The sequence below is a fragment of the Aquimarina sp. AU119 genome (assembly GCF_900312735.1).
Classification (GTDB): domain Bacteria; phylum Bacteroidota; class Bacteroidia; order Flavobacteriales; family Flavobacteriaceae; genus Aquimarina; species Aquimarina algiphila.
Genome location: NZ_OMPF01000022.1, coordinates 519,042 through 634,384 on the forward strand (window position 1 = coordinate 519,042; position 115,343 = coordinate 634,384).

Here is a 115,343-nt window from a genome sequence, read left to right on the forward strand (position 1 = left end):
TGCTCAGCTTATTTCAAAGTATATAAACAAAAAACAACTGAAATCTGAACAATAGTTTCTTAAATCACCTAGACGTTTATTTCATTTTAAATATTAATCATTAAATGTAATCCGTTGCATTTTTTTATTTCCAATGATCAGGAATGTTTTCTGTTCTTTTGAAATCTCTAAAACTTTTACGTTAGAAACGTTTTCTATACTTGTATACAAGAAATCAAACACCAATTTTCTTAAGAACAAAAATTCCCGAGCATTATAATCAATCACGGTATTATATGGTAAGTCATTCTGAATCTCTTCTATAGCAGAGGCTGTATATGATAGCTCATGAGAGGCGCCTTTTTTACGTTTTGCTTTAAACTTTTTATACCTTACATAAGCTACTTTAAATACAAATTCTTTAAAACTAGCTTTTGTATATTCAATCATTGCTCCCAGATAGGCCGAAATCGATTTTTTTGGGTAAATAATTTGATGTTCAAAATTATATATATGATTGCACCATTCTCGCTTATAGCTCAAATCTCCCATCCCCATTTCGTAAGATTTATGATTATTAGCAATACACCAATCTAATTTTTTATAAATCTCTACACTTCCCAAGCTAAATTTTCCGTAATCAATATCATATGACGATATAGAACTAAATAATCGTTCATTAAAATGGTGATTTAAGGATACTACGATAGGAGTATCACCATTCATAACTACAAATAGAGATGCCTTCTTTTCATTGATCAAAGAATAGTACATTTTTACATAATGATCCCATCTTAATAAACTCTGACTTACATCATTTCGTTGCTCGAATCTTTTAACTAACATTTCATGTAAACAATCCATCAAAACGTCATATTCTTCCTTTTCAATAGATCCAAAATATGTCTTATAAGAAATTTGAAAACAAGACTCTAGCCTTTTGATTCTCCTCCTTATTCCTTTTGCATTACTTCTAAAGCGATGTTTTATATATGCATCAGCACTGATAAAACCATCAAGAAAAATAGCATACCCTTTAAAAAATTGATTAATCTTTTTGGCATTAAACACCTGATGATTAAATACTGGTTTTAAGTAATCAGGAATAAAAAAAACAGAATAGATTCTATCAGAATTCTCAACTATATTTTTATCATAATTAGAATTCACCAATGATTCATCACTCCCGAAACTTTCTATTTTTGAAAATATTTTGGGAATTGAATTTTTTTCAAATAGCTCAAAAAAATAATCAACATGCTCTTTTTTCATACACAAGATCTATAAAATGGGAAAAAGTGATTCTTCAAATCCTCTTCTTCAATCTTAATAAAATCTGCATTAGCAGAGGAGCACAATTCATTATAAACTTCCTTATTAACAATTTTTCTACCCGTATAGAACATGACATCTTGATCTTTAGGAAACAAGGCTTTTTTACTTTTATACAACCCATCACCATCTCTCATACCACCACCTAAAACATAATGTTTCATTTTGTTTTGAATAGCCCATTCAATGATTTTTACTCTTAAGAAATCGTTTGGTCTATAACTAAAATACTCTGCATCGGTTCCTCCAAGAAAGGCAAAAAATGTGTCTTTATAATTAATAATAAGCTCTATAGAAATAGGAATGTTTTCAAAATATGCAATTGCTATAGAAAAATTACCCAAATTAGATAATATCAAATTTTCAAAATATGAATTTGAAAAAAAATAAATACTATCTGCATTATTTCTATTCATGGTACTAACATAGATATCATTAAAAATTTTAATGATGTCTTTGGTAATTTGTTCTTTATGAAATACTTTAAACTCTAAATTATAATTTACTGCTTTTCTATAGTTATTTCTCACTTTTGGTAAGAATGCGGTCCATTGATCTTCAAAATTATCTAAAAGATTACCTCTAACATTGAAAAGAGATTCTATTAGTGCACCAGAATATCCATTAGAATTTCCATTTAAACTAAAACGAACAAACTCTGCAATAACATTGTTATCGACATACCATTGATCTACATGTCTCCAAAATTCGATAACATCTTCTTCAGAAACAGCATCATCAAATAAAGGTCCATTATAACCATATGGACTAATCACATCGAAATAAGGAAGTTCTTTTTCTTTTATTGTTATTTTTCTAAAAACAAAAGGCATAAGAATGATTGGAGCATCTTCTTTCTCGAACAAAAAACACTTTAATGCATCAGAATCTTTCTCAAAATATTGTAAATGCTCAATAGAATAATATACATTATTATTCCATCTATTCTGAAGCAGAGACTTATATGCCAAGATCTCTGAGCTATCATCAAGGTTTTTTATTACTAGTTTGTAGTTTTGTTTCAATTGTACAGGTATTAGTTAGGTATGGTTGTTTATTAGCTCATTTAGCAATCTTCTTTTAACTCGGTATTCTCAAAAAAATAATCATTGATTTTTTGTGATAACACATGGGATAGCCATATGATTCTTCCACAATGCTCCACATGCCAAACTGCTTTTCCTTCAAAAGTATTTCCAGCAAGTAATGGTCCTACAATATGTAAGTTTTCTTTTGATTCTAAAGCTTCATTCACATCAAACCCAATTTTAGAATCGTTTGGCTTGCAATATCCTTTATCTATTAAATTTTTTAATAATTCAGGAATATTATTTTTTGTTAGATTAGTACTTCCTACGCAATTAATAACCAGATGCACTGATTCTTCAGATATTTTATTTTGTCCTGATTGCGTGTCCAAATACTCTAAAGAATACTCATTATTTTCGGTTTTAATAATATTGGTAAATCTTCCCGCAATATGATGAAAACGTCCTTCTTCTTTTAACCCATCGATTACTTTAGAATAATGATAACCGGCACATCTTTGTCTTCTACCAATTTCATTACCATAATGACATGCAAACTTCTTTAATTCCTGAGGACTAAGTTTTCCTAATAAAGAACCAAATGCTTTTGATATGATATCAACTGTTGACGCAGCTCCCAAATGCATCTCATCTGCATAATCAAGATCTTTAAATGTAGCTTCTGCAATTCCTTTTGCAGTTACATTATTTTCTTTGGCTAGTGCCTGTAAATTAAACGGTGTATACTCTTTTCTTTGCTCTTCATCAATTACAGAATCAGGCAACAGTCCTTGGGTAGAAAGAAACATAAACTTATTGATGTGAGATGTTATACTCTCAATATCATTTAATTTATAAAGCATCTCAAGACCACTTGCATTTGCTCCTACGATAAGAACATTTACTTTTTGACTTGGTTTTTTCTCAAGAAAACTTCCTATTTTATTTAGCGTCTTTTTTAGCTCGGGCTTGTAAGGATCATTAATAAAGAGCATATTATCTTCTTCTATCAAATCTTCATTCTTCCAAAGATGATTTACAGGAAGAGATCCAACAGAAAGAATTACTTTCTCTGATACTATCGTTTTTTTATCCTTTAAGGATACGATATAACTATGCTCTGTCTTTTCTAGATCTACCACTTCTTGGTTAATATAATTAACATTAATTAACCCTTGTATTTTAAAGTCTTCTAATCTCGTTTTTACTTTTTCATTTATATACCATCCAAAAAAACGACGAGGAATAAATAGATCTTCCCATTCGTTATTTTCTATTTTCGCAGCATGTGTAGATATCCACTCCAGGGACAATTGCCCTCCATCTTTTTTTAACTCATCAATTAACCAATTCTTATTATTATTAAGCCATCTAATAAACTTTCCTAGTTCTGGTTCCGGAAGAAAGTTTTTTAGAGAGGTTATTAAATGTACAGAAAACCCTGATCGCCCCCCGTATGGGATACCAGTATGAAATTCTTCATATTTATCAATAATATTAATATTTATCTTTCTCTGGTCTTTACTACCTTCTATCAAATCCAAAAAGTGTAGAATAGTAAAAGATGACGAAATACCAGAACCAATGAATGTAACATCAGATGATTTGGGCGTATTATTAAGCGACATTTCCGGTTGTTTTGTTTTAATTATTTTACCTGGGTTACCTACTACAGTAGAATAATCCGGCACATCTTTTAACACTACTGTTCCGGCTCCTATAGTACACCATTTCCCAATCTTTACTTTTGGTATTACTACGGCTCCAACACCAACATGAGAACCTTCTCCCACTTCTACATGACCGCATAATGCAGCTTTAGGTGAAATATGGGCATAATCTCCTATAACATTATCATGATCGATACTTGCTGCAGTGTTAATGATTACATGTTTTCCGATCACAGTATTTGGCTGAATGATTGCTCCTGCAAAGACTACAGTACCTTCTCCTATTTTTGCAGTGGGCGCTATAATTGCGGATTGATGTATCGCTTTTTCAAAATCACTTTTAAGAAATCCCGCAATCTCTGCTCTTTCGGCATTAATACCTACTGCAACAATTACAGGATGTCCTTCATGCGGAAATTCTTTTAGATTTCCTCTAGCTCCAGAAGTTACATTTTTTGATGCATAATGTCGACCAGAAGGCTTGTCATCAAAAGTTTCGGTTACTTCATAACCATTCTCTTCTAATACCTCTCGTATTACCTGAGAATGACCGCCAGCTCCATAAATCCTTATTTTATTAGATTTTCCAGCTATTTCCATTTTCCTCATTACTATAGTTAAGTTGATTTGTTGGTTTTGTGAATTCTAGTTTGTTAATAAAAACGATATAAAATGTTTATTATTTTCATTGGTTATTTCCTTTCCAAGCAGGCATAATAGTATTCTGATCAACATTTACCCCCTCTTTCTTTACTACTTTTTGCAAGGTCAAAAACAAAATTTTAACATCTAACATAAAACTTATGTTTTCTACATACCATACATCGTATTCAAATTTTTGAATCCATGATATTGTATTCCTTCCTTTTACCTGAGCCCATCCTGTTATTCCGGGTCTTACATTGTGTCTTTTTTTCTGTATATCGTTATACAAAGGTAAGTATTCCACCAAAAGTGGTCTTGGACCTATTAAACTCATATCTCCTTTTAATACATTGATAAGCTGTAAAATCTCATCTAATGAATATTTTCTTATAAAAGCTCCCACCTTCGTTATTCGAGACACATTATGAACATCTTTCTCATCTGACTTGAGATCAGACATGGTTTTAAACTTAATAATTTTAAAAAGCTTTCCATTTTTTCCTGGTCTTTGTTGCAAAAAAAATGGTTTTCCTTTATTAACCACAAATAATATTAAAACGAGTATGATTATAAATGGTGACAATAAGAGAACACCTGAAAGAGAAAGAAAAAAATCGAATACTCTTTTAATATACGGATTATACATAATCGTTCTTTCAAAAAAATTATAGTTCAGATTCAATCGTTCTGATCAAATCTCCAACATTATTCATATTCATTAAGTCCATTAATTTAAACTTAATACCAAAAGATTTCTCTACCTCTGATATGATCATCATATGTGTAATCGATTCCCAACCATCAACATCATCAGCTGTAGTTGTATCTGTAAGTTGAAAATTATCGTGTTCTAATACTGTTACAAAAGCTTCTTTTACTTTAGAGAAAATTTCTTCTTTATTCATTTATAGACTATTTAATTTATGTCAAAATACGTTCTTAATTCTTTCCTGTTAATCTTTCCATTAATACTATGCGGAAATTCTTTAACAAATCTCACATGTCCGGGAACCATATAATCCGGCATTTTTGTTTTCATATATTCAAATATATCAGCAGTATCAAATTCATCAGATTCAATAGCCAAACCTAGCTCGGCATTACCCAAATTATTGGTAATATCTAATGCTACCATATTTACCTTCTTGGGAGATTTTGATTTAGCATGAAATTCAATTTCTGCCAGTTCTACTCTATATCCTCTTATTTTCACCTGAAAATCTGCTCTTCCTACATACAAAAAATCTCCTTCTTCATCCTTGAAACAAAGGTCACCTGTTTTATAATAACGTTCTTGCTTTCCTTTCTCTTCTCTTGTAAAAAAACTAATTGCATTTCGTTCTTCATTTTTCCAATATCCGGGTGTTATTTGTGGACCACCCAAACATAATTCTCCTGTGACACCAGTGGGCACTTCCTCATTATTTTCGTTTACAACAAGGTATAATGTATCTTTTTGTGGAGTTCCGATTGCGATAATACCATTATGCGCTTTCTGATCCGTTTCTTTATGGTATGGATAAAAACCACTGTATACTGTAAATTCTGTTGGTCCATAGTAATTAAATATTTTACAATTGGGCAGACAATCACTCCACTCTCTTGCGATGTCGCTATGTAAAGCTCCCCCTCCAAAACTACAATACCTAACATCGGGAGCATTAATCTCTGGGAAATAAGGGCGTAAATAATTGATAATCGAAGGAACCATAGTAAGTACCGTAAGTTTCTGCTCTTTAATCAATTTAAAAATATAGAAATACTTTATTGCACTTTTGGGTATGGTATACATACATGCGCCTCCCAATATTGGAAACAAGTAGGTAACCACTGAGAAGTCAAAAGTAAGTTCAAACATTTGCAAGCATCTATCCGACGAAACCAAATTAAACTCTGGTTCAGCATCAATAGCGTTCACTAATCCCTGTACATTATCAAAAGTAATAGGCACTCCTTTTGGAAGCCCCGTAGTGCCCGATGTAAATAAAATATATGCTAAGTCATCCCCAGAAACCTCCTTTGGTCCCAAATTAATTTCTGTATTCTCTAATGTAGATGAAGGTATAACAGTTTGATTCTTATATATCGAAGTTTTTGAAGAATCAATAACGTATTTTGTTTCTGTTAATTCAAAAACCTTTGTATTTCTTTCTATAGGAGTAGAAGGGTTTACAGGAACATATGCTTTTCCTTCAAACCAAAGAGCAATAATACTTGCATATGTTTGCAGGTCATCATTGGTAACTAATCCAATAAGTTTTTCAGATTCTGCCACTGTATTTGCTATTGCAGATCTAATCTTGGATATCTCTACAGCAAAATCCTTATATGTATAGAACGTATTGTTAATACATAACACATTACCTGTTGAGTGATTCTCTATTGATTCTTGTAGTTTTTTTACAAATTTCATCTTATATATTAAACAATTTATTCTGCGCTATACATTTAATTGTATTGACAAAAATATATACTTTTTTAAGACTTTTTTTGGGGTATTCACCCCTATATTTTTATATGATTATTTTAAATTATAATTTGTTTACTTATAAATATATTATCAAAACACAATTTCATTAATAAAAATGACCATCTCTGTTTAATATATCCGAATTTTCAAAATCCAGTTTGGTGTCATCATGAGCTAATCCTTTTTTTGTCACTCGATGCGTAAAAATAGTACTATATCTTTTTGTTATACAATCTGATAGCTTGGTATCATCTGTAAAAATGAACTTTCTTTTCTTTTTAATAAAATTATCCATCAATGCATCTATACATATATCATAATACTCCTCCTCTTTTACCAGGAAGTATTTGACATTAAATTCATTATAATTTATGATGTAGGATAAAAATCCAATGATTTGATCTCCTTTCATAATCTTAAGATTATGAATATAGATATTATTACTGGTTCCTGTTTGTAACGATGTATAGGGATGTTTAGTTGCAATAGGAGTTTGCATATACTGCATAGCATTAATCTGCCAATTCACATACTCCTTTGTTTTATAGATCAAATCATCTTTGCAAAGTGGAGCTATAAACTCCCAGGTAGCATCATCTAACTGATTCATATAATCATAAGAAAGCATTTTAGTTCTTTTTCTAGCCTTAGGTCCATTTAATAGTCTAATACATGATGCTACAGTATTATCAACTCTATCCAAAATAAACTTAAATGATTTTAAGAACCTAAATCGTCCAATGAGCATTGATGCATCTAAACTAAAAAAGATCGTATGTCTTAATCTTGATGAGATTATAGTAAAAGGTTGTTTCTCATAAAATGTAGTTACATTCTCTGCATAAGATTTTATAAGTATTTGTTTCCCCGTTAAGTTAACAGCTTCATTATAAATATAAGTTCCCAGAACCGTATCCTTATATTCTTTGTGTACCCACCAGGATATCATCCAATATACTTTTGATGGTTCATTGCTCCCATTATTCAATAAATCGGGAAACATAAAAACAAAAGAGATCATTTTATTATCCTCATACCCGATAACACCACAATACTCATCTTCTTCTATCCGTGTATTTGAAACCAACCATAATGCTTTACTTTTTGGTAAAGGAGTAAGATCTCCTTTCCAATAGGTATTTTGATCAATACCTTCTCTTAGCATTTTCTTGGTTATCGCAACTATCTCTAAATTTTTACTCATCTATTATTTCTAAGAAATATAACTAGTTTGTACCGTCAAAATATTCTGATGTCAAATCATTTGATAGATTTACATCTTCTTTTTGTATTACTTTTTTTAGTGTTAATCCTATTATTTTTAGATCTAACAAAAAATTATAGTTTTCTACATACCATACATCATATTCAAATTTCTTTTTCCATGTTATAGAATTTCTTCCATTTACCTGGGCCCATCCTGTAATTCCAGGTCTTACATTATGTCGTTTTTTTTGAACTTCATTATATACCGGGAGATAGGCTATAATCAAGGGGCGAGGCCCTATTAACGACATTTGTCCTAATACTACATTGAACAATTGAGGAATTTCATCCAAAGATGTTTTCCTAACAAATGCTCCTATCTTCGTAATTCTATCTTTATCTGGTAACAAATTCCCGTCGGCATCTTTTTTATCGTTCATCGTTTTAAGCTTTATGATACTAAAAATCTTTTCTTTCTTACCAGGTCTTCTCTGAATAAAAAAAGGTTTACCTCCATTCGCAATTGCCAGGAAAAAGATCAATGGTAACAAAACAGGTGAAAGAAGAAGTAGCGATACCAGTGCAATACTAAAATCAAGAATTCTTTTAATAAAAAATTTATACACCTTTATAAAGTTTAGTCAGTTATATAGAGGGCTCGATTATTAAACCAAACAAATGTATAAAGCATTTGTTAAAAAGTGAAATAAAAGAATTACAATCTCTTATATATCCTATTGCTATTATTAATCACAAAAAAAGATTCCAAAAACAATTCTGGAATACAGTTTGCATCTAAAAAACTGGGGGAAATAAAGAAATATGTACTATTTGCTATTGGGGAATTTAGCTCATATTTCGTTTATGGTTTTATCCTTAAAACCGATTGCGAATATACAATCAATATTTTGGTTTTTAAACTCTTAAATTAACTTTTTTAGTTCTAAAAAAGTAGATCCAAAAAAGACTTTTTTATCAGAACATTTTTCTACAACTGACGATACTCTTCCAAAATGGCATTCCATACTACTTTGCGCTCATAGCGACTGGTAATCGATGTTCTCGCATTAGCAGCCAAAGTAGTTCTTAAGGTGTCATCATTTACCAACAACTTCATATTCTCAAACAATTGTTCTGCATTTTTTACAGGAATTATTTTACCATTATTGTTACTATCGGTAATAATTTCATTACACCCATTAATATCGGTTACAATACTTGCCAATCCCATAGAAGCAGCTTGCATCACTACATTAGGAAACCCTTCTCGATAACTAGGAAAAGCCAATATATCAGAAATGGCAAAATAAGGTCGCACATCATCCTGCCAACCCACCATAATAATATTAGGATTGGTATTAATTTCTTCTTCAGTTTCTGGAGATAATGGATCCAGATCTTTTTCATAGGTACCTACCAATAGTAGTTTGGCAGTAGTAGACTCTGTATTCAGTTTCTTAAAAGCATCTATAAGTTCATGTATTCCTTTATCTCTTACCAATCTACCCACATATACAATAACAGTATCTGATGAATTAATCCCTAGACTTTGCGATAGTTTTAAATTATCTTCATCAGAATATAAACCCGGATCAAAAAAAGAAGTATCAATCCCATTAGAACTTCCGTTAGCTATTACTTTTAGCTTTTTTGGTGAAGTAAATTTATGTTTGATGATAATATCATTAAGCCCAGTAGAATTAGGATAAATTTTGGTAGCGCAAGCATAGGTTAGTTTTTCTACTGTATTTAAGAGCGTTCTTTTAGCACCGGTAGCTTCTAACAGTGGTAATCCTGCTATCGTATGTAAGCGATGAGGTACGCCAGCCAATTTTGCAGCCAACATTGATAATGTTCCTGCCTTAGGGGTATGGCTATGAACAATATCTGGTTTTTCTTTTTTAAACAATCTATACAAGGCAAAAACCGCCTTTAAATCCTGAACCGGAGTAATCTTACGAGTCATTTCAATCGGAATAACCCGAACTCCTTCTTGTTTTGATACCTTTTCTAATGTATCACCTCCTTTACCCGACACTCCTATAACATCATAATGTTGAGACATAAATTGTAATTGTCCCTGTAATAATTTCCCCAGTGATATCGGTACTGTAGTAACCCTAATTATTTTTTGTATGTTCCCCAAAACTCAACAATATAATTATCAAATATTTTCAGAGGCAAATATAAGTATATGCCCTTGTTTGAAAACTTAATCCTCGGTTTTCTTTTATTTTTCATAAATTACTCAAAAAAACAAGTAAAAATCATTACCCTTGTACGGCATTTCATCAATCCTTGTAAGGGTTCTATGACAAAATCGACATATTTGTTATTTTTACACAAACTTTAACATTTTTAAATAAAATATGTACAATTAATTGGGCGTTACCCCGTTCATAGAGAAATAATTAAACCAAAAAAATTAATTCCCCCCGAATGAAAAATTTAATTTATTACCTACTGATTTTGACGATCACTATTGTTACGTCCTGTAGCAAAGAAAGTGTTGATGAACTTACTCCCCCAGATACTACTGGAGAAGAACCTATTGTAGCTGTACCAGATACGCCACCCAATGTAATCACAACACCTTGTGATTTTGATTTATCTAGCGTAGCTGCAAATTCTACTATTGTTCTAAATTGTGTTTTAGACCTTAAAGGAGAAACTATTAATTTACCAGAAAATGTAAACTTCGAATTTGAAGGAGGAGACATTATCGGAAAAGGTAAATTAGTCTTTCAAGGTGGTACTATCGATGGAAGATTATTGAGTTCTAAATTAGAGCTTGAAGGAGATGTACAATTAAAAGATCCTACATTTCAATTTTTTGCTTCTCGATGGGAAGGCATTGTAGAAGGAACGACTACTTCTGATATTGCTCAAGAAAATAATTTTGAGTTAGAACGATTAATGGAATACACAAAAAGCTATGGAGCCAAGACGTTTCAAATTGGTAAATTTGATGCTTTTTTCCAGATACACTATCCAACACGTGAGTTTAGTATAGTTCATCACCCCGCTATAGAAGCAGTTAATGTACCTTCTAACTTCACTCTTTTGATGTCTGAAGATACCAACCTACGTGTTTTTCCGGGTGTAGCAGATAATGAAAGAGGAGCACTGTTAGCTGTTCGTGATGCAGAAAATGTAATTATAAAAGGAGGTAATTTATATGGAGACAGAAATCAACGAGCCTACCCCCCTGGAGATTTAGCAGGACAGTATGGCTCACATACTTTACTAATCCGTTCTGGAAGAAATGTTACCGTAGATGGTGTTCGATTTGTTGATGGGTCTAGTGGTTCTCTTAATATTAACTCTATCGGTTTTTCTTTTAATCCAGATACCTATAATCCTACAACTAATGTAACCGTACAAAATTGTCTATTTGAAAATAGTAGAAGAATGAGTATCGCGTTGACAGAAGGTAGAGATATCAAAATATTGAACAATACGTTTACCAATACTGGTAATGCCTCTACAAATTCTGATGGAGGTGAAGTTGGATATGCTATTAATATTGAAGCCACAAGAAGAAGAGATCCTGATACAGGAGAGCTTAGAGAATTCGAAAGAGTTTTTGATGTCCTTATCAAAGGAAATACAGAGACTGGCAGTAGAGGTGGATGTGTTTCTATTACTATTGGTCAGACCGTTACTGTCGAAGAAAATAATTTTGAAACACAATTGGTGTTTACACATACCAATGGAACCAGAATCATCAATAATACGTTTAAAGCATTATCTCCAGAAGCAAAAGATCGTTTTGCCATATTTGCAGCAGACGGTGGCGAAACTGCTTTCAACAATATAATTTCTGGTAATACTATATCTGGATATGATCTGGCTATTGCTACCAACGCTGATGACACTGATATCCTTAATAATACGATAACAGATTGTGCTATAGGATTACAATTTGGAAAGTCTAAAAATTCAGAATTTAATGACAATACCATTACTACATCGGGTAATGCTATAAGTGCTACGAATTCTTTTGTGGAAAATGTTTCTCTAAAGCGTAATACTGTTAATGGAGGTCGTTTTCATGTATATTTTGCACAGCTTAATGATAAACCAGAGCATAGCGCTTTTCGTGTAACTTTAGAAGAAAATACCTTTATTACAGCTAAAGCTGTAAACTTTACAAAAACAAATGGTATTATCTTTAGAAATAATACTGTTGATGGTGGTTTACAAATTGGAGATGCTTCTAATATAGAGGTTTCTGGAAATACTAAAATTAAGCCTACAGATAGTGACGGAATTCGATTATTTGGAGATAATTCAGCAGTAACTCTAGCTAATAATACCATCTTTGAGCCCACTGGTGCTTCTAGATTAGTATGTATTAATAATAACTCTACTAATCCAGGTGCAGTTACCGATACAGGTAATACATGTAACTAATTAGTTATACAATATGATATAAGAAACCCCAGAGTTAAACTACTCTGGGGTTTTTATTTTATAGTTTATATATTAATATGTATTATTTAACGTGAATTCAATAAAGAGGTTTAATTTTAAAAAGGTATCAAATTGAGTGATTTTTCACTCTGATTAACATAAATTTCCAATATCAATTTTAGTTATTTAAGCGCTTTAATTTGATCTGCTAAGTTTTTGGTGAATAGCTTCGCTCCATCATTATTTAAATGTGATGAATCATGAAATAACATCGGTTTACCAGTGAATTGTTGATCATTGAAAAAATCTACAAAAGGAATATTTTCTTTTTCTGCTATAGCTTTAATTCTAATAAAAGATGCATTCGTTGTATGATCTACGATAAGATAAGTTGGAGAAGTCGCGAAAACTAAGTCTATATTATTATCCTTAGCTGTTGCAATAAAGGTATGAAGGGCAGTAACAAAATTTTGATCTATATCCTCTACTCCTTTTTCTATTTTGGATTGAGTTTCTTCTTTTATACTTTTAGAAAGTTTAACTTTTCCAAATAAAGGTCGATATCCTTTATAATCTAACTGAGGAGATGCGTAATAACGAATAACATGCATAATTGTAGAGTTAGCCTGATATCCATTAAAAAACAATTTAAAATCCACTAACTTAGACTGCAATCCTAATATTGGTTCTAAATCATCTCTATACTCTGAATAATATGGATGTAAATCACTAAGTCTATCATATGCTTCTTTTGAATGATATAAAAAGTCTTCATCAATATTCAAGATGATCAGTTCTGGTTTGATTCGCTTAACAATCATTTTTTGAAGCGCTACATGATATAGTAATTGCTGTCCTTCTGCTCCGGCATTATAACAAGATGTTTGCAATTCTTTTTCTATAACTTCAGGAACATAATGTCGATGCGCATGAGAACTCCCGAATACCAATACTTTTGCATCTGTTTCTTGTATGGCATATGTAGATCTGGCATATTTTCCCGTTTCCTGACTAAAAAACAGTTGCTTAGAAATCATTCCCAAAGCAAAATCTGCGATAAGAAAAATCACAAGAAATTTTCCAAGTTTGATTAATGATGTCTTATATTCTTTTTTAATCATCTTTTAAAACTGAAAATAAATAAATTGACTTTTACCAAAAACTCCAAAATACATAATCATATAAATCAAAACCGCATACCCTGTTAATCGTACAAATTCATACTTATGATTAGAAATCGAAAACAGGGTATTGAAATATTCTTTTTTCAATTCTACCAGGACCAAAATAGCAATTGCCAATGTAGCATATAATGAAGCCGTTATATCATCTCCACTACCAATATACAATCTACCCGGCACAGTGCAGATTCTCTTTATAATATAAAAAGCATCTTCAATACTATTTGCTCTAAAGAATACCCATGCAAAATTGATTAAAGCAAACGTCAATACTACATTAAACACTCCTTTTCTTCTTTTTTTAAATAGGAGAACTTCTAAAATTAAATACAGTCCGTTTAAAGCTCCCCAAACCACAAAAGTCCAATTTGCACCATGCCACAGTCCACTAATTAAGAACGTAATAAAAAGATTAAACAACCACCTAGGTTTTGCAACTCGATTTCCTCCTAACGGTATGTATAAATAATCTCTAAACCATGTGGATAATGAAATATGCCATCTGGTCCAAAATTCACTTACCGAAGCCGAAAAATACGGTCTCCTAAAGTTGGTCATCAAATCAAAACCAAAAAGCTTAGAAGTACCAATAGCAATTAACGAATATCCAGCAAAATCTCCATAGATCTGAAAAGCAAATAGTACTGTTGCAGCTATAAAACTTAAACCATCATGATTTTCTGTATTATTATACACCGCATTTACATAAATGGCTGCCCTGTCTGCAACTACTAACTTTAAGAAGAACCCCCAAATCATTAACTTTATTCCATAAGAAAAAGTTTTATATGTAAATGTTCTCTTCTTTAAAAACTGTGGCACCAGATTGGTGGCTCTTTCTATAGGTCCGGCCACTAACTGTGGAAAAAAAGATACAAATGCTGCGAAAGCAATAAAATCTTTAGTGGGTTGTAACTTTTCTTTATAAATATCTATTGAGTATGACAACGTCTGAAAGGTATAAAACGAAATACCAACAGGTAGAATAATTTGTAAAGTCCATGTACTCTGAAGTTCATACCCCATAGCAGCAAAAAGATCAATCCAGGAATCTATAAAAAAGTTATAGTATTTAAAAAACCCTAACATTCCCAAATTGAAGATAATACTTACCCAGAGCCATCTTTTTTTTATCGATTTTTCCTTGGATTCGTATATTCTAAATCCTGCTGTATAATCGATAATTGTACTTAATGCTATCAAAGACAAAAAACGCCAGTCCCACCAACCATAAAATACATAACTGGCTACAAGTAATAAAATATTTTGTAATCTTAGATTTTTATATACAACAAACCAATAGCCAATGAAAACTAAAGAAAGGAATATGAAAAAATCTACAGAATTAAAAAGCATATACTTGTTCTTGGTTTTAGTATAAGAATTAACTGTTTATTTGTTGAAGATAAAACTCTTCAATTCGTTTTGTGTTAGATATGATATCATAACCTCCATTAACGATTTGAGATGTATTATCTATCCTGTCATAGGATATCATTTTGACAATTTTATTTGCCCAAAAATCAGAAGTTTCTGTAATTGACAAAAATTCTATATCATTGGTCAAACTCACTTCATTTGTAATCGTATCAGAAGCAAAAATTTTAAGTCCGGCCGCCTGTGCTTCTATAAGAGTTACTGGTAACCCTTCATAAAACGAAGGAAACACAAAAGAATCAAACGCTTGCAATAGTTCTGGAATATCTGATCGTACGCCTAAAACCATAACATTACCCTCTACTCCTAGACGTTTTGCTTCAGCTGTAATTTTATCTCTCAAGGGGCCTTCTCCCACGAGCATTAACTTTGCATTAGGGTATTTTTCTATAATACTGGCAAAGATCTGTATTAAGAATACATGATTTTTTTGAGTGTCCAATCTTCCAACATGACCAATAACAAATTGATCTTCAACCTCCATTTTTTTTCTGTATTCTTTTCTTATTATTGGATCAAAAACAAATTTCTCGGTATCGATAGCATTATTCATCGTCAAAAATTCAGTGTTTTTACCAAAAAGCCATTGACCTGCTTTATCTCCACACGAAAAATAATGAGTAGCATCCTTACGATTTTTATTCTTCAATCGGAATTTTATAAGCTTTTTAACCGTATCTATAATATTTTCTTTACTAGGAATCAGGTCAGAAAATTTAATTTTTTCAATTGCTATATGCGCATGAACAATCCTAATAGGAATATTAAATTCTTTGGCAATTTTTATAGGAAAACAACTAAATGTATTTAAATGAGAGTGAATAATAGTGTATTCTGTATGGGTTTTAAAAAATGCTCGTAATTCTTCATAGTATTTACCAGGAAATATTGGATTTATTGATGATAGCCTATAAATTCTTCCTCCAAGGCTTTCAATTTCATCATCAAAATCACACTTCTCTTTTCTATGTACCAGAAAATCAAACTGAATTTTTTCTCTATCTATCTTCCTATAATAGTTCATAATCATAGATTCTGAACCTCCCCTATCCATCATCGTAAAAACCTGTAAAACTTTGATCATTTTATAAAATAATTATTTGTTATACAACACCCCTAATTCTTAATACTCTCAAATCAGACATTAATTTCTTCTTTGATGTTATTTTTTATTAATCTATACTTTCCACTTTTTTCTACCGGTATTTCTGCAACATGTTTTACTTCAATTGTAATACTAGATCCAACACGATCTCGTAAGTTTTTTAAAAATACCTTTTCATACTCGGGTGAGTATATTTGATCATCTTTTTCTATTAAAACCAAAAGACTATCAATTACGTCTTGCTGAATTTGAAATTTAACAATCCCCTTAACTCCTTTTAAACAGTTAGATATATTCCCAAGGTTTATTTTACCAATTTCTTCAGAATAAATATAATCTGAGATACGTCCCAAAACTTCTTTAACCAATGGATTATTATTTCCACAGTCACAAGTATCATTATCATCTGCTAATTCAATTTGATCTCCTATATCATATCGTATTAACGGAGTACCATGCGTAGTAAAAGAAGTGACTACAAGTCTTCCTTTTTTACTGGGTTCATTATTTTCATTCAAAACTTCAAAAACTCCACTTTTTAAATCCATGTGTAGCTTTTTATTTTTGCATTCAAAGATAAATGGTGCTCCTTCAGAAGATGCATATTGGTTATATAGATTTGTCTTAAAATATCCTTCAAGAACATTTCTAATATCATCAGTAATCGTTTCTGCTGTAGGAAATATTGCTTTTATAATATTTGCAGGAAAATCTATATCATGAGCCATTCCATATTTTGCGATCTCATACATCGTAGAAGGAAAACCAACCATATATTCTGGTTGATATGTGATCAAATTTTCAATATAATATTTTAAGTATTTTCCGTGAATATGAAAAGTAGAATAATACCTTACTTTATGAATATGATCTGTTTTCCAAAATCTATTTTTTTTCAGATCCTTCTTACCTAAAAGATTTTTACCACTAAACCATGCGGTTTTCTTCCCTAACTTATATCCAAATTCATTTCTAAAATTATCAAGTAATGCAAATCGTTCCTGTACATCATCAGGGCTATACAATACTTCTAGAGATTTCCCAGTTGTACCTCCTGTTTTAGAAAGTATACCTTCGCTTTTTTTAACTGTATAAATATCTGAAAGATTGTTTCTTAAGGTTTCCTTATCAATGATTGGCAGTTGTTTTATATTAGCCAGATCTTCTGGAGATTCTATTTTAGAGAAAATATTTCTATAATACTCAGAATGATTTTTTGCATGATTAATAAGTTCTTTATACTTCTGTATTTGAAGTTCTTTCAGTTCATCTAATGACAAGTTTCTTTTTTGTAAATAATCTTCTAGAAAATATTTATATTTTCCTGAATATCTTTTTTTATATGCCAAAAGATTATAAATAGAAACAATCCAATTTTGTACAAAATGCGGAGATTTTTCATAAATCTTGTCCTGCATATTTCCCATAACTATTTATTATTTAGATAAAAGCTTTGTATTTTTTCTGTATTAGATACAATATCATAACCTGCTTCTGAAATTTTATCACTGTTATCCTGTTTTTCGTATGATAAAGCATTAAATATCTTGTTTACCCAAAAACTAGTTGGTTTTTGAATTGAAACAAACTCAATATCATCGGTTAGTTTTACTTCTTGAGTAATTGTATCTGATGCAAGAATTTTAAGTCCTGCAGCCTGTGCTTCTATTAAAGTAACGGGAAGCCCTTCATAAAATGATGGAAAAACAAAAACATCCATCATCTGAAGTAATTCTGGTATATCTGATCTAACCCCTAACATCTTAACTCGATCCTGAATTCCTAAATCATCAATTTCTTGCTCTATCGCTTGTTGTAACTCTCCATTACCCACAAGTACTAAAACACAATCTGGCCTTTCTTCTATAATGTTCGCAAATATTCTAAGTAGATACGAATGATTTTTTGCGTTATTAAGACGTCCTACATGTCCGATTATTACTTTATCTTCTAGATTTAACTCCTTTCTATACTTTTTATCTGTTTCGGGATTATGGATAAACTTTTTGGTATCAATAGCATTATTCATGGTGTAAAAATCATTGTTTTCACCAAAAAGCCATTGCCCAGCTTTATCTCCACACGAAAAGCGATGTGTAGCATAGATGCTTACCTTTTTCTTTAATCTAAATTTTATAAGTTTTTTTACCGTTTCTGTTAGGTTTTCTTTATTTGGAATAAAATTTCTAAGTTTTATATTCTCAAATGCTGTATGCGCATGTGCAATTCTACAAGGGATTTTAAACTCTCTCGCTATTTTTAAAGGAAAAGAGCTGAATGTATTAAGATGAGAATGTACTATAGCATATTCTGTATGTTCTTTAAAAAAGGTCCTTAACCTATTATAATACTCTCCAGGAAAAAAAGGATTAATAGGATCCATTCTATAAATCTTACCTCCTAAACTTTCTATTTCATCATCAAAAGCTGCTTTCTCTTTTCTATGTACTAAAAAATCAAACTGAATTTTATCTCTATCAATATTACGATAATAATTCATGATCATAGATTCTGCTCCTCCACGATTCATAATGGTAAAAACTTGTAAAACCTTGGTAATAGCCATTAAAAATCATTTTTAGTTTTGAATCTAATATATAAGTGTAGTAATACTCCTAGCGGAATTGCGAAGAAGGTGATTAGTTTTTTTGGCGATTCTTTTAAAAATGCACCATTCTTAATAAACAATGAACTTGACACATAATGAATTGCATTTTTAAATTTATCTTTAAAACCTGTTGCCAATTGCATCCTGCTTTTCCTTGAAAATGCAAAGCCTCTGGGATGTCTCCTATATTGTTTTAACATATTCATACTAGAGCCATCTTCCATATATTCTACTACACAAAAAACTTCATTAATTGGTAAAAGCTTATAATCTTGGTCGATCAATTGATATAAATAGCCCAGTGGTACAAAACGTTCTCCTTCAAAAATTGGGTATGGAGGATATTTCTTAACTACTTCGGTGCGATACACTAATTTTTTATCTCCTAATACTTTATGAGTATTATATAACTCGTACATTGTAGTTTCCTTAATCTCCTCTGGAATTTTAGTTCCAATAATAGCTCCGCTTTCATCTGCATCCAATCCTACTAACCCTGCGTATTCTGATTTATCCTTAATGGATTCCCAAGCATCTAGTATTTTTTGAATTGCCTCTTCTCCCATAAAATCATCACTATCAATACACACATTAAGTGTTGTCTCGATAAGTCGATAGGCCGCATTATGTCCTCCATGCATTCCCAAATTTTTCTGATAATGATATTGTATATCTATCTTGTCTTCCTTAATCCAGGATGCTACTAATTCTTTTGTATTATCTGAAGAACCATCATCGATGATAAGCCACTTAAAATCCTGGTTTGACTGTTTCACCAAACTCTCATAACACTTATGCAAGCAATAAGCACGGTTATATGTCGGAGTAAATACTGTAATTGTTTTCATATTATTTCTGTTGGTTAGTTTGTTATCCAGAATATACATAATACATAGCGTAGGTGAACATAAAATAAATAAGTGTTATTTTACCTATCATAAAATGGTGATCCTTAAAAAATCGTTGTTTAAGAAATGGATAAATGGTTACTAATCCCATCATAAACCATGATAAGTAAGCAAATCTATTAGAGTAGTTTGCTTTTATCACTAAAATCCAAAACCCATTACAAATCAAATACGTATTTAAAAGTCTAAAATAAAAGGGGTCTTTAAAATCTTTTTTATAAATAGCATACCATCCTGCAAAAACAGCAAATGAACTATGAAACAAGAAATCCCAACGAAAACCAGTACTTGCAAAAGTACCTTCTTCTGCTTGCGCAGTTAAATAATCAGAAAGTCTATCGTCAAATCCCAAGCTACTAAAAATGGATACCCAAAAACCACCCATAGCTAATGAAAGAGGAATGCAAGCTAACCATCCTTTTAAAAACACTTTAGGATCATTATAAAACCTCGTTATGGTAAAAGCCATTATGGGTAGTGACATGGTTTTATGAAAAGAAACCGATAACAAAAAGCACAATATCATAGCTATTGTGTTTTTTCTAAAACTTACCCCTAATAAAAACAAAGATGTAGCAGCGCCATTTCTAATACCATTCACTCCATACGTATAAAAAGAGAAAGACACTGCAAACATTAAAAAAGCATAATACCAATACTCTTTAAAAAGTTCCTTAGAGATTCTATATAAGGGTAGTACATATATTGCCGCTGTAACAGTAAAAAACGTTCGAGAAGAAGCTACATAGGATAAACTTTTCATATATAAATGAAAAAGCACATCGGTATCTGATGTTACTTCTCCTCCTAACCTATAGTAATTGAAATACCTGGTATACGTTCTCATATCTCCAAAAAACTTACCACTTAATGGTCTCTGTCCCATATATAATATGATGTATGTCATTAATATAAAACCAGCTATATTAGTGAACGCAATATTTTTATGATCATCTATTTTTAATACACGAGTATGCAAAAGGGTAAACAAAACCAGAAACAGGAATAAATTTATATATACCGGAAAATATTGCTCTACGGGAATAAAATCAAACATACTCTCCTATTTAATCGTTTGTTTCATAACGCTTACTTTTTATTAAGTATTCTAGCGGGATTACCAACCGCCGTACAATTATCTGGAATACTCTTGGTAACCACACTACCTGCTCCGATAATACAATTATCCCCAATAGTAATATCTCCTATTACAATAGCTCCAGTATAAATAGATACATTATTACCTATCGTAGGTCTTTTTCCTTTTTCTTCTCCAATGGTTACCAAATGATTTACATAGAAGTTATCCCCTATAGCATCAGCGTTTAAGATTGTACAATACGGATGCCCGGTTATAACTCCTCCACCCAGTTTGGTAGTAATATCAATAATAAAATTTTTCTGTTTTCTGCAATATAGATTAAGAATATGGGATACCAGGCTTCTTGTTCTAAAATAAAATATAGTTCTAAAATCTGGTGAATTTGCCAAAAAATCAAGAAGTAGCGCATTTTTACCCATATTCATCCCTTTTACAGATGCCCATCGTTCTATATCCATATCAATTTTATTTCTATTCTTACTCAATTTGTATACAAATATGTGTGGAATAAGAAATATTTTGTAAATGGCTACAAGTATTGATTTCATATACTATTTATCTTATTTTTATGTGTTTCTCTGTTTGTTACAATTCTCATTTCAATTTACTTACACTTCTTATTATCGAATCGCAAAGTATACCAGTAAATTCTAACCCACCATGCTTATCCAGGTGATGACCGTCATATGTTTTAAAATTTGTATGTGTACTTGATACATTAAAGTTAAAATAATCGATTTGATTAGATGTTGCTACAGTATTCATATCCTTATCAAAATTTTGATAGAATGAATTCTCGACAGCAACAAAATCAAGGTCAATAGGCATTCTCACCATGTAAACACTTCCATGCTTCTTCAGCTTTTTAATTAAATCGTCAAGGCTATTTAACCTCAATGAAGATACCTTATAATTCCTTATCATTTTATCAAACAATCTACCTTGTCTCTTTTTCCATTCATCAAAAACTTTTGGATTTGTTGGTAAATTATTTTCTTCAAGCCATCCATCTTTATGCATGGTCGATGTCTTTCTAAAAAGTGCTTTAAAATGAAAATAAGTTAAGTTTTTAAAAAGGTATTCATAATTAGGGTTTACATTGACAAAGCTCATATTATGAGGAGGCCTACCAGCTTCTCTAAATTCACCTTTACTATGATCATTATTCTTATCAGATCCAAACATCCACGGGGTAACAGAAATTATAAAAACTCCATTCTTCGAAGTTTCATCTAATTTCTTCTCAATGCTTTTATTATATAAAGGGCCAATAGGAGTTTCTGCAATAGTTAAGCTATAATTAAAAATTGGTAACTCATATTCTAATTCTTTTAACCGTTCATTTATTACTTTGGGTTGTATACCTTGCATACTTCTAGAATCTCCTATCACCATTGATACAGCTTTAGGTGTCGTGAATTTTTGATAAAAATAATCAACATTCCCTCCATATTGCACTAACACAAAAGTGGTTATTGCCAAACAGCAAATAAAAAAAAGACACAACTTTAAAAGTAATTGTTTCATAATTCTTTAAAATTGAAAGTATATAAATGTTTCAGCACTTTTTCCAAAAATTAATATCAAAACAAAAATGAATATATAAGAAATCCATCTAAGATAAATATTATAATTTCCTATTTCAAAATCATGTTTCTTTTCTCTGTTCACCCATTCTACTAAAATAAAAAAGCCTATTAATGCACTAGTAATTAATGTAGTAGAAGAAAACAATACAGAAGGCAAATCAATAATACTTAACGAAAAAATTCTTTTAAGGTATTCAAACCCAACAGAAACGCTTTCTACTCTAAAAAAAACATCAGTAAGCATAATTAAGACAAACAAAAGAATCATCTTAAAAACTTCTTTTAGAGAAGGAAGCAATTTTCCTTTTGCCACAATTTCTGATGTATTCATTTTTCCAGAAAATACTAATGGTATAAAATAAATACCATGAAGCAGTCCATAAACTACGAATGTCCAATTAGCTCCGTGCCAGAACCCAACTAAAACAAAAGTGGTAATAATGGAGATAATTAATCCTTTTTTTTGATGTCTTCTCAATGTAAATGACAATGGAGTAAATACATAATCCATCATCCATGTTGTTAACGACATATGCCATTTTCTCCAAAAATCACTAATGTTTGTTGAAAAAAATGGAGTAGAAAAATTACGCATCAACTGTATTCCAAATAGTTTAGAAACCCCAATAGCCATATTAGAGTATCCAGAAAAATCTGCATACAATTGTATCGCATAGAAAAAAGTTCCTAAAAGTAATGTACTACCTGATTCATTCTCATAATTATTAAAAATCGGATTGGCGATTAATGCACAATTTTCTGCAACAACAATTTTGGCAAATAATCCCCATAATATTTGACGTAATCCATCTACTGAAACTTCATACGATATAACTCTTTTTTCTTTAATCTGAGGTAGTAAGCTTGATGCTCTTTCTATAGGACCCGAAAGAATTTTAGGGAAAAATGTTACAAACACAGAAAAATCTAAAAGATTTTCACTTGGCTCTATTTCTTCATTATAGACATCTATTAAATATCCCAGAGTCTGAAATGTAAAGAAACTAATTCCCAAAGGCAGTAATATCACCAATGAATTATACGTTGATGTACTACCAAAAAAATTTAGAATCTCATAAAAACCTTCATAGAAAAAATTGAAATATTTAAAATAAAGCAAAAGGCCAACGTTAAATACCAAACCAATATATAAGAAAATGCTTTTTTTACGATCTTCTGGAGTTCTATAGATTTTTAACCCCAGATAATAATTAATAAGGGTGCTACCTAACAGCAAAATCAAAAATCTCCAATCTGCCCAAGCATAAAAGAATATACTGACTGCTAATAAAAAAAGGTTTTGATATATGTTAGATTTACTAAAAACCAGCCAATACAATAAAAACACTGGAATAATAAAAACAACAAAATCTAATGAATTAAAAACCACTACTTACAAATTAAATTTTAGTTTGAATTACCGAAACCAGTGATCCCATATTTTTTAGTTTATTAAGATCTCTTAACTTAAAACGAATACTAAATTCTTCTTCGATTTTGGTTATAATCATCATATGCGATAGAGAATCCCAACCATCTACATCTTTTGCGGTTAATTCATCATGCATCTCAAAGTTATCATGCTCTAGTATAGATACTAATGCATCACTTATTTTACTCTTTATAACATCTACTTCCATAATAATATAATTAGCTCTCTAATGTTAGCTGAATAGTTTACTTAATTTTTTTCTATCTGTCTTTCCATTTGTATTTAATGGAAAGCTATTTACAAATTTGATTTGAGTCGGTATCATATACTGTGGAAGTATTTTTTTTAAATCTTCCAACAATTGTTTTGTTTCAAATTCTGCGGATTCTAATACCAATCCTATTTCTGTATTTTGAATAGTATTTGTAAAAGCAATAGCTACAACATTTAATTTATCTAAAGCTGCTTTAGCATGAAATTCAATTTCTGATAATTCTACTCTAAATCCCTGAATTTTAGCCTGAAAATCAACTCTTCCCAAATATAGTATATCTCCTTCATTGTCTACAGTACACAAATCTCCTGTTCTATAAAACCTTGTCTCTTCTCCTTGATATTCTTTAGTAAAAAAAACTTCTTTATTCTTTTCTTCATTTTTCCAATACCCTGGAGTAAGTTGTATACCACTTAAACATAACTCTCCATTTCCTCCCTCTTGCACTTCGTTATTATCATCGTCCACAATAATAGTTTTGGTATTCTTCATATCTTTACCAATAGTCAAAACTCCATTATGTGTTTTGTTATCCCCATTTCTTTTATAGGTATAATCGGTACAAAATATAGTACATTCTGTAGGGCCGTATACATTAGCGATGGTAGCATTTGGAATACATTTACTCCATTCTTCGGTAACATCTAGAGGCAAAGCTTCTCCACAAAAAAGGCTATATTTCATTGCCGGACAATCAATTTCCTCAAAATAAGGGCGTAAATAATGAAGTATTGAAGGAACCATTAACGCAAAAGTTAATTCATGATCTTCCATTAACTCAAATATATAACTATACTTAATCTCATCTTTTGGTATTGTATAAATACAAGCTCCCTTAAGTAAAGGAGCCAAATATGATACTACAGATAGATCAAATGTCAACTCAAACATTTGCAAACACTTATCGGTATCAGTAATGGTATACTCTAGTTCCCAAAACGCATCCATAAAACCAGATAGATTACCAAAAGTAATGGGAACTCCTTTTGGCGTACCTGTAGTTCCCGAAGTAAAAAATATATACCCTAAATCATCTTTGGTTACTCGCACTGGTAATAAATCAATTTGTGTAGTATTACTGTTTTTTGTTAAGATGGTATGATATTCAGAAAACACTTTATCATCAGAAGAATCTAAAATCGTAATAATATCTGCTTGTTTTATTACCGTAGTATTTCTATCAAGAGGAAAATCAGGATGTAGAGGAACATATGCCTTACCTTCCATCCACAATGCAATTATCGAAGCATAGGTATAAATGTCGTCATTAGTAATTAAACCTATATTAATCTCATCCCTTTTTACATGAGTTTGAATCTCTATTCGTATTGCTGATATGACTTCTGCAAAATCTTTATACGTATAATAAGTATTACTAAAACAAAAAGCATTGTTATTATAATTCTTCTCAATAGATCTTTGTATGTCTGAAATTAAGTTCATTTGATTGATTATTTTTGTTAATAACAATTTATGATTATTCTGAAATTTTTCTATTTCAAATACTCACTAGCCACTTTTTCCAGGTTAAATTTTGTTAATAATTCTTCTCTTTTTTCTTCTAAATTTTCTTTGTAAACTGAAGATTTTAAAACTTTTTCAATAGCCTCTGCCAACACATATTCTTCATCGATAAAATCACTTGTATCAGGAATACCTAATCTATCTTTATACAGATTAGGAGTAATTATTCCTGCTTCTACCTCTATCATTTTGTCTTCTACTGTTTGTGCTTTTAGACTCATCAGCTCAACAATACCATAAGTACAACATGATGATACAACAGGAGTTGCCAGGCACATTGCTTCGACAATTACGTTTGGTGTACCTTCATAATGAGAAGCTAGAGCCAACATTTTGGTATTCACCAGATACTTATACGGATTCTTTTTTCTTCCCAAAAAATGTATTTGCTCCTTAACCCCCAAATCTTCGATTAGATCTTCGAGATGTTTCAATACTCCTGCATCACCATCACCTATAAAAATAAGTTTTGCATCAGGTACATTTTTTAATACCAAAGAAAATGCCTTGATTAAGTGCCATGGAGATTTTTGCGTGGATAGCCTTCCTACAAAAAGTACAGAATTAGATGCTAATAAGGCTACTTCTTCTTTTTCGGTAATCTCTTCTAATGATCGTTTTTGTATTTCATCAACATCATGAGGGTTATAAATCACCTTTAGTTTATTAGCAAATTTAAAGTTACATTTCTCTATCAAATCCTCTTTGATAGCATTGCTAATGCAAACTACTTTGTCCAGATTTTTGTACGTATACTTATATCCAAATCTTGTCATTTTACTTAGTAAAGAATTGTTACTAAGCTCAACACTTTTTAACGCATGTATACTTGCTATTTTATAATCCTTGGTATACGTCAAAGAACTATATACATTTGGCATTGCTCCAAATGAAATAGAATGTGTGATTTTATGTTTTTTAATTACTTTTCTTAGTTGAAATGGAATAGAAACATAAAATTTTAATCGTTCAGTTTTTGACATTTCACTAAAATCCCGATCAGAAAAAAACAACTCATCTTCTCCGAAATTAATGATATCATTCTTCATTTTTATAAACTTCACAGCTTTAATGAAGTGCCCTTCTTTTTTATAAAAATTATAAAAAGAAAAGGCTAATCTTTCCATTCCTCCGACACCCCCGTACGGTATAATTAGTAAAATATTTTTCATTAATTGCTATGTGTTAAATTAACAAATAATTGATTCCATTCTTTTATGATCTCTTCTGGCAGGTATCGTTTGACAGCTTTTCTTGCCTTGTTTCCCATTATTTTTCTGGTTTCATCTTCTTCTATCAAAAACATAATCCCTTCTGCAAAAGCAGTGATATCATTATTTTCTACCAAAATACCATCTGTTTTATCAGAAATAATATCTGATGGACCATGAGGACAATCAAATGAAACACATGGAACACCGTAGGCCATTGCTTCGGTCAAAACCATCCCAAAACCTTCATATCTAGAAGACATCACATATACTGAAGCTTCTTGATACTTATCTGCTATATTTCTTACTGGTTCATGAAAATTTACTTGTTCTGTTATTTTTAAATCACCAGCCATTTTGTCTAATCCTTCTTTTGCATTGATGGTTCCATAAATATCTAATGTCCAATCAGGGTATTTCTGTGTCACTAATTTCCAACTTTGCAATAATCTATCATATCCTTTTTGGTAACTCTGTTTACCTACAGCTAATACTCTTTTATTATTCAATGTACTTTGCCCTTCTGGATAGAACGATAATGGATTAGGAATTACTTTAAGATTTTTAAAATCCCATTCTTTCAAATTCCCGTTGGTTAATACTACAAAATGATCATATCTTTTCCCTCCAAAATTCATTAGTCTGAATTTTAGGTTTGTAAATACTCTATTTTTAAAAGATGGTTTTCCACTTTTTATTTCAATGTTCTTAGACACATGTCTTTCATAAATCATTGGACAAGGCTTACCTATTAATATAGGCACTACAAATCCTTTTAACCCATCATCACATACAGAGATTACATCAGGATTAATCTCTTTTACAATTTTTCTAAGCCCCTTAATATAGCTTCGTAAAAATCGGATTGGATTACTACTTGTGACAATATCATGATGAATAATGTTAGAACTAAAGTCATAAAACATTTCTTCATTTTCCTGATCCAATGTTACTATATGAACTTCATAATCTAAATGATCAGCCAGATAACTCGCTTTAATAGACAATACCCGTTCTAAACCTCCTGGGCCAAATGTTTTATTAGTTATGTAGAGTAGTTTAATCATTTATCTACTTCCGGTTAAAAGTGAATACACTTTTGGGGTTGTCTTTTGAAGCAATTTAGCGCATGCTACACAGGCTAGTGTTGCTAATATAGAGCTTACAAAAAATAATAGTAACAACACAATATCGTTCTCTCCAATATATTTTACATATATTTTGGTAAAATATGTTAATGCTACACCATGGGCTGCATATATAAAAAAACGATACCCATAAAGTGGCTTATTGGTAAATTCATATTTTCTATTGATAAAGTCATACATTGTCCAAACTGTAAAAAACCCAATAAACATCGTTATTCTTTTACAGAGTATAGAGATAATATGAGTTTCTTCATATGCATCACGAACATAAAAATTTAAAAAGATACCTATTCCCCAAATCACAATTGATGCTAAATATACAGGGGGTTTAAAATTAGATATAATGTTAAGTTTTTTAATCGAAGTGTAGGCTCCACATGTAAATGAAAATAATCCTAGAAACTGCAATAGATACACGTTATTTACATAAAACAAACTGGGTTGTTGCAAAAAGAGTAAAGCACATAGAAATATTAAAAAATAAAATTTTAAGTATTTAATAGCAAGGTAAATAAGAGGTGTTAACCATACATAAAATATGAGTTCTCTAATAAACCAAAATGTATAATTTATGGGGTCTACAAATGCTAACCATGCTTGTTTCCATAATGGCATTTCATGCAATGGCTCTTCAAAAAAATGAGATAGCATAGGAATAAACTGAACACCATATACAATTAAAAACCATAATCCACACCAAAGAAAATAAGGGATTACCAGTGTTTTAAACCTATTCTTGATCTTTCTTTTAAAAGTAAACACTGATAAGTCGTGATTTTTAAAAAATAGAAAACCAGAGATAAAAAAGAACATGGGTATGAAGATATTGGATAACTCCAATGCAAATATATACTCAATATAGTACACTACATCCCTATTGGTTTCAATATCCAGATTTGTCAAATTATACGCATGACAAACTACTACCATAAAAATAGAGTAGAATGAAAGAATACGTATCTTATTACTAACACTTTTGTCCATAATCCCCCCGGAAAATTAATTAGTTTAGTTTAATTTACTTTTCACTTTTTCTTTTAAAGCATTGGCCAAATCATGATGTTTTTCTAAGTTTTTGACCATGGTGTTTTTATCTATTTTTCCTTCTAACGGAAAATTAGCAGTAAACTTCCCTGTTTTACTATCGATATCTATACGATTGAATAATTCTAAAATACCATCGAATCGACAAGAATCTACAAAACTATCAAAACCATTGATGAAAATCACTGGAGTTCCCATAGCCAAACAAGGAAGAGCACAATGAATTCTTGAAGTAATCACTAATTTAGCTTTTGCATATTTATGCAAAAGTTTTTCTGCCATTTCGAACTTTTCTTCATCTGTGTATTCATTTGATGGCGGTTCCTGATTAATGAATTCTGCTGTCTTTAATACCTCTTCACTAATAAAGTTTTTAAGGTGTTTATTCTTTTTACCTAGCTTAAAAGCTGTGCCATTAAGAATATTTTTGATTGTCAACTTTGTGTTATAAAACACTTTTTCTGGTCTTGGGTAACTGTATAAAGGATCTACAATATAGATGTCCTCTCCTCTTTCAGCATCATCAACCTTATAAGAGTCTAAAGTCAATGTAAGACAACCTGTAAAATAAGCATCTATCCCTTTAGCTTTTAATGTATCTGCTGTAAATTGGTCTCTACATCCTATAGGTTCGTGTTTTTTCAAGTAAGCAATACCTTTTTCGCTAAGCATTGCTGGTGCCGCCGTATTATTCATGTGGAAAGAAACAAATACAGGATCTATATCATCAGATGGCACCCAATTATGAGTATTATGGGTAAACCAACCATTCATTATAAGTTTTACCGGATCTCCATGATACTCTCCTAATTTTTCTCGATTTAAAAACGTATCGACCTTTGGCAAAAACTGTTTTGCAGCTAAACTCTGAATATTGTCACCAACATTGAAAAACCGCTTATTCTCAACATATGTAAGTAATCCGTATTTCATCTCAATATATTTTCTTTGATTCTATTAGTATCTTATTTTTCTATATAACTTTTGTAACCAGGGAAATTTATTTCTGATAATAAATCTCATCCTTTGTTTTGTATGTTGTTTGGTATTCATCTTGTCTTCTAAAAGTTGATGAATTTCTCCTTCTCTAATTCTATTTATTTGTTTTACTTCTGCTTCTTTATTACCAAAAACGAAAAAGTCATCAACAGTTTTGGCTTTTTCCATGAGTTCCCACCAAAAGTATTGCACCCCTTTACTTGCTGCTCCAATATTTAATACTTCATAAAATTGATCATATACATTTCCATCAACATTAAACCCATAATCATTAGGATTTTTTCCATTTAGAATTAACCCTAAAATTGTTCTAAAACATTTCTCACAATTACTACAATTAAACTCTGTTCTTAATTCAGAATAACAAACTCTAAGTTTAAATTTATTATCAGTATATGTAGCAAATTGTGCTATCAAATCTACTTTATCTTGCCTTTTTAATTCATATCCATCATGAAAAACCTGTACTCCATCAGCCCATGTAATTTTTTCATCCAATTCTGGAGTAGATCCCCAATCAATATCAATATGATCAGTATACGATGATGCAATATAAATCGAGGTATAATTATATATAAAAGACAAAGGTGCTAATGCTCCGATTAAAGCTAATCCATGTTGAACCTTACCCCACCATCCAATATCTTTAAGAAGTAATTCTACTTGATACGTATAAAACTCTCTTAGATTCGTTTCTATATATTCCTGATTATTTTTTTCTAGAAGTTTCTCTGTTTCTATAAAATCGGTAAAATCTTTCCATTGAGAATGGTCATCTATCTCTATATCTGCTCCAAGAATTGTAACCAAATCCGGTGTTTTCTCAAAAACTCTTATATAAGTAGCATAGGCATCTACACCTCCACTAAATAGCATTGAAGATCTATCTCCTTTAATTTGATTTTTAACTAGTTTTTTTGCAACTAATCCACCTTCTGTATTTTGCAAAGAATCTCGTTTTTGAAATTCCTTTTCCACAAGTTTAAGAGCATTAAAAAAATCTTCATCTACTTCTTCAACTTCGACTATAAATCCAGCATACCATGCAATAGGCATCATGTTAGATAAAAATGGTATCACAGCAATACTATCGGGAGTACTACTCACATCAACCCCATATTTAGAATAGAAAGGTTTATCCTTATTGAAGTATTTCTGAATCTGAGTATTGGCAGAATAATCATAAACAATTTTCTTGCCTTCCTCTATATATGATATTGTATGAAGTATTAGTTTTTCCATTACAATCTATTTTCGCCTCAATATTGAAGCAATTGGTTTTGAAAACAATTCTTTCTCATAGTCAAGCATCCCCAGAAAATACATAAGTAAAACAAAAACAGTTGTGTATGCACTTCCTTTAAAAATAAAATTCAACCATCCGTCACCTGGTATATAATTAATGAAATAGCCAATAACCACAACACTAATTACAACAGGGAAAGATTTATAAAGTAATTCTTTAAAAAATCGAATGATATTGAGTCCTATCTTTTTATGATAGTAAAAATTCATAGTATTTTGAACGATCAACCATCCTATAATCAATCCCGAGATCATTCCAACTGCTCCATATTGGATTGCTAAAACACCTCCTACAATTGCTCCCAGTACCATAAATACCAAATACAAGATCGCTTTGAATGACAATTTATTTTTTGCTTCTAAAATAGAATTCCCAAAGGCTTGTAGCAAAGGAATCGTGTATGCCACCATAATCATTAATGCAATAATATAAATCTCCCTACACTCCTGAATTGTATACCTAACATCGTCTTCTGAAACTCCTCCTCCAACCCATAGGTTCACAAATTGTTCTCCATACAACGTAAATGCTCCCAATACATACATTAAAATAATGAACGATAATCTCCCCAGTTTAATCATCATATTAGTCAATTCTTCGCCACTTGCATTATTCACTGACATTTGTGTTGCTCTGGGTAAAAAAACACTTGATATTGCAGTCGAGAAAGTACCATAATATGTCCCCAATGCGATTCCTATTCCGTAAATTCCTAGAACTTTTGGTACGCTCATAGAGCCCAATATCCAACTTCCCGATTTCCATTGTAACATTCCTACAAGAGAGAATACAAAGATCCAAGTAGAATACTTAAAAATCTGAATAATGTATTTTTTAGATAACTTATGAAGTTTAAATCTGACCTTAAGCTTTACAAGAACATAATATGCTGATACCGAAATAGTAAAAATATTAAATATAGTATCGACAATAACAAGAGATATTGCTCTACCTCCTAATAAAAGTACAGCAACAATTGTCGCTGACCTTAATAAATATCTAATAATACCAACAGATTCTGGAAACACAAATGCTTCATAACCTTTACAGATTCCTGTAAAAATCATACCTGGTAATTGAATCGCTAAATTAAAGATCAAAATGGCAAACATGATTTTTGCGATCTCAAGTTCTTCTGCACTAAATTTGGTAAAATAAGAGTCTATAAAAAAATAAAAAATAACCCCTAACAATACTACAAGTACAGAAATAACCAGATATAACAATCTAATCGTAGCTAAAAAATTTTCTTCTCCTTCTCTATCTTTTTCTGCTCTATATTTTGCTACAAAACGAACTACAGTATTTGTAAGACCAAAATCCAGGAGTGCTATTGTCCCTATTAATGCACCAATGGCATTAAATATACCGTATTCATCCTTCCCTATATTGCTAACGATAAATGGAGTCATCATTATTCCAATAATATTGGTAAGTATAATTTTTAAATACGTAAGTAACGCACCTTTTTTTAGTTGGCTCAAACTAGTTGGTTTATTAGTTGTTTAAATACTGTAACTAAAAATATCTTAATTATAATCTCCCGTGTACCTCTTCTTTTAGAATTCCTTTTACATCATAAAGAATTCCATTCGGTGCAAGTAAAGATTTCAAATTAATATCCAAAAATTCTTTATGTGCTACGGTTAATACAACAGCATCATAAGTATTATTAGGTAAATCAGTCGTTGTTTTTAGATTATATTCATGCATTACTTCATCGGGATTTGCCCAAGGATCATACACTGTGATATTTGTACCAAAATCACTTAATTGTTGAATAACATCTACAGCTCTTGTATTACGAACATCAGGGCAATTTTCTTTAAATGTTACTCCAAGCACTAATACATTAGCTCCCTTGATATGGATATCATGTTTTACCATAAGCTTAATAACTTCTGATGCTACATACTGTCCCATACTATCATTTAATCTACGTCCGGCAAGAATAATTTCTGGATGATATCCAAATTCCTGAGCTCGTTGTGCCAAATAGTAAGGATCCACACCTATACAATGTCCACCAACCAAACCTGGTTTGAAAGGAAGGAAATTCCATTTTGTCCCAGCAGCTTCCAATACATCATTAGTATCAATATCCATTAGATTAAAAATCTTAGCTAACTCATTAACAAAAGCAATATTGATATCTCTTTGCGAATTCTCAATAACTTTAGCTGCTTCTGCAACCTTGATTGTTGGAGCAAGGTGAGTTCCCGCGGCAATTATAGAACCATATAAAGCATCTACTTTTTTGCCGATTTCTGGAGTAGATCCCGCTGTCACCTTAAGGATTTTCTCTACGGTATGTTTTTTATCGCCTGGATTGATTCGCTCTGGAGAATATCCTGCAAAAAAATCTTCATTAAATTTTAATCCGCTTATTTTTTCTAATACAGGAACGCATTCTTCCTCTGTAACCCCAGGATACACTGTAGACTCATACACCACAACATCTCCTTTCTTAAGCACATTTGCTACGGTTTCACTTGATTTATATAAGGGAGTAAGATCAGGTCTATTATTTTTATCTACCGGAGTTGGAACTGTAATTATATAATAATTACACTCCTTAATATCTTCTAGATTAGATGAACAATAAAGCCCATTCTCTTTTAAATCCGCATTACTTTTCAATACTGATTGTAACAAATCATCTTCTACTTCTAAAGTAGAATCTGTTCCAGAAGACAGCTCTTCGATTCTTTTTTGATTAATATCAAAACCTATTACTGGGTATTTAGTAGCAAATAACCTTGCTAAAGGTAATCCTACATATCCTAATCCAATGACGGCAATCTTAATATCCTGCATATTGATTCTTTATTTACTGGAAATTTGGAATTATTTTAAATTTTCCCAATACCATTTTACTGCTTCTTTTAATCCTGTTTTTATATCAAAATTAGGGTTATATTCTAGAAATTTCTTTGCTTTATCAACCGATGCCAAAGAATGTGGTATATCTCCTTTTCGTTCTGGTCCGTACTGTACATCTACATTTGCTATAGCATTATCATATGCTGACAAATATTCTTTTAAAAGTGTCGTTAACTCATTTAATGTCGTTCTTTCCCCAAAAGCTGTATTATACACATTATTTAAAGCTTCAGTATTTTCAGATACTATGGATAACAAATTCATCTGAATTACATTATCTATATAGGTAAAATCTCTTGAAAACTCGCCGTCTCCGTTAATTACCGGAGATTCATATTTCATGAACTGCATTACAAATTTTGGAATTACAGCAGCGTAAGCTCCATTAGGATCCTGTTTACGTCCAAAAACATTAAAATAGCGCAAACCTATTGTATCTAAATCATACGTTCTTTTAAAATTATCCGCATATAATTCATTAACATATTTTGTAATAGCGTATGGAGATAAAGGTTTTCCGATTTTTTCTTCTATTTTGGGCAATGCTTTAGAATCTCCATAAGTGGAAGAACTTGCCGCATAAACAAAACGTTTTACACCCGTATCACGAGAAGCAACTAACATATTAAGAAATCCACCGACATTTACATCATTAGTTGTAATAGGATCATTAATTGATCGTGGAACAGAACCTAATGCTGCCTGATGTAATACAAAATCCACACCATCACATGCTTTATTACAATCTTCTAGGTTTCTAATATCTCCTTCAATAAAAGTAAAATTAGAATTTTCTATAAACGCTGAAAGGTTTTTTTTATGTCCTGTAGCAAAATTATCCAGCCCTATTACAGTACTCCCAATATCCAAAAGTGCTTCACAAAGATTAGACCCGATAAAACCGGCTGCACCAGTCACAAGTATTTTTGAGGAACGAAGGTGTTCCAGCTGTTTAGTGTTCATTTATTCTGTTTTAATTCCCTGTTTTTAAGTCCCAAAGACTATACATTAATATAGCCAGCGCGAAATTAACATTTACTTACACAACAAACAACATATGTTAAAGGGGATTTTACCCCTATTTAGAATTCGTTACCCATAATTGATTAAAAAAAGATAAGCTATGCTAAAAAATAAAACACAAGAATCTAAAAACCAACAACTTATCAATAATCATATTTTTTATGAACTATAACGTTTTCTTAATTTACAACTAGAATTTGTGTGAATTAGCAAATCTTATTTATTCACGGTAAACCGGGTAGCATCCGCATAGTGTATTATATATTTTTGTTATGGTTAATTATCCAACATAAAGTAATCAAAATATGAAAAACAGAAAACAGAAAAGTTGTCTTGAAGAATATACAAATAAAAAAGCTGACTATTTTTCCAAAATTGAAGGATTTGATGATTCAGAACTAATGGCGGTTAACGACAAAATTAAAAAACATTTATATCAAACATTAAATTTGATTGACTCTATGAAAGTAGATTCGGGCGCGACTGATACACTAAGCGCTTTTTTTACCCAATTAAAGGAGCTATTAATTGGCAAAAAACCTATTCAAGCACTTGTATTCTACTTTAATAGAGACGGCGGTGAATTATTTTTAAGCGCATACGGTGCCTTAAAACCAGATTCTTTTATGGATAAAGAACTATCACTTTCAAATCGATTAGATAATGAAGTAGTAGGTGAAATAGGACCTATTAAAATATTTAATTATAACGAGATAAAAGAAGATGCTTTGTATTATGATGAAATTGATGACTGCGATCTGGAGTATGAAAATGACTATATTAATGAATTAATCATATTAAAAGCTTATGCTATTTTCGAAGAAATACTCCTCAAACTAGACTTAAAAAATCTACTTTCTGATATACAGATTATATCTCCCTTTTACAGCTACATACAAGAACATGATGGAGGTGAATCTAATTTACTAACTATTTTTGAGAAGTAATCATTATAAGGTGTAAGAAAACATAACACTTTTAAGCTTAATAGAAAGGTTTATGCTTATTTGCAAAGTAACCAAATCTAAAACTTGGCATTTATAAAAAATGATAAAAGCAAAATATTTACATTTAGTTTAATAATCTGAAACGTATTACTCATCACCGATGCTACTAAGTTTCTTACACAAGACGATAAAGAGAGAATATGAAATTGAATCCAATAAAAATTGTAATACATCTTTTTATGAGCCTGTGCCTATCTTCGCTTACTACAGTCTCTGCTCAGGGTTCTGAACTAAACGATCAACTATACGATGTATTATCTAAAACCAAGTATAGAAAAGCTAAAAAATTGATCAAACAAGGTGCTGATGTAAATGCGATATTTAATGATAATGGAAAAAGAGAAACACTTCTAATTCGCGCAGCAGCAAAAGGAAACATAGAACAACTTAAATTTTTATTAGAATATGGCGCAGATGTAAATAAGAAATTAAGTAAAAATAACCTTATCGCATATAATGATAAGGCCATTACTTATGCATTAAAAAACAAACATTCTGAAGCTGTTAAAATATTATACAATGCAGGAGCTCTTATCCCTTGGGAATATACTGTGGATCATATAGGAATCGAGGCATTACAAACTTTAGCCGATGTTTCTGTCGATTTTAACGCACCAGGATACGATGGCAGATATGCTTTAGAATTTGGTAATCATCAAAGTAAAAATATAAATGATGATTCGACAAATACTATCTGGAAATATTTGGTTGATCATGGTGCTAATCCAAACCTGGTTTGTTTGCTATGCACTCAGACAAAATATAATGATACAATAGCAATTAAACAATTAATTGCTCTAGGAGCAGATATCAATCAAACAGATAACAAAGGAAATAATGCATATTATTATTCAAAAAACAACAGTAGCACACGTAAACTGTTAATCAAACAAGGTATTTCTTTTGACATTAAAACGCTTAGTTTTTCATTTGTAAAACAGAATTTGGATGATATACAATTTATACACTTACTCAATTCTAAAGGTTATATTTTTTCAGAAAAACTCCTACTTGAAGCTATTAAAATGAAAGACATTACACTTGTTAAACTAATGCTCGACGGTAATGAATCTGATCATTTAAAAAAAGAGAGCTCCATAGTTTTGCATACTGCAATGAGATATAGAAAAAATGATAATATCAAGATTTTATTATCATATGGAGCAAATCCAAATGCTGTTGATAACAATAAGCAAACAAGCCTACATATTGCTGCTCAATTTAATGATTTTGAAATGATTAAACTTCTTATTAAATATGGTGCGGACCTCAATAAAATAAACAAACGAGGGGAAACTGTCTTGAGTTTATTGTCATCAGGAAAAAACAGCAACACTCTAAGAAATGTAAAATACATCATCAATAAAGGCGGAAAAGACCCTAACAACAAGGCTCTTTTGAATGCTACACAAAAGGGAAACATACAACTTATTGATTTGTTACTAGAAAACGGTTATGAAATTAATCCTAAGATCGGAGCTTCTCCTTTATATGAAACAACGAATCTCAAAGTATTTAAACATTTGATTTCTAAAGGAGCAGATATTACTAGGTACAAATCATATGATCAGTATTCTATTTTAGAAAACATCATAGAATCACAAAACCTTGATTTATTAAAATATACATTATCTGTTGGTGCTGATCCAAATGTAAAAGGTGAATTTGGAACCCCTATTTTATTTACAACTAGAAACTATGAACAAATAGCTCTTTTATTACAATATGGTGCCAAAGTCGATGCACGAAACACTACTCAACCATTTCATAATTACACCACTGTACCTGATAAAATGCTTTTACATATTGCCGCAAAACAAGACAACCTTAAACTAGTTAACTTATTATTGTCTTATGGAGCGAGTAGAAAATCTATTGATTATTTTGGAAAAATGCCTCATGAATATGCAGGGTCAAAAACGAAAAAAATATTACAATTTTAATATTTCATGAGCATCACAAATCTAATATCCAGACAAATTAAGTATCATTTTATTATTGTTATATTTTTAGTCCCCGTTTTACTTACTGCACAAAACAGTAAACTCCAAAAACAATTATATGAAGCAATATCAAAAAGTGAATATTTAGAAGTTAAAAAACTTATCAAACAAGGAGCTAATCCAAATATTCCAGATAGAAATCGCGAAACTGCATTAAGTTTATTAGTAAAAAAACCTATTGACGAAGCGCTTCCTAATATAGATTTCATTTTAAAAAATGGAGGCACCGATATAAACAACAAAGCTCTACATAAAGCTGTACAACTAGGAAAAATCCCCCTTATTGATTTTTTACTAGAAAATGGATCAGAGATTAACCCTAAAAAAGATAGTCATCATCCATTACTTTCTGCAACAAAAGATTTACAAGTTTTTAAACACTTAGTGTCAAAAGGAGCGAATATACATAAATGCCCCATTTATTCATTATTTCATATCATACAAGGAGATATTAGTCTATTAAAATATGCCTTATCTATAGGTCTTAATACTAATGGAGCAGAAGATGATTATGGTAGACCGATAGTACATATAGTTAGTTTTGAAAAATTAGAGATTTTATTACAATATGGTGCTAAAGTCGATATCCCCCTAAAGTCACAATACAATAGAACCTTACTTCATCGAGCCGCATTCGAAGATAATCCTAAACGGGTACGGTTATTACTTAAGTATGGAGCCAACAAAAATGCTAAAGACAGTTTTGGATACATTCCTTTTCAATATGCCGGAGAAGAAACAAAAAAATTACTACAACTTTGATCTAAAATATTCTAATAAACTATATAAAACTAATATGCTAACAATGCTAATAATTCTTCTTCAAATCTATTTTTTGATAGATATTGATTTTCTAAATTAGTATCAAATGGTATTGGTGTTTGTATACTAGCCACTCGCTTAACCGGTGCATCTAAAAATTGAAAACAGTTTTCCATAAGCAAGGCAGAAATATCTGAAGCTATACCACCAAATAAAGTATCTTCTTGCAAAATAATAGCCTTACCAGTCTTTTTAACTGATTTATAAATTGTTTCTATATCCAAAGGCTGTAGCGTTCTTAAATCAATAAGATCTGCTTTAATACTCAAGTGTTTTTCTAGTATCTCTAATGCCCAATGCACAGCAGCTCCATAACTAATAATGGTAACATCTTCTCCAGTTTTTAGTAAGGATGCTTTCCCCAAAGGTAGATTATAATACCCTTCAGGAACTTCTTGACGAATGCTCCTATATAAAGCTTTATGTTCAAAAAACAAGACTGGATTAGGGTCCTCTATTGCCGTTACTAACAACCCTTTTGCGTCTACAGGAAATGCTGGATATACAACCTTAAGCCCAGGAGTTTTAGTAAACCATGCTTCATTTGTTTGACTATGGAATGGCCCTGCTCCAACACCCGCTCCACAAGGCATTCTTATTACAACATCAGACGATTGATTCCATCTATAATTTGACTTTGCTAACAAATTTACAATAGGATTAAATCCTGAAGACACAAAATCTGCAAACTGCATCTCAACGACCGCCTTATGCTGATTTACTGACAAACCATACGCTGCAGAAACAATTGCTGATTCACAAATAGGGGTATTTCGAATACGATCTTTGCCAAACATCTCAACAAAACCTTCGGTGATTTTAAAAACACCTCCATATTCTGCTATATCTTGCCCCATAATTACAAGATCATTATATTGTTGCATTGATACTTTCAAACCATCAGAAATTGCATCAACCAACCTTAGTTCTGTAGTTTTTGTGTTTGGTCTTTTTTCTATATAATCAAATTCAGCATAAACAGCATTCAATTCTTTATCTAAATCTATATTAACTTTTTCTTCATTATTGGCCAGATCCCAATGAGTTTCTATTTCTTTTTTTATTTCTGATCGTTTTTCAAGCTCTTCTTCCAGAGAAATAATCCCTTGGTTAACTAAATATTCTTTATAATTTTCTATCGGGTCTTTTGCTGACCAATATTCCATCAATTCTTGAGGTACATATTTAGTTCCACTTGCTTCTTCATGGCCTCGCATTCTAAAGGTTTTAAATTCAAGTAAAACCGGACGAGGATTTTGTTTCATACTTTTTGCCAATTCATTAACCTTGTGATACACTTCCAACACATTGTTTCCATCAATAACATAAGACTCCATTCCATAACCAGCCCCTCTATCAGCTAGGTTTTTACAATTATACTGCTCACTTGTTGGTGTAGATAGACCATATCCATTATTTTCTATACAAAACAGTACTGGTAAATTCCATATCGAAGCTATATTAAGGGCTTCATGAAAATCTCCTTCACTGGTCCCTCCTTCTCCGGTAAAGACAGCAGTAACTTTATTATTTTTTTTCAAAAGATTACCAAGAGCAATTCCACAAGCAATCCCCATTTGTGGCCCCAGATGTGAAATCATCCCTACAATATTATATTCTTGAGTACCAAAATGAAAAGAACGATCACGACCATTAGTGAATCCATTTGATTTTCCCTGCCATTGACTAAACAATCTAGATAGCGGTATATCTCTTGTTGTAAATACTCCTAAATTACGATGCATCGGTAACACATACTCATCATCATCTAATACTGCTGTGATCCCAACAGATATTGCTTCCTGACCAATCCCACTAAACCATTTGGATATTTTACCTTGCCGTAATAATACCAGCATTTTTTCTTCAATAAGTCTTGGCTTAAGCATTCTAAAATACAATGAAATAAGAATATCATCACTATATGCTTTCTTATCGAAATTCAATTCTTGTTTTTCCTCAGAAATGTGCTCCATAAAAGAAAATTTGTTAGGTAAATGTAATTATTTTTATTTCAGAACCCTCATCAGTATTACAATATTATTAAGTAGTTGTTAATTTCGTTCAAACAGTTCTATGAATTAATTAAATTTACTGTGAATTAGGGATTACACAGACATAATTAATTAATTTGACCGATATTTTATAACTGTAAATAAATTTGCAGTACTATTAGGTATTTTTAACCAAATACAACTATTTTAGTACTATTAAGACACAAAGATTAAATCCAATGAATAATATACCAAGTGTAGATTTGGCTGATTTTTTATCTGATGATCCATCACGTAAACAAAAATTTGTCAACGAAATAGGAAAAGCGTACGAAGAAATAGGTTTTGTAGCCTTAAAAAATCACTTTTTAAGCGAAATGCTTGTCGAGAATTTATATAAAGAAGTTAAAGCTTTTTTTGCTCTACCCATTGATACTAAAGAAAAATATGAAATTGAAGGATTAGGTGGACAACGCGGCTATACCTCATTTGGGAAAGAGCATGCTAAAGGAAAAAAGGAAGGGGATTTAAAAGAATTTTGGCATTTTGGACAAGAACCGGATGCAGATGCTAACTTAACCGAAGAATACCCTCCTAATGTAACAGTCAATGAACTTAAAGATTTTAATGAAACCGGAATGCAAGCATATCGAATGCTGGAAAAAACCGGAATTTATGTTTTAAGAGCATTAGCTTTATATATCGGATTGGACGAGTATTATTTTGATCATTGGGCCAGTAATGGCAATAGCATATTACGACCTATCCATTACCCTCCAATAAAAGAAGAACCCAAAGGAGCAGTTAGAGCAGGTGCGCATGGAGATATTAATTTAATAACTTTATTAATGGGAGCATCAACTGGTGGACTCCAAGTACAGCGTAAAGATGGAGAATGGATTGATGCCATTCCTCAAGAAGACGAATTGGTAATTAACGTCGGCGACATGCTAGAAAGACATACTAATAATAAACTTCGCTCTACAATTCATAAGGTAATAAACCCTCCCAAAGAACAATGGAGTAACCCAAGGTATTCTATTCCTTTCTTTATGCATCCTAGAAGCGACATGAAATTGAATTGCCTTGAAGAATGTATTACTAAAGATAACCCAAAGCAATATGAAGATATCACAGCTGGTGATTTCTTACATCAGAGATTAGTTGAGATTGGTCTCATAAAAAAATAGTTTCATCACATGGATTTACAAGATCAATTAAAAAATTTATTCCCTGATCATCAACCAGAAAAAGAAGAAATAATTAAGGATGACAAGGATCAAATCTGGATGCAAGAAGATCCTATTATATGCAAGTATGAAAAACGAAAAGGTAAACCTATTACTATACTAGAAGGATATACTGGTGCTGATGAAGATTTTAAAAAACTTGCAAAGGAATTAAAAACTCGATTAAGCGTTGGTGGAAGCTTTAAAAATGATGCTATTATCATACAAGGAGATTATAGAGATCAAATTATGAGTATCCTTAAAGACAAAGGGTTTAAGGTAAAACGTGTAGGAGGATAATAAGCTAACACTAACTATTTTGAGCATAAACACATTACATATTACTAACGGGGATAGTCTTACCCAAAGAATGAAGGAACTAAACCTTGTGACAGGAGATTTTTTAACCTGGCGTGAGATGTTTTGTGAAGGACCAACAGTTATAGAAATAGAAACAGAGCAGTCTATAAAAAAACGGAAAGCTTTTTTAAAAAAATACTATCGAATTGATTCTTCTGAATACGAAGAGAAGTTCATTTCTCAACTAAAAAAAACAGATCAATTAACAACATATGATGAAATAATTTTATGGTTCGAATACGATCTATTTTGTCATATCAATATGATTGCTGCAATTAGTTTATTACTTCGAAAAGGTGTTCACAACATTCCTGTATATTTAGTTTGTAGCGGAAGAATCGAGCATGAAAAAAAATTATTTGGACTCTGTGAATTGCCTGACATACAACTGAAAAAACATTACCAAAATAAAGTCCTTTTAAATGAAGATGACCTAGAGCTTGCTTCTCACATATGGACTTTGTATTGTGAGTCAAAACCTCAAAAAATAGTTGGGCAAATCAAAAAACACTCTTCTTTTGAGTATTTATCAATATGCCTAAGAGCACACTTACAACGCTTCCCAAATATGCTTACAGGTCTTAACGTTTTAGAGCATAACATTCTTGAAATGATAGATCAGTATCAAATCAAAAACATTAAGCAACTCATGGGGTATGCTTTAGAATACCAAGGATATTATGGGTATGGAGATATGCAAATGAAACGTGTACTCGCAAGACTTTTTCAATTTTTAGATCAAACAAAAGATCGCCTCTTACTATCAGAAAGAGGGAAACTGGCATTACAACATAAAAAGAATTTTTATAATACACAGATATTAGATTGGCATTACGGAGGAGTTAAAAAATATGACTACCTATACAACGATGAATCACATACACTCTTAAAATTATAATATGGCAATAGCCGAATCTGAATTAATTCTCAATCCAGATGGTAGTATATACCATCTAAACTTAAAACCCGAGCATATAGCTGACACAGTTATTACCGTTGGGGACCCTGATCGAGTTCCACATGTTACCAAGTACTTTGACAAAATTGAACATAAAGTCAGTAAACGAGAGTTTCATACGCAAACAGGAGTATATAAAGGCCAGAGACTTACGGTTATCTCTACAGGTATTGGCACAGATAATATTGATATTGTGTTTAATGAATTAGATGCTTTGGTCAATATAGATTTTAATACTCGAGAAATCAAGAAAAAACATAAAGCATTACAAATAATCAGAATAGGAACTTCGGGAGCTATACAATCAAATATCCCCATAGACAGTTTTATAGTTTCTGAAATAGCCGTTGGATTTGACAGCTTATTACATTTTTATGATAGTCACCATATTCAATCACCAGAAATTTCAACAGCATTAATAAAACATCTCCATTGGGATAAAAACAAATCATTACCTTATACTGTATCGTTTGATGAAAAACTTGGAAATCATATGGTAAGTGATTTAGCACATAAAGGGGTTACAGTTACCAATGTAGGCTTTTATGGACCTCAAGGAAGAATTTTAAGGTTGCCTATTCAAGATAAGGAGCTCAATGATAAAATGGCTTCTTTTTCTTATGAAAATAAAAAAATAACCAATTTAGAAATGGAAACTGCTGGCATTTACGGAATGGCTAAACTATTAGGTCACAAGGCAGTATCTATGAACGCTATATTAGCAAATCGAGCTACAGGAGAGTTCAGCCAAAATCCGAAAAAGATTGTTGATGAATTAATACAATATACACTAAATAAGCTGGTAACGATGTAATAAAAAAGGGAAGACCTATATCTTCCCTTTTTTTTAATTCTTTTTCATAAGTATTTAACCAAATAAGATTTTGAGGCTAATTAATAAATTGGTAAGTAACAATACCGCAATAAAGACTACAATCCCATTCTCTAGAGAATTATTTTTTAGTTTTGCAACCTTTACATACGCATTTTTATTTTTTAAAAAATTCTTTTTCATAGCAATATTGTTTTATTTTGGGTTAAAACTTATTCAAATATATTTTTCTCTGGAAAAACAACAGAACAAACATACAAAATAGAATTCTTTTTATCGTTAAAAAACAAATAAAATCGATAAAATACACATTTTTCAATTTTTTAAGAGATATGAATACAATCAAAATAGGAGGTGTTCCTGAGCATTTTAATTTACCTTGGCATCTAAGTATAGAAGATAACAGTTATTCGAAAAAAAATATTGATCTAGAATGGACATCTTACCCAGGAGGCACAGGCGCGATGTGTGAAGCACTCAGAAACAAAGACATAGACATTGCCATTATCCTCTCAGAAGGTATTATAAAAGATATTATCGCTGGTAATCCCAGTAAGATTGTACAAACCTATATACAAACTCCTCTAATATGGGGAATTCATGTGGGTGCTCATTCAAAATACACAAATCTTTCTGAATTAAAAAACACGAAAGCAGCTATTAGCCGATATGGTTCTGGCTCGCATTTAATGGCCTATGTAAATGCCGAAAATCAAGGATGGGAAACTTCTGATCTTCAATTTGAAGTTATAAAAAATCTTGAAGGCGCTGTAGAAGCATTAACTAAAGGAAGTGCTGATTATTTTATGTGGGAACACTTTACCACAAAACCTTTGGTCGACAACGGAACTTTTAGGAGAATTGCAGACTGCCCTACTCCCTGGCCTTGTTTTGTGATTGCCGTTAGAGAAGAAATACTTACTTCAAAAAAAGAAGAGATAAAAACTATTCTCGATATTATAAATACTACTACTACAGATTTCAAACATATTCCAAGTATTGATAAAACACTTGCTCTTAGGTATGATCAAAAACTGGAAGACATCCAAAAATGGCTTCAAATCACAGAATGGAGTCAATCTAACATTAAAAGTGATACACTATTAAAAATCCAAAATCATTTACTTAGTTTAGGTATTATTGACAAAAAATACACCCCAGAAGAACTACTATACAGTATATAAATAGATATATTAACAGTTATTTTGACATTTTTAAGATAATCCTAGTAGGGTTTAATAAAAATGAAACGTTACTAAATAAAGAATCTTTTAAAGAATTAAGATTTAAAATAAAGTATACACTAAATACTTTATCAATATTTAGAAAATAATGAAATATTAAATAACTATATGGGGAGCACACGCTTACATAAAATATTTTTGTACATTTGCCGAGCCTACCCCAATGATATGAACTAATTATTAATGTGCACGCAACCTTTTAAGGTTTCATGTATCTAATAGTTAACTAACAAATCTTTTATGGTAACTTTTTTAATAATATTAGCAGCTCTTGTTACATTTAACTTTATTCTACTTAAGTTAAGTACACATTCAACTGGATCAGACAAAAAGAAATCTGGAACTGAAAAAGTTCAGATTAATTCAATATCTGATCAACCATCAGATAAGTCGGAATCTTCTAAAATACCTAACGCCGCATAAATAAAATTTACCAATTAATTTTATTTTGATTGGTATTTTCTAAATATGCATTAGTAGAACTAAAGTGTTTATTTCCGAACCAATACCCTCTGTTTGCACTTAATGGAGAAGGATGACCACTGGATAAAACGCAATGTTTAGATCTATCAATTTTAGCTCCTTTTTTCTTAGCATACCCTCCCCATAACAAAAAAACAACATTTTCCTTTTTATCAGATATCTTTTGAATTACAGCATCTGTAAACTTCTCCCAACCTTTATTTTGATGAGATCCAGCCTGATGAGCTCTTACGGTTAATGTAGCATTTAAAAGCAAAACCCCCTGTTTTGCCCAGCGTTCTAAATTAACATTAGATGAAAAAGGTATACCTAAATCAGTTTCAATTTCTTTGAAAATATTAATTAATGAAGGTGGTGCTGCAACTTCATTATTTACCGAAAAACATAAACCATTAGCTTGTCCAACTCCATGATAAGGATCTTGACCGATAATAACCACCTTAACATCATTAAATCCACAATGATCAAAGGCTGCAAAAATCTCAGAACCCTTAGGGTAACATGTATATTGTTTATATTCTGTTTTTACAAAATTTGCTAATTCTACAAAATAAGGCTCTTCAAATTCGCTTTTTAATTCATCATTCCAGCCCTTTTCAATATTTACATTCATATAGTCATTAAAAAATTATTGCAAATGTGTACTTTTGCTTCGTTTTAAAATCGATGGAAGATAACCCAAAAATCGGGTAAAAAAAAGTATGATTCGTATTTCTAAAAAAACACTAGACGATCTTGAATTCAATACTGTTCTCAATCATATTGAAGAACAGTGTAATACTGATTTAGGTAAATCAAAGGCATTGCAAATTGTCCCTTTAAAAACCAAAGAACAACTTCATATTGCTTTGCAAGAAGTATCAGAATATAAAGCTTCTTTCTTAAATGATGCTCGTATTCCTAATCATGGATTTGATAGCATCAACAAAGAGATTCAATTGTTGAGTATAGAAAATACTTTTTTAGAAGCGCTAAATCTAAAAAGACTTATTTCTATAAGTACTACTGTAAATGATTTATTACTTTTTTTTAAAAAATATTCAGAATTATATCCATCTCTTCACAAAACATCTTCACAAATACAATTAACTAAAGAAATAATTAATCTAATCGAAGTTGTGGTTGACAAATTCGGTGAGATTAAAGATAATGCTTCTCCTACCCTTTTAGGGCTTAGAAGGGAGATTAACAGCGTTCAAGGAAAATTAAATGGAAGTTTTGGTAAAGATCTATCTCGATATAATAGTCTGGGATATCTTGATGAGATTAAAGAAAGTGTTGTAGATAACCGAAGAGTTCTTGCTGTAACTGCCATGTATCGTCGTAAAGTTAAAGGTGCTATCATGGGTAACTCAAAAACCGGAAGCATTGTTTACATAGAACCAGAAGCAACGTTACGGTTTAGTCGGGAACTTAGCAATCTAAAATATGAAGAGCGAGAAGAAATCGTAAAAATATTGAAAAGTCTTACCGATAAATTACGGCCTTTTATAGAATTATTACAAGAATATCAAGAATATCTAAGTGATATAGATATCGTATCTGCAAAAGCCAAATATGCAGAAAGATTAAATGCTGTTTTACCCAAAATAACCAATGATCGCGAATTAACACTTAAAGATGCCTATCATCCATTATTATATATCAACAACAAAACAAAAGGAGAAAAAACATTTCCCCAGACCATTTCTCTAGATCAAAACAATCAGATCATTGTAATCTCGGGTCCTAATGCAGGTGGTAAAAGTATTACCTTAAAAACCATTGGTTTATTACAAATTATGCTACAGAGTGGTATGCTTATTCCTGTTCATGAATATAGTAGAATGTGTTTATTTGATGTTATCTTAACCGATATTGGAGATAATCAATCTATAGAAAATCACCTTAGTACATATAGTTATCGTTTAAAAAACATGAACTATTTTCTTCGAAAATGTAACGATAGAACTTTATTTCTTATTGATGAATTTGGTACAGGAAGTGATCCTGAACTAGGAGGTGCTTTGGCTGAAGCTTTTTTAGAAGTTTTTTATGAAAAAAAATCTTTTGGAATCATTACAACGCACTATGCAAATTTAAAAATGCTTGCCAATGAGTTACCAAATATGAGTAATGCCAATATGTTGTTTGATGCAAAAACCTTAGAACCTCTATTCAAGTTATATCTTGGTGAAGCAGGAAGTTCGTTTACATTTGAAGTCGCACAAAAAAACGGAATTCCTTATAGCCTAATTAATAAAGCAAAGAAAAAAGTAGAAAGAGGCAAAATTCGTTTTGACAAAAGTATTGCCAATCTTCAAAAAGAAAGATCTAAATTACAAAAGACAACTTCTACCCTTAAAACAAAAGAACAAAAGACTGAGGAAGAAAAAGAACGTTTAGAAAAGATCAATGATCGTATCCAACGTAAACTCGAAAGTTATCAGGAATTATATGATAGTAATCAACGTATGATATATTTAGGTCAGAAAATAGATGATTTAAACCAAAAATACTTTAACAACAAGAAAAAAAAGGAACTCATTAATGAATTTATAAAAATCGTTGAAGTAGAAAATTCCAAACGAAAAAAACAAAGCTCCAAACAAAGACACATAGAAAAAGTAAAAGAACAAAAGGTAGTCAAAGAAGTAAAAGAAAAGGTTAAAGTCATTAGGGAAAGAAAAAAAGAAGAGAAAAAAAAGGAAGAAAAAATACTTGAATCAAAACCTAAAATTACTTTGAAAATTGGTGATAGAGTACGAATGATTGATGGCAAATCTGTAGGTACAATTGACACTTTAGAAAAGGGAAAAGCAGTAGTGAATTATGGGATTTTCACCACCAATGTTGCCGTCGATCAATTAGAATTTGTAGAACGAAAAAAGAAATGATACCATAACCTATCTAAAGTCATTCTCCTTGTTAAAGTATCCTTAAACCACAATCCTGAGAATTTTATCTTTATATATTTGGATTTATTAGTTAAAAATTGCTACCATAATCATGCGAAAATTACTTCTTGTAATCAGTATTAGTATTACATTCCCTCTTCTTGCCATAGCGCAACAACCTAAAAAACCCAATGCAGTAGAAATTCATGAAGCTATTAAAAAACTTAACTTTTTAGGTTCTGTATTATATGTTGCAGCTCATCCAGATGATGAAAACACAAGACTTATTTCCTATATGTCAAATAAGGTAAAAGCGCGTACAGCTTACTTATCACTGACTCGTGGTGATGGAGGTCAAAACCTTATTGGTCCAGAAATAAGAGAATTACTTGGTGTAATTAGAACACAAGAATTATTAGCTGCACGAAGAACAGATGGAGGAAGCCAAATGTTTTCAAGGGCAAATGATTTTGGATATTCAAAGCATCCCGACGAGACTCTTGCCATTTGGGATAAAAAAGAAGTACTAAGTGATGTAGTATGGGCAATGCGTAAATTCAGACCAGATGTAATTATTAATCGTTTTAACCATAGAACCCCTGGGTCAACACATGGTCATCACACCTCTTCTGCAATGTTAAGTGTTGAAGCTTTTGATTTGGTTGCTGATAAAACTGTATATCCTGATCAATTAGAACATGTAAGTACATGGCAACCTAAACGGTTATTTTTTAATACTTCCTGGTGGTTTTATGGAAGCAGAGAAAATTTTGAAAAAGCAGACAAAACTAATTTATTAGATTTTGAAACTGGAGTGTACTATCCAACATTAGGCCTTTCTAATCCAGAAATTGCTTCTTTAAGTAGAAGTCAGCATAAATCTCAAGGGTTTGGAAGTACAGGTACCAGAGGAAGTCAAACAGAATATATAGAATTAATAAAAGGAGAATTACCAAAAGACAAAACCAATATTTTTGAAGGAATTGATACTTCCTGGAATCGCGTTAAGGGAGGCAAAGCTATAGGTGATATTCTATATGAAGTTGAAAACAAGTTTGATTTTAATAACCCTTCTGCTTCAATTTCACAATTAGTAAAAGCATATCAATTAATAGAACAATTAGAAGATACTCATTGGAAATCAATTAAATCCAAAGAAATAAAGGATATTATAGCAGGTGTTTCTGGTCTCTATCTAGAGGCAGTTTCAAAAGAATCTAATGCTACAAGAAACAGTAAGATAACAATAGACATTGAGGCTATTAATCGTAGTTCGGCTCCAATTGCATTAAAATCTATAAAAATTGCAACATTAGGGATTACAGAAACTCCCGGAATCAGTTTAGAAAACAATATAAGAAAAACGTACAAATTAGATGGAAAAGTTACTGCCGATGCCAAATACACCAGTGCATATTGGTTAAAAGAAAAAGGTTCATTGGGCATGTATACTGTTACTGACCAAAAATTAATTGGTACACCAGAAACGAATCATCAAATTAAGGCAGTTTTCAACATTGAAATTAATGGAGCTGCTATCGCATATGAGAAGGATATTGTTTTTAAAACTAATGATCCTGTAAAAGGTGAAGTATACAAACCTTTTGAAATTATCCCTGCGGTTTCTGCAAGTATTAAGGATAAAGTTATCATTTATGCAAATGGACCTTCAAAACAAATTCCTGTAGCTATAAAAACAGGAGCACCTAATATTAGTGGTGTCGTTTCTCTTTCTTACCCCGAAGGTTGGCAAGTATCACCTGAAACAATAAACTTTAGTTTAACCCAAAAAGGAGAAGAAAAAACCGTGGTTTTTACATTAACTGCTCCTAAAAATCAAAGCGAGGGATATATTTCACCAAAAGTTAAGGTAAATGGAACCACATATAGTAATGAAATAGTTACTATATCATATGAACATATTCCTGAACAAACTGTTGTGATGCCTTCTGAGACTAAAGTCGTTCGTTTAGATATACAAAAGAAAGGGCAAAATATAGGATATATAGAAGGAGCAGGTGATGTTGTTCCAGAGAGTTTAAGACAAATTGGGTATAAAGTGACTACTATAAACCCTGAATCCATATCTGCAGAAACATTAAAATCATTTGATGCCATTGTCGTGGGAATTAGAGCTTATAATACTATAGATCAATTAAAATTCAAGCAAGAGCATTTATTAAATTATGTAAAAAATGGAGGGAATCTTGTTATTCAATATAATACAAACCGAAGATTAAAAGTAACTGACAATCTAGGTCCTTATCCTTTAAAATTATCTAGAGATCGGGTAACCGATGAAAATGCAAAAATTACATTCTTAGCACCAGATCATCAAGTTTTAAACTCACCAAATAAAATTACTTCCGAAGATTTTAATGGTTGGGTACAGGAACGTGGGTTATACTTCCCTAATGAATGGTCAAAAGAATATACTGCAATCCTTTCAGCTAATGATAAAGGAGAGTCAGAAAAGAAAGGCCCTTTATTAGTTGCAAAATACGGAAAGGGATATTATGTATATACTGGATTAAGCTTTTTTAGAGAATTTCCAGCAGGAGTATCTGGTGCATATCGTCTTTTTGCTAATATGTTATCATTAGGAAAATAAGCATCAAATTACAACCATAAAATTAAGAAAAATTGATATGGAGGAAACAACAAAAAAAGCAAAATGGAAAAAATTGTATACAGCAGTACTTATTGCTAATGCAATTTATATTATACTGTTCTATCTCATTACAAATATGTATTCATCATAATTCTCTATTAAGAGCAACTTCATCAATTCAAACTAATTTAATCAATCAATTTTTATGCAAACCGTCGATTGGATCGTACTACTAGGAACTTTATTATTCATTGTATTATATGGAGCCTGGAAAACAAAAGGCAGTAAAAATGTAAAAGATTACATACGCGGTGGTAATGATGCACACTGGTGGACCATAGGATTATCTGTAATGGCCACTCAAGCAAGTGCTATTACTTTTCTTTCTGCTCCTGGACAAGCTTTTCATGATGGTATGGGGTTTGTTCAATTTTACTTTGGGGTACCTATTGCTATGATTGTAATTTGTATGGTTTTTATTCCTATTTATCATAGATTAAATGTTTACACAGCATATGAATATTTAGAAAGTCGGTTTGACCTAAAAACAAGAAGTCTAACTGCTATATTATTTTTAATTCAAAGAGGTTTAGCTGCAGGGATAACTATTTTTGCTCCCGCCATCATATTATCATCTGTATTAGGATGGGATCTCACTACTTTAAATATTATAATTGGTATTTTAGTTATTATTTATACTGTTTCTGGAGGAACCAAGGCTGTTAATATTACTCAAAAACAACAGATGGGTATTATTTTTATTGGTATGCTGATTGCTTTTTTTATTATCATCAGTTATCTCCCCGAAGGAATTACCTTCTCTAATGCTCTTGATATTGCAGGTGCCAGTGGTAAAATGGAAATTCTTGATTTTTCTTTCGATCTTGATAATCGATATACATTTTGGAGCGGAATTATTGGAGGAACATTTTTGGCCCTCTCCTACTTCGGGACAGATCAAAGTCAGGTACAACGATATTTAACCGGTAAATCTATCAAAGAAAGTCAACTTGGACTATTGTTTAATGGCCTCTTAAAAGTACCAATGCAATTTTTCATTTTGCTTGTTGGTATTATGGTATTTGTTTTTTATCAGTTTAATGCGTCTCCTCTTAATTTTAATCCTAAAAGTAAAGAAGCCATTACAAACTCTCAATATGCAGAGGAGTACACTCAATTAGAAAATAAGCTTTCAGAAATTCATGATTCAAAAGATGCTATAATCAAAGGATATCTTGCAGATCAAGAATCTGGAAACACAGAAAATACAGGTCATAAAAAATTAATTCAAGAGCTTAACATTTCAGAAAAAGAAACTCGTGAAGCCGCAAAAGAACTAATAAAAAAAGCAGATGTAACGGTTGAGACAAATGATAAAGATTATGTCTTTATTCATTTTATATTAAATAACCTCCCTAGAGGGTTAATAGGACTCTTACTTGCAGTTATTCTATCAGCAGCTATGTCTTCTACAGCTTCAGAACTCAATGCTTTAGCTTCTACTACGGCAATTGATTTGTATAAGCGAAATGTAAAGCAAGAAAAAAGCGAGCAACATTATGTATCTGCTTCAAAATTTTTCACACTAACCTGGGGTCTTTTAGCCATCATAGTAGCATGTTTTGCTAGCTTATTTGATAATCTAATTCAATTAGTAAATATTATTGGTTCTATATTTTATGGCAATGTATTAGGAATATTCTTATTAGCATTCTTTATAAAATTCGTAAAAAGTAACGCCACCTTTATAGCCGCATTGATTACCCAAATAGTAATCATATTTGTATGGTGGCAAGATTGGCTTCCATTTCTCTGGCTTAACGCCCTTGGTTGTGGTATAGTAATGTTATTAGCCATAATACTTCAATTATTTATTCCAACAAATAATACACCTACACACGAATAATTAAAAAAGTAAAAATTAATGATGAAGAACTGACTCTGTCAAATACGAAGAGAATTTTTTTTCGAAAGTGTTGTATTTTTTCATAACACTATTAATTTCATCACCTATTTCTATTGAAAAACGTACAGCAGATTCCTCAACTAATAATTCGATTTTATCAACTGCTTGCTTTAATTTATTTCCGCTGTCATTGAGTTCCAAATATTGCTCATGCATATCAGGAGTACAGGGTTCACAACGATAAGAATGTAATTTAGAAAGTGTTCTGGACACTTCACTTTTTAAAAGATTTAATCTTGAAGAATGTGGTTGTCTGCTTGAACGTGTTTTTGTAAAGTTTTGGGTTTTCATAAAGGTCAGGTTTTAATTAGAGAGTTCTCTAAATATAGAGAAATGAAGTTAAAAAACCTAGCAAAAAACCCTCATTATAAGATATTTACATTTACTTCAAAAAAAATAAAACATAATTACGTTAAATTAAAAAAAAGAAAGTTTCGTGCAAGTTTTAATACAAAATCTTCAAATTCTTATTCTTAAAAATCAATACGTAATAAATAAAAATAAAGTGAAGTGTTTTAATTATTTTTGAACTTAATTAGATTAATATAAAAATCATACAAGTAAAGATATGAGTATAAAATGGGGAATTATTGGTTGTGGAAAAATAGCACATAAATTTGCAGAAGATTTAATCACGATTCCTAATTCAGTATTACATGCTGTTGCAAGTCGCGATCTGGTAAAAGCCAAAGACTTTGGAAAGACCTATGGTGCATTTAGTTGTTATGGAAGCTATGAGGAATTGGTATTAAACCCTGATGTTGACGTTATATATATTGCCACTCCTCATGTTTTTCATTTTGAAAATACTTTAATGTGTCTTCATCATAAAAAAGCGGTTTTATGTGAAAAACCATTTGCCATGAATATTGCTCAAGTAACAGAGATGATTACTGTAGCAAAAGAAAATCAAGTATTCCTTATGGAAGCACTCTGGACCTACTTTCTTCCCCATTATCAATATGTATTAGATCTTGTAAAATCTAAAGAATTAGGTACTATTAAGAGTTTAAAAGCAGATTTTGGTTTTGTTAGTAGTTTTGACCCTAATGGTAGAATGTTTAATAAAAAATTAGGAGGAGGAAGCCTTCTTGATGTTGGTATCTATCCTTTATTTGCCGCATTAAGTATTTTAGGATATCCTGAAGAAATCGATGCCAAAGCAACCTTTGGAGAAACAGGTGTTGATGATACCTGTACTATACAACTTCATTATAAAGACAATGTAACCGCATCCTTATTCAGTGCAATAACACAACAAACCAACACAGAAGCAATTTTAGAATTTGAACAAGGAACGATTAGTATTAATAGCAGGTTTCATGAACCTTCTTCTGTTTCTATCACCAAAAATGGAACTACAAAAACGATTGAATTTCCTGGAGATACCAATGGTTATAATTTTGAAGCTATACATGTACAGGAAATGTTAGCACAAGATCGAATAGAAAGCACAGTAATGACTTTTGAAAAAAGTCTTCAACTCATTAAACTATTAGACAGTGTCAGGAACAAAATCGGATTACACTATGATTAAAACAGAAATATATTTATGCCATATCAATACCCTGTTTTCAGGGTATTTTTTTTACGGAAAATCGTGATTAATGACATGATAAAATATTTCATATTTGTTTGACCAGTTTGAAACAAGGATATATTCAAACTGTCCGTATCAAAAAATAATATACCATGTCAAAAAAGACTATTCTCACATTATTCATTTGCTTTACATCATTAACTATATTTTCACAAAAAGAAAATTTTACTGGGATATGGAAAATGTCATTACCTCAAGACTATGAAGAAGTAGAAATGAAATTTTGGAATACTTTATTCTTCCTGGACACAGGAAAAGTTTTTATTGATGGTCAAGAAATGTTTTGGGAGTACAATTCAAAATTAGAACGATTATATTTTAAAGAATCGTTGGATGCTAAAGAAGATGGAAATTATTATGAAATTCTGGAGCAATCTAAAAATCAAATGCAGTTTAATAAACCTGGAAAGCGAGGCAAGTGGATTCTTAACCGAATTACAAAAAGAGAAGAGTTCGTCGGTCACTGGAAGATACTTAAAGAATCAGAATCTGAATTTACAAACATATGGATGGATTTATCTATTAATGGCAATGTTAGTATTGGAAACATAGGTGAACAAGAAACTTTATACAAAAGTCAATGGAAATTCGATCCTCAAAGTAATATCTTAAGTATTAACATACCATTTCTAAAAAACCAAAAAGTTGATGTTATTTTATATCGAGGAGAAAAAGGGGTAAAAACACAATTAGGTGTTAAAAACAAAGAATATCATGCTTTATTCGAAAGAGAAGCTCATCCCAAACAATCCATTAAAAATGATCCTTCAAAAACTATCAACAAATCAAATATAGTTGGCACCTGGGAGGTTACAAAAATTATTGAAAACAATCGAGTATTAGTTTCTCATTCAGGAGAACAATATCAATTTGAAACTAATGGAGCCTTAAAATTAGTTATCAATGGAACTGAAAAGAAAGCTTTTTGGGAATATAATGCAGAAACTCAAAATATAACAATTTTTGAAAAAAAAGAGAATACGAAACAAAAATTGGCTGCATTTAAAATAAATAAAGTGTCTAATACACAAATGATCATTTCTGAAGGTAATCGTATGGCTCATATGGAGTTTATAAGATAAAAGCAGGAGCTAAAAATATATTAGCGCTAAAAACATCCCAACTCTTCAAAAAAATATGGAAGATATCCTCTTCTTATAGTTCATATAGATTAAAAAAAGCGTTCCGAAAATACGGAACGCTTCTTAAATGATTTGTGTGTGAAAAAGAGTGTTTATTTAGCTCCCCACTCTGCAAGGGAGTCTTTATTTAATTTTACATAGTCGGCATTTCCTGCCTTCTCTGCTAATTCTAACGAAGTTTTAGCTGCTTTTATTGCCCCCGCTTTATCTCCTCCTTTAGCATAGATCAAAGATTGTTGTCTATGATACCAAAAAGCAGGCTCTTTACGAATAGAAATTGCTTTCTCTATATGCTCTTTAGCTTTAGCAACATCTCCAGTCTCTTTATAGAAAGTAGCCGCCTGATAATGATCTCCATCAGTAGGACCAGCCATAGTTTTCTCAATACTAGCAACTGTTTGTGCCTTTGCAGGAGTTTCTATAGTAATTGCAGCTTCTGTATTTTCCCAAATAAAATTCATAACTGCAGAATCCATTTTAAAATCACTAAACATGATTGTAAATGTCTCTACATTCATCGGGATGGTATTTGCTTTTACTGAAGTTTTTGCTGCTACTTTTGTATCATCCCATTTTCTAGGAGTTCCCCAATTGTTAGCATCACTATAAAAAATTACCTCCCAAGTCTCTTTACCTGGTTTTGTAAAAATGGCATAAGTTCCTTTTTTAAGTTCTTTACCTCCAACTTTTACATCATCACCAAAAGTAATTTGAGTATTTTTATTAGCCCCTGTTCTCCAAAGTTTGTCATAAGGTACTAAATTTCCAAAAATAGCTCTTCCACGCATACTTGGGCGTGAATATTCTACAGCAACATCTGTTAATCCTATGATCTGTTCTATTTTAGAAGTAGGACTCGGTTGTGGTGCTTTTACCTGAGCTTCAATCCCTAAAGATAGTAAAGCCGCAGAAAGAAATAAGACAATCTTTTTCATTGTGTATAGTTTAGTTTGTTTTAGAATTACCGATAACGAAAATAAGAATTACACCTACATAAAAAGTTAACAAAAACTTAAAATAAGGAATAGTATATTTGTCTTCATTTTTGGATCAGAATGAGAAAATATATTTCAGAAGCTATAGGAACTTTTAGCATGGTATTTTGCGGTACTGGAGCTATGACTATTAATGAAGTTACAGGAGGAGATGTATCACATGTAGGTATAGCAATTACATGGGGATTGATTGTAATGGCTATGATATATGCTTTTGGTGAGATATCTGGTGCTCATTTTAACCCTGCTGTTACTATCGCTTTTGCCTATGCTAAAAAATTTGAATGGAAAAAAGTTCCAAAATACATAATCGCACAATGTATAGGAGCCATAATAGCCAGTAGTATTTTAGCGTTTCTATTTCCAGAAAGTGAATTTCTTGGAGGCACTTTACCCAAAATAGATGACTTTAGAGCTTTTATCTTAGAATTGTTACTTACCTATTTTCTAATGGTGGTTATCATCAATGTTTCTACTGGTTCAAAAGAAACAGGAACCATGGCCGGAATGGCAATTGGAGGTGTTGTGTTACTAGAGGCTATGTTTGCAGGGCCAATAACCAATGCTTCTATGAATCCAGCAAGATCATTAGCCCCAGCTTTACTATCAGGACATTGGGAGCATCAATGGCTCTATTTTATAGCACCCGTTTTTGGCGCATTACTTGCCGTTTTAACCTGTAAATTAGTAAAACCCGATAATTGTTGTAGTGATTGTTAAGCTCTAATTCTTATTTTAGCATATACCACCTAACACAAATTAATTCGTTTTAGCATATCTTTACCAAAAAGTGAAGTAAATATATAGATGAGTTTAAATTGTGAAAAGTTTTATGAGCTGGAATTTTACAATTCTTTTGTGATTGTTACCATTTTTAAAGATGTACTCCTTACCCTAGACAAAGCAAATATTGTTCGGGAAGAAATTAAATCTTATTATAAATCTAAAGATTTCATTATGATTACTAATAGGAAGTTTCGTCATGAAGTTTCTGATGAAGTATTTCGGCAAGGGCAACCTTCAAATATGAGAGGGTTGGCAATTGTATCTAAAGAAAAAACTGAACGTGATATAGCACTTATACAACAAAAGTTATATGATAAATCATTTGCTTTTTTCACCACTTTAGAAGAAGCAAAATCTTGGGCTGAAGGTTATTTTATAAACTAAATTTAATTTTGTTTAACTTTTTAGGGTTTTTTATTAAACAAAATCATCGTACTTTTACAATGTAATAATTGTACAACTATGAAAATTTATACCCTAAAAGCAAAGCAAAACCTTCCCATCTCTATAGAACAAGCTTGGGATTTTCTATCAGATCCGCGAAATCTTAAAACTATTACTCCTGATTACATGGGGTTTGAAATTTTGTCTGGTGCTGACCGCCAAATGTATTCTGGGCAAATAATTCAATATATAGTCACTCCTATCTCTGGAATAAAAAATAAATGGGTCACAGAAATAACTCATGTAAAAGACAAACAATACTTTGTCGATGAACAACGTTTTGGTCCCTATGCTTTATGGCATCACAAACATTTTCTTAAAGAAATTCCTGGTGGCGTAGAAATGGAAGATATTATCGATTACAAAGTACCTTTTGGTATACTAGGCCAACTTGTACATCCATTTTTGGTAAAACCAAAACTCGAAGAGATTTTTAAATATCGAGAAAAGAAATTAATTGAATTATTTGGATCTCTAAAAACAGAAAACACTACTCAAATCTTATTTGCTTAAAACCAAAATAATGAGAAAAAATATTTTACTTATTGGAGGAAGTCATGGAATTGGTTTCGAAATAGCTCTAAAACTGTATGATCAACATAACATTTTTATTGCTTCAAGAACCTCAGAAAACTTAGGGAATTTAGAGGTAACTCATATTCCATATGACGCTTCATCCGATGAAATTGATATTACCGTTCTTCCTGATAGGATAGACGGATTTGTATATTGTCCAGGTAGTATAAACCTAAAACCTTTTAAAATGCTTACTCCAAAAGTTTTTGAGGAGGATATGCAAATTAATTTCATGTTTTTAGTTAAAATCATACATACCATACTTCCAAAACTCAAAAACTCTGAACAGGCAAGTTTAGTATTCTTTAGTACCGTAGCTGTAAAAGTTGGTATGCCTTTTCATACTAGTATTGCTGCTGCAAAAGGGGCTATAGAAGGATTTGCAAAAGCTTTAGCCGCAGAATATGCTCCGCAATTTAGAGTTAATGTCATTGCTCCCTCTCTTACAGACACTCCATTGGCTAAGCGGTTATTAGGAAATGAAAAGAAGAAAGAGTTAATGGATAACAGGCATCCTATGAAACGTGTTGGTCAAGCTGAAGATATTGCAAATATCGCTGGGTTTTTATTGAGCGATGATAGCAGCTGGATTACTGGTCAAGTCATTGGTGTAGATGGTGGTATGTCTACTTTAAATATACATTAATAATGAACAAAAAAATTGCTGTTTTTTGGTTTAGACGTGATCTTAGATTAGATGATAATATTGGACTTCTTAAAGCGTTAAAAAGTGATTATCCAGTTTTACCAATTTTCATTTTTGATACACATATATTAGAGCGACTACCAAAAAATGATGCTAGAGTCACCTTTATTTTTGAAACTTTACAAAAAATACGACAAGATCTTCAAGATAAACACAAAAGTTCTTTGGCTATTTATATGGGTACTCCTAAAATCATTTTTGAAAAATTAATTGCTCAATATGACATACAACAAGTATTCTCTAATGAAGATTATGAACCCTATGCAAAAAAAAGAGACACTGATGTTAAAAATATTTTACAGCGCAACAATATCAAATTCTACCATTATAAAGATCAGGTAATTTTTGAAAAAGATGAAATTGTAAAGGCTGATGGTAAGCCATATGTAGTATACACCCCGTATAAGAACAAATGGAAAGAAGTATTTGACCCGGTTAGACTAAAAATTCATAATACAACAAACTATCTTCATAATCTGATTAAGAATACCAATCTTCCCAATACAACACTAGAAGAATTGGGGTTTATAAAATCATCAATCATAGTACCTGATTATGATACTTCTTCAAACTTAATTCAAAACTACGAAGCTACCAGAAATTTCCCGTCAAATCATAATGGGACATCAAAAATAGGTCCTCATTTACGTTTTGGAACTGTAGGAATTAGAACTATTATAAAAAAAGCAATTGCAGAAGAGAATGAAATCTTTTGGTCAGAATTAATTTGGAGAGAGTTTTTTATGCAAATTCTTTGGCACTACCCTCATACCAAAGATGCTGCTTTCAGACCCAAATATGATCGAATTGATTGGAGAAATAATGAACAAGAGTTTAAAAGTTGGACTTTAGGACAAACAGGGTACCCTCTTGTAGATGCAGGAATGCGTCAACTTAACACCACTGGATATATGCACAATCGGGTTAGAATGGTTGTTGCTAGTTTTTTATGCAAACATTTGCTAATTGATTGGCGTTGGGGAGAAGCATATTTTGCAGAAAAACTATTGGATTATGATATGTCTGCCAATGTAGGGAATTGGCAATGGGCTGCGGGATCTGGCGTAGATGCTGCTCCTTATTTTAGAATTTTTAATCCCACTACTCAGATTACCAAATTTGACAAACAACTTATGTATATTAATACCTGGGTAAAAGATCTTAATGAATTTAGCTATCCACCACCTATAGTAGATCATAAGGTGGCTCGTGAACGTTGTTTAAAAATTTACAAAGAAGCCGTAGGCTAAAACTAAATATAACATTTCTTTACAACCTTTGGATAAAAGTTTTTTGTATTTTATTCTATTATTAATAACCTTAAAACTTTATACCAATGAATACTCAGCAAGTAGCCACTCGTCTGGTCGAACTATGTAGACTAGGAGAAAATATGCAAGCTATTAATGAATTGTATGCTCAAAATGTTGTGAGTAAAGAAATGCAAGGAATGCCAAACTCTATAACCTCTGGTATAGATGCAGTACTTAAAAAAAGTGAAGACTGGTATGCTTCAGTTGAAGAATTTCATGGTGGAGAAATATCAGATCCTCTTGTTGCAGAAAATCATTTTAGTTGTTCTATGAAAATGGACTGCACCTTTAAAGAACAAGGGCGTATGCAAATTGAAGAAGTATGTGTTTATCAAGTTGATAATGGCAAAATTACAGAAGAACAGTTTTTTTATTCAATACCAAACTAAGCAACCGCATTACAATAATCAAAAAGGTCATACATGATCAAGTTTGGCCTTTTTGATTTATAAAAACTTCATAATACGCTTTAATGCTGGGTTTCGGTTATCTTTCTTCCAAATAATAGAAAGTTCAGCTCGTTGTGATATCTTAGGAATTTCAAGAAACTTCACTTCAAAATTAAAACCTTGCTGTAATGAAGTAGGAACAATAGCTACTCCTAGCCCACTTTCTACTAACTTAAATATTGTTTGTGCGTGCACTGATTTATGAGAAACTTTAGGCGTAAAACCTTTATCTTCACAAATACTCATGATCTTATCATAATACAATGAACTATAATCAGATGAGAATAGAATAAAGTGTTCATCTGATACTTGCTTGACACTTGTGAACGTTTTAGTATCTAATTTATGATGTATTGGCAGAGCTAATGAAAAAGTGTCTGTATGCACTGTTTTCATCTCTATATCTTTAGGTACCCTGGCCAGCCTAACAAAACCTAGATCTAATTGATCTTTTTCTATAGCATCCACTTGAAAATGATTAGACATTTCTTCTAAACTAAATTGTATATCCGGATACGTAGCATTAGCCCGTATCAATAACTCCGGAATTACAGTTTGCATAGCAGAACCAAGAAAACCAATACGTATTTCACCATCACTTCCTTTATCTATAAGACGAGTTTGTTTAATCGTAAAATCAATATGATTAAAAATATAATCTAGTTCCTTTTTAAGATATTGACCAGCAACTGTTAAACTTACTTTTCTTTTATTCCTAATAAAAAGAGTAACTCCAATGATTTCTTCCATTTGCTTGATCTGTCTACTCAGTCCAGGCTGAGAAATAAACAATCTATCAGCAGCTTTTCTGAAATGTAATTCTTCGGCAACAGCCAAAAAATAAGTAAAATGACGGAGTTCTAATTGATAACTCATGGTTATTAATAATTGATTAAATAAGTATTTCTAATTATCAAAAATAGATATTAATTTAGTAGTATCTATCTATAACGTTTAGAAATATAGCTATGTCAGATACAAAACACCATTTTTCATACGGAGAAGATTACCTAACAGCAGGAATCGCAATAAAAATTGCTCAAGGAGAAATAAAAGGTATAATCTCACAATCATCTCGTGCAAAAATCCAACAAAGCAGACGTGTAGTCGAAAATATTGTTGAAAAAGGAGATCCAGTTTATGGTATTAACACTGGTTTTGGTCCTTTATGTACGACAAAAATTTCAAAAGAAGAGACCAATATTCTGCAAAATAATATTCTACAAAGTCATAGTGTTGGCGTTGGAGAACCTATTGATTTAGAAATTGCTAAACTCATGCTAATTTTAAAAGTCCAGTCTTTATCAAAAGGATATTCTGGTATTGCAGAAGAAACTTTGGATAGAATATTATACCATATTGATAATGATATTATTCCTATTGTCCCAAGTCAGGGATCAGTTGGGGCATCTGGTGATCTTGCTCCGCTCTCTCACCTCTTTTTACCTTTAATTGGTTTAGGAAAAGTATCGCATAAAAAAGAGATCATATCTACAGCAGAATTATTTAAAAAAACTGGAAAACAACCACTTGACCTAGGTCCAAAGGAAGGTTTAGCTTTAATAAACGGAACGCAATTTATTGCAGCCCATGCTGTACAGGTTATAGCAAAACTACATAACTGTCTTTCACAAGCCGATATTATCGGAGCAATGATGATAGAAGGCTTACAAGGTTCTATAAAACCTTTTTATAAAGAATTACATCAATTAAGACCTTTTAAAGGTAATATCCATGTTGCTTCCAGAGTAAAATCAATGCTTAAAGGTTCAGAAATTATGGAAGATCATACAGATTGTGATCGTGTCCAGGATCCATATTCATTACGATGTATACCTCAGGTACACGGAGCTTCCAGAAATGCTTGGTTGCATCTAAAAGAACTTCTCGAGGTAGAGTTAAATTCTGTGACTGACAATCCAATAATTATAAATGAAGATCTCACAATAAGCGGAGGTAGTTTTCATGGGCAACCTCTTGCTATGGCAATCGATTATGCTTGTTTAGCCACCTCAGAAATTGGCAGTATTTCTGATCGAAGAATATATCTGGCTTTAGAAGGCAACTCCCCCGGTGTTCCTAAATTATTGATGGAAGATACAGGAATCAATTCTGGATATATGATACTACAGTATACTACAGCTGCTCTTGCAAGTGAAAATAAAGGGTTATGTTTTCCCTCTAGTGCAGATAGCATTCCTACTTCTCTAGGGCAAGAAGATCATGTAAGCATGGGATCAATTGGAGGAAGAAAAGCGTTACGGGTACTTGATAATCTAGAGAAAATATTAGCCATAGAATTGTTAACAGCCGCACAAGCATTTGAATTTAGAAAACCACTAAAATCTGGAATAATCCTAGATGAAATTCACAAAAAAATAAGAACTATAGTCCCTTTTGCTGATAAAGACCGTGTATTTGCCGATGATATTGAAAAAGGAATTGAAATGATTAAAAACAAAACAATAATTGAAGTTTCTAATCAAGTTTCACAAAAAGAAAAATTATCATTAGAGACCCCATTTTCTAACGAATTTGAAGTATATTAAACATATATATTCTTATTGTTTTATAACATGATAAACAAGAATGTATACAATAAAAAAAATATGAAGCAATACAAATTAATAGGTCCATTTACTCAACTTATATCTTTGGAAAACTCTAATCTTAAAGGCCCAATAAAAGATGAGAATCTTACTATTATAAAGGAAGCCGGAATCCTAATCAAAGGAGATAAAATTGATACTATTGGAACATTTTCTGATCTAAAAAACGAAATCAACGCATTACGCACAGAACTTATAGAGTTATCTTCAAATTATATCTGTGTTCCTGGATTTATAGACTGTCATACTCATATCTGTTTTTCTGGTTCTAGAGCCAGAGATTATGCTATGAGAAATTCTGGAAAGTCATATTTAGAAATCGCCAAAACTGGTGGTGGTATATGGGACACTGTAACTCAAACAAGATTAGCAAAAAAAGAAGAACTCGCAGATGGAGTAATAAAGAGAGCTAATAGTTTATTAAAAAACGGAATCACTACAGTTGAAGTAAAAAGTGGGTATGGGTTATCTATCGAAGAAGAATTAAAAATGTTACGTGCTATACAAAATGCAAATGATACCACTAAAACTGATTTGGTCCCTACATGTCTTGCTGCACATATACTTCCGAAAGATTTTAATGGTAATCATAGTGCATACCTTGAAGAAATTAGTAATTCGTTATTTCCGATATTAAAATCAGAGAAACTTACAAATCGAATTGATGCTTTTGTCGAACAAAGTGCTTTCACATCTACCGACATCTATCCATACTTTAAGAAAGCTAAGGATATGAATTTTGACATCACGGTTCATGCTGATCAGTTTACTCCCGGAGGTAGTGAAATTGCTATAAAAACAGGTGCCATTAGTGCTGATCATTTAGAAGCAAGTACTCAAAAAGAAATTGATCTGTTGGCAAAAAGCAATGTTATTTCTGTTGCTCTACCAGGAGCTTCTATTGGTCTTGGATGTGATTTCACTCCTGCAAGGAAGATTTTGAATGCAGGAGGAGCTTTAGCAATAGCAAGTGACTGGAACCCTGGTTCGGCACCTATGGGAGACCTATTAATGCAAGCCTGTATTCTTGGTACTTTTGAAAAATTGAGCAATGCAGAACTTCTTGCCGGGATTACCTCAAGAGCAGCAGCAGCACTTCACCTAACAGATCGAGGAAGGTTGGTTTCTGGTATGTTGGCAGATTTTAACCTGTTTAAGACGGATCATTTTAATGAAATTTTTTATCACCAAGGTAAGTTAACTCCGTCCCAAGTATGGAAAAGAGGTGATTTAGTATATCAACAATAAATTTAATTTTTATGTGAGGTCGATATCTAGAAGAATTGAGGAATACTTATAATAAAGCATATCATATTTCTACTTTGATAAATATCACGGCACATCTAATTCGAATACATCATGGCAACTTTTAAAGAACAAGTACTTCAAGGAATTCCAAAGATATTACCTACTAAAAAGTCTTTTAATCAAAACATTAGTCGCGCTCCAAAACGGAAGCAAATCCTATCTAAAGAAGAAAAAAAGCTAGCTATTAAAAATGCGCTGCGATATTTCCCTAGTCATTGGCATCAAGAACTGGCAAACGAGTTTTTAGAAGAGTTAAATGAATTTGGTCGTATCTATATGTATCGCTTCATTCCCGAATATGCGATGCATGCCCGTCCCATTGATGAGTATCCCGCACAAACTAAACAAGCAAGCGGAATCATGCTCATGATTCAAAACAACTTAGACCCTTTAGTAGCACAACATCCATATGAGTTAATTACGTATGGTGGTAATGGAGCTGTTTTTCAAAATTGGGCTCAATATGTACTGACTATGCAATACCTCGCCACCATGACCGAGAAACAAACATTGCATATGTATTCTGGTCACCCTATGGGATTATTCCCTTCTTCTAAAGATGCTCCCCGAGTGGTTGTTACTAACGGTATGATGATTCCTAATTACTCTAAACCCGATGATTGGGAAAAATATAATGCTCTTGGCGTAACTCAATATGGGCAAATGACAGCAGGCAGCTATATGTACATTGGTCCGCAAGGGATCGTTCACGGTACAACCATTACTGTAATGAATGCATTTAGAAAAACATTACAACCCAATGAAACTCCCGCAGGCAAAATATTTTTGACCTCAGGATTAGGAGGCATGAGTGGTGCTCAACCTAAAGCAGGAAATATTGCAGGTTGTATTACGATTTGTGCCGAAGTTAATCCAAAAGCTGCAAAAAAACGTCATGAACAAGGTTGGGTAGATGAAATTATTGATGATCTGACTGATTTAGTGACCAGAACAAGAAAAGCTATACATAGTCAAGAAATCGTTTCTATTGCATATCAAGGCAATGTTGTTGATGTTTGGGAACGGTTTTATGAAGAAAACATTCATATCCAATTAGGTTCAGATCAAACGTCTTTACATAATCCATGGTCTGGAGGATACTATCCTGCGGGGTTAAGTTATAACGATGCTAATGAGATGATTAGCACTAATCCTGAAGCTTTTAAAACCGAAGTTCAGAAATCATTACGTCGCCATACTGAAGCGATAAATAAACACACCTCCAGAGGAACTTATTTCTTTGATTATGGTAACGCATTCTTGCTTGAAGCTTCCAGAGCAGGTTCTGACGTCATGGCAAAAAATGGTATTGATTTTAAATACCCTTCTTATGTTCAAGATATTTTGGGACCCATGTGCTTTGATTATGGATTTGGTCCATTTAGATGGGTATGTACATCGGGCAAATCAGAAGATCTGGACAAAACTGATCAGATTGCACTTACTGTAATGGAATCTATTAAAAAAGTTTCTCCTCCAGAAATACAACAACAAATGCAAGATAATATCACATGGATAAGAGAAGCAAAACAAAATAAACTTGTGGTTGGGTCTCAAGCTCGTATTTTATACGCAGATGCAGAAGGTAGGATCAAAATAGCTCAAGCTTTTAACACAGCAATACAAACTGGAGAAATATCAGCACCTGTAGTTCTGGGGAGAGATCATCATGATGTTAGTGGAACAGACTCCCCATATCGGGAAACCAGTAATATTTATGATGGTAGTAAATTTACCGCAGATATGGCAATTCATAATGTAATTGGAGATAGTTTTAGAGGAGCCACATGGGTTTCTATTCATAACGGTGGTGGTGTTGGCTGGGGAGAAGTTATTAATGGAGGATTTGGACTATTACTGGATGGATCTAATGAAGCTTCAGAAAAATTAGAGCGTATGTTATTTTATGATGTAAATAACGGAATTTCAAGAAGAAGCTGGGCGCGTAACGAAGAAGCATTATTTGCTATAAAAAGAGAAATGAAACGTACTCCACAACTGAAAGTTACACTACCCAACATTGTCGAAGACGAAGTACTATCTGATATTATATAAAAGATTGATCAAATCATAATAGAATTTAAGATGAAAAACTATAAAAAAACTGATACAACACTTTGGACCGGTCGTATCTCTGATGATCAATTATACCTACATGAAAAAATAAAATGTGTTAACCTTGAAAACAAGATACTATCAAAACCCAAGAAACAATCTTTTACTCTTTTAGGATACACTTGCGATGAAGGTGTCAAAAGAAATCACGGAAGAATTGGCGCTGTAAAAGGCCCTGATCATATAAGAAAGATGTTGGCAACACTTTCTAATCATTTTAATGATCAAATAGATATTCTCGATGTAGGCAATATTACTTGTGAACAAGGAAATCTTGAAGATACACAACTAGAGACTTCAAACATTATTGCTTCACTTTTACAACATCAGAATTTTCCTATTATTTTGGGAGGAGGTCATGATTTAGCCTATGCCCACTATAATGGAATCAAAAAGCAATTTCCAAATAAAAAAATTGGAATCATAAATCTCGACGCACATTTCGATCTTAGAAAAACTGCAAATCAAGGTACTTCTGGAACTCCTTTCTATCAAATTTCAAAAGAAAATGATTCATTCAATTATTTGTGTCTGGGAATCCAAAAAGCCTCAAATAACAAAGAGCTTTATAAAATTGCTAACGAATTAAATGTTCGATATCTAGAGAACACAGAATATACAATTCAAAACAAAAATAACATAGCTACAGTAGTTCAAAATTTTATTGCAAAAGTGGATTACATATATCTTACTATAGATCTAGATGGTTTTTCTTCTGCTCTTGCTCCTGGAGTTAGTGCACCTTCTCCATTTGGTTTTTCTGTTGATATCGCAATGGAAACTATAAAATGGATTTGTAACTCTACAAAACTAATTAGTGCCGATATTGTAGAATTTAATCCAAAATATGACATTGATAATTGTACTGCTCGATTAGCATCCAGGTTAGTTAATCATATTATAGAGTGTATATTGATGAATAATTTTTGCAACAGAGACTATCCAAAGGCAATAAATACCGAAGAGAAATAATTACACAAACAACTCTCTAATACCGAATTTCAAATCTCAGAAACTCAAATAAAATATATTGGAGAAAAACATGCCTTATATCTAATTTTTAAAGAAGATACCAATACGGCATTGGGATATTGACTGGTTTACCATATAATCAAATAGTAGGGCATCTATTAATCTTCTCCCACCTACTCCTTTTTCATATAAAAATAACCCTTCAAATATGCGAGATGAAGGGTTTTTAGGGCAAAAAAACAAAACTTTCTACTGTATCTTAAAAATGCTTATAAACGGTACCAAAGCAAAGTACGATAAGCTTATTTAAGAAAAATCTATTCTTATTATTACTTACGAATCGCATAGCTAGAAGCTTGGGGAAGTTCTTTCAAAAAATTAACGATACTCATAAAATTGAGCCCGAATGTTGAATAAAAGTGATTCATGACGATGTGATTTAAGGTTAACTAGCACTAACATAATCACTTATTAACAATAATACAAGAAAAATGTTTATTATTTGTTAATAATTTGTTGAAAATAAATAAAATGACGATAAAAAACATTTTTATTATTAAAAATAAAAATATTAGAAAGTAAAAACTTACTTTTAATGTTAATAACTATGTTGATAAACTCGTTAACTACTGCTTATCAAGAGTTTACAAATCAATCAGTTAACAAAAAAGTGTAAAAAAGCATTTATAAACAAATTCAAACTTTTGTCTAAATTGCAAACATGAAATCTGCCACCGTTAAAGAGATTAAAACAGAACTAAATGAATGTTCTCACCAAGATCTGATAGAACTATGTCTTAGGCTATCGAGATTTAAAAAAGAAAATAAAGAGTTACTTACTTATTTATTATTTGAATCTGGAAATGAGGATCAATATATCGAGAATGTGAAAAATGAGGTAGATGAACAATTCACAATAATCAATATAACATCATATTATTTTATCAAAAAAAGCGTTCGTAAAATTTTACGTACAATTAAAAAATATATTCGATATTCAAAGAATAAAGAAACCGAAATAGAACTACTTCTTTATTTCTGTAAAAAACTCAAAGATTTCGAACCTTCTATAACAAGCAATTCTGTTCTCATGAATATTCATAACCGAGAAATAGCATCGATCAAAAAAAAAATAACCTTATTACATGAAGATCTTCAATATGATTATAAATTAGAATTGCAGAATCTTTACTTCTAAATATTACACAGAGCACTAACCATACAATTGTTAAGTGTAATCATCAATTATTTCTAAAATGATTCATTTTTATCATGTTACAAATAATAAATGATCTAGATTTGTGTTTAGAATTAACAACTAAAGAGCATTAAGTAATGATCATTTAAGTATTTGGTATTATCTTTGTCTCTTATTAACTAATTTAAATTATCACAATGAACAAAGGAACAGTAAAATTCTTCAATGATGCAAAAGGGTTTGGATTCATTACAGAAGAAGATTCAAACAAAGAACATTTTGTACACATCTCAGGATTAATTGACGAAATTCGTGAAGGAGACGCAGTTGAATTTGATTTGCAAGAAGGTAAAAAAGGATTGAACGCGGTAAACGTGAAAGTATTATAAGATATACTATTTGATTTTTTAAAGTATTAAACCTGTCTGATTTGACAGGTTTTTTTATTCTAAATGATTTATTTCTATCAAATACCTAACTTATTCAAACATAAGTGATACAAATTCGGCAACACAGGCTGGTTTTTCTATATTCTCAATTTCGACTGAACACCCCCATGTGATTTTCAACCCATTAGTACCATACGCTTCAATTTTAGTTATTTTACTATGCAGTCGTAAACGGCTATCAACAGGCACCGGGTGAGGAAAACGCACTTTATTTAGACCATAGTTTACTCCCATAACCAAACTTTCTACAATAACAAGGTCCATAAGCATTTTTGAAAGCAAAGAGACAGATAGAAATCCATGGGCAATTGGTTTCTTAAAAGGAGATTCTTTTGCTGTTCTTTTAACATCAACATGTACCCATTGAAAATCCTGGGTGGCTTCTGCAAAAGTATTGATCATTTCTTGAGTGACTAATACCCAATTACCTGTTGGTAATGGTTTGCCTTCATTCTTTTTAAAATCTTCGAAATTTTTACACTTTAATTGTCCCATATTATTGAATTACTTGAAGAACATTAGTTTCAAATCATCTTGAAACTCCCCCATCAATTGTCAAACAAATACCTGAAACATAAGAAGCTTCATCTGATGCCAAATACAAATATCCATGAGCTATATCCATTGGAGTAGCTGCTTTTTGTAATGGTATTTGCTTTTTAATTCCTTCCAGATGCTCTTCAGGAATTTGTTCTGTCATTTCTGTGAGTGTAAAACCCGGGGCTAACGCATTGGCGGTAATACCATATTTCCCAAGCTCTACAGTCCAAGTTTTGGACATAGCAATGACACCTGCTTTTGTAGCCGAATAATTTGTTTGTCCAAAATTACCTCGTAAACCTACATTAGAAGCAGCAGAAACAATACGACCATAGTTTGCGTCTTTCATATACTTCGAGATGACTTGAGTACAAAGAAAAACGCCTTTTAAATTCACCTCAATCACAGCATCCCATTCTGATTCACTCATATTATGTAATGTACGATCCTTGGTAATACCAGCATTATTAATTAAAATATCAATCTTACCGTAAGCTTTAAAAATCCTTTCGGCTTCTTTTTCTATCGCAACCTTATCTGTTACCGAAATTTTAGTAAATTCGGCTGTATTTCCTTTTTCGCTAATTTCTTTAGCCGTTTTCTCACCATCTGTCAACAGATCCCAAATAATTACTATTGCTCCTTGTTTTGCAAATAAATCAGAAACGGCCTTTCCTATTCCTCTAGCTCCTCCTGTAACTATTGCTACTTTATTTTTTAATCTCATTTTTATTATCTTTTAACTCATACTAAGAGCATTGTATAACTATCTTACCTTTAACCTCTCTATTTATCATTGCTTTTAATGCACTTGACGAATCCTCTAAAGGGTAAATTTTATGAATATGAGGTTTTAGCTTACCTTCTGCATGCCACTGCATAAGTTCCATAGTATTTTGCATATTCTTTTTAGGGGTTTTTACAGCAAAACTCCCCCAAAAAACACCGACAATTGAGCAACCTTTTAAAAGAGCAAGATTAAGCGGTATCTTAGGGATACTTCCTGCAGCAAAACCTACTACCAAATAACGCCCATCCCAAGCCATTCCGCGAATAGCCATTTCAGAATATTCTCCTCCAACCGGATCATATATGACATCAACTCCTTTTCCGTTTGTTAATTCTTTAATTTTTAATTTCAGGTCTTTATCTGTATAATTTATAATTTCATCGGCTCCATATGCTGCACACAACTGTAGTTTTTGATCATTAGAAGCCGCTGCAATTACTTTTGCTCCCATAAGCTTCCCTAATTCTACCGCTGCCAAACCCACACCTCCTGAGGCTCCTAATACCAAAAGTGTTTCTCCTGATTGAAGATCAGCTCTGTCTTTTAATGCATGATAAGAGGTGCCATATGCCATCATAAAAGAAGCGGCAATAGGGAAATCCATCATAGGTGGCTTCTTAAAACATGCATTTCCAGGAACAGCTACCTCTTCTGCATATCCACCATGCATTACAAATCCAAAAACTTCATCTCCTGATTTTACATGAGTGATGTTTGCTCCTACTTCTTTTACAATTCCTGCAATATCACTTCCTGGAGTGAAAGGTAACTCTGGTTTAAATTGATATAACCCTTGAATAATTAATGTATCTGGAAAATTGACTCCGCAAGCTTTTACCTGAACAATAACTTCGTTTTCTTTGGGAGTTAAATCATCTAATTCTTCAAACACTAATGCTGAAGGAGGACCGAATTGTTTACAAACAATAGCTTTCATCTAGTTTATTTTTATAACCTCTATTCTTCAATTACCTTTAATACTAATTTCCCTTTCTTATCTCCAGAAAACAATCGCAAAAACGTTTCATGAAAGTTTTCTATACCATCATAAATATCTTCTTTACTTTTTAATTTTCCTTGTGCAATCCATCCTCCCATTTGCATAGCGGCTTTAGCATAATCTTTAGCATAATCCATTACTAATATCCCTTGCATAGTTGCACGATTAACCAATAATGATAAATAATTCGCTGGTCCTTTTATAGCTTCTTTATTATTATATTGCGAAATAGCCCCACAGATAATAACACGAGCATTAAGACGTAATCGACTTAAAGCTGCATCTAAAATTTCTCCTCCAACATTATCAAAATACACATCAAGCCCTTTTGGACATTCACGTTTTAGGGCTTCGTATATATTCTCTGATTTATAATCAATAGCACTATCAAACCCCAACTCATCAATAAGATATTTACATTTTTCTTTACCTCCTGCAATACCAATAACACGGCATCCTTTTATTTTAGCAATCTGCCCAACAATACTTCCAACAGCTCCTGCCGCTCCTGAAACCAATACAATATCACCTTCTTTAATTTTCCCTGCCTCCAAAATTCCAAAATATGCTGTCATTCCTGGCATTCCCAACGTCCCTATATACATAGGCAAAGGAGCTAAATTTGAATCTACAGGGTACCAATTCTCACCATTCGTTACTACATATTGCTGTACACCACCCCAACCAGTTAAATAATCTCCTTCTTTGTACTTTGGGTGATTATTTACTTTAATAACTTTACCCACAGAGCCAGCTCTCATAACATCATCAATTTGTATAGGTTCTATATATGATTTGGCATCATTCATCCAACCACGCATCGCCGGATCTAACGATACATAATGTTGCTGAATAAGCACTTCTCCTTCTTTAAGCTCTGGAATGGGATTAGATTGTAATTCCCAAGTATCAGAAGCAGGAAGACCTACTGGGCGTTTCTTAAATATCAATTGTTTATTCATAATTTTTTCTTTTGTAGTTAGTCAAGTATATTTTTATAATGAAGTTCCTCCGTCTAAGGTTATTGTTTGTCCTGTAATAAATTTTGTGTTATCCGAAGCTAACCAAACCACGGCATCAGCAATTTCCTCTGCTTGACCATATCGTTTCATTGGAATTACACTTTTTAATCGTTGATCCATATCTGGTCGAACAGAAAGCAATTTATCTAATAAAGCAGATTCTGTATACCCAGGACATACAGCATTAATACGGATATTCTTTGTTGCATATTCTAAGGCAGCAGATTTTGTCATACCAACCACTGCAAATTTACTTGCACAATATGACAGGTTATTAAGCGAAGCTTTTAAACCTGCTAAAGAGGCTATATTTACAATGTTTCCCCCTCCTTGCTTTACCATCTGTTTTAATGCTGATTTCATACAATAAAAAACTCCAGTTTGGTTCACAGCAATCACACTATCCCAATCTTCTAAGGTATAATCTGCTGTTCTCGTCATATGTTTTGGGCCAATCCCGGCGTTATTTACCATTATGTCTAATCGTCCATATTTTGATACGGTTTTGGTAATAAGTTGTTCTACCTCATCAATCTGAGCTACATTTGCTGCTATTACTGTTGCATCACCTCCTTGTTGAAGGATCTCTTTGGCAATTTTTTGTGCTTTTTCTTCCTTAATATCAGAAACTACGACTATAGCTTGATGTTTGGCAAAATGTTTAGCCGTTGCAGCACCAATACCAGAACCTGCACCGGTCACAATTACTATTTTATCTTTTACTTCCATATCCTTAAAATTAAAATCAATAGTCTTTTTATTTAAACATTTACAGTAATATACTTTTATAATTTAATCTCTTCTAACCCTTCATATTGATCTATAATTGCAGGATAATGTTCTTTCATATTATTAAAAATAAAATCAAGGGGTACATCTTCAAAATGGCCATAATCATCAAGATATTCCATAAAAACATTTCCTGCGTTATTGAATTCCTGAAACATAGAGTCATTTTCTCCATCAAAATCAAGAGGAGCTACATTACATTTTCTGCATAATGCTTTATTAAAAGCGGGTGATACTTTCAACCATTTACCATCAAGAAATACATTTACCATTCCGTGAGGAGTCAATTCATTTGTTCCGAATTTTTCTATTAATCGTTCTACTCCGATATGGTTTTTCACTTTTGCCAGGTGAATTCTTGCTGGTATTTTTACTGCTCTCAAACACGCTATCAAAAGGATAGATTTATCCACACAATGGCCTTTTGGTCTTTGTGCAATATTACTTGCTATATACCCTTCTTTTATAAGACTTATCTGATAGGGATCATACCTCCATTCATCTCTTATTTTAAGATATAGTCCAATAGCTTTTTCTTTTGGAGTTAACGTACCAGTTTTAAATTCTTTGACTAGCTCCTGAATTTCATCAGTTTCATAATCAAAATAATATGTAGAAGCTAAATAATCCATTTCTTCTTCTTTTTTAAACTTCATCTAAGGGTTGTAACATCAATAAAGTTAATATTCTTATTAATCTATTTTATTTTTCTGAATCGCTTGTAAGGCTAGATTACAAAGTAACTCGGCTGCCTTATTTAATTGTGCAAAACGAGGATCTGTCGTTAAACCTTTGTTATATCTGTAATAAATCTGTTGTGCGATTACTGCTATTTTAAAAAGGCCAAATACATAGTAAAACACTAAGTGATCCACATCTCTTCCACTTTTTTGAATATATAGTGCTACAATCTCACTTCTTCCTGGATTACCATCCATAATTGTTGGTGACGGAATTCCTTGCTGAACAAAAGGATGATCTGTTGCCATTGTCCAATACCCCAATGAAGTTCCTAAGTCCATTAAAGGGTCACCAAGGGTAGCCATTTCCCAATCTAATACTGCTATTACTTCTTTCCAGCTATCATCTTTAAAAACAACATTATCATACTTAAAATCATTATGAACTAAACTGTGTCGATATATTTTTGGCTGATTTTCCTCCATCCATCGCATTACTTTTTCAGCTGCGGGAACATCATCGGTAGCTGCTTTTAGATACTGTTTCCCCCAATTCAAGACCTGACGTTGTACATATCCATCAGGTTTTCCAAGATCTTCAAGTCCGACAGTTTTGTAATCTATCGCATGAAGTGCCACAAACGTATCTAACCAAGAATCTGCAATAGTCTTAAAACTATCTGGAGAAATATTTCTTTTTTTAGCTTCATTAACATTAAGGATAATACCATCTATTTTTTCCATAATATAGAATGGACTTCCAAGAATACTTTCATCATCAGTAAATGCAAACATTTTTGGAACTTTGGGGAAAGTCGCGTAGATACCCGATTGCACTTTAAATTCACGTCCCATATCATGACCTCTTTTTATGGCTCCAAAAGGAGGACGACGTAGTACATATTCTTTACTCTCAATTTGTAGCAAATAAGTAAGGTTAGAATACCCATGTGTAAATTGAGTTACTTGCCAATCGCTTTGATGACTATCTATAAGCCCTTCTTTCTGAAGAAACATTTTTAACGTTTTCTCGTTTAATTCTTCTCCTTTACGTACGTTTTGCATTGTGTTAGATTAATTAAAGGTATTCGATATGCTGCTTTAGACTAACAATTTGGTTTTTTATTTGTATATCATTTTAAATCTATATCTTCTTTTCTGCATAGGTATTGATCACACTTTTACCCAGTTGATACATATGCACCTCATCAGGGCCGTCTGCAAGGCGAAGCATACGTGCTGCTACAAAGAAATGTGCTAATGGAGTATCAGGCCCAACTCCCATACCACCATGAATTTGCATAGCTCTATCTATAACTTTTAATGCCATATTGGGTGCTACAATTTTGATCATTGCAATTAAGTCTTTTGATACTTTATTTCCTGCTTTATCCATTTTATCAGCTGCAGAAAGAGTCAATAATCTTGCCTGTTCTACTTCACATTGTGATAGTGCAATCTCTTGGCGTATACTACTATAATCTTTAAATGTCTTACCAAAAGCAATACGTTCTGAAGCTCTTTTTGACATCAACTCCAAAGCTCTTTGTGCCATTCCTATCAACCTCATACAATGATGAATTCTACCTGGCCCTAAACGCCCCTGGGCAATCTCAAAACCTCTTCCTTCACCAAGAATCAGGTTTTCTTTAGGCACTCTTACATTCTCAAGTAAAATTTCGGCATGTCCTTCTGGAGAATCATAAAATCCAAATACAGATAGAGGTCGAATAATTTTTAATCCAGGAGTATCCATAGGAACCAAAATCATACTCTGTTGTTGATGCCTTGCTGCTTCCGGATCTGTTTTTCCCATTACAATAGCGATCTTACAGTGAGGGTCCATCCCCCCCGAGGACCACCATTTACGACCATTAATCACATAATCATTTCCATCTCGCCTGATTGAAGTTTCAATATTTGTAGCATCAGAAGAAGCCACTTGTGGTTCTGTCATCAGAAAAGCAGAGCGAATATCTCCGTTCATTAAAGGTTTTAACCATTGTTCTTGCTGATGAGAAGAACCATATTTTGCCAAGACTTCCATATTTCCTGTATCAGGAGCATTACAATTAAATACTTCTGATGACCATAGAACGCGCCCCATGATTTCTGCCAAAGGTGCATATTCTAAATTGGATAAACCAGGACTTAAGCTCCCATAATTTTTTGGTAAAAAAAGATTCCATAACCCAGCTTCCTTGGCCTTTATTTTTAATTCATTCATGCCTGACCAACGTTGCCAACGGTTATTCGGGTCATAAACAAAAGTGCTCACTTCCTTTTCTACTGGGAGAATGTGCTCTTCAAAAAAAGCAGTAAGTTTTTGTTGAAGTGAGGTTATTTTTTCTGAATACTCGAAATTCATGCTTTACAATATTTAAATGGGTAAGATCCTTCTTTTTCAGAAAGAATATTTGGCAATCAGCCTGCTATCATATATCCTCCATCTGCATTATAAACACTACCTGTCATATACGATCCAGCATCTGAAGCCAATAAACATACTATTCCCGACATTTCATTTGGCATACCCATCCGAGAAGTAGGTAACGTCTTTTCTATTTTTTGAAGCAATTTTTCATTTTGCCATAATGCTGCACTAAATTTGGTTTTAATCAGTCCCGGACAAATTACATTTGCACGAATACCATATTGTCCCCATTCTTTTGCTTGATTCTTTGTCAACATTAATAAAGCTGCTTTACTGGTACTATACAACCCTAGGCCTGCGCCCGGATGTAAGGCCTCTACCGAGGCTATATTGATAATACTCCCTCCTCCTCTTTCTTTCATAGAAGGTAAGGTCAAATTGGATAATGCCCATGGCGCTTTGACATTAATATCCATAATCTTATCAAAAACACCTTCCTCTGCATCTTCAATAGGTCCATATATCGGATTTATAGCAGCATTATTTACCAAAATATCAACACCTCCAAAATGCGTTGTTGTTTTTTGAATTAGATGCTCTCTTTGATCTGCTTTTCCTATATGACATGCTATTCCTATTGCTTCTAAACCTGCTGATTTAAATTCTGATGCAACTTCATCTACAGCATCCTGACTTCTACTACTTATAACGACCTTAGCGCCATGCTCAGCCAAACCTTGTGCTATAGCTTTTCCTATTCCTTTACTAGAACCAGTTATAATAGCTACCTTCCCTTCTAGATGAAATGATTTTTTTATACTATCCATTATGGGTTATTATGGTATTTAAAAATTAAACGACTTAATTAAAAACTTCTTGCTCTCCTGCTATAGTGAGAATTTCTTCATTCATAAGAATATCTGCAAGACCATTAGTTTTTGGTAATTCATATTTAAAATAGAATTTCATAGTATGAATCTTACTTTCATAAAATTCCTCAGTATACTTTTTCTGAGCCGTTATTAATGCATTTTTAGAATGACATGCGATATCTAACCATACCCATCCCATTGTTATATTACTAAAGAATTCCATAAAGGGGGTAGCATCAGACAAGAAACGTTCATAATCTCCTTTTTGAGCAAAACCTATTAAGAACCCTATTACTTTTTGTGCCAATTGTAATTTATCTCCAAGTTTTGCAGCATACTTCTTTAGTTCATCATATTTAGAAGCCTGCTCTATGGTTTGCATAATCTCATTAGTTAATAAATTCAGAGCTTTACCATTCTCCATAAGTAGTTTTCTACCTAATAGATCTTGTGACTGAATTCCTGTAGTTCCTTCATAGATAGAAAATATACGAATATCTCTATGGTATTGTTGTAATATAAAATCTGAACAAAACCCATATCCTCCTAATACTTGTACTCCATTAGATACGGCTTGTGCTCCCATTTCTGATGGATATGTCTTTACCATAGGAATAATCAACTCTAATAGTAATCCATATTTCTCTTTTTCGTCTTTATCCTGAAGTGTTTCTTTAAGGTCAAAATACTTTGAAGCAAGAAGCACCAAACTTAGAGAACCTTCTGCAACAGCCTTTTGTAACAATAACATCCTTCGTACATCTGGATGATTTATAATTAAGGTTTGTCCTTGTTCTGGGTTTTTCTTTCCATCGCTTGCTAATTTTCTTCCTTGCGGACGCTCTTTTGCATATTGTAATGAAGCTTGATATGCCGCCATTGTAATCGCAGCAGCTCCTCTACCGACAGCTATTCGAGCTGCATTCATCATCATAAACATATATTTTAATCCTTGATGCGCTTCTCCAACCAACCAACCGTGACAATCATCTTTATCACCAAAACCAAGATGAGTTGTACAATATCCTCGTTGACCCATTTTCTGAAAATCTGCCACTGTCGTTACATCATTTGGTGTAAGGTCACCGTTTTTGTCTGGTCGTTTTTTAGGAACAACAAATAATGATATTCCTTTGGTTCCCTGAGGAGCTCCTTCTATTCTAGCCAACACCAAATGAACCATATTTTCTGCATATTGATGGTCTCCTCCAGAGATAAATATTTTTTGTCCAGAAATCTTATAATGACCTTTATCAGATGGTATGGCTTTAGTCACAACATCAGATAAAGAACTTCCGGCTTGTGGTTCTGTAAGACACATGGTTCCTCCCCACGCTCCAGAAAGCATCTTAGGCACATAGGTATCATTAAGATTAGCATTACCAAAATGCACAATTAACTCAGCAGATCCTATAGTGAGGCCAAGATACCCTGGTAAATGATTATTAGCAGCATCTTGAATAAAAGCCGAAGCTGTATACACCATCATTGGCAATTGTAACCCACCTGCATCATAATCAAAAGTCCCAGAGATGAGTCCCATTTCTCCTCCTTTTTTCATTATAACATCCACCTGCTTATGAACGATAACTTTACCATCTTCATAATAGGCAGGATGTTCATCCATCTCTTTGATATATGGAAATAATTCTCTATCAGAAAACTCTTTAACCGAGTCTATAAACATATTTAGAGATTCTTTATCATGATCTTTAAAGCGATCTTGTCTTACTACATCTTCTAACTCATGTACATCATATAAAAGATACTTAAGCGTTTCTATATCAATATATTCATTAGCCATTGTGTGAAGTTTTTAGAAATTGAATACTAATACTTCACTAAAGTTCGGTAATATTTAAGAAATTCTAATTAAACCTGTTTAATAAATATTAAATTTTAGATACTCTTAACTTTTTATACCATATCTAATATTTTATTACGAATAAGACCATCTTAATCCTCATGAACTAAAAAATTATCCTTTCTCGCTTAATCGCTTTCTTATTTTTGAAAGTCCAACTGGTGTTAGTCCAAGGTATGAGGCAATTAAATATTGTGGGACTCTTTGGAAAAGTGTAGGGCGTTTTTTTAATAATTCCAAGTATCTTTCCTGATTAGTAAGGTTTCTATGTTGATTGATACGCTGAAAATTAATTACGAATGTTCGTTGCATTGACAATCTACCAAAACGCTCTAGCTGATGTGAATGATCAAACACCTTTTGTTGATCTGTTTTTGAAATGGTATATACCGTGATATCTTCTAATGCTTCTAGATAAGCTACAGAAGGAATTTCTTGTATATAAGCATATAGATCAGTAAAGAAATAGCCTTCGGTAAAAAACTCCATGACTCTAGTAGTACCCTGTTCTACTGTATAATAAGAGACACAACCTTCTTTCATAAAATAAAAATCTCCAATATATTGATCTGGTTTTAATAGAAACGCGCCTTTTTTAAAAGTTTTCTTTCTAAAAAACCGAAGTCCAAACTCCATATCAGAATCGCATACCTCTGTAAATGATCTTATTTTCTTTTTTAAGTCTTCCAAATTATTATTATCTCTTCAACGAAAGAACAAAATATTTATTGATTTGCAAAAGTAAACTACTAATCTATTAGATAAATTAAATATTAGAGTAATGTTTAAAAACCTAACATAAGACCGTTCTATCTGTGTAGTCAATTTTACGGTTTTACCGTAAAAAAAACTTAACAATTGTTCGTAGCTTTAGGGTAGCTAATTAAAACCTATATGCACCAGCATAAGGAAGGATATCAAATACCCCATCCCATGTAGTGCTTACCCCCTATGGATACACTTAATTTTTATCAAATATTAATTTTTCTATTTCAAGGGTTTGTTGTTGCTTTCCTTATTTTACTTCTGTTTCGGTTACGAACTATGATTGGCTTAGGGATTTTATTTACTTCACTAGGATTATTTCAATTTATACAAGTTTTTCTGGCAAGTACACTCTATTTTGAAATATCAGATCTTATTGTAGTTTCACCGGGTTCATCGGTTTTATTTTCTGCTACACTTTTTTCAATACTGCTAATTTACATCAAAGAAGATGCTATTACTGCCAGAAAATTAATATATGCTTTAGTTATTGCCAATGCTGTGTTGTGCTTTCTTTTACTTTCCTTTAGAATGAATATTGAAGGCGCTAACAATTATAATCCTTTTGACGTTTCTACTGATTTTTTCTATACCAGTGTGCTTGTACTATTCATTGGGACAGGTATACTTTATCTAGATTCTATATTGATTATTTTTTTGTTTGAATATATCTCTAAACGTACTTCAAATCTGTTCTTTCGGATATTAATAACAATGGTGTTGGTCTTAAGTTTTGATGCTATCTTTTTCACCTTGGGATCATTTAGGTTTTTTAAGGATATTGAAAAGATTTTATATTCTGGACTCGCCTCCAAAAATTTCATGGCAATTTTTTATAGTATCATTTTTACGATTTATTTAAAATATTTTGAAAAAGAAGAGTATCAAACTAATTATATAACTTTCAAAGATATTTTTCATTCTCTAACTTATAAACAGAAGTTTGAGGTAGCCGAAAAAGCCGTTCAGCTTACAGAAAGTAGGTATCACACATTAACTAATCTTGTCCCTGTAGGTATTTTTATGACTCTTGCTGATGGTAAAACTACGTTTGTAAATCCAAAATGGTGCGATATCTCTGGAATATCGGAAAAAGATGCATTGGATGATGGATGGTTAAATGCCGTTCATCCTGATGATCGAAAAAAATTAAAAAAAGGCTGGTATAACGCTGCTGATAAAAGAGAAGCTTCTGACGCAGAATATAGATTTCTTAAACCTGATGGCTCTGTTATTTGGGTATTAGGCCAAGCGATTCCAGAATATAATGAGAATAACCAAATTATTGGATACGTAGGAACAATAACCGATATCACTGAGATTAAATTATATGAACTCGAATTAAGCAGATTAAAAGATAAAGCAGAAGAAAGTGACAGGCTTAAATCTGCTTTTTTGGCAAACATGAGCCATGAAATCCGTACACCAATGAATGGTATACTCGGTCTTGCAGAACTACTAAATGAACCTAAATTATCTGGTGACGAACAACAACTCTACTTAGATTTAATCAAAGAAAGTGGGGCCCGAATGCTAAACATCATTAGAGATATTATTGATATTTCTAGAATAGAAGCCGGTCAGGTAAAAATATCTATTGATACTATTAATATCAATGAACAAACTCATAAATTATATACCGCCTTTAAACCATTAACAGATAAAAAAAGTATTATTTTATCACTATCCAATGGACTATCGACAGAAGACGCCAGTATCAATACAGATAATGAAAAACTTCATACAATTTTAAACAATTTGATGAAGAACGCAATAAAGTATACTAGTGAAGGTGGTGTCGAATTAGGATACCAAAAAGAAGGTGAAAATTTACTTTTTTATGTAAAAGACACGGGTATTGGTATTGCTAAAAATCGTCAAAAAGCAATTTTTGATCGGTTCGTTCAAGCAGATATAGAAGAAGAAGATCGTTATGCTCTAGAAGGTGCTGGTATAGGATTATCAATTGCAAAAGCTTATGTTGAAATGTTGGACGGTAAAATTTGGTTAGAAAGCAAAAAAGGTATGGGTTCTACGTTCTACTTCACTATCCCTTTTTCCAAAAATTGAATAATACTTAAAAAAACCGTACTACTTAATTCAAAAACTTTAGGTTAAATTATCCTTCAAAAAAAGTAATAACTCAAGGATATTATAGCCGTCACTTCATAATAGAAAGATTCATATGTATTGAAATTCAAATATTTTAGAAAAGAAAATTATAAAATCAGTACATATAAAATTAGAGGCATGGTAACATTTTATTCTTTTACAACACATACTTGTATACTTTTATAAGTTCTCCTTATCAAAAGTAAATAGCTAATTCGTTGATTTTATGTTTATAAAGAAAATTTTATATTCGCAATATACCTAATGCTCTTAGTTTATGTTTAGAAATCCTTTTTCCTTCTCGGGAAGAATCCGTAGACTCGAATATGGTTTGAGTTATATTATATTTTTGGCTGCTTTTTTTATGATGGGAATGATAATTGAAGTTTTTGATGAAGCAGAGTCTTTATTCTTCTTAATTATTTTACCTGGGTATTGGTTTATAATTGCACAAGGAACTAAACGTTGTCATGACCTAGGTAGTAGTGGCTTTTTTCAATTAATTCCTTTTTATGGACTGATCATGATTTTTGGAGAGGGACAAGATGGAAATAATAGATATGGGTATAACCCAAAAGAAAACCATATTCCTACTACTCCAAAAAAACCTTTTCAATTTAAAGTTGCCTTACCCAAAAACAGAACTATCCTTGATATTGGTAATGAATTATTATGTATAGCTTTACTTAACACTCTATTCGCTATAATTATTAAGAATTACATACAATTAGAAGGAATTCGGTTATTACTCATTGGATTCTCTTTTATACCATGTTACTTCCTATTGTTAGTTCTTAGTCATAAAAGAAGTGCTTTACCTAATTTAAAGCCTTATCTTTTTAGACATAGAGTGATGTACGCAATTATCATTTATGTTCTTATTCAACTATATAATTTGGTCTTTCTAAATTTAGATTTCAGTGTTGATACTATTGTATCCGGAATCTTTCTTATACTCCTAATTACGGGAATCACATACATTCCTTTTTTGATCTATCCTCGATATTTTAAAAATGAAGTTAGTAATGACGAAAGAAACAATTCAGAAATTATAAAATATTGAACATTTGAAACCAAAATACTACTCTTATACTTCTTTATTATTACTTGGGTTAATTATTTTTTTTGGCTACATCAACAGGATTGTTTTAAAAGAATCAATTATGTGGTCTGATCGCAATTTGGTATGGACAGATTTTGAAATTGTATCTGATATGCAGGACGGTTTTGATGCTTCTGTCTATTCAGAGATTTATTGTCCAAATCGAATTACATCAACAGATTCTAAAGTATATGCATATATGGATCCCAATCAATCCGAACGGCTATTAGATACTTTATATGACCAACAATTGTTAAAGCATGAGCAATATCATTTTAATATAACAGAATATTATGCTCGATTAATGCGTAAAGAAATTGTAAAAAAAGGGCGAAAAAAAATATCAAAATCAGAGTTAAATCGTATCTACGAAAAATATGAGATTAAACGAGATAGTATGCAAGAAGTATATGATAGTATCTCAGAACACAACACAAATCAACAACAGCAACGCTATTGGGAGTTAAAAATTGATGACCTTCTTCGTCAGACAGCATATTATCAAAATCCAGATATCCTAAGCTATCAAAATTATATCAAAAAAGACACAGAGTATTTTAAACACATATACCATACATTAGAACATAAAACTCTCACTGCATATCCTGTTAGTGATATAAATCGTAAATATGGTAAATGTTACCAGGTAATCAGAAAAGATAATGAAGTAATTATAAAATTTTACAGCAATGGAAAATTAATCAATGGAGGATATTTTGAAACTGCAATAACCAAAATCACTCGCCCAACAGATAATTCTTTGGAGATGCATTATTATAATGCTGATCGTAGTTATAATACTAAATTAAAACGCACCATTAGCAAGGTACATTGGAATATTAATAAGGATATGACAATCTCCTATTTTGATTCAAACAACACTCCTGTCATTTATAAAGCTGTACATAAAATATTGTGGAAAAGAAACCCAAAAAACAATAATTTATATGCTACATATTATGATATTGATGGTAAATATATTACAAATAGAGATGGAGCTCATCACGAAAGAAGAGCATTTGACAATCAAGGAAGAACGGTAAAAATAGAGGCTTTTGATAATAAAAACAATCCTATAAATGACAAAGATTATATCTCTGTTTATGATTACGTTCTTGATGAATATCATAAAATAAAAAGGGTAAGATTATACAACAAAGAAGGAAACTTTGCAACTCATCTTGATGAATACAACATACATTATATATATGATGAACGAGGGAATTTAGAAAAATCAGTCAACCTGGATCAAAATGGAGATCTTATTGAAAATAAAAATAGTATTTGTACTTATGAATATACAAACGATTTAAATGACAATACCACAAGTGTAAAACGATATAATGCCAATGAGTTACCAACTACAGGCTATGATGATTATTTTCATGAAGTAATCGATTATGATACAAAAAATAGAATTCTGTTTAAAGCTAAATACCATCCTAATTATGTACTAGTATTTGACGATGTTAAAAATGGAGCTTTAAAATATGAATATGATAACGACTCTATTTACTATACTTACAATACAGATGCATTTAATAATATTTTTAACAATGACCATGGTGTGGCCGTAACAAAAAGACATACAAATAAGGGAGGTCATACCATAAAAGAGGTTTTTATGGATTCGCAAAAATGTTTTGCTACTTCTGAAGAAGGAATCGAAACACTTTCTTATTCTTATGATAATAGAGGAAATTTAATTAAAAAAGCAGGATTAGATTCTATTGGTAATCTAAAACCATTTAGTAAAGATATAGCAATAGTGCGTTGGGAATACGATAATCAAAATAATAGAACAAAAACCACCTATTATAATGTAAATGATCAATTAGCAAATGGAGAGCAAAATGTTGCCTATAAACTTTTCAATTTTAACAAAGACAATATGCTTGTTGAGCGTTTAAATTACGATAAACATAAGAAACCTACTCTTTATGACGAGGTATTTAGAACAAGATTTTATTATGATAAAAAAGGTAAAGACACATTAGTACTAGGATTTAATATCAGAAATCAGCCTATTAATGGTGTGTCAAAAACAGTTTCAAAGTATAGTGAGTATGGTAAAGAAATTCGAAGAATTTACTATAACTCCAAAAATAGAAGAACAAATAATTATAATGGTGTAAGTGCAATTGAGTATTTATATGATGATCTTCATCGATACATTGGATATCGTAATTACAATCAATATGATCGCCCTACAAACGATTGGCAAGGTGTTTTTTCAGAACAAAGAGTTTTAAATCAAGCTGGTTATATTACAAAATTCTCTTACTTTAACAAGTATCAAAAGCCTGTTATAGGACCTGATGGATACCATAGTATCAAATATATCTTTGATGATTCACATTTTATTACCAAGGAAAGTATGTATGGAACCGATAATGCACTAAAGCCTAATAGTTATGGGGTGGCTATATATGAATATACCAGGGCTGTTTCTGGTCTTATTCATAGTATTAAATACTATGATGAAAATAAAGAACCGATTGAAGCATCAGATGGCGCTGCCGAATTGTACTATAAACCAGATATGAATGGTTTATACTATTTAGATAAAAAATATAATGCTGAAGGAGAGGAAATCATTGAAAAAGAGAATGAGGACGAAATTAGCAGTGAAGAAGAGACTCAAACAGAAAAAAAAGATCAATAAAATTATAGCAACCTATAATCAAAAAAAACACTTAATTTAAGTTACTCATCATAATCAGAAATCTAATGAAAAAACTCACATACAAAGTTATAGAAGATGAACAAACTCTCGTTTACGAAGAACTATACAACTCCAAGAATGAAGTTATCTATTACAAAGATTACCAAGCTAATCCACATGCAGAGAAAAAAATAACGTTTAACGATTTAGGTCTACTTGTCGAAGAAATTGATCTTAGTGATGGTAATGAATTAAACAGATTAGAACTTATATATGATAAAAATGGAAGAAATACTGAAAGAAATTTCTTCTTTGGAACTGATCTATATGAAAAAGTTATCACAGAATACTCAGAATCTGGACATGTAAAAACAACCTATCAAGACGGAGAAGAAGTAGATAGATTGGTAACTGAAACTAATGGAAAAAATTATGTGAGTAAATTTTATCAAAACGAAAAACTCATTGAGAGCCAATTTTCTGAATATGATACGATTAATAAATGTAATGAAATCAAAATCTATGACAGTGACAACAATTTAATTGCCATTAGAAAAGAAACCTATAATCATGCCGATGAAGTTATAAATATTGAAGATGTTAATGAAAATGGTAATCTATTATCTGAACATACTTATGAGATAGAAAAAGGACTAACTCTTAAAGAGGTACATAGAGATTTTAGAGCAGGAGAAAGTGAATATAACATCTCAAGAGAATATGATTTTAATAAAAACCTGATAAAAATGGAAGTTAGAGCAGCAAACAATCATTTAATTGAATTTTATCTTTCTACTTATGATGATAAAAATAGGTTAGCTGAGGAAAAAGGGGTTTCTAATGGTAGTTTTAATGCTATATATGGTTCATATACCAATGGAGAAGAATATCATTTTATACACAAATATGAAAACTAAACTTTTCAAGAATATTCTATAGATTTCGAGCATTTGGATAAAACGACATATCCCTTTTTTAAATGCTATAAAAAAGGGATATGTTGTTTATTATCTTTTGAACTATAATTTATTATTCCATTCGGGTGATTTTTGCACCAATTGCTCTTAAACGTTCATCAATATTCTCATACCCTCTATCTATTTGCTCAATATTATGAATTATTGATGTTCCCTTTGCACTCAGCGCTGCAATCAACAAAGAAATTCCAGCTCTAATATCAGGAGAAACCATAGTTGTAGCTTTTAATGTGGACTTAAAATCATGACCAATAATTGTCGCTCTATGAGGGTCACATAATATAATTTTTGCTCCCATATCGATTAACTTATCAACAAAGAACAAACGACTTTCAAACATCTTTTGATGTACCATTACTTCTCCTCTAGCCTGTGTAGCTACAACCAATACAATACTTAATAAATCGGGTGTAAATCCAGGCCATGGTGCATCAGCAATTGTCATAAAAGATCCATCTATATAACTTTCTATCTGATATCCATTGTTATGTGCCGGAATATAAATATCATCTCCTACTTGTTCTAATGTAATACCCAATTTTCTAAACGTATTCGGTATCAATCCAAGATTATCCCAACTTACATTTTTAATTGTAATCTCACTTTTGGTCATTGCTGCTAAACCTATCCAAGATCCAATTTCAATCATATCAGGTAATATTCTATGGGTACATCCAACCATTTCTGTAACACCTTCGATGGTTAGTAAGTTCGAACCTACTCCTTCGATTTTTGCTCCCATGCTATTCAGCATTTTACACAATTGTTGCAAATAAGGTTCGCAAGCAGCATTATAGATCGTTGTCGTTCCTTTAGCCAAAACAGCTGCCATTACAATATTTGCTGTCCCGGTTACAGAAGCTTCATCAAGTAACATATACGTCCCTGTTAAACCTTCTGGCGCTTCTACACCATAAAATCGTTCTTCTTTATTATATCTAAACTCTGCCCCGAGGTTAATAAACCCTTCAAAATGAGTATCTAATCGTCTTCTCCCTATTTTATCACCACCTGGCCTAGGAATATATCCTTTACCAAACCTAGCTAGTAAAGGTCCAACAATCATAATAGATCCTCTTAGCCCACTTCCTTCTTTTTTAAAGCGTTCACTCTCTAGATATTCAAGTTTAAGTTCATCACTCTTAAAGGAGTATTCTCCTTTTCCCAGTTTTTTGATTTTTACACCAAGATTTCTTAGGATTTCAATAAGTTTATTGACATCTCGTATATCAGGTATATCAGAAATTATAACTTCTTCTGGAGTTAATAATACTGCACAAAGAATTTGTAAGGCTTCATTTTTTGCTCCTTGAGGCGTAATTTCCCCTTTAAGCTGATGGCCTCCTTCGATCTGAAAAGTCCCCATGTACTTGTAATAATTAGTGGTTAATAATTGGTAGTTGGTAAAGATTTAGTAGCGTTTCTTTCCGCGATTATTGCCTCGATAATTCTTTTTACCACCGCTATTGGTATTATGTTTTTTCTTTTTCCCTCTTAAAAGATTAGATGAATCTGTTAAATCTTCATTACTTCCTTTTAAATTGATTTTACCTTCGCTTAATTCGAAAAGATGGTTAAAAATCGCGCTATCTTCGACAGTATCCTTATTCCAGTTCAAGTAGCATTTTTTCATATGATTCGCAATAGTCATGGTAAGAGCATTTTTTAAATCTCCTTCTTCCCAGCCATTCGCAACATCGATCATTCTTTTTATATTATTTCCGTAAAAACGATACTTAGGGAAATTTTGAGGATACTTAAGAGGTTCTGGTCTCTCTTGTAATTTTTCTTTTGTTAGTACAGGAAAAGGAGTATCAACATCAAGTTTAAAATCACTCATTATAAATAATTGATCCCATAATTTATGTTGGAAATCTGGTACATCTCTAAGATGTGGTTGTAGGTTTCCCATTACTGCTATAATGGACTTAGCAACCTTATTACGTTCTTCTCTATCCTCAATAGCAATTGCATGATTGATCATTTTTTGTAAATGACGACCATATTCTGGTATAATGAGCTTTTCGCGCTCGGTGTTATATTCTAAAGTGTTAATATCCATAAAATGTATGTAAAAATTGTGTAGAAATAGTTTTAAAAATCAATATGTATAAGTGATATCATCTAGATTTCCTGAAGAGTAATTATATGTAATACACATATAAACTTCTATTTGACAATTGATTATTTTATAGACTATTCTATATTTTGTTCCGCAAAATACTAAAATAAAACAAGTAAGTTATGGTCAATACTAAATTTATTTACCGATAACAGGCTCTATAATCTACTTTAAGAATTTTTATCTCCTTTTTAATTTAAACTTAACAGGAAACCATATTTCTTAAAGTGAAATTACACCTTCTACTTTAACAGCAACTTCTTTATATTTAGTAATTACCTGATCTGGGTTTTTCATTCGTACATTAATCGATACACTTGTATATTTTCCATTTTTAGATTTTTTTGTAGTAATTACAGCTCCAAGGTTATCAAAAATGGTTTCAATTTGTCCTATTTTTATAGTGTCAGTTGGTACAATGAACTTATATAAATAAGCGGTTGGCCAAAGCGCTGTATCCGCCAATTGCACTTTCAATTTTTTGTAAAATTCTTCTTGATCTTTCATATGCTGCTTAAATGCAAAATTCAGGCCAAAGATACAGTTTATCAAATACAAAAAGAATACTCTTCCACTTCATTTTTAAGAAGGGAAGTTACTTTTCAACAAGGTGTTATATTCTTCTTGAGTATCAACATCATACCCTTTACCACGAGCAGAAATAGTTTGTACATTATTGATATGTTTTTTGATTATATATCGTGCTCCAAAATCCTCTTTTAACTGTAATAATTCTTTAAAATATTGTTTTGTGATAATCGCTGGGACTCCTATTATTTCATTTAGATCTGTAGCTATAATCATATTAGGGTTTTGATTAAATTCTATGATCAATCTATTAAGATGTTTTGCATCAAGTAAAGGCTGATCAACTAGGGAAATTAAAATGGCTGAATATGTCAAAATGTCTCGTTCGAGAGCTTCAATTACCAAACGAATAGAGCTTCCCATCCCTAATTGCCAATTTTCATTTTTAAGTATACTTATCGGAAATTCTTTAACCGTTGGGTAGATTTGATCATAATATGCTCCTAAAACAACATATGTTTTTACGTTTTCCAACATCATTCCTTGCTGTATAGCATGCCCAATCAATGTGGTCTCTCCCCAAGCTAATAATTGTTTTGGTTCTCCCATCCTACTAGAAGATCCTGCAGCAAGTATAACATGAGCTATTTTAGATTCGAGTAGAAACGACATTTATACTTTTCCTTTTAGGATCATCATGAATTGCTCCTTTTTTTTCTTGTAATGGAATTGGAGTTTGATTTCTTATTGTAGCTAAAACTTCAGCAATAATTGAAATTGCTATTTCTTGTGGTGTCTCTGCTCCCAGATTTAAACCAGCCGGCCCATGGATCGAATCCAGAAATTCATCAGCAACTTCTGGAAAATATTCTATAAATGCAGAAAGTAATTTCTCCCGACGTCTTGCAGGACCTAATAATCCAATATATACTGGTTGAGTATCTTTTATCGCTTGAAGGTATAACAAATCTTTAGCAAAGTTATGAGTCATTAAGACGATAGCTGTTTGATCATCTATATTATCAAGACACAACTCTTCTGGTGTAGCATTAATTACTCGTGTCACACCAGGAAAATCTTTAAGATGTTTAGGATGATGTGGAGAACCTATAATTTCAACCTCCCATCCTGTCATAGATGCTAATTGACCTAATTTAACCGCATCATGCTCTGTACCAATAATCACTAACCTGAAACATGGTTGTATTTCTCTTTGAAAAAAATCAAAAGATACATCTATTCTCGTATTTACCTTATTTGAAAAAACAAATTCCTGATCCCCTTCAAACAAAACAACAGATCCCATACCAGAGAGTTTTTGTTCTGCTTTTGAATACATTGATTTTATTTCAAAAGGTGTTCTGGATTTTAAATGTTTTTGAACAGCTTCTATACCAGAATTGTCCATCTCAAAACGTTCTATCAAAATATACAACAAACCCTCACAACCTAAACGATATTTCCCGTCATAAGTCATTACTTTGGGAGATCCTGTTTTAAATACAGATTGTGCTTGTCGCAATACTTCTTTCTCCACACATCCACCACTTACAGCTCCAGTCACTGTACCGTTTTCGAGTATAAGCATCCCAACCCCTGGCCTTCTATACGAAGAGCCTTCTACATCAACTACAGTTGCCATAACAGCAGGAATACCCTGCTGCCTGGCTTTATAGTAGCATTCTATTATTTCTTTAAATTCGTGTGTCATAAAAGTACTATCCCAAAGGAGCTTTGGTATTCATATTCTTAATGAAAGGTTGCTTATATAACCGTATTCCCTTAGCTGCTTTTATTGCATTCGCAACTGCTGCTCCTGCAGGAGGTAACGTAGGTTCTCCTAATCCTGTTGGTGCGATATCACTTTCTATAAAATGAGTTTCAACTACTGGAGTTTCATTAATACGAATTAAACGATATGTATTAAAGTTCGTATCCTGGGGAGTTCCGTCTTTGAAAGAAAAGTCTCCATACATGGCATGACCTACTCCATCAATTACTCCACCTTCTATTTGATTTTTCGCTCCTAGAGGATTAACCACAATACCACAATCTACTACGCAAGTAACTTTTTTGACTACCGGAATATCATTCTCCAATACAACATCTGCTACTTCTGCAACATGTGTATTGTGACAATAATACGCACTAAACCCTTGATAAACACCTTCCTTTTTATTGCCCCATCCTGATTTATCTACAGCAACTTTAATTACATTTTCTAATCGTTCTGGAGAATATTGAATCCTTTCATCTGTGGTTCCTTTTACTTTTTGTAATAAATCCAAACGAAGTTGTATACGATCAACTTCTAATACTTCTGCCAATTCATCAAAGAAACTTTGCTCTGCAAAAGATAAAAAGTTAGTATACGGTGCACGCCACGCTCCCGTAGTAATTTTACTATCATAATTTGCTACATCTACCTGATAATTTTCAACAGCTCCAGCAGGGAAAAAATTAGGTATCAGTCCATACATATTCGAATTAATAGAGGCTTCTTTAAGGTGATAACCTGTAATTTTATTATCCTTAACAGATGCACTGATTTTATATTTTATGGCAGGTCTATATATCCCAGCTGACATATCATCTTCTCTGGAGTATACTACTTTAACAGGTTTTTGAGAAATTTTAGATATTTCTGCTGCTTCCAGTGCAAAATCGCCATATAATCTTCTACCAAAACCACCTCCCATTCTAGTCATTTCTACAGAAACATCTTCTACATCTCGCTCTAACAAATCTGCAACTCTTTTTGCCGTTCCTGCAGGAGTTTGTATAGGTCCTACCAAGCGAACTTTCTCTGGAGTAACATCTGCAAAGAAATTCATAGGTTCCATACAATTATGTGGTAAAAATGGAGATTCGTAAGTTCGTTCAATTACTTGGTCAGCTTCTGCAAATGCTTTTTTCACATCTCCATCCGCCCTTAATGTATTAAACTCAGAACCTTCTAAAAGGCCCTTTAAGATTTTATCATGCTCTTCTGTGCTTTCTAATTTTGAATCAGATGTCCAATTTGCTTCCAAAGCCTTTTTACCTTTCATCGCTGCCCAGGTAGAAGTTGCTAAAACAGCAATTTTATCCCCAAATTTAACTACATCCTGCACTCCTGATACCGCTTTGGTATTAGTATCATCAAAATCTACAAGCTTTTTGCCAAAAGAAGGAGGTCTTAATACAGAAGCATATACCATTCCTTCTTCCTTATAGTCTAATCCATAAAGTGGTTTTCCTGTAGTAATCTTATCAATATCTACATTAGGAGTATCTTTTCCTATTACACTAAAATTCTTAGGATCTTTTAGCGTGACATTTTCTGGCACTTCGAGAGTAGCAGCAACTTTAACTACTTCTCCATAGCCCAATTTATCACCATTTGCATTACTAATTACTCCATTTTCTGTTTTACATTCTGATGCATTAACTCCCCATTGTGCTGCAGCTGCATTAATTAACATCTGTCTTGCCGTTGCTCCTGTTTGGCGCAATGGTTCCCATCCATGTCGTATGGATTGGCTTCCTCCAGCCACTTGTCGAGTAAAATTCTTGGTATCCAGAGCTCCTTGCTCAACATGAACATTCTCCCAAGAAACATCCAATTCTTCTGCAATAAGCATCGGCATGGATGTTTTAACTCCTTGACCTATTTCTGGATTTGGAGAAAAAATAGTCACCATACCATTATCTGCTATTTTGATAAAGGCATTAAAGTCATTAAAATTTAGCTGAGAAATATCTACTGGTAGAGTTGCTTCAGGTTTGCATGACTGAAATAGATTAAACCCAATTAACATTCCGCCTCCAGCTAATGCTGAAGTCTTTATAAAAGACCTTCTACTAAAGGAAGGTGATATATTATTTTTCATTTTGTGAAGATTTAAATGGGTTAACTCAGTTTACTAGCAGCAACCTCTACGGCTTTTTCAATTCTATTGTATGATGCACACCTACAAATATTACCACTCATAGCATCTCTTATTTCAGATTTATTTGGGTTAGAATTCTGAGATAGAAAAGCTGCGGCAGACATCATTTGTCCCGCTTGACAATAACCGCATTGTGGAACATCAACTTCTTTCCATGCCTGTTGCACTGGATGTGAAGCATCATCAGATAGCCCTTCAATTGTAGTAATTTCCATATCTTCAACCATCGAAACCTGAAGCAAACAACTTCTTGTTGCAGATCCATCGACATGTATGGTACATGCTCCACATTGGCCAATACCACAGCCAAATTTGGTTCCAACCATATCCAGGTGATCTCTTAACACCCATAAAAGAGGTGTATCTTGATCTGCCTCAACAGTATGAGACTGACCATTTACTTTTAAATTATAAACTGGCATGAGTTTAAGTTTTAGGATTTGTTTTTAACTAGTCTAAATAAAGCAATATTACATGAATTGCTATTGAAAGTACTAAAAATTAGCTTTGACAAAATCAACTTTAACAGACCTTTATATTAATATTAATAACCTTAAAGATTTGGATCTTAATATCGGTTTGGAATGATGTGTTTTATCCATTTATTATAAAGTACGGTTACATACAACTACAAAAACTTTGAAGAACTTCTTTTAAAAATCCTTTTATAATTCCGAAATTTGTATAAAAATATTGATTTGGCTAAAAAAAGAATTGTAATTACCGGAGGTCCGGGTACAGGTAAAACTTCTGTTATCGTTAAACTGGAAGAAGCTAATTATTTTTGCTTTCATGAAGTTATAAGAGCAATGACCCAAGAAGCAAAAGAAAAAGATCAATCAACTACCTTTGCTTCAAATCCAATTGTATCTGTATCTGACCCTCATGAGTTTAACCTGCAAATTCTTAAAGGCAGAATACAACAATTCACAGATGCAACATCAAAAAAAGATGATATTCTTTTTTATGATAGAGGAATACCAGATGTTTTAGCCTATATGGATTATTTTGACCAATCCTATAATGACGATTTCGTTAATGCATGTAAACATCACATGTATGATATTATTTTTCTATTACCTCCATGGAAAGAAATTTATATTTCTGATGATGAACGATATGAAAGTTATGAGCAAGCACAAGAAATTCATCATCATTTAAAAGATGTTTATAATCGATTAGGGTATGATTGTATAGAAGTTCCTTTTGGAAGTGTTAAAGAACGTTTAGACTTTATTCTTAAAAAAAGCATATAGATTGATAAAATCTCCTCTTCAAATATTACAACAATACTGGAAATATGATACTTTTAAACCTCTTCAGGAAAAGATTATCAATTCGGTACTAGAAGGTCACGATACATTTGCTTTATTACCTACCGGAGGAGGAAAATCAATTTGTTTTCAAATACCTGCCCTACTAAAAGAAGGTATTTGTGTTGTAATTTCTCCTTTAATTGCATTGATGCAAGATCAGGTACAACATCTTCAGAAAAAAGGTATTAAGTCAATAGCGTTAACCAGCGGAATTAAATATTCTGAACTTGACACTTTGCTTGATAACTGTATTTATGGCAATTATAAATTTTTATATCTGTCCCCAGAGCGTCTTCAACAAGATATCGTCCAAGAACGATTAAAACAAATGAATATAAACCTCATTGCCGTAGATGAGGCTCATTGTATTTCACAATGGGGAAATGATTTTAGACCTTCATATAAAAAAATAGAGATTCTTAGAACAATTCATCCTGCTGTACCTATGATAGCTTTAACAGCCTCTGCAACAGTAGAAGTTGTTGATGATATCATTACTTCATTGGATCTTTTTCAACCAAAGATATTTAAACAATCTTTTTTTAGATCTAATCTGGGATATCTAATAGAGCATGTATTAGACAAGAATTTTAAACTTACTCAGATTCTTAAAAAACATCCTGGAACATCTATAGTCTATGTAAGAAATCGAAAATCTGCAATTGAGATTAGTGATTTTCTTAATGCTAGCGGTTTTTCTTCAACATATTATCATGGTGGTGTAGACGCTACAGAGAAAACAAAACGTTTTAATCAATGGTTGAATGAGGAAATCAGAGTAATGGTAGCTACAAATGCATTTGGTATGGGAATTGACAAACCAAATGTACGAACCGTAATTCATTATACGGTCCCAGAAAGTATAGAGAGTTATTTTCAAGAAGCCGGAAGAGCTGGTCGTGATGGCTTACCTTCATTAGCATTTCTTTTAAAAAACGAAAATGACACTCATCGTTTACACAATCAATTTATAAAAATATTACCCGATGTCAATGCAGTTAAGCTTGTATATCGAAAACTCTGTAGTTATTTCCGAATTCCTTACGGAGAAGGTGAGCAAACTGTTCATGATTTTGATTTTAACACATTCTGCAAAACATATGAACTTCATACACTAATCACGTATAACGCATTACAATTTCTGGATCGTTGCGGAGTAATAAGATTCACACAAAGATTTACCAAAAAAAGCAGTGTTCAGGTTCTTACTACAGGGAATTATCTTCTGGATTTTTTAAAAAACAATACAGAATATGAATACATTACTAAAGCAATCTTAAGAACGTATGGCGGTATTTTTGATGAAGAAATAGCTATTAACATACCATTAATTTCTTCAAAAGTAAATACTTCAGAAACAGTAGTTATCGAAACTCTAAATAAGCTAAAAGATGCTGAATTAATTGAATTTACTCATACTCTTTCTGATGCAGAAATTATTTTTTTAGTACCCAGAGAAGATGATCGCACAATCAATAGAGTTAGCAAACATCTTATTGATCAAAATACTTCTAAAATTAAAAAAGTAGAAGCTATATTAAAGTTTACAGAAAATAAAAGTAAATGTAGTAGTTGGCTGTTATTAAGTTATTTTGGAGAAGAAAATACTGTAGATTGTGGATTATGTAACTTCTGTACCAATAAGAAAAAGAATGTATCACCTATAAATGTTAAGAAAATACAAGATGATATTATCCTTCTTTTACAAGGAAAAGACTTATCTTCAAGAGATTTGATATCCCATTTAACATATCCCGAAAAATTAATTTTACAAGTATTGCGGGAAATGAATGAACATAGTATTATAAAAATCAACCACGATAACAACTATCAATTAGTATAAAATAATGAGAAACTTACGAATCCTATTTATGGGGACACCGGATTTTGCCGTTGAAACCTTAAAAACTATTATAGAAAACGAATATGATGTCGTTGGAGTTATTACCGCTCCTGATAGACCTGCCGGACGAGGAAGAAAACTTAAAGCTTCTGCGGTGAAAGAATATGCCATATCAAAAAACTTAAAGGTATTGCAACCAACTAATTTAAAAGACGAGCATTTTATTGAAGAATTAAAATCATTAAATGCCAACCTAAATATTGTGGTAGCTTTTAGGATGTTACCAAAAGTCGTGTGGAATATGCCAGAATATGGCACTTTTAATTTACACGCATCCCTTCTTCCCGATTATAGAGGAGCTGCTCCGATTAATTGGGCAATTATTAATGGAGAGAAAAAAACAGGGATAACTACTTTTTTTATTGATGAAAAGATAGATACAGGTCATGTTATTTTTCAAGAGGAGGTAACAATAAAAAATAATGATTCTGCGGGATCACTACATGATAAGTTGATGACAAAGGGAGCTAAATTGGTATTAACTACTATAAAAGCAATAGAAAGTGATACAATAATTGTAAAACCACAACCTAAAGACACCGCTTTTAGGACCGCTTATAAACTAAATCGAGAAAACACAAAGATTAACTGGGAAAAAGATATATACACCATTAATAACCTTATAAGAGGATTAAGTCCTTATCCTTCTGCCTGGTGTCAACTATATAATAAAGGAATTTCTGAAAACATAAAAATATACGATGCAAATCCTGTAGAAGAGGTTCACAATAATGATATAGGAAAAATCATTGTAGAAGATTCTGATATTAAAGTATCTGTAAAAGGAGGTTATATTATTATAAATAAACTTCAACTTCCTGGTAAAAAAGCAATGGAATCTAAAGCACTATTAAATGGTTATGTTTTTTATAGAGATGCAAAAATGTGCTAGAGCCTAAGTATAGTAAGGGTTTGAAAATTCATAGAAAACAACATTGTTTATTAACAATCACCCTTAGTTATCAACAAATCCCTGTATTTACTGGGCTAATCCTTGCATGAATCATAAATCCGTATAAATTTGTAGAGCGTTTAACATAAAAGATTGGTTTAACCAACAATTAATTTAAAAACAGAATTATGAACAAAACAGAATTAATCGATGCAATGGCAGCTGATGCTGGAATCACTAAAGCAGCGGCTAAAAAAGCCTTAGAATCTTTCTTAGGAAACGTTGAAGGTACTCTTAAAAAAGGAGGACGTGTTTCTTTAGTTGGATTTGGATCTTGGTCAGTTTCTAAAAGAGCTGCAAGAGAAGGTAGAAATCCTCAAACTGGTAAAACTATCAAAATCGCTGCTAAAAACGTTGTGAAGTTTAAGGCTGGTGCTGATTTATCAAGTTCAGTTAACTAATCAGTTCTTTCGATATCATTTAAAAGCTCCCACATGGGGGCTTTTTTTATGCTTTTTTTAAGTTTTTTTTGGCAAAAAAGACATAACTACTTTGATTATTAGAAATAATTATTTAGCTTTAAGATAAAGAAAATCTATTGTATGATATCCCTTCAACCCTCTAAAGGACATTTATTAATTGCTGAGCCTTCTATTATTGGAGATGTTTCCTTTAACCGTTCGGTTGTACTTTTAGCGGATCATAGTGAGCAAGGATCAATTGGTTTTATAATGAATAAACCTCTTGATTATTTACTTGCCGATCTCGTTCCAGAGATCGAAGTAGATTTTAAGATCTATAATGGAGGTCCTGTAGAACAAGATAATCTATATTTTATTCATAAAGTACCCGACTTAATTCCTAACAGTGTTGAGATATCCTGTGGTATTTATTGGGGAGGGGATTTTACCATTGTGTCTGAACTTATCGCCAAAGACAAAATTACACCTAATGAAATTCGATTTTTTCTAGGATATTCTGGTTGGGATTCTAAACAACTTAATCAAGAACTTGAAGCTAATTCATGGGTAATTGTTGAGAATAGTTATCAGAAAAATATTTTCGGAAAATCTTATGACACTTTCTGGAAAGAAAAAATGATTGAACTTGGTGGGGAGTATATGCTTTGGTCTAATGCTCCAGAAAATCCTACCTATAATTAATCTCCTAATCTAATTCTGGTATTTAATATCCCCAATAATCTTTTACTAATCTTTGAATCATACTCTTTTTTTCTGAACTTCGTTATTGGTAAAATTCCTGTAATTACATTAGTAATAAATAATTCATCTGCTTTTTGAAGTTCAAAAGGTGAAATAGAAGATTCTTCTACAGTATATTCTGGTAATTTTTCAAGGATACGTATTAGTTGAGTCCTAAGAATTCCTCTTAAGCATCCATCAGATAAAGGAGGTGTCTTTATCACATTTCCTTTTACCAAAAATAAATTTCCATTTAAAGCTTCAATAATCATTTTATTAGAATTTATTAATAAACAATTATCAAAACCGTTCTCTTCCGCAAAAATTCCGCCAAGAATATTAACCAATTTATTATTTGATTTTAACGTTGAGAGAAGATCTGTTACTACATGGTGATCTTTAAAAAGTGTAACTTCATATGTCTGATCAGCTAAAGTATAAAAATTGGAGTTTAACTTAACTACAGAAATATTATATTCTATCTCATTGGATGAAGGAGTATATAACCCTCCAGAAACTCTATTTACAATAAGTTTCACTCTTACAGAAGAATTCATTAATCCATTTTCTGTCACCAGATTAATAATTTCTTTTTCTAGAAATTCTGGGGTAAACTGCATTGGTATTTGCATTCTCAAGATGCGCATTGAAGCCATTAATCTAAAATAGTGATCTTCCCAAAATAAAATTACTCCAGAATTAACCCTAATGGTTTCAAATAGAGCATCTCCATACGCATACCCTCTATTACTAATAGCCAATACGGCCTTATCATCCTCTACCAATTGTCCGTCTATATTAACCATAAAAAAAGTCCCATAAATTTGATTTTTTATGGGTGTATAAAATTTGTATTATAAAAATAAAGATTTATGCAGAACCTAAAACATGTTTTAAATTACCGATCATGTTATCCCAAAGCATCTTATTTTCATCCATTTCATCATCTTCAGAATAATCAGTAACCATTAGGGAAACATCTTTGGTTATTTCATCTACTTGAATTCGTAATTCAAAAAAATAATCATTTCCTTCCTCTTCATCTTCTACCCACCTAAATTTAATTCTTTCGCCACTTTTTCTACTTAAAAGTTTTGCTTCTTCTTCAGAATCATCCCAAATAAATGTAAATAGTTCTCCTCTGGAATTTACATTATCAGCAAACCACTCTGAAAGTCCAGAAGGTGTAGATATATATTGATATAATAGTTGCGGTGATGACTGTACCACAAATTCAATTTCATATTTTGTTTTTTCAGACATATCATTAATTGTTGGTAAGCCAATATATAGATTAATTGTCGACTTTAAAAGTACATTGAAAAAAAAATTAATTATGCATAATTGTTTGCACCAATGTTTTTTGTTTTTATATTTGCACCCGAATTAAAATGATGTAGCATCTATTTGGCGAGGTAGCTCAGCTGGTTAGAGCGTTGGATTCATAACCCAGAGGTCGGGGGATCGTGCCCCCCTCTCGCTACACTAATTCACTTAAGCCCTTTATTTTAAAGGGCTTATTTTTTTTCAAACACTTTTTATACTCAATGCCACCAAAAGAGTTTTAATCAATTAAGTGTGGTTTTTCTATATTTTTAAACATTCTAATAAATCAAAACAGGAAGAATTCTTTGTAGAAATTCTTGCAATAAAGAAGAATTTATTAAAAATCTACCTATCAATTTTGTTATACTATTACAAAAAATAACAGTCTCAAATGAGACTGTTTGTAAATAAAAGTTAGTTTGTATGCTTCATATCGCTATTCAATCATGATTCGCTTCGTATAAATAGAGCTTGTTTTATCTTTCAATTGAAGCATATAAAGTCCTTTTGGAAGGTCTAAAATTGGTATCTTAAAATTTGATTCTGTACCTAAATAAGCTTTTTTCATAATTCTACCGTTCATATTTATAATTGACAGTTCTCCACTAATTTTGTCCTTTGAGGTCAAATAAATATAATCGGTGGTTGGGTTAGGCCAAAAGTTATATATTATTTTTCCCTGAGAATTTACAACATCTCCTTTTTGATTATCCTGTTTATTATTTAAAATGGCAAAAGTATTACTATTATTAGTTCCTGTTTTAAGACTTAAATCATCAAAATAACCATCATTTGACCTTCCACTATTTCGTTGACTCAATAAAATCACTCTAACTTTACGTGTACCAGAAGGAGCAATTCTTTCTTCATTTATTTGCTCCCAGTTATTGCTATTCCTTTTCCAATCACTATCAAAAAAACTTAATACTTTATTATTATCATTTCTATATTCTACTTTAATTCTGCTTCTATCATTGCCACTATATGACCTCACAAAACCATTGAATAAGAAAAACTGTCTACCAGCATCTATAGAATCTGCATATTGTTCTACATTAACATCTTGATAGATTTCCCCTGTACTTGAATTACCTAACCAAAAGATATAGCTTCCATTCTTAGCATTTGGATAACCATTTTGTCCACCTTGAACACGTTTTTGATTACCTGATATCTGAGTCCAGGCATCTAGGTTATTTTGTTCTGCGCTAGACTGCTGAAGTAGATTATCACCATAACTCACATCGCTTCCGACTGGTTCTGGCAAGGTATATGTCGCCATCATTGCACGATGGTCACTAGCATAACCATTTAAATTTAATTCTGCCTCATCCCCTGTTGGACCAAATCGCACAGCTTTTGTAACCGTAATATCGTTCCCTCGGTGGTAAATGATATCAATTCGGTCATATACCTCATTAGAAGATTTATTTGGAGTCCAGGTATTTCCTGGTTTCGACACTTCATTTGGGTACAATGAGCGCCATGAATCTTTCATTCCAATAATAGTCGCTCGTTTACTCGTAGGCCAAGCTATTTTCATCGCATGAATTCCAGCATCTACAGCACGTTGAGTCCAATCCAAATGACTTGGCTCATTAAAATCACCAGTAAAAAAAACAGGAGCCCCCGCGGGTACCCAACTTTGAATAGTATTGACTATCCCGATCATTTCAGAAGAACGAGCTCTATTAGATGAGTTAATAGCTTGTGATTCTGATGTAATTTCTCTATCTCGAATATCATAAGGTCCGTATGGATAAGATGTCAAATGTGCATTAAACACATAAATTTTTAAACCGCTGGGTAATGTTACCTGGATACCAGAAGAATTTGTAGATGTAATAGGATAACGAGAAATAATAACCTCACTACGGCTATAACTATAATAATAAAACCCTAAAGAGTTAGCTACACTTTGTGCCGCTCCATATGATTCTTGTATACCAATAATATCTGCTCCAGAAGATTGTATAACATCTAACACAGCATTGTTACTAGTAGTAAATAATTTGTTAAAAGTCATTACTTTTAATGTATTCTGTGCTTCCACTACTCCTAAAAAGCAGAATGCTATTAAACCAAATAATAGATAGTTTTTTTTCATTTTTGTTATTGTTAATTAGGTTTTAAGCATAACAGTTTTTCTGTTATATTGAAGTGAAATTATTTTATTTAATTCTTATACATACTAAGCTTCAATTAAGCTTATGTTAAGTTAAAATTGTTCTAATTGTGGCATACCGATACCATTCGTATAGTATTTAAAAAAGAAAACAAACAAGACTATATATAATCTTTTAGTATTTTAGTAACACTTCAATGCTTCTTATTGAATAAACGATTACCAATATAACTAACTAGTAATACCATTATCAGTGAAGTATTTCCTTCGATATAAAAAATTGTATAGAGTATTGGTTTTGATATTTTTATTATTGAATATAGAAGGAAGCGCTCAAGAAAAACTATTAAAAAATATAATATCTGACACTACTTATCACACATCTCTTGACATCACAGAAATCTCAGGCAATCTTTTATCCGTTACTTACAAAACCTTACCAGGTAATCAGTCTGGACAGCTTCAAAACAAATTATGGGTTTGGAGAGCCTCTGAAGTACCATGGAAATACGCTCCAATGGCAGAACAATTTCTACCCAAGGATGCTACAGAAAGTGGATCATATGTTATAGAAAATTTGAAGATAGCAATTGATACAAAATATATAGTTTGTTATTCTGTAGGCGCCGAAGTAACACAAATCTGTACTTGCACTACTCTAGATGGAAATACCAAATCCCTCGAAAAACGATGGGTCTCCATCAAATTGATAGAGGTAAATCAGAATTCTATAAGTTTTACATATAAAACTCTCTCTGGATATCTTCCAAAAACTTATAATAATTGGTTTGGTGTATGGGAAGGTGAAGCCTCTCCATATAACCTAACTAAAGCATTAGCAAAAGGAACACCAAGTGATGATTCTAATATCAATCAGGGAAGTCTTACGAACTTATCCATGGATATTGGTCAGACCTATACATTCATCTATTTTGTTGGCAGTGAAGAATCACAAGCGGCTTCTATCATTAGATTTACAATGCGGTAAACCAATTGTACATCGAAACTTTTTTTAGTATATGCTTAGCATCAATTTTATCTGATGAAATATGATGAAATATTTTTTTTCATATCATATTGATAAATTTAATACAGTTAAAGATCAATAGCCTGAAAAGCAAACAACTCCTACCCCTATTTTCACGTGAATAACCACTGAAAATGAGATGATTAACTTCAAATTAATATTCTAAAAACCATAAATTATGTCAACAAAAGAAGCACAAAACGCTACAGCAGTGCAAAATCCAACAACACAAATCGAAATTAATGCAATAGTAGGTAATCAACTTTCTGTTCAATATACAGGTTTACCCGGTAATCGACCAGATACTTATGGAAATTATCTTGTTGTATGGAGAAATCAAAATTCAATTCCTTACAATGATCCCAATCCAGATGGTTTTGTTGAAATTACAGGAGATACTTCTCAGGGCTCACAAGTATTTGAGAATATTACTGTACAACCAGGAGTTACTTATGTAGTTGGGTATGCAGTTGGTCCCAAATTATCTCCTGGTCAAGAATGGGGTAATGTATGTACTACTTGTTTTATCACAACAGATCAAAAGACTTCTTACATAACTCCAGAATTAACTGATTTGGTAGCAGCAACAGATTCTGTAACTATGAACTATAAATTACCAAGTGGAGCAAGTCCTAAAGAAAATGGAGCTTGGGTTGGAATTTGGCAAACAGGAAATGCTTCTTATGATCAAGCACCGATCGCTGCAAACTCTATACAGAACCCTAGTAGTCAAGGAGGTGCAGCAATTAACGGTGTTCAAATATTAATAGGCCAAATATACACTGTTGCGTTATTCACAAGCGGTTGGAAAGCAGGACCTGGTGGGACAAATGTACAAACAGCAATGTCTTGTACTGCTACTATAACTACCTGATATTATATTATTATACATATAATAATGAGTCAAAAAGGTGTTATCTAATATCAACACCTTTTTGCACTCAATATCAATAAAGTTTTATGATGTTGTGAAATAAATTTTTATTCGCAATCCATTGGATATATTATGTTCAATACATATTGTCATCTCCTTAAGAACTCTTCTCACCGATATAAATAGCATATATGGCTTTTTTTAATGCAACTCTGAATGATCAATTATATGTTGCCGAAACAACTGACACAGACCAAGGTTTTGCTGCGTTTTTGCTACCACAACCACCTTCAAATCAACTAGAAGGATATGATATTTCTCAAGCCTTAACAGATAGTACTTTAAATGGAAGTTTTATCCTTTCTGCTTATACTCCTGATCTGGAGACTAAGGAGAAAACAGATGAATTTGTCAAAGAAGCTTTAAAGTTATTGGGAACTGGTCGGTATATTATTTGGATATTAGATATTACCGACTTTAGTTATATTGAAAATACTATTTTCATGACTATTGCGGGTGATGGTTCTTCTATTATTAAAGGGGTTCCAATTCCTTTGGTTCACAACATTTCATTACAGATTCAAAGTGGAATGAAACTAACAGCTACAGATGACTCTATTAGTTTGGGAATTAAAGATGGAAGCGCTAAAATTTTGTTTGTTGGACCAGATGCTCCCGATTCAAATATAACCTATGCTATAGAGGGAAACATTCCACTCATGGGAAAATATCGTGGGGATATCAATTTTTCATCATTTATAGAGCGAGGATCTTTATCCGATGATTTTAACTGGGGGTTTCAGATGCTGATTCCATTAGAAAACAACCCTAACCAAACTGCTAAATCAGAATATTTTCCTTTTGCAAGCGGACAATTTCCTTCAACAACAGATCAAATAGGCTTTGATATTTTTATTGATCCTACCGATGTTTTTAATCAGGCTTTCAATCGTATAGATTCTCATTCTATAATAGAACAATACGACTCAAGAAGAACAGTATTTAATTTTACAGGAACAAATAAAGATCAAAGTGAAACTGTTTTAAATGCATTTTATTTTACTACTTTGGGAAGTACTATTCAGTTAATTCCAGTAGGAAATAATAATAACGGATCGTTACAGGCAAGACTTACCTTTACCAATGGTGAATTGTATAGTGCCAATGCACATCAAAAACATTTTGCTCCCGAAGGTGATTTTATTGTTACTATTGATGGAGCCTCTTCAGATACTGCCATTCCTTTACAATGCGGATTACAAGGGACAGAATTTTTTAATGTGCAACCTAGGGTTAATGGGAATATGGGTGACAGACTACGATTCATCACAAATCAGCCAGCGTATGCACCAGTATATCCATTACCCATATCTTCTCCCGTTACCGCTCCTGTAGACCCAAATGCTTCTTTACTAAATACAAATTATCAAACATCCTGGTGTACCATAACTCCTGGACATAAAAACAATACTCCATCATATGTAGCACAACCTAAGGGATCAGCGTTATTTTCTAATACGCAAATAGCTGCGTCAACTCTTTTAGAGCATAGTACACCAAATTTTACTTTTGAATCCAATGATGCAGTGTTGTTTCCTATGCTCCCATATGCTGCGATTCAGCCTGATGATGATAATGAAGGGTTCAGTAAAACAGAAATTGAAAATTTTGAAAAACTATTTGTCTCTCAGATTAGAAAACAAAATATTAATTCTATACTTATTGATGCTCAGATTAAAGCTAAACAAGAGTATCTAAAATCAACAGATGCAGCTAGCGATATCGGTAATAATGTAACTACACCATCTGGTCTTATTGCCAATTTATTAGGGTCAAATAATAATCCTATATGGAACGCTATTTATCTGGCACAAAATCAAAAAACTTCCCAAAGTTCTTTTGAGAAAATGTATTTTGAAGATCCTGTTGAAGACCTAGTTCAGGCTTTTCAAACCAGTGATTTGTTTTTGGTTGTTACCAATAATGAAAAACTAGGCACAACAGATGTTGATGCTACCGGTGCTAAATTTCATAATAAAATGTTCATAGGAGATTGGACTATGGAAGCTAACACAGGTACAGAAAATAAATATAATGATTACAATAACATCATTATTGTCAAAGGAAAGAAAGGAAAACTTTATGATCCAAACGATATTGAAAATAGTTTAGTCACAAACTGGCAAAAATGGACTGCCAAGGATACATTTGCCGCACCATCAACACTTGATAATAATGGCACCCTTTTACCACCCGATGACGCTCAACTGGTCATTGTTTCACAATGGATACAGTCCTATTTCGAAGATGCTTATAATCAAACAGACACAGCATATTTCGGTAATTTTAATACTATAGCTCAGGATGAAAATTGGACTGGTATTCTGGTATTGCGAATGGATATTTCGGGATTACCAGATAACCTTACCGGGATCTTATCTGGGGTACGAGATCCGGCTGGATTTAGAGCACATCATTTAGGAATCAATATTACACCTGTTAAGAAAGGTAGTAACGGTCCAGAAATTAATAATCCGAGTTCTATGTTCGGACTTATTTATTATAACGATCCAGATTTTATCCAACAAGAATCACCTCAACCCATACAGCCTAATTTATCTGAAACTTACGATTTTGTTTTACTCAACCTAAAAGTACTTTTTGAAAATACAGCTGTCAAAAGCTTTCAAAGTTATGCACAGTTAACCACTAATAATTATTTTGGAACTCCAGTAGACCATATGGGTACGGGAGAAAACAAATACAACACCATGATTCTCAAAGGATCGCTTCAGTTCAAAGGAAATGAAGCTTTGTACAGTCTAAATACTGATGGTGTAAATACATTCTATTTTGATAATCCTGCGATTAATAAAATTGAAATATCAAATGTCAATTTCAGTACCCTACAAAATGATCCTAGTGGAAATATTATTAGTAATTTTTCTATTAATGGTTATTGGGATTTTAAAGAATTGATGATTCCTGCAAGTGATGATGACCCTGCAACCGATTTTGATATTTTGTCTTTTGGAAATGTAGAAGGGGCTGATGTATCAAATAAGGGATTAATTTTTAACAATCTATTAATCAATATGGTGTCTCCACCGTATGTTCCAGGACAAACAGAGCAATTACCAAAAACAATGACATTTGTTACTTCTCAAATGACTTTTGATCAAGGGCGAAGTACACCACGTTCAAATAGCATTTATGTGAATTTTGCACTCAATCTGCAAGGGCTTACCCAAGGAAGTTCGGATTCACCACCTTCTCAAAATGGATACCTTACCGTAATTACAGATTTAAAAGTTAGTCCACTCGATGGCTCTTCATGGGTAGGATTAACGTATAAACTCAATATGGGAACTCCAGGAGAACTAGCAGGTAATGTGGGTTTAACTTCTACCTTACTCATTGCATGGAATCCCACAGCGACAAACGATGGGTCAGCTCCTGCAGTACTTATGGGAATTACACTACCCGGAACAGGCGGAGGTGCTAAATTAATAAGTCTGCAAACAGTACTAAAATTATCTATCGGGCAAATACGCCTAACATATGACACTAATAAATCCTCCTTCTTATTGATGTTTACAGAAATCGCACTGAAGTTTTTAGGATTGTTAAAAATACCACCTAATGGATCCTCACTATTCTATCTTTTTGGTAATCCAAAATCAAATGGTAAAGCATCCGGATTGGGTTGGTATGCAATGTATAATAAAGATTCAAAATAATAAAAGACTGATTGTTTCATCTTAACGCAACACTAATGGGTTTCTCAAGTATATTTAAGGCAATTATAGACTACTTCACAACAGCCGAACAAGAAGATCAGTTATCAGGTTCGTTATCACTGTTTACCAAATACCTTAACAGTTCAGATAATACAACGATTAGGATGTGGGTTTCAGATGCTCCTGGTTATGGGCATCAAACCAATACTGTAAACCTATTATATCAATTAACAAATAGTAGTGAAAAAAACGGTTATGGATATCAGGGATCAATTGAAGTTTATTATCTGGAAGACAAAGATAAAACTGTACTTACAAAACTATATCAATTACTACCAGAACTGGATAATAAACCAGAAGGAGAGGTTAATAATGCAACCGTAAAACTTATTGAATGGATACCTGAAGAAACACCACCTAATCCTGTGGTGAATTTAGGTTTCACTGGAGCAGAAGATCAAATAGATGATAACGGTACCATCAAATCACCAGAATTAGCAAAACGCTTAAATACCAACTATTTTTTAAGACTTGAACCTTATTTATGGACCACTCCCGAAGAAATTCAATTTCTGAATACTACTAAAAAAACAGTCAACTTAACCCATCAGAAATTATTGAATTATGGGGCATTTAAGCAACGAGCATATTGGGAAGAAATACCTGTACCAGAACCAGACTGGAACTATTATAAGGAAAATGGTTATGCTAATCAAGTGGCTGTCTTGCAAAGTTTACTTTCAAAAACGGACAATTATGATTTAGGTGCTGTCTATAGCATACGAACTAAAGGAAATTATGAACTGGCACCACCTCCAGAAGAGCGCATGTTTGAAGTAATTACAGGGTATATGGCCTCACAAATGAAAGGTACTTCTATTCGTTCAGGGGCAAAACCAATTGTTGTATTATCGATGGATAATTTCTCTAACCGAACAGGTGGAGGAGAAACTCCAATATCACAATTGATTGAAGGTGATTTCAGTTCTCAGGAAAGCACTTGGAATTCACAGTTAAATCCAGATTTAGATAGGCTCAAAAAGTTCAATATCAAACCCGAAATCTTATCTGATAAAGAACGTAATCAAATCATACAATTATTAAAACCACATACTTATCGCTCAAATTATCTAAGTTCTGTTAAGGCCAGTGAACGTATAGAATATGTATGGGAAGCCACTGATATAAATGTTAAGGCTAAGTATTCATGGCTAAATGGTGCCAAAAACAGAGTATTATTTGTGCAACTAGGAAGAGTCCCAGCTCCAATATTTAATTATTTACTTTATAAATCTGCTATGCCTCCTGTTTTTGAAGGGCAAAATACCGGGAATCTGGCCTTACAATTTGGACAACCTTATTTTCATGTTGCACGTCCTAACTCTGGGAATGTACAATACCCAACAACACTTTTGGGCTATTCTGATTTTGATGTATACGAAGATTATAGCAATATTTATATGCCAGTGGTGTATGTCCCTACTATTGTATATAAAATGCAACAAATTGCCAATAAAATTAATTTTCCAATTTATACATGGCCAAGCAAAATCAATGAAAACCCTTCTGAAATTATTGGAGCGTTTATTCGAGAATATAAAGAATCGGCAGAAGGCGAATATCAAACCTATTATAATACTATTAAAAGTTTTTACCAGAACCCTGCTAATGATAAGTTTAGAATTGCAAGTAGTTATTTGGGGTATATTTTGCAAGCAGAAGGCATTATTGAAGCTAACAGCTCTCTTAAGGCTTCAGCAATAGCAAAGTCAGCATATGCAACTGGTGTAAGCCAATTAGAACAGGGTTCTTACGATAATAATGATAGTATTGGTAATAAAAATGGGGATGACTCGACACCTTTGGATACGTTATTAACTAAATTATATGAAAATCTGGATGCTGATACGATTCTTAATTTGTTTCCGGGAGTATATAGTGCCGGACCAATCTTTGATTTTATCTCTGGGTTATTAGGTGTAAAAGTGACCTTAACGAATACAACAATAACTCCAGCCAAAGGGACTGTAAATCCAACAGAAATCATTGTTAATGGTAAAAGTAGTGTATTAGAGGATACTCCATTAGAATTTACCATAACATTCACTGCTCCTGAAGGTAATGTGGTGTCTGATTGGAAAATGAAATATACCGGTGATTGGCTAACAGAACAATTGCCATGGTTACAATTTGAAAACCCTTACATTTCCTTACAGGTAGCAGATTCTTTACTTCCTGCCCAAGGTAGTGTTGGCGGAATGCTACAAGGCCTTGATCTGGATTTGGATATTACACTACCTATTAATGATGGATTATGGCAATTAACAGGTCACTTCGACGAACCAGCAAGTATTTCAAAATTCTATCAATTGGCAGGTGGCGTAAATCTTGTTCAGTCATTACCTAGTCCATTCAACGCTTTTACAGCTATTGGTGTTACCGACTTACAATTGGCTTATAACACCAAAGAAAACAAAATACAGTATGTCAGTTTTGTAATGGCTACTGCAGAAAAAGTAACATTAATGACTGGCTTGGATATGGATAGTGTTACACTAAACGTATTAATTCAAGAACCAGGTATATTGGCTAAACGAAGTACATCATGGAGTACTAAAGGGAAGTTTACTATTGGTACGGGTGACAATGCTGGAGTAATTATTACGAGTATGAATTATCCAGACACTATTTTCCGAGGACAACTTGCCAGTGGAGTAATCAAAGTAACCGATCTATTTAACTTGTTCTTACCCGGCACAGTATTCAATCCGCAGGGATATAGTCCAGAAATTACAGAATTTAATGCTTCTTTTGAAGGAACCACTGGTAATTATAGTGTAACTTCTAATTTAAACTTTGACTGGACGTTCCAGATTATATCTGGTGCACCATCTATTACCATTAACGAGGTAGGAGTACAAGTACAAAGCGAAAACACTCAATTACAAGGAGGATTATCTGGTGGATTTACTTTTGGAGAAGGAGCTACTGCTTTTTCCATCTCATTATCAGCGAATTACAGTAGCGATGGTGGGTGGATATTTAAAGGAGAGCAGAATACCGAAACACCATTACAACTTACTGCTTTAGCCAACCAGTTATTACCATCAAACTGGCAGATTCCAAGTGAATACAATTATTCATTAGTAGGGTTAAACTTCTCTTTCTCAGAAACCAAAAAATATTATGAAATAGGTGGTGCAACAGATGGGTATTGGAAAATCCCATTTATAAACCTTAACATAAAAGCCGATTTAAAATTTGGTTATGGAATTTATGGTGATAACAATGCGGATTCGAAAACCGAACAATTGATCAGCTCCCAAAAAGCAATTACTACCATTGATGCTACAGATGATAAAGTAGGCTATTATTGTACTCTTAATGCCGACATTGAATGGATCGGTATAAAAATGAAGCTATTCTATGATTATAATCCAGATGTACTCACATTTGGTTTTACATGGGGTTATCTTACAGGTACTATTGTCGAAAAAGAAGTTGAAAAAGGTAAGCCCAAACATTGGATAGGTACTTTAAAGTTTACCGAATCAGTAAGTCTGGGATCTATTATTGAAGATGCTATCAGTTGGGCAACAGGATATAAATTTGGACTAGGTGCTCCTTGGAGTTTGTTAAACAGTTTACCACTCAACAAACTAGAATTGATATATGATTTTACAGCCGAAACAGTTTCTTTTGCTATAGATATTGGGGAAATTAATCTCGGATTCTGTAAGATCAAAAAAATTGGATTGAATTATCAGGCAGGAAAAAAAGATGCCGCAGAGAATGGTGTTTTTATCACTATAGACGGTAATTTCTTCTGGATTACTGATGAGAATAAAGCAGAAGGATTATCACCAAATCAAATCAAATGGGATGCTGCCAAACCTGAAGATACACCATCACCATCAGGGCAAGGGAACAACTACCTCGACCTTAGATTGCTAGCCATGGGACAACATGTCACAATACCAGGTATTAATGACGTGAGTAGTGTTCAGGATGCGATCAAATTAATGGCTGACCTACCAGATACAAAATCTGGAGAAATTCCAAACATTGTTTTTGATCCCAATAGTTCTTGGCTGATAGGCATGGATTTTGGAATATTAAAATTACAATCTGATGATAAGAAAAGTTCAGGAAAAGAAGTAGTCAAGGTAGATGATTCGGGTACAGATTATTTTATAGACATGCAAATCGTGTTTAATGATCCTAATTTGTATGCTTTACGTATAGCATTAAACGGAGGACCTGCGAGAATTTTCAAAGGATTGGATTTTCAGATTTTATATAGGAAAATAAGTGATTCAGTCGGAGTATATCAAGCACAGATTACGCTTCCTGATGCTATGAGAAAAATACAGCTAGGACAAGTAAATATTACTTTGCCCGTGTTTGGTATGGAAATCTATACCAATGGTGATTTTCTAGCTGATTTAGGATTTCCGTACGATGCCGATTTTACAAGATCATTCACCTTACAAACCATTATTTATGTTCCGTTTCCAATTCCGGTAATGGGATCTGCTGGATTGTATTTTGGTAAAAAATCAAGTGCAACTTCAACAGAAGTGCCCCAAATAGACAATGGGACATTCAATCCTGTAATATTATTGGGTGTTGGAATTCAGTTTGGATTGGGGTACGATTTTAATGCAGGAATTTTATCTGCTGGATTCAGTTTGACCATAGTCACAATCATAGAAGGAGTCTTGGCCAAATTCAATCCTTATCAAGAGGAAAATACCGAGAACGGAAATCAAGCTGATATTGCACCTGCTTATTATTATAGCATTAAAGGAGTAGTAGGTATTCAAGGGAAACTATATGGTTATGTTGACTTCAAGATTATCAAAGCCGAAGTAAATGTCTTATTGAGTATTTTGGCCGATATTACCATTACTGCATACGAACCCATATTACTGGGAATTACTGCCAGAGTAAGTGTAGCTGTTTCTGTGAAGATCAATTTAGGATTGTTCAAAATCAAGATCAGTTTCAGTTTCGATCTCACTTTAAGAGAATCATTCGAAATCAAAGTCGGAGGTGGATCATCACCATGGCATGTGGTTACCGAAGGTACCAAAGAAAGTATGACCATGCTCAAAATGAATGCATCACCGAGACGTATGGCTAGATTCAATGCAGACGCCTTCCTGATCTCTATTACAGACAACTTCAACGATCATCCAGACTGGAGCAATTTGACCGCTCCGGCTACGAAACAACCATTAACAGGTTATATTGGGTTTGGACTTAGTATCGCTGGTGATTTAGCCAAGAAACCATCAGATCAATTAGCTGTATATTCAGCTATGCTATTCCTAGAATCTACAGCATCTGCAGTAGATGATCCAAATTCGGCTAAACAAAAAGCATTGGGTACTACTCCTGATACCTCGTTTGAATATATTGGGAAATTGGTATTTAGATGGGTAATTGCAGCTTTCTATAATGGAAGTATTAGTGCCGAAGATGTGGATAAATTAGCTATTAGCGAAACACGTTTACAAGAAATTTATGATTATCTAAATAATGCTAATAATACCGCACCTATACCATTAGATGCAATCAATAATCTATTGAATACACAAGTAAGTATGACTGTATCTCATCCTTCTGATCAAGAAACAGAATCTGACGCAGCGTACTTTCCTATGATTCCACAACTATCTATTACATTACCTGCCTTTGAAGGCCATAAATCGTTAGAATATGCTTTTGCCGATTATAATAGTTTAAGTGATACGTATATAGATGAATTACGTATTTATTTTGATGATTTGGCAGTTCAGTTGAAGCAAAGTAACGACTTCTCTCTCGAGAATGCTCTCGCTGTAACTAACGATACCGAATCGATGGCTACTTTTATATATTCGGATTATTTCCTTTTACTAGCTAAACAAATGGTAGAAAATGCGCAAAATGCATTACGTGCATTCCAATACCAAATCCTGGAAGGGCAAACCATTGCCGAGATAATAAGTTGGATCAATACTCATGGGCAGTTCAGTTCTGGTTATAGGTACACAATAGATTATTTATTTGAAAGCAATAAATCACATACCTTAAATCCCGGAAAATTAATTGAAGTAAACAAAGCGACCTATGGTACCATTGCCGGTGATACTTTTGATGATATTAGTAAAAAATCGATGTATAACGATCAAGTTACGGCATCAGCTTTGGCAACCACAAATGCCAATGATACCACAATTCTTCAGGAAG

General features: G+C 32.3%; 96 protein-coding genes and 1 tRNA gene (2 of these 97 cut by a window edge). 41 read left to right on the forward strand and 56 right to left on the reverse strand.

What is annotated here, in order from left to right; genetic code table 11:
* Window positions 1-55 carry the final stretch of a hypothetical protein gene (locus DK442_RS20120; protein ID WP_109437682.1) on the forward strand. 920 nt of this gene lie to the left of the window's left edge, so 55 of the gene's 975 nt are visible here — the last part of the coding sequence; its start codon lies off the left edge, out of view; its stop codon occupies window positions 53-55.
* A 38-nt stretch (window positions 56-93) separates the two neighbouring features.
* On the opposite strand, the gene DK442_RS20125 is transcribed toward DK442_RS20120, so the two are convergent.
* The 9 genes from DK442_RS20125 to DK442_RS20165 form a co-directional block, all read right to left on the reverse strand.
* Window positions 94-1,251: a GNAT family N-acetyltransferase gene (locus DK442_RS20125; protein WP_109437683.1), complete on the reverse strand. Its 1,158-nt coding sequence runs from the start codon at window positions 1,249-1,251 to the stop codon at window positions 94-96.
* On the reverse strand, window positions 1,248-2,336 hold the full coding sequence (locus DK442_RS20130) for a GNAT family N-acetyltransferase (protein WP_109437684.1): 1,089 nt from the start codon (window positions 2,334-2,336) through the stop codon (window positions 1,248-1,250). Before DK442_RS20130 ends, DK442_RS20125 begins: the two co-directional genes overlap by 4 nt.
* Window positions 2,337-2,377: 41 nt before the next feature.
* On the reverse strand, window positions 2,378-4,618 hold the full coding sequence (locus tag DK442_RS20135) for a NeuD/PglB/VioB family sugar acetyltransferase (RefSeq protein ID WP_143918288.1): 2,241 nt from the start codon (window positions 4,616-4,618) through the stop codon (window positions 2,378-2,380).
* 76 nt (window positions 4,619-4,694) lie between these two features.
* The gene (locus tag DK442_RS20140; RefSeq protein WP_109437686.1) at window positions 4,695-5,300 is read right to left on the reverse strand and encodes a sugar transferase; all 606 of its coding nucleotides are present in this window, start codon (window positions 5,298-5,300) and stop codon (window positions 4,695-4,697) included.
* A gap of 19 nt (window positions 5,301-5,319) precedes the next feature.
* Window positions 5,320-5,559: an acyl carrier protein gene (locus DK442_RS20145; RefSeq protein ID WP_109437687.1), complete on the reverse strand. Its 240-nt coding sequence runs from the start codon at window positions 5,557-5,559 to the stop codon at window positions 5,320-5,322.
* Window positions 5,560-5,570: 11 nt separating this feature from the next.
* Window positions 5,571-7,067, reverse strand: a complete 1,497-nt coding sequence (locus DK442_RS20150) for an AMP-binding protein (RefSeq protein WP_109437688.1) — start codon at window positions 7,065-7,067, stop codon at window positions 5,571-5,573.
* Between the two features lie 163 nt (window positions 7,068-7,230).
* Complete coding sequence (locus DK442_RS20155) at window positions 7,231-8,328, reverse strand: hypothetical protein (RefSeq protein WP_109437689.1); 1,098 nt, start codon at window positions 8,326-8,328, stop codon at window positions 7,231-7,233.
* Between the two features lie 22 nt (window positions 8,329-8,350).
* Window positions 8,351-8,956, reverse strand: coding sequence for a sugar transferase (locus DK442_RS20160; protein WP_109437690.1), 606 nt, complete (start codon window positions 8,954-8,956; stop codon window positions 8,351-8,353).
* A 362-nt stretch (window positions 8,957-9,318) separates the two neighbouring features.
* The gene (locus DK442_RS20165; RefSeq protein WP_235011002.1) at window positions 9,319-10,467 is read right to left on the reverse strand and encodes a glycosyltransferase family 4 protein; all 1,149 of its coding nucleotides are present in this window, start codon (window positions 10,465-10,467) and stop codon (window positions 9,319-9,321) included.
* Window positions 10,468-10,769: 302 nt separating this feature from the next.
* Between DK442_RS20165 and DK442_RS20170 the strand changes: the two genes are divergently transcribed.
* The gene (locus DK442_RS20170) at window positions 10,770-12,746 is read left to right on the forward strand and encodes a right-handed parallel beta-helix repeat-containing protein (RefSeq protein ID WP_109437692.1); all 1,977 of its coding nucleotides are present in this window, start codon (window positions 10,770-10,772) and stop codon (window positions 12,744-12,746) included.
* A 182-nt stretch (window positions 12,747-12,928) separates the two neighbouring features.
* Here the strand turns inward: DK442_RS20170 and DK442_RS20175 are convergent, their stop codons facing one another.
* From DK442_RS20175 to DK442_RS20270, 20 genes are read right to left on the reverse strand one after another with little or no spacing between them, the layout of a single operon-like run.
* Window positions 12,929-13,867, reverse strand: coding sequence for a DUF1574 family protein (locus tag DK442_RS20175; RefSeq protein WP_109437693.1), 939 nt, complete (start codon window positions 13,865-13,867; stop codon window positions 12,929-12,931).
* A 3-nt stretch (window positions 13,868-13,870) separates the two neighbouring features.
* Window positions 13,871-15,283, reverse strand: coding sequence for an MBOAT family protein (locus tag DK442_RS20180; RefSeq protein WP_109437694.1), 1,413 nt, complete (start codon window positions 15,281-15,283; stop codon window positions 13,871-13,873).
* Window positions 15,284-15,311: 28 nt separating this feature from the next.
* The gene (locus DK442_RS28825) at window positions 15,312-16,448 is read right to left on the reverse strand and encodes a glycosyltransferase family 1 protein (RefSeq protein ID WP_200825146.1); all 1,137 of its coding nucleotides are present in this window, start codon (window positions 16,446-16,448) and stop codon (window positions 15,312-15,314) included.
* Window positions 16,449-16,501: 53 nt separating this feature from the next.
* Window positions 16,502-17,896, reverse strand: a complete 1,395-nt coding sequence (locus tag DK442_RS20190; RefSeq protein WP_235010999.1) for a phenylacetate--CoA ligase family protein — start codon at window positions 17,894-17,896, stop codon at window positions 16,502-16,504.
* 2 nt (window positions 17,897-17,898) lie between these two features.
* Window positions 17,899-19,035 (reverse strand): glycosyltransferase family 1 protein, encoded by a 1,137-nt coding sequence (locus DK442_RS20195; protein ID WP_109437695.1) that lies wholly within the window; start codon window positions 19,033-19,035, stop codon window positions 17,899-17,901.
* Window positions 19,035-19,925 (reverse strand): glycosyltransferase family 2 protein, encoded by an 891-nt coding sequence (locus tag DK442_RS20200; RefSeq protein ID WP_109437873.1) that lies wholly within the window; start codon window positions 19,923-19,925, stop codon window positions 19,035-19,037. The genes DK442_RS20195 and DK442_RS20200 overlap by 1 nt, the downstream gene beginning before the upstream one ends.
* A gap of 22 nt (window positions 19,926-19,947) precedes the next feature.
* Window positions 19,948-21,042 (reverse strand): EpsG family protein, encoded by a 1,095-nt coding sequence (locus tag DK442_RS20205; RefSeq protein WP_109437696.1) that lies wholly within the window; start codon window positions 21,040-21,042, stop codon window positions 19,948-19,950.
* Between the two features lie 32 nt (window positions 21,043-21,074).
* Entirely contained in the window at window positions 21,075-21,635 is a 561-nt protein-coding gene (locus DK442_RS20210) for a serine O-acetyltransferase (protein WP_109437697.1), read from the reverse strand.
* A 46-nt stretch (window positions 21,636-21,681) separates the two neighbouring features.
* Window positions 21,682-22,614, reverse strand: a complete 933-nt coding sequence (locus DK442_RS20215; protein WP_160114269.1) for a hypothetical protein — start codon at window positions 22,612-22,614, stop codon at window positions 21,682-21,684.
* 6 nt (window positions 22,615-22,620) lie between these two features.
* On the reverse strand, window positions 22,621-24,066 hold the full coding sequence (locus DK442_RS20220) for an MBOAT family protein (protein WP_109437699.1): 1,446 nt from the start codon (window positions 24,064-24,066) through the stop codon (window positions 22,621-22,623).
* 10 nt (window positions 24,067-24,076) lie between these two features.
* Entirely contained in the window at window positions 24,077-24,316 is a 240-nt protein-coding gene (locus DK442_RS20225; RefSeq protein ID WP_109437700.1) for an acyl carrier protein, read from the reverse strand.
* A 24-nt stretch (window positions 24,317-24,340) separates the two neighbouring features.
* Entirely contained in the window at window positions 24,341-25,825 is a 1,485-nt protein-coding gene (locus DK442_RS20230) for an AMP-binding protein (RefSeq protein WP_109437701.1), read from the reverse strand.
* A gap of 50 nt (window positions 25,826-25,875) precedes the next feature.
* Complete coding sequence (locus DK442_RS20235; RefSeq protein WP_109437702.1) at window positions 25,876-27,078, reverse strand: glycosyltransferase; 1,203 nt, start codon at window positions 27,076-27,078, stop codon at window positions 25,876-25,878.
* A complete protein-coding gene (locus tag DK442_RS20240) occupies window positions 27,078-28,184 on the reverse strand; it encodes a glycosyltransferase family 4 protein (protein WP_109437703.1) in 1,107 nt (368 codons plus the stop codon). Before DK442_RS20240 ends, DK442_RS20235 begins: the two co-directional genes overlap by 1 nt.
* The gene (locus DK442_RS20245; protein WP_109437704.1) at window positions 28,185-29,249 is read right to left on the reverse strand and encodes an acyltransferase family protein; all 1,065 of its coding nucleotides are present in this window, start codon (window positions 29,247-29,249) and stop codon (window positions 28,185-28,187) included.
* A 24-nt stretch (window positions 29,250-29,273) separates the two neighbouring features.
* Window positions 29,274-30,242 (reverse strand): polysaccharide pyruvyl transferase family protein, encoded by a 969-nt coding sequence (locus DK442_RS20250; protein WP_109437705.1) that lies wholly within the window; start codon window positions 30,240-30,242, stop codon window positions 29,274-29,276.
* Window positions 30,243-30,266: 24 nt separating this feature from the next.
* Window positions 30,267-31,550 carry a hypothetical protein gene (locus DK442_RS20255; protein ID WP_109437706.1) on the reverse strand — a complete coding sequence of 428 codons (1,284 nt, stop codon included), beginning with the start codon at window positions 31,548-31,550 and terminating at the stop codon, window positions 30,267-30,269.
* 6 nt (window positions 31,551-31,556) lie between these two features.
* Entirely contained in the window at window positions 31,557-33,098 is a 1,542-nt protein-coding gene (locus DK442_RS20260; protein ID WP_109437707.1) for a lipopolysaccharide biosynthesis protein, read from the reverse strand.
* 49 nt (window positions 33,099-33,147) lie between these two features.
* The gene (locus DK442_RS20265; RefSeq protein ID WP_109437708.1) at window positions 33,148-34,431 is read right to left on the reverse strand and encodes a nucleotide sugar dehydrogenase; all 1,284 of its coding nucleotides are present in this window, start codon (window positions 34,429-34,431) and stop codon (window positions 33,148-33,150) included.
* 30 nt (window positions 34,432-34,461) lie between these two features.
* A complete protein-coding gene (locus DK442_RS20270; protein ID WP_109437709.1) occupies window positions 34,462-35,460 on the reverse strand; it encodes an SDR family oxidoreductase in 999 nt (332 codons plus the stop codon).
* A 365-nt stretch (window positions 35,461-35,825) separates the two neighbouring features.
* Between DK442_RS20270 and DK442_RS20275 the strand changes: the two genes are divergently transcribed.
* The 3 genes from DK442_RS20275 to DK442_RS20285 all read left to right on the forward strand — a co-directional run bounded on the left by DK442_RS20275 (window position 35,826) and on the right by DK442_RS20285 (window position 39,292).
* On the forward strand, window positions 35,826-36,467 hold the full coding sequence (locus DK442_RS20275) for a hypothetical protein (protein WP_109437710.1): 642 nt from the start codon (window positions 35,826-35,828) through the stop codon (window positions 36,465-36,467).
* A gap of 200 nt (window positions 36,468-36,667) precedes the next feature.
* The gene (locus DK442_RS20280; RefSeq protein ID WP_109437711.1) at window positions 36,668-38,470 is read left to right on the forward strand and encodes an ankyrin repeat domain-containing protein; all 1,803 of its coding nucleotides are present in this window, start codon (window positions 36,668-36,670) and stop codon (window positions 38,468-38,470) included.
* A gap of 6 nt (window positions 38,471-38,476) precedes the next feature.
* A complete protein-coding gene (locus tag DK442_RS20285) occupies window positions 38,477-39,292 on the forward strand; it encodes an ankyrin repeat domain-containing protein (protein WP_109437712.1) in 816 nt (271 codons plus the stop codon).
* A gap of 29 nt (window positions 39,293-39,321) precedes the next feature.
* Here DK442_RS20285 and DK442_RS20290 read toward each other — a convergent pair whose 3' ends face one another.
* Complete coding sequence (locus DK442_RS20290; RefSeq protein WP_109437713.1) at window positions 39,322-41,328, reverse strand: thiamine pyrophosphate-dependent enzyme; 2,007 nt, start codon at window positions 41,326-41,328, stop codon at window positions 39,322-39,324.
* A 257-nt stretch (window positions 41,329-41,585) separates the two neighbouring features.
* Between DK442_RS20290 and DK442_RS20295 the strand changes: the two genes are divergently transcribed.
* The 4 genes from DK442_RS20295 to DK442_RS20310 are packed head-to-tail and all read left to right on the forward strand — an operon-like array spanning window position 41,586 to window position 44,707.
* A complete protein-coding gene (locus tag DK442_RS20295) occupies window positions 41,586-42,536 on the forward strand; it encodes an isopenicillin N synthase family oxygenase (protein WP_109437714.1) in 951 nt (316 codons plus the stop codon).
* Between the two features lie 9 nt (window positions 42,537-42,545).
* A complete protein-coding gene (locus DK442_RS20300; RefSeq protein WP_109437715.1) occupies window positions 42,546-42,875 on the forward strand; it encodes a translation initiation factor in 330 nt (109 codons plus the stop codon).
* A gap of 19 nt (window positions 42,876-42,894) precedes the next feature.
* Window positions 42,895-43,833 carry a DUF1835 domain-containing protein gene (locus DK442_RS20305; RefSeq protein ID WP_109437716.1) on the forward strand — a complete coding sequence of 313 codons (939 nt, stop codon included), beginning with the start codon at window positions 42,895-42,897 and terminating at the stop codon, window positions 43,831-43,833.
* 1 nt (window position 43,834) lies between these two features.
* Window positions 43,835-44,707 carry a nucleoside phosphorylase gene (locus tag DK442_RS20310; protein WP_109437717.1) on the forward strand — a complete coding sequence of 291 codons (873 nt, stop codon included), beginning with the start codon at window positions 43,835-43,837 and terminating at the stop codon, window positions 44,705-44,707.
* Window positions 44,708-44,761: 54 nt separating this feature from the next.
* Here DK442_RS20310 and DK442_RS28300 read toward each other — a convergent pair whose 3' ends face one another.
* Window positions 44,762-44,908: a hypothetical protein gene (locus DK442_RS28300; protein WP_160114270.1), complete on the reverse strand. Its 147-nt coding sequence runs from the start codon at window positions 44,906-44,908 to the stop codon at window positions 44,762-44,764.
* Window positions 44,909-45,057: 149 nt separating this feature from the next.
* Between DK442_RS28300 and DK442_RS20315 the strand changes: the two genes are divergently transcribed.
* Window positions 45,058-45,909, forward strand: a complete 852-nt coding sequence (locus tag DK442_RS20315; protein ID WP_109437718.1) for a substrate-binding domain-containing protein — start codon at window positions 45,058-45,060, stop codon at window positions 45,907-45,909.
* Window positions 45,910-46,399: 490 nt separating this feature from the next.
* Here DK442_RS20315 and DK442_RS20325 read toward each other — a convergent pair whose 3' ends face one another.
* A complete protein-coding gene (locus DK442_RS20325; RefSeq protein ID WP_109437720.1) occupies window positions 46,400-47,065 on the reverse strand; it encodes a uracil-DNA glycosylase in 666 nt (221 codons plus the stop codon).
* An 88-nt stretch (window positions 47,066-47,153) separates the two neighbouring features.
* Here DK442_RS20325 and DK442_RS20330 point away from each other — a divergent pair, with 88 nt between their 5' ends.
* The 3 genes from DK442_RS20330 (at window position 47,154) to DK442_RS20340 (ending at window position 53,845) form a co-directional block, all read left to right on the forward strand.
* On the forward strand, window positions 47,154-49,328 hold the full coding sequence (locus DK442_RS20330) for a DNA mismatch repair protein MutS (protein ID WP_109437721.1): 2,175 nt from the start codon (window positions 47,154-47,156) through the stop codon (window positions 49,326-49,328).
* 112 nt (window positions 49,329-49,440) lie between these two features.
* Window positions 49,441-51,939, forward strand: a complete 2,499-nt coding sequence (locus DK442_RS20335; protein WP_109437722.1) for a PIG-L family deacetylase — start codon at window positions 49,441-49,443, stop codon at window positions 51,937-51,939.
* Between the two features lie 205 nt (window positions 51,940-52,144).
* Window positions 52,145-53,845 carry a sodium:solute symporter gene (locus DK442_RS20340; protein ID WP_109437723.1) on the forward strand — a complete coding sequence of 567 codons (1,701 nt, stop codon included), beginning with the start codon at window positions 52,145-52,147 and terminating at the stop codon, window positions 53,843-53,845.
* A 15-nt stretch (window positions 53,846-53,860) separates the two neighbouring features.
* Here DK442_RS20340 and DK442_RS20345 read toward each other — a convergent pair whose 3' ends face one another.
* Window positions 53,861-54,196, reverse strand: a complete 336-nt coding sequence (locus tag DK442_RS20345) for a hypothetical protein (RefSeq protein WP_109437724.1) — start codon at window positions 54,194-54,196, stop codon at window positions 53,861-53,863.
* Window positions 54,197-54,473: 277 nt separating this feature from the next.
* Here DK442_RS20345 and DK442_RS20355 point away from each other — a divergent pair, with 277 nt between their 5' ends.
* Together DK442_RS20355 and DK442_RS20360 are read left to right on the forward strand one after the other, a co-directional pair.
* Complete coding sequence (locus DK442_RS20355; RefSeq protein ID WP_109437726.1) at window positions 54,474-55,442, forward strand: Gfo/Idh/MocA family protein; 969 nt, start codon at window positions 54,474-54,476, stop codon at window positions 55,440-55,442.
* A gap of 155 nt (window positions 55,443-55,597) precedes the next feature.
* Window positions 55,598-56,587 carry a hypothetical protein gene (locus DK442_RS20360; protein WP_143916482.1) on the forward strand — a complete coding sequence of 330 codons (990 nt, stop codon included), beginning with the start codon at window positions 55,598-55,600 and terminating at the stop codon, window positions 56,585-56,587.
* 152 nt (window positions 56,588-56,739) lie between these two features.
* Here the strand turns inward: DK442_RS20360 and DK442_RS20365 are convergent, their stop codons facing one another.
* The gene (locus tag DK442_RS20365; protein ID WP_109437728.1) at window positions 56,740-57,582 is read right to left on the reverse strand and encodes a DUF2911 domain-containing protein; all 843 of its coding nucleotides are present in this window, start codon (window positions 57,580-57,582) and stop codon (window positions 56,740-56,742) included.
* Window positions 57,583-57,702: 120 nt separating this feature from the next.
* Here DK442_RS20365 and DK442_RS20370 point away from each other — a divergent pair, with 120 nt between their 5' ends.
* The 6 genes from DK442_RS20370 (at window position 57,703) to DK442_RS20395 (ending at window position 61,856) form a co-directional block, all read left to right on the forward strand.
* Window positions 57,703-58,362 (forward strand): MIP/aquaporin family protein, encoded by a 660-nt coding sequence (locus DK442_RS20370; RefSeq protein WP_109437729.1) that lies wholly within the window; start codon window positions 57,703-57,705, stop codon window positions 58,360-58,362.
* Between the two features lie 87 nt (window positions 58,363-58,449).
* Complete coding sequence (locus DK442_RS20375) at window positions 58,450-58,812, forward strand: hypothetical protein (protein ID WP_109437730.1); 363 nt, start codon at window positions 58,450-58,452, stop codon at window positions 58,810-58,812.
* A 78-nt stretch (window positions 58,813-58,890) separates the two neighbouring features.
* Window positions 58,891-59,385: an SRPBCC family protein gene (locus tag DK442_RS20380; RefSeq protein WP_109437731.1), complete on the forward strand. Its 495-nt coding sequence runs from the start codon at window positions 58,891-58,893 to the stop codon at window positions 59,383-59,385.
* Between the two features lie 10 nt (window positions 59,386-59,395).
* The gene (locus tag DK442_RS20385; RefSeq protein ID WP_109437732.1) at window positions 59,396-60,094 is read left to right on the forward strand and encodes an SDR family NAD(P)-dependent oxidoreductase; all 699 of its coding nucleotides are present in this window, start codon (window positions 59,396-59,398) and stop codon (window positions 60,092-60,094) included.
* A 2-nt stretch (window positions 60,095-60,096) separates the two neighbouring features.
* Entirely contained in the window at window positions 60,097-61,404 is a 1,308-nt protein-coding gene (locus DK442_RS20390; RefSeq protein ID WP_109437733.1) for a deoxyribodipyrimidine photo-lyase, read from the forward strand.
* An 86-nt stretch (window positions 61,405-61,490) separates the two neighbouring features.
* Window positions 61,491-61,856, forward strand: a complete 366-nt coding sequence (locus DK442_RS20395; RefSeq protein ID WP_109437734.1) for a SnoaL-like domain-containing protein — start codon at window positions 61,491-61,493, stop codon at window positions 61,854-61,856.
* A gap of 57 nt (window positions 61,857-61,913) precedes the next feature.
* Here DK442_RS20395 and DK442_RS20400 read toward each other — a convergent pair whose 3' ends face one another.
* Entirely contained in the window at window positions 61,914-62,792 is an 879-nt protein-coding gene (locus tag DK442_RS20400; protein WP_109437735.1) for a LysR family transcriptional regulator, read from the reverse strand.
* Between the two features lie 92 nt (window positions 62,793-62,884).
* Here DK442_RS20400 and hutH point away from each other — a divergent pair, with 92 nt between their 5' ends.
* The 6 genes from hutH (at window position 62,885) to DK442_RS20430 (ending at window position 70,507) form a co-directional block, all read left to right on the forward strand.
* Window positions 62,885-64,465, forward strand: a complete 1,581-nt coding sequence (gene hutH, locus DK442_RS20405) for a histidine ammonia-lyase (RefSeq protein WP_109437736.1) — start codon at window positions 62,885-62,887, stop codon at window positions 64,463-64,465.
* 60 nt (window positions 64,466-64,525) lie between these two features.
* Window positions 64,526-65,773, forward strand: a complete 1,248-nt coding sequence (gene hutI / locus DK442_RS20410) for an imidazolonepropionase (RefSeq protein ID WP_109437874.1) — start codon at window positions 64,526-64,528, stop codon at window positions 65,771-65,773.
* 111 nt (window positions 65,774-65,884) lie between these two features.
* Complete coding sequence (locus tag DK442_RS20415) at window positions 65,885-67,888, forward strand: urocanate hydratase (RefSeq protein WP_109437737.1); 2,004 nt, start codon at window positions 65,885-65,887, stop codon at window positions 67,886-67,888.
* 30 nt (window positions 67,889-67,918) lie between these two features.
* The gene (hutG, locus tag DK442_RS20420) at window positions 67,919-68,920 is read left to right on the forward strand and encodes a formimidoylglutamase (protein WP_109437738.1); all 1,002 of its coding nucleotides are present in this window, start codon (window positions 67,919-67,921) and stop codon (window positions 68,918-68,920) included.
* 721 nt (window positions 68,921-69,641) lie between these two features.
* Entirely contained in the window at window positions 69,642-70,118 is a 477-nt protein-coding gene (locus tag DK442_RS20425) for a hypothetical protein (protein ID WP_109437739.1), read from the forward strand.
* Window positions 70,119-70,315: 197 nt separating this feature from the next.
* Complete coding sequence (locus DK442_RS20430; protein WP_103068606.1) at window positions 70,316-70,507, forward strand: cold-shock protein; 192 nt, start codon at window positions 70,316-70,318, stop codon at window positions 70,505-70,507.
* 90 nt (window positions 70,508-70,597) lie between these two features.
* Here the strand turns inward: DK442_RS20430 and DK442_RS20435 are convergent, their stop codons facing one another.
* From DK442_RS20435 to DK442_RS20485, 11 genes are all read right to left on the reverse strand, one after another.
* Entirely contained in the window at window positions 70,598-71,062 is a 465-nt protein-coding gene (locus DK442_RS20435; RefSeq protein WP_109437740.1) for a MaoC family dehydratase, read from the reverse strand.
* 34 nt (window positions 71,063-71,096) lie between these two features.
* The gene (gene fabG, locus DK442_RS20440) at window positions 71,097-71,834 is read right to left on the reverse strand and encodes a 3-oxoacyl-ACP reductase FabG (protein ID WP_109437741.1); all 738 of its coding nucleotides are present in this window, start codon (window positions 71,832-71,834) and stop codon (window positions 71,097-71,099) included.
* A gap of 22 nt (window positions 71,835-71,856) precedes the next feature.
* Window positions 71,857-72,834, reverse strand: coding sequence for an NADPH:quinone oxidoreductase family protein (locus DK442_RS20445; protein WP_109437742.1), 978 nt, complete (start codon window positions 72,832-72,834; stop codon window positions 71,857-71,859).
* Window positions 72,835-72,854: 20 nt separating this feature from the next.
* On the reverse strand, window positions 72,855-73,862 hold the full coding sequence (locus tag DK442_RS20450) for an NADP-dependent oxidoreductase (RefSeq protein WP_109437743.1): 1,008 nt from the start codon (window positions 73,860-73,862) through the stop codon (window positions 72,855-72,857).
* 30 nt (window positions 73,863-73,892) lie between these two features.
* Window positions 73,893-74,648, reverse strand: a complete 756-nt coding sequence (locus tag DK442_RS20455; RefSeq protein WP_109437744.1) for an SDR family NAD(P)-dependent oxidoreductase — start codon at window positions 74,646-74,648, stop codon at window positions 73,893-73,895.
* Between the two features lie 56 nt (window positions 74,649-74,704).
* Window positions 74,705-75,364 (reverse strand): transglutaminase family protein, encoded by a 660-nt coding sequence (locus tag DK442_RS20460; protein WP_370444671.1) that lies wholly within the window; start codon window positions 75,362-75,364, stop codon window positions 74,705-74,707.
* 36 nt (window positions 75,365-75,400) lie between these two features.
* Window positions 75,401-76,453, reverse strand: coding sequence for a phosphotransferase family protein (locus DK442_RS20465; RefSeq protein ID WP_109437745.1), 1,053 nt, complete (start codon window positions 76,451-76,453; stop codon window positions 75,401-75,403).
* A gap of 79 nt (window positions 76,454-76,532) precedes the next feature.
* A complete protein-coding gene (locus DK442_RS20470; protein WP_109437746.1) occupies window positions 76,533-77,756 on the reverse strand; it encodes an acyl-CoA dehydrogenase family protein in 1,224 nt (407 codons plus the stop codon).
* 56 nt (window positions 77,757-77,812) lie between these two features.
* Window positions 77,813-78,589 carry an SDR family NAD(P)-dependent oxidoreductase gene (locus DK442_RS20475; protein ID WP_109437747.1) on the reverse strand — a complete coding sequence of 259 codons (777 nt, stop codon included), beginning with the start codon at window positions 78,587-78,589 and terminating at the stop codon, window positions 77,813-77,815.
* A gap of 34 nt (window positions 78,590-78,623) precedes the next feature.
* Window positions 78,624-80,438 carry an acyl-CoA dehydrogenase gene (locus DK442_RS20480; protein ID WP_109437748.1) on the reverse strand — a complete coding sequence of 605 codons (1,815 nt, stop codon included), beginning with the start codon at window positions 80,436-80,438 and terminating at the stop codon, window positions 78,624-78,626.
* A 174-nt stretch (window positions 80,439-80,612) separates the two neighbouring features.
* Window positions 80,613-81,188, reverse strand: a complete 576-nt coding sequence (locus DK442_RS20485) for a Crp/Fnr family transcriptional regulator (RefSeq protein ID WP_109437749.1) — start codon at window positions 81,186-81,188, stop codon at window positions 80,613-80,615.
* Between the two features lie 261 nt (window positions 81,189-81,449).
* Between DK442_RS20485 and DK442_RS20490 the strand changes: the two genes are divergently transcribed.
* The 4 genes from DK442_RS20490 (at window position 81,450) to DK442_RS20505 (ending at window position 88,059) form a co-directional block, all read left to right on the forward strand.
* The gene (locus DK442_RS20490; RefSeq protein WP_109437750.1) at window positions 81,450-83,333 is read left to right on the forward strand and encodes a PAS domain-containing protein; all 1,884 of its coding nucleotides are present in this window, start codon (window positions 81,450-81,452) and stop codon (window positions 83,331-83,333) included.
* A gap of 319 nt (window positions 83,334-83,652) precedes the next feature.
* Entirely contained in the window at window positions 83,653-84,438 is a 786-nt protein-coding gene (locus DK442_RS20495; protein WP_109437751.1) for a DUF805 domain-containing protein, read from the forward strand.
* A gap of 100 nt (window positions 84,439-84,538) precedes the next feature.
* On the forward strand, window positions 84,539-87,142 hold the full coding sequence (locus DK442_RS20500; protein ID WP_109437752.1) for a hypothetical protein: 2,604 nt from the start codon (window positions 84,539-84,541) through the stop codon (window positions 87,140-87,142).
* 65 nt (window positions 87,143-87,207) lie between these two features.
* Window positions 87,208-88,059 carry a hypothetical protein gene (locus DK442_RS20505; protein ID WP_109437753.1) on the forward strand — a complete coding sequence of 284 codons (852 nt, stop codon included), beginning with the start codon at window positions 87,208-87,210 and terminating at the stop codon, window positions 88,057-88,059.
* Between the two features lie 112 nt (window positions 88,060-88,171).
* Here DK442_RS20505 and murA read toward each other — a convergent pair whose 3' ends face one another.
* The 7 genes from murA to DK442_RS20540 form a co-directional block, all read right to left on the reverse strand.
* Window positions 88,172-89,485 carry a UDP-N-acetylglucosamine 1-carboxyvinyltransferase gene (gene murA, locus DK442_RS20510; RefSeq protein WP_109437754.1) on the reverse strand — a complete coding sequence of 438 codons (1,314 nt, stop codon included), beginning with the start codon at window positions 89,483-89,485 and terminating at the stop codon, window positions 88,172-88,174.
* 45 nt (window positions 89,486-89,530) lie between these two features.
* Entirely contained in the window at window positions 89,531-90,181 is a 651-nt protein-coding gene (locus DK442_RS20515) for a DUF4290 domain-containing protein (RefSeq protein ID WP_109437755.1), read from the reverse strand.
* Between the two features lie 282 nt (window positions 90,182-90,463).
* Window positions 90,464-90,748 (reverse strand): DUF493 family protein, encoded by a 285-nt coding sequence (locus DK442_RS20520; protein ID WP_109437756.1) that lies wholly within the window; start codon window positions 90,746-90,748, stop codon window positions 90,464-90,466.
* Between the two features lie 75 nt (window positions 90,749-90,823).
* A complete protein-coding gene (locus DK442_RS20525) occupies window positions 90,824-91,441 on the reverse strand; it encodes an NTP transferase domain-containing protein (protein ID WP_109437757.1) in 618 nt (205 codons plus the stop codon).
* The gene (locus DK442_RS20530) at window positions 91,419-92,480 is read right to left on the reverse strand and encodes an XdhC family protein (RefSeq protein ID WP_109437758.1); all 1,062 of its coding nucleotides are present in this window, start codon (window positions 92,478-92,480) and stop codon (window positions 91,419-91,421) included. Before DK442_RS20530 ends, DK442_RS20525 begins: the two co-directional genes overlap by 23 nt.
* 7 nt (window positions 92,481-92,487) lie before the next feature.
* On the reverse strand, window positions 92,488-94,641 hold the full coding sequence (locus DK442_RS20535) for a xanthine dehydrogenase family protein molybdopterin-binding subunit (protein ID WP_109437759.1): 2,154 nt from the start codon (window positions 94,639-94,641) through the stop codon (window positions 92,488-92,490).
* 20 nt (window positions 94,642-94,661) lie between these two features.
* A complete protein-coding gene (locus DK442_RS20540) occupies window positions 94,662-95,123 on the reverse strand; it encodes a (2Fe-2S)-binding protein (RefSeq protein ID WP_109437760.1) in 462 nt (153 codons plus the stop codon).
* A 276-nt stretch (window positions 95,124-95,399) separates the two neighbouring features.
* On the opposite strand from DK442_RS20540, the gene DK442_RS20545 reads away from it, so the two are divergent.
* The 5 genes from DK442_RS20545 to DK442_RS20565 all read left to right on the forward strand — a co-directional run bounded on the left by DK442_RS20545 (window position 95,400) and on the right by DK442_RS20565 (window position 99,975).
* Window positions 95,400-95,957 carry an AAA family ATPase gene (locus DK442_RS20545; RefSeq protein ID WP_109437876.1) on the forward strand — a complete coding sequence of 186 codons (558 nt, stop codon included), beginning with the start codon at window positions 95,400-95,402 and terminating at the stop codon, window positions 95,955-95,957.
* 1 nt (window position 95,958) lies between these two features.
* Window positions 95,959-97,860, forward strand: coding sequence for an ATP-dependent DNA helicase RecQ (locus DK442_RS20550; protein WP_370444672.1), 1,902 nt, complete (start codon window positions 95,959-95,961; stop codon window positions 97,858-97,860).
* Window positions 97,861-97,864: 4 nt separating this feature from the next.
* Entirely contained in the window at window positions 97,865-98,812 is a 948-nt protein-coding gene (gene fmt, locus DK442_RS20555) for a methionyl-tRNA formyltransferase (RefSeq protein WP_109437761.1), read from the forward strand.
* A gap of 188 nt (window positions 98,813-99,000) precedes the next feature.
* A complete protein-coding gene (locus DK442_RS20560) occupies window positions 99,001-99,273 on the forward strand; it encodes an HU family DNA-binding protein (protein ID WP_027413194.1) in 273 nt (90 codons plus the stop codon).
* Between the two features lie 141 nt (window positions 99,274-99,414).
* Entirely contained in the window at window positions 99,415-99,975 is a 561-nt protein-coding gene (locus tag DK442_RS20565; RefSeq protein WP_109437762.1) for a YqgE/AlgH family protein, read from the forward strand.
* On the opposite strand, the gene DK442_RS20570 is transcribed toward DK442_RS20565, so the two are convergent.
* Both DK442_RS20570 and DK442_RS20575 read right to left on the reverse strand, forming a co-directional pair.
* Window positions 99,972-100,820: an aminotransferase class IV gene (locus DK442_RS20570; protein WP_109437763.1), complete on the reverse strand. Its 849-nt coding sequence runs from the start codon at window positions 100,818-100,820 to the stop codon at window positions 99,972-99,974. The genes DK442_RS20565 and DK442_RS20570 overlap by 4 nt on opposite strands.
* 64 nt (window positions 100,821-100,884) lie before the next feature.
* On the reverse strand, window positions 100,885-101,277 hold the full coding sequence (locus tag DK442_RS20575; RefSeq protein WP_109437764.1) for an START-like domain-containing protein: 393 nt from the start codon (window positions 101,275-101,277) through the stop codon (window positions 100,885-100,887).
* Between the two features lie 146 nt (window positions 101,278-101,423).
* Between DK442_RS20575 and DK442_RS20580 the strand changes: the two genes are divergently transcribed.
* Window positions 101,424-101,497, forward strand: a tRNA-Met gene (locus DK442_RS20580).
* A gap of 279 nt (window positions 101,498-101,776) precedes the next feature.
* Here the strand turns inward: DK442_RS20580 and DK442_RS20585 are convergent.
* Window positions 101,777-103,447 (reverse strand): endonuclease/exonuclease/phosphatase family protein, encoded by a 1,671-nt coding sequence (locus DK442_RS20585; protein ID WP_109437765.1) that lies wholly within the window; start codon window positions 103,445-103,447, stop codon window positions 101,777-101,779.
* A gap of 271 nt (window positions 103,448-103,718) precedes the next feature.
* Here DK442_RS20585 and DK442_RS20590 point away from each other — a divergent pair, with 271 nt between their 5' ends.
* The 4 genes from DK442_RS20590 to DK442_RS20605 form a co-directional block, all read left to right on the forward strand.
* A complete protein-coding gene (locus tag DK442_RS20590; protein WP_160114271.1) occupies window positions 103,719-104,453 on the forward strand; it encodes a hypothetical protein in 735 nt (244 codons plus the stop codon).
* Between the two features lie 217 nt (window positions 104,454-104,670).
* Window positions 104,671-105,366 carry a hypothetical protein gene (locus DK442_RS20595; RefSeq protein ID WP_109437767.1) on the forward strand — a complete coding sequence of 232 codons (696 nt, stop codon included), beginning with the start codon at window positions 104,671-104,673 and terminating at the stop codon, window positions 105,364-105,366.
* A gap of 191 nt (window positions 105,367-105,557) precedes the next feature.
* A complete protein-coding gene (locus DK442_RS20600) occupies window positions 105,558-109,106 on the forward strand; it encodes a hypothetical protein (RefSeq protein ID WP_109437768.1) in 3,549 nt (1,182 codons plus the stop codon).
* Between the two features lie 35 nt (window positions 109,107-109,141).
* On the forward strand, window positions 109,142-115,343 hold the 5' portion of the coding sequence (locus tag DK442_RS20605; protein ID WP_109437769.1) for a LysM domain-containing protein. 5,927 nt of this gene lie beyond the right edge of the window; 6,202 of the gene's 12,129 nt are visible here — the first part of the coding sequence; it begins with the start codon at window positions 109,142-109,144; its stop codon lies beyond the right edge, outside the window.

Excerpts from the sequence above, each read along its gene's own strand:
- DK442_RS20125 (WP_109437683.1), bottom strand. The coding sequence starts at position 1,251 with ATGAAAAAAGAGCATGTTGATTATTTTTTTGAGCTATTTGAAAAAAAT.
- DK442_RS20135 (WP_143918288.1), bottom strand. The coding sequence starts at position 4,618 with ATGAGGAAAATGGAAATAGCTGGAAAATCTAATAAAATAAGGATTTAT.
- DK442_RS20140 (WP_109437686.1), bottom strand. The coding sequence starts at position 5,300 with ATGTATAATCCGTATATTAAAAGAGTATTCGATTTTTTTCTTTCTCTT.
- DK442_RS20145 (WP_109437687.1), bottom strand. The coding sequence starts at position 5,559 with ATGAATAAAGAAGAAATTTTCTCTAAAGTAAAAGAAGCTTTTGTAACA.
- DK442_RS20150 (WP_109437688.1), bottom strand. The coding sequence starts at position 7,067 with ATGAAATTTGTAAAAAAACTACAAGAATCAATAGAGAATCACTCAACA.
- DK442_RS20155 (WP_109437689.1), bottom strand. The coding sequence starts at position 8,328 with ATGAGTAAAAATTTAGAGATAGTTGCGATAACCAAGAAAATGCTAAGA.
- DK442_RS20170 (WP_109437692.1), top strand. The coding sequence starts at position 10,770 with ATGAAAAATTTAATTTATTACCTACTGATTTTGACGATCACTATTGTT.
- DK442_RS20175 (WP_109437693.1), bottom strand. The coding sequence starts at position 13,867 with ATGATTAAAAAAGAATATAAGACATCATTAATCAAACTTGGAAAATTT.
- DK442_RS20180 (WP_109437694.1), bottom strand. The coding sequence starts at position 15,283 with ATGCTTTTTAATTCTGTAGATTTTTTCATATTCCTTTCTTTAGTTTTC.
- DK442_RS28825 (WP_200825146.1), bottom strand. The coding sequence starts at position 16,448 with ATGATCAAAGTTTTACAGGTTTTTACGATGATGGATAGGGGAGGTTCA.
- DK442_RS20190 (WP_235010999.1), bottom strand. The coding sequence starts at position 17,896 with ATGGGAAATATGCAGGACAAGATTTATGAAAAATCTCCGCATTTTGTA.
- DK442_RS20195 (WP_109437695.1), bottom strand. The coding sequence starts at position 19,035 with ATGGCTATTACCAAGGTTTTACAAGTTTTTACCATTATGAATCGTGGA.
- DK442_RS20200 (WP_109437873.1), bottom strand. The coding sequence starts at position 19,925 with ATGAAAACAATTACAGTATTTACTCCGACATATAACCGTGCTTATTGC.
- DK442_RS20205 (WP_109437696.1), bottom strand. The coding sequence starts at position 21,042 with ATGTTTGATTTTATTCCCGTAGAGCAATATTTTCCGGTATATATAAAT.
- DK442_RS20210 (WP_109437697.1), bottom strand. The coding sequence starts at position 21,635 with ATGAAATCAATACTTGTAGCCATTTACAAAATATTTCTTATTCCACAC.
- DK442_RS20215 (WP_160114269.1), bottom strand. The coding sequence starts at position 22,614 with ATGAAACAATTACTTTTAAAGTTGTGTCTTTTTTTTATTTGCTGTTTG.
- DK442_RS20225 (WP_109437700.1), bottom strand. The coding sequence starts at position 24,316 with ATGGAAGTAGATGTTATAAAGAGTAAAATAAGTGATGCATTAGTATCT.
- DK442_RS20230 (WP_109437701.1), bottom strand. The coding sequence starts at position 25,825 with ATGAACTTAATTTCAGACATACAAAGATCTATTGAGAAGAATTATAAT.
- DK442_RS20235 (WP_109437702.1), bottom strand. The coding sequence starts at position 27,078 with ATGAAAAATATTTTACTAATTATACCGTACGGGGGTGTCGGAGGAATG.
- DK442_RS20240 (WP_109437703.1), bottom strand. The coding sequence starts at position 28,184 with ATGATTAAACTACTCTACATAACTAATAAAACATTTGGCCCAGGAGGT.
- DK442_RS20245 (WP_109437704.1), bottom strand. The coding sequence starts at position 29,249 with ATGGACAAAAGTGTTAGTAATAAGATACGTATTCTTTCATTCTACTCT.
- DK442_RS20250 (WP_109437705.1), bottom strand. The coding sequence starts at position 30,242 with ATGAAATACGGATTACTTACATATGTTGAGAATAAGCGGTTTTTCAAT.
- DK442_RS20255 (WP_109437706.1), bottom strand. The coding sequence starts at position 31,550 with ATGGAAAAACTAATACTTCATACAATATCATATATAGAGGAAGGCAAG.
- DK442_RS20265 (WP_109437708.1), bottom strand. The coding sequence starts at position 34,431 with ATGCAGGATATTAAGATTGCCGTCATTGGATTAGGATATGTAGGATTA.
- DK442_RS20270 (WP_109437709.1), bottom strand. The coding sequence starts at position 35,460 with ATGAACACTAAACAGCTGGAACACCTTCGTTCCTCAAAAATACTTGTG.
- DK442_RS20275 (WP_109437710.1), top strand. The coding sequence starts at position 35,826 with ATGAAAAACAGAAAACAGAAAAGTTGTCTTGAAGAATATACAAATAAA.
- DK442_RS20280 (WP_109437711.1), top strand. The coding sequence starts at position 36,668 with ATGAAATTGAATCCAATAAAAATTGTAATACATCTTTTTATGAGCCTG.
- DK442_RS20285 (WP_109437712.1), top strand. The coding sequence starts at position 38,477 with ATGAGCATCACAAATCTAATATCCAGACAAATTAAGTATCATTTTATT.
- DK442_RS20290 (WP_109437713.1), bottom strand. The coding sequence starts at position 41,328 with ATGGAGCACATTTCTGAGGAAAAACAAGAATTGAATTTCGATAAGAAA.
- DK442_RS20295 (WP_109437714.1), top strand. The coding sequence starts at position 41,586 with ATGAATAATATACCAAGTGTAGATTTGGCTGATTTTTTATCTGATGAT.
- DK442_RS20300 (WP_109437715.1), top strand. The coding sequence starts at position 42,546 with ATGGATTTACAAGATCAATTAAAAAATTTATTCCCTGATCATCAACCA.
- DK442_RS20310 (WP_109437717.1), top strand. The coding sequence starts at position 43,835 with ATGGCAATAGCCGAATCTGAATTAATTCTCAATCCAGATGGTAGTATA.
- DK442_RS28300 (WP_160114270.1), bottom strand. The coding sequence starts at position 44,908 with ATGAAAAAGAATTTTTTAAAAAATAAAAATGCGTATGTAAAGGTTGCA.
- DK442_RS20315 (WP_109437718.1), top strand. The coding sequence starts at position 45,058 with ATGAATACAATCAAAATAGGAGGTGTTCCTGAGCATTTTAATTTACCT.
- DK442_RS20325 (WP_109437720.1), bottom strand. The coding sequence starts at position 47,065 with ATGAATGTAAATATTGAAAAGGGCTGGAATGATGAATTAAAAAGCGAA.
- DK442_RS20330 (WP_109437721.1), top strand. The coding sequence starts at position 47,154 with ATGATTCGTATTTCTAAAAAAACACTAGACGATCTTGAATTCAATACT.
- DK442_RS20335 (WP_109437722.1), top strand. The coding sequence starts at position 49,441 with ATGCGAAAATTACTTCTTGTAATCAGTATTAGTATTACATTCCCTCTT.
- DK442_RS20340 (WP_109437723.1), top strand. The coding sequence starts at position 52,145 with ATGCAAACCGTCGATTGGATCGTACTACTAGGAACTTTATTATTCATT.
- DK442_RS20345 (WP_109437724.1), bottom strand. The coding sequence starts at position 54,196 with ATGAAAACCCAAAACTTTACAAAAACACGTTCAAGCAGACAACCACAT.
- DK442_RS20355 (WP_109437726.1), top strand. The coding sequence starts at position 54,474 with ATGAGTATAAAATGGGGAATTATTGGTTGTGGAAAAATAGCACATAAA.
- DK442_RS20360 (WP_143916482.1), top strand. The coding sequence starts at position 55,598 with ATGTCAAAAAAGACTATTCTCACATTATTCATTTGCTTTACATCATTA.
- DK442_RS20365 (WP_109437728.1), bottom strand. The coding sequence starts at position 57,582 with ATGAAAAAGATTGTCTTATTTCTTTCTGCGGCTTTACTATCTTTAGGG.
- DK442_RS20370 (WP_109437729.1), top strand. The coding sequence starts at position 57,703 with ATGAGAAAATATATTTCAGAAGCTATAGGAACTTTTAGCATGGTATTT.
- DK442_RS20375 (WP_109437730.1), top strand. The coding sequence starts at position 58,450 with ATGAGTTTAAATTGTGAAAAGTTTTATGAGCTGGAATTTTACAATTCT.
- DK442_RS20380 (WP_109437731.1), top strand. The coding sequence starts at position 58,891 with ATGAAAATTTATACCCTAAAAGCAAAGCAAAACCTTCCCATCTCTATA.
- DK442_RS20385 (WP_109437732.1), top strand. The coding sequence starts at position 59,396 with ATGAGAAAAAATATTTTACTTATTGGAGGAAGTCATGGAATTGGTTTC.
- DK442_RS20390 (WP_109437733.1), top strand. The coding sequence starts at position 60,097 with ATGAACAAAAAAATTGCTGTTTTTTGGTTTAGACGTGATCTTAGATTA.
- DK442_RS20395 (WP_109437734.1), top strand. The coding sequence starts at position 61,491 with ATGAATACTCAGCAAGTAGCCACTCGTCTGGTCGAACTATGTAGACTA.
- DK442_RS20400 (WP_109437735.1), bottom strand. The coding sequence starts at position 62,792 with ATGAGTTATCAATTAGAACTCCGTCATTTTACTTATTTTTTGGCTGTT.
- hutH (WP_109437736.1), top strand. The coding sequence starts at position 62,885 with ATGTCAGATACAAAACACCATTTTTCATACGGAGAAGATTACCTAACA.
- hutI (WP_109437874.1), top strand. The coding sequence starts at position 64,526 with ATGAAGCAATACAAATTAATAGGTCCATTTACTCAACTTATATCTTTG.
- DK442_RS20415 (WP_109437737.1), top strand. The coding sequence starts at position 65,885 with ATGGCAACTTTTAAAGAACAAGTACTTCAAGGAATTCCAAAGATATTA.
- hutG (WP_109437738.1), top strand. The coding sequence starts at position 67,919 with ATGAAAAACTATAAAAAAACTGATACAACACTTTGGACCGGTCGTATC.
- DK442_RS20425 (WP_109437739.1), top strand. The coding sequence starts at position 69,642 with ATGAAATCTGCCACCGTTAAAGAGATTAAAACAGAACTAAATGAATGT.
- DK442_RS20430 (WP_103068606.1), top strand. The coding sequence starts at position 70,316 with ATGAACAAAGGAACAGTAAAATTCTTCAATGATGCAAAAGGGTTTGGA.
- DK442_RS20435 (WP_109437740.1), bottom strand. The coding sequence starts at position 71,062 with ATGGGACAATTAAAGTGTAAAAATTTCGAAGATTTTAAAAAGAATGAA.
- fabG (WP_109437741.1), bottom strand. The coding sequence starts at position 71,834 with ATGAGATTAAAAAATAAAGTAGCAATAGTTACAGGAGGAGCTAGAGGA.
- DK442_RS20445 (WP_109437742.1), bottom strand. The coding sequence starts at position 72,834 with ATGAAAGCTATTGTTTGTAAACAATTCGGTCCTCCTTCAGCATTAGTG.
- DK442_RS20455 (WP_109437744.1), bottom strand. The coding sequence starts at position 74,648 with ATGGAAGTAAAAGATAAAATAGTAATTGTGACCGGTGCAGGTTCTGGT.
- DK442_RS20460 (WP_370444671.1), bottom strand. The coding sequence starts at position 75,364 with ATGAAGTTTAAAAAAGAAGAAGAAATGGATTATTTAGCTTCTACATAT.
- DK442_RS20465 (WP_109437745.1), bottom strand. The coding sequence starts at position 76,453 with ATGCAAAACGTACGTAAAGGAGAAGAATTAAACGAGAAAACGTTAAAA.
- DK442_RS20470 (WP_109437746.1), bottom strand. The coding sequence starts at position 77,756 with ATGAATTTCGAGTATTCAGAAAAAATAACCTCACTTCAACAAAAACTT.
- DK442_RS20475 (WP_109437747.1), bottom strand. The coding sequence starts at position 78,589 with ATGGATAGTATAAAAAAATCATTTCATCTAGAAGGGAAGGTAGCTATT.
- DK442_RS20480 (WP_109437748.1), bottom strand. The coding sequence starts at position 80,438 with ATGGCTAATGAATATATTGATATAGAAACGCTTAAGTATCTTTTATAT.
- DK442_RS20490 (WP_109437750.1), top strand. The coding sequence starts at position 81,450 with ATGGATACACTTAATTTTTATCAAATATTAATTTTTCTATTTCAAGGG.
- DK442_RS20495 (WP_109437751.1), top strand. The coding sequence starts at position 83,653 with ATGTTTAGAAATCCTTTTTCCTTCTCGGGAAGAATCCGTAGACTCGAA.
- DK442_RS20500 (WP_109437752.1), top strand. The coding sequence starts at position 84,539 with ATGTGGTCTGATCGCAATTTGGTATGGACAGATTTTGAAATTGTATCT.
- DK442_RS20505 (WP_109437753.1), top strand. The coding sequence starts at position 87,208 with ATGAAAAAACTCACATACAAAGTTATAGAAGATGAACAAACTCTCGTT.
- murA (WP_109437754.1), bottom strand. The coding sequence starts at position 89,485 with ATGGGGACTTTTCAGATCGAAGGAGGCCATCAGCTTAAAGGGGAAATT.
- DK442_RS20515 (WP_109437755.1), bottom strand. The coding sequence starts at position 90,181 with ATGGATATTAACACTTTAGAATATAACACCGAGCGCGAAAAGCTCATT.
- DK442_RS20520 (WP_109437756.1), bottom strand. The coding sequence starts at position 90,748 with ATGAAAGATCAAGAAGAATTTTACAAAAAATTGAAAGTGCAATTGGCG.
- DK442_RS20525 (WP_109437757.1), bottom strand. The coding sequence starts at position 91,441 with ATGTCGTTTCTACTCGAATCTAAAATAGCTCATGTTATACTTGCTGCA.
- DK442_RS20530 (WP_109437758.1), bottom strand. The coding sequence starts at position 92,480 with ATGACACACGAATTTAAAGAAATAATAGAATGCTACTATAAAGCCAGG.
- DK442_RS20535 (WP_109437759.1), bottom strand. The coding sequence starts at position 94,641 with ATGAAAAATAATATATCACCTTCCTTTAGTAGAAGGTCTTTTATAAAG.
- DK442_RS20540 (WP_109437760.1), bottom strand. The coding sequence starts at position 95,123 with ATGCCAGTTTATAATTTAAAAGTAAATGGTCAGTCTCATACTGTTGAG.
- fmt (WP_109437761.1), top strand. The coding sequence starts at position 97,865 with ATGAGAAACTTACGAATCCTATTTATGGGGACACCGGATTTTGCCGTT.
- DK442_RS20560 (WP_027413194.1), top strand. The coding sequence starts at position 99,001 with ATGAACAAAACAGAATTAATCGATGCAATGGCAGCTGATGCTGGAATC.
- DK442_RS20565 (WP_109437762.1), top strand. The coding sequence starts at position 99,415 with ATGATATCCCTTCAACCCTCTAAAGGACATTTATTAATTGCTGAGCCT.
- DK442_RS20570 (WP_109437763.1), bottom strand. The coding sequence starts at position 100,820 with ATGGTTAATATAGACGGACAATTGGTAGAGGATGATAAGGCCGTATTG.
- DK442_RS20575 (WP_109437764.1), bottom strand. The coding sequence starts at position 101,277 with ATGTCTGAAAAAACAAAATATGAAATTGAATTTGTGGTACAGTCATCA.
- DK442_RS20585 (WP_109437765.1), bottom strand. The coding sequence starts at position 103,447 with ATGAAAAAAAACTATCTATTATTTGGTTTAATAGCATTCTGCTTTTTA.
- DK442_RS20595 (WP_109437767.1), top strand. The coding sequence starts at position 104,671 with ATGTCAACAAAAGAAGCACAAAACGCTACAGCAGTGCAAAATCCAACA.
- DK442_RS20600 (WP_109437768.1), top strand. The coding sequence starts at position 105,558 with ATGGCTTTTTTTAATGCAACTCTGAATGATCAATTATATGTTGCCGAA.